Source organism: Deltaproteobacteria bacterium HGW-Deltaproteobacteria-2 (genome assembly GCA_002840505.1).
GTDB lineage: Bacteria > Desulfobacterota > Syntrophia > Syntrophales > Smithellaceae > Smithella.
Window position 1 is genome coordinate 1 of the sequence record PHBC01000005.1, and the last position, 115,343, is coordinate 115,343.

The following is a 115,343-nucleotide window of genomic DNA, read 5'->3' on the forward strand; positions in this document are numbered from 1 at the left end:
TCGGCGACCGCTGGGCAATGCACCCACGACATTGGCATAATGGATATTACCGCTGACGTTTTCGGGCAGAATCGGCCAGGTGTTACCCATGGGATCTCTCAACTCGTGCGCGAAAACAGCAATATCCCGCAGGCACTTGAGCATGATGCTGTCGACATAGTCATCATCATTGCCCCACTTAGGCGCATTGCGGACAAAATCCAAACGCATTTCTTCCTGACCCTGCCAATCAGTAGCAATAGCCTTACTAAGCTCGGCCATGGTGTATTTCTTTTCATCAAAGACCAATTTTTTGATCGCCGCCAAACTGTCAATGTTTTCCACCCAGGTAAAGGCCGTTATCCAGGAATTGCCCTGGCTGATTGAAGGTTCATTCACATCCATGCCGCTTTCCACCGAGCGCTCGGAGATGCCTGACAGGAAAGGTCGCGGTGTAAATCGGGGAGCGTATTTTCTGCCCATGTTCACCATACGGGTCAGGATACTGAAGATAGTCTTCATCTGGAGAATCCAGGCATCATATACCTGCTCGTAACTGGTGAAGGTGGCCGGATCTGGTGTTTCAGCTCCGATTTGCATGTTGACCACAGGGTCGAAACCTCTGGTAAAGACATACTCGATGATCTTAGCGCAGTTGGCCGTTGCATTGGCCATGCGCATGGGCTGGAAACCGCGCTTGGTAGTAGGACAAGGCGACATACAGGCCTGATGCACCCAGGTGCGGGCTTCCTCGATGGGATGTCCGTGCCAATGCATGGAATTAGCGATCAGGATAGGATCATTACGCATTGAAGGATAACCGAGACCCTGACCTGTTGTCAAGTCGTTGCAGGCATCACTGCCATCTTTATTGACACCACCCAGAGTCCAGACCCATGTTCCTTCTATACCCTGCAATCCTTCCCGGATCATTTTCACCTTGAACTGAGAAATCTCGGCGGCCCGGATCAGAAACTCGCCGACCAGATCCATGGCCTCTTCCTTGGTGAGGCTCTTGTCGATGTTGACGTCCTTGTCGTAATACGGACCATGGTAGTAGTCCGGTCTGGCCGGCCAGGCGCCTTCGATGGCCTCGCTCCGGCTGAAGAGCTGAATGAATAGGTCATATTGGAAAGATTCCTGGAGGGTCCGGGGCGTCTTGGCCGGTACTCGTTCACAGCAATTGGCGAGCTGTAAAAGCTCTTCTTTGCGCTTATTATCGGTCTCGAAGTTTTCCGCAATGAGTCTGGCCAGGCGAGCAAAGCGCTGACCATGGCGAATACCGGCTTCGAGGGCTATTTTCATAGCTTCCCAATAATTCATCTTTTCATACAGCTCAGTAATTTCCTCATTGGCGGTAGGCATGTGGGCCATGGCATCCGCCTTATCAATCTGCTGGTCGATTTCATCGATAACATCTGCAAATCCCCGTTTGCCGGTCATAATGTACTCATAATCCTTGCCGGAATAACCACCTCTGGCGAGCGGGACACCCCATCCGATCGTGCCGGAGAGAATCTTAGATACATCGTCCATATCCGCGTAGGGAATCATCCGATCGGCATCGGCTTTTCCGGACCAGTAAGCTATAATATCATTCAGTACTTTCAGGCTATCATCAAGTGGCTCAGGAATAATCGTAGAATCATTGAGAACCTCTATATTCATGAGCGTGGCTACGGTTGGATTCCAAGCCACCGTATTGGGCAGACTACCCACGTAGCCTACGAGCTGGGCCTTATCAGTAATGAAGATCGTCTTGTGATCCAGATAATAGGCAAAAAGCTTGGCAAATTTGACGACAGGCGGATCAGGTGCAAGCTCCAGATCGCGAGCCGCTTGGGTATGCAATACGCCCTGCTCCAAATCAACATGCAATCCCACCGGATAATTGCCTCCTATCGCCCCTTTTTTCCAGATGGCCTTTCTGAGGTAATCCAACCTCTTCGACCGCTTCTTCTCCGCGGCCCACCACCATTCTTGTTTCTTTTCTAGATCTTTAATACTTGCGTTTGTTGCTGGCTCTGCCATAAAATTTCCTCCCTTCTTGTTGCCTTTCGGCTTTTCAGCTGATTCCCCTCTCGTTGGGGTAAGAATATGATCTGTTTTTATTTCTTCTCAAATGAAGAGCAAGAACTTGCATCCTTATCTGCCTTCCTTTATAGGAAAGAATTTCTTACACTCCTTGCATAACGGCATCGATGTCACCTCCTTCTTCTCTTCTTTTTATTTGGTTTTATTTTTAAATTTCATCAAACCTTGTTATTTATCTTTGCAATATTAATGATTGGCAAATTGGTGGCTTGAACCTCAAACCTTGCGTCCATGCATCGCCTTGAACATCATTGCGTATTTCCCTATGGTGCTTTTCTTGTGTTGAAGAAATGATGCTGCAAATGAAAAAAGCAAATTATATGCCAGTCTTATGGTGAACGTAATAGCTTAATATTGCTACACTAATAAAAAGCATCTTTTCAAGATGTTCTATACAAAACAAATAATGACCTTATATCGTCATTCATGTGTATTATTACATGCCCAACTTTGGTGAGCTGAAATGAACAAGGGAGCAAGAAAGAAACAAAAAATGGATTTCTGCACCGACTTAATTTTAAATTTTCTCCGCAGAGTTTCAGTGGTGGCAGTGGTCAGAAATTAGGATTACCACTTAACTTAAAGGTTGATTACCCGACGTGCTTTGCTATTTCATAAGTTGATGATCATCTGTGGTCTTTGAATCACCTATCGTCCAATTAGATTCTTGGACATAGGCATCATGATGTAAATATTTAATATCATTTCGCAATACCCAAAGTCCTCATTCGAGAGTAAAGGCTTGTTCTCTTCATGCCCAATATCTCTGCCGCGCCGCCCGGACCGCTGATTCGATTATTTGTAATTTTGAGGATATTCTTGATATATCTTCGCTGCATTTCATCAAGTGTCGGTTTGTCGTCAAATAAGTCTGCTGATTCCTTTTGGGGTTCAGTCAGAGAGAGCCCTAATTGAAGCTCTCCGGAGCCTGAAACAATTATTGCCCTCTCGATGACGTTTTGTAGTTCCCTCACATTTCCCGGCCAGGCATATTTCAGGAGTTTCGTCGTATCGCCAGGTGACAAAATCATTGATTGACGGCCATAACGTTTGGCATACTGCGTGATGAAATGGCGCGCAAGTTCCAGGATGTCGTCACCGCGTTCCCTGAGCGGTGGCAGGGTGATGGGAAAGACGCTGAGACGATAGAAAAGATCCTCGCGAAAACGCCCCGCGGCAACCTCTTCCTTCAGATTGCGGTTGGTTGCCACAATCAAGCGGAAGTCCGATCGGATGATTTTACCGCCGCCGATCCTGACAAATGTTTTTTCCTCCAGGATCTTGAGGAGCTTTATCTGAACCTGTGGAGGAACTTCGCCGATTTCGTCGAGAAAAAGCGTTCCCTTGTTGGCCAGCTCGAACCGTCCCAGCTTTTGTTTCTCCGCACCGGTAAAAGCGCCTTTTTCATAACCGAACAGTTCGCTTTCAAAAAGATTCTCCGGGATTGTCGTACAGTCCACGACAATAAACGGACTGGCGGCGCGGCGACTTTGTTCATGTATCCATCCGGCAAGAAGTCCTTTACCCGTGCCTGTTTCTCCCATGATGAGGACAGTGGTATCTATTAATGCGGCCTGATGCGCCAGTTCCAACTGCTTAGTTGCTGCAGGCGAGCGGGCGATTATTCCATTCATGGCGGAACGATTGGCTTCCTTTTCTCCTGACAGTCGTTCGATTTCCTGCTTGATTCTCAAATTATTCATGATGAAATCGATAAGGTCGCCGGTGAGGCGTCCCAGTAATCTCATCATGAGAGGGTCCAGATAATCGAAAGCATCAGACAGGTAGGAGTTGTCATGATAGAGGACACAACGGGTTGTACCTCGAACCTCTATCGGGATACAAAGGATGGATCGAATTTTTCCGTCCGGGAAGCTTTTGACGCTATCGGTATTTTTGAAGACAATGGCTTTATTAGAGTGAAAGGCTTTCCACACCAGATCAAGGTAGGGTTTGAACGCCTCTGATTCAACTTCATCCTTCCACAAATTTATGGAGGCCCATAATGCCGGCTTGCGCGTTCGTTTTCCTTCATCAAACCAGAAAAGACCGCCTCGTTCGGCCCCGAAGAACTCGTTGGTTGATATAACGGTCCGTTCGAGAATCTCTTCCTGTTCCATGGCCGCTTTGATATTGTTGGTCATGGTTAAATAGGTTTTTAGAAGTTCCTCATTAGGCCGTGCCTCGGTAACACGCTTATTGAGCAGGGGCTTGAATTGGTCGGGAAAGAGGTCGGGCGCGTAGCCGCTGTAGAGGCGCCAGGCTGTATCGGCATGTTCTCCAGCCTTTTTCTTGTTGCCACCGATAAGTTCAAAATGCGCCATATAAAGAAGCGTCTTGGCCAGTTGCATCCGGTCGCCTGAGGCCTCCAGGCATTTTTTGCTCTCCTGAAGATCGCCCATGATGGATTGCAGGTCTGCGTTTCCCTGGTCTTCTTTAATCTGGGCATTGATTCTAAACGCGACACCCTTGAGATGTATATTAATGCCGTTGAGGACGCTCTCCAGAGCGGCGGGATAAACATATGCTTCGCTTATAGGTTTGAACCCTAACCGTAATAGCCCGTAGTTAACCTCCAGGACAATCGGAGTTGCATATTCAATTGTCAATCCATATTTGAAACTTTTCATCAAGGATTCGTCAAAGATATCGTAGGCTTTTTTATAATCACCCTTGGAAAAGGCTAGCAGTGCCAGACCGGCCCCGGAGAAAAGGTAAGCGATGGCATTGTTGGTGGATATCGACCTCTCTCTGGCCTTGTTGAGCGCAGTTTCAGCTTCCTTATATCGCTTGATGAGGGTGAGCGCCTGGCCCAGCATGCTGCCTAAAATCGAACACATGCTTTCGTTGCCCCGCGCCTCGGCCTGGCGCAAATGGGCATCGAGGAAACCTATTACACGATGAAACTGGCCAAGATAAATCGCACAATAGATAAAAATCAGTTGTGTCATGGGCATGCCTATTTCCGTATTGATCTCTGGGAAATTCTCGACACGTTCAAGGTAAGCCATGGCCTCCTTGTTCTGGCCCTTGAAGAAGTAGTAGGCTCCGATTAATTCCGCCGACTGGTTGAGGATGTCATTATCGCCCAGTTCCATAACCCCTTCCAAACCGACGGATAAAGCCTCTATGGATGCATCATTTTCACCGGCGAGCCAATACATTCCTCCTAGTTGCAGATTGATAAGCGCTTTGGATCGCCTGTCGCCCAGCTTTATCGATACCTCCTGTGCCTTGATCAGTATATCGTGCAGTTCCATTAGATGCCTGCCCAGCAGGAAGCAGATGTTTGATAATTTCAATGCCAATGACAAGAAGAGGGCTTGAGCCTGATGATCGTCCAATTGCCGCAATCTGCCGACGGCGAGACGGAGGTGGTCAAGCGCTACTTCGTAGTTCCGATTGGCCAACTCTTTTTCTGCCAGGTCACTCTCAATGCATGCGGATTCGAGGCTACGCCCGGAACGTTCGAGCAGACCGGCCAGCACTGTCTGGTCAATTTCGGAGGCGAGATTAGCGGAGTAAATCATATCAATCAGGTCTACAAGAAAAGTTTTATTGCATATGCTTTCGAGCTTTTTCGAAACTTGATCGGGCAGGATCTTGCCAAGACAGAATCTGTTGCCGGGCCTCTGGCATATCAAATCTTCCTTTTCAGATATCCGCAGGAGTTCAAAGAGCTTCCCCGGCGTAAGCGGCGCCAGGACATCCAGAACTTCAATGGAAACTTCGCAATTAAGTGCGTGCAAAACCGTCAGAAATCGGTATTGTTCATCACTTAACATAACGCAATCATTTGTCATTATTATCTCCACAATGTTAGCTTTGTATTAGAAATTTATACTCTTACGACAAACAGATTGCAAGGAAAATTGTCTCAATAAAGACATGACTGTTTTGAGTCATCACCTGTCTGTTTTCTGAAAAAAGCTAGCTGGGATATTCTCAGAGAGTTCTTCAAGACTTTATATCGTCTGTCAATGAAATATTGGTCACCATATAACAGTAAGAAATCGATAGTCTAATTTTATAAGGAAGAATACTAGTTGATTGCCAGCAAAAGCACAAATTCCCCGTGCATTTCGTTAATCACTGATTTATAAAAACATGCTATTTTAAAATCAAAGTGCTATGTTTGATGGCACAGCCTGCCCCGGCGAAGGCCGGGGTTGTCGGTTTCCTCAACGTATGTATAATTAAAACAATAATATTCTTCGGCAGGAAAGGGAATTATTTTGAAGGTCAAAACTAAAAATATCAGCATCGTTTTATATAAGCCAAAATATGCGGGCAATATCGGTTCGATTGCCCGCGCCGCAAAAAACATGGGCATCGGAAACATTGTTGTTGTTGGGACTTCCAATTTTGACCACGAGGCAATGCAACAACGCTCTACTCATTTGGCCGCCGATGTTTTAGATAAAATCCAGTATTCTGAAAACATTGTTGAAGCACTTGGAAAATTCAATTTTATCGTGGGGACAACCGCCCGTCTGGGCAAAGCACGCGGGCCTTTTATTTCTCCGAGAGCGGCGGCGGGTGATATTGTAAATATTTCTCAGAAAAACAAAGTTGCCCTGCTTTTCGGTCCGGAAGATACGGGGCTTGCCAATGATCAATTGCGTCTTTGTCATTCCGTAGTCACCATTCCGACATCGCGTGAATTCACATCGCTTAATCTTTCTCATGCTGTGATGATTTTGTGTTATGAAATATTTATCTCAGCTTCTCCGGCAACTCCGTCAGCTGCGGCAACACCCAAATTAGCGCGATCACAGGAACTGGAGGGGATGTACGGACAAATCAAAACATTGCTTGCCGATATCGGATTTTTAAATCCCGAAAATCCTGATTACTGGATGATGCATTTGCGTCGCTTCTTTAGCCGCTCCTCGCTTTTGTCGCGCGAGGTAGGGATTATTCGCGGTATTTGCCGCCAGCTTGAGTGGTACGCTCACCACAAAAAAACTTGACTTTACCGGACAGTTCTCATAGGGATTGCACATACAAGCATTGCTTTCCTTGCCGCGTGATTACGTCCCCGGGGTTTATATCCAATGCAACATAACGTCATAATTATATAATCAATACTGATGGAGGCTTTACATTATGAGAAAAACATTTTCTTTTACAGGCGCGAAAAAAATTATTTTTGGCAACGGTTCAATATTGACATTGACCAGCCATATCAAAGAATTCCATGCCCAAAATCCTCTGCTGGTTATTGATAAAAATCTTGCCAAAACAGATTTGCTGGAGAAAATAGCCAACGTTCTTATTCCCGGAGGTATTAAATTTACTGTTTACGATAAGGTTGAACCGGAACCGCCCATTGAACTGGCTGATGAAGGTGCAAAAATCGCCGTTAAAAACAAATGCGATATCGTCATTGGTATCGGTGGCGGCAGTGCGATGGATGTGGCCAAGGCCATTGCCGTACTTGCAACAAATAAAGGTAGTGCTGTTGATTATCTGGGTCTCAATAAAGTGCCCAAACCGGGACTTCCCAAAATCATGATCCCGACGACCGCCGGTACCGGCAGCGAAGTTACCTTTACCGCGGTTTTTGTGCGGAAGAATTTGAAAAAGAAAGAAGGAATGAACAGTCCATATCTTTATCCGGAGCTGGCTCTGCTTGATCCGGAATTGACACTGAGTCTTCCACCCGTGCCCACGGCGCAGACCGGTCTGGATGCTTTGTGTCATGCCATCGAATCATACACATCGGTTAATTCTTCACCCGTGAGCGAGATGTTTTCTCTGGAGGCGATAGCTCTCATTGCCGAAAATTTACGTACCTGTGTGCATGATGGTAAAAATATTGTCGCGCGTGAAAGAATGCTTTTGGGAAGCTTATATGCCGGAATCGGGCTGGCGAATGCCGGTGTGACGGCGGTGCATTCGCTTTCTTATCCTCTGGGCGGAAAATACGGTGTCGGACATGGACTGGCCAACACGATGATGTTGCTGGCGGTAATGGCTTTTAATCTGCCTGCGGCGCTGGAAAAATTTACAGATGTTGCTGCGGCGATGGGAGAAAATATTGAAGGTCTTCCCGAGCGCGAAGCCGCTTATTTGGCTCTGGAAGCCGTTGAAGCTTTAATTGAAGATTGCGGCATTCACTCGTCACTAGCTCAATTCGGCATCAAAGAAAAAGATTTTCCTGCCTTGGCCGATGTGGCGTTGACTGTGGCCAGGCCGCTGGAAAATAATCCCCGCAAAATTACCAAAGAAGATATGATCGCAATTTACGCACAAGCTTTTTAAGAAAGGAAGGTTAGACAAATGGCTGGAGCAGAACTAATTGGAAAAGAAGAAATGAAGGAAATAATGGATGTTCTCGAAACAGGCATCCTGATGCGTTATGGTTTTGATAAAGAAAGAAAAGGAATTTACAAGGTTCGTGAATTTGAAGAGGCCTTTGCCAAATATTGCGGCACAAGCTACGCGCTGGGCGTAACTTCCGGCTCGACGGCTCTCCAGATTGCGCTCACGGCAATGGATGTAGGGCCCGGTGACGAAGTGCTTGTACCCGCTTTTACTTTTTTAGCCACTTACGAGGCGGTAATGGAAGTAGGCGCCATTCCCGTGATGGTGGATATTGACGACACCCTCAATCTCGATCCTCTGGAGATTGAAAAGAAAAAATCTCAGTATACCAAAGCGGTAATTCCTGTGCACATGTGCGGTTCGGGCGCCAATATCGATAAAATAGTGGAAATCGCCCATAGAAATAAACTGCTGGTTTTGGAAGATAACGCTCAAGGCTGCGGCGCTAGCATTAAAGGTAAAAAACTGGGCAGTTTCGGCGATATGGGAACTTTCAGCTTTGATTATGTTAAAACGGTGACCACCGGCGAAGGCGGCATGGTCATTACAAATAACCTTGATTATTATCACCGGTCGGAGTGGTATCATGACCACGGCCATGATCATAATCCAAAAGTAAGCCGCGCTCTGGAAGGCAGAACCATTCTTGGGTTTAATTTCCGGATGAATGAACTGCAGGGAGCGTTGGGCTTGGCGCAGTTGCGCAAACTGGATTATCTGATCGGCGAGCAGAAGAAAAACAAAAAGTTTATCATGGATGTGCTGGCGCAGGTTCCCGGCGTGGGATTCCGCGCTAAACCGGATCCCGAAGGAGATTCCGCCACGTTCCTGGCGTTTAATCTGCCGGATGAAAATCAGGCGCAGAAGTTCCAGAATCTGCTTAGCGCTGAAGGTGTGGATACTGTCTGCTACAAGAGAAATTTGTGGCACTATGTTCCCAATTGGGAACATTTTCTGGCGAAGTCTACGGCCAACTCGAAAAAATATCCGTTTACCAATCCGTCTTATAAAGGCAAGGTGCAGTATACAAAAGAGAGCATTCCGCAGGCCGAAAGTATTCTGGGGCGTACGTTGGTTATGGGCATATCCGTGAAGATGAGCCAGGAAAAACTGGATGGGATAAGAAAAGGAATAGAACAAGCCGCGAAAAACATCTAACAAACTTGCTCTCCTTCGTATAACTTTGTTGGCAGCGTCGTCGGCTTCCTCGACGTATTGTAATATACGCCTGCGGAGCCGACTCCTCGCCGCCGCGTTCTACTTCGGATATCAAGTTTGTTGTTGGATGTGATGCTGGTCGTTAGTGGAAATGCTGTCTAGACGAAAAGCTCACCCGGAGCAGCCCAGCGGGCTGCGATCGGGTGCAGCGGCTGGTTAAACGTTTTTATTTCTCACTCCTACCTAGTGTACCCCTCTTAGTTGCAATTATAGAGATAGACTTCCAAAGTAATGCAATTCCATATACAAACAAGAGCGATGCATACAGAGGCCAAAAAATAAACCACCAAAGAATTTTATAGCCAAGAGATGCTGGTATAAACTTCAAATCTATTGGTTCCTTAATAACTAGGATAACTCTTTCACCAACCAGTTGCTTTCCAACTTCAAGAACGGAAATATTTAACGTTGATATGCCGACTGGAATATTTTGCATTAGTGCCAAATCTGGTGGCCAGGGAACAATATTTGGTTTTCCATCATCTACAAACGGATAAAGATCACGGAAAGCATTGTCACCTGAATAACCACTGACAGGTAGTGCCTCATATATGGTTGCCTTGCTTTTACCGCGTATCAGCAGTTTTATGGGAACGCCAGGCTTGGGAAATTCAAGAAAGTATTCTCCACTTTCCTTTGTAGTACCCCATTCGCCAAGTTCTGGTCTTTTTGATCCTTTAAATACAAGAAGAAGCCTTAGTTTGTCCGAGAAAGGCCGAAATACTGAAACGACGACGGATGCATTAGGACGCAACTCAAGAGCAACACGCTTCGTCGACGAAAAATAATTTGCGAGGCCACCAGTTACTACTATCACCACCAAAGTAGTCCAGATAGCCCAATTAATTTTCAGCCAGAAACTCATACGTAAGACAATCCTTCATTTGCCCTGTTTAACAATTTATATACTTGGTTGGTTTTTTCCGATTTTCACAACGAATATCACTTTTTTCTGAAAAGAATGCAAAGAAAAAAGTGCTTAAAAATCAAACAAAATGAACAAAATGAACTTTTACTACTTGGTATTTTATGCTAATATCGCACTTGAGCCAAGTTGGTATATTATGGAATATTTGTCCGACAGCAAGACGAACGATATTCTTACGGATTTCCAAAAGTATCTTAATGATGAAATTTGGGAAATATGCTGGTCATCAAATAAGTAAAAAAATATAAACATTTTGCTTGACAAGCAATACGAAATTGAATAATCATCTCTTTTCAATTTTTTACTAAGATGGTGGTTTTATTATGAAGACATATATGGCAAATGCTCAAACGGCAGACAAAAAGTGGCTCATTGCGGACGCTTCCGGTAAAGTATTGGGAAGATTCGCCAGTGAAATAGCTCTGCGCTTGAGGGGAAAGCATAAGGCTACTTATACTCCGCATTGTGATACCGGCGATTTTATCATTGTAGTTAATGCTGAAAAGATTGTACTTACAGGGAAAAAGCTGATCGATAAAAAGTATTATTCTTATTCGGGTTATCCCGGCGGACTAACAGAAACGACTGCAGGAAAAATGTTGGCAGAAAAACCCGAAAATTTGATTCGTACAGCGGTGCAGGGAATGCTTCCCAAAACCAATCTGGGACGCAAGATGCTGAAAAAACTAAAAGTTTATTCCGGCAATGCCCATGTTCATGAAGCACAATGTCCGGAGAAATTGTCCATTTAACGGATATAAAATTATAAATTAGATTATTTTCATAATTGGAGAAATCATGGCGCAACAACGTTATTATGCAACAGGTAAAAGAAAAAGTGCAATTGCTCGTGTTTATATGAAAGCGGGTAGTGGTAACATCGTAGTCAATAAAAGAAGCTATGATGAATATTTTACTCGTCCCAGTCTTAAAATGATAATCAAGCAACCATTTGAGATTACTGGTAAAAAAGATCAGTTTGATTTATATGTTAATGTGAACGGTGGTGGAGTGGCCGGTCAGGCAGGAGCAGTAAAACAGGGAATTTCTAAAGCTCTTCTGGAATATGACGCCGAGTTGCGATCAGTTCTGAAAAAGGCGGGCTTTTTAACCAGAGATGCCCGTGTCAAAGAACGAAAGAAATACGGGCAGCCCGGAGCCAGGAAAAGATTCCAATTCTCCAAACGTTAAAATTCAACAGGGGGGGCTTCTGGCCTCCCTTTTTTTTGGGGGATTTTATGATTAAGGCAGCAATATTCGGAGCCAGCGGATATACAGGTCAGGAATTAACCAGAATTTTGTCGGGACACCCCGAAGTAAAATTGGTTGCTGTTACTTCCCGGCGGTTCGCTGGAAAACCGGTATCTGAAGTATTTCCGTCTTTAAAGGGACTGACTCATTTAAAATATCAAAACGTTAATCCGGCTCAGATAAGTGATATCTGCGATATAATTTTTCTGGCGCTACCTCATGGCGTTTCCATGGAGATTGCTCCGGAATTTGTCAGGGCGGGCAAGAAGGTCATTGATTTGAGCGCCGATTATCGCTTGCGGGATATAAAAACTTATGAAACCTGGTATCAAAAACATAGCAGTGCCAAATTTATAAAAGATGCTGTTTATGGCATTCCCGAGCTTTACCGGCAAAAAATAAAAAAGGCGAAATTGATAGCCAATCCCGGTTGCTATCCGACAAGCATAATCTTAGGTCTTGCTCCGGCACTGAAAAAGAACATCTTGGATGTATCCACAATTATCGCGGATTCGGCCTCGGGAGTAAGCGGGGCGGGGCGGGAACCGCTGACGGGATCTCTTTTTTGTGAAGTTGACGGCGGCTTTAAAGCGTATAAAGTCGGCAAACACAGGCATCTTCCGGAAATTGAGCAGGAATTAAATGCTCTGGCCGGCAAAAAATTCGCTATTTCGTTTACGCCGCATTTACTACCGGTGAAGCGAGGCATTTTAAGCACGATTTACGCGAAACTGAAGAAAGATGTTTCTTTGGAAGAACTGCATTCTTTGTATTGCAATTTTTACTCGAAAGAGAAATTTGTGAGAATTTGTCCATTCGGACAGTATCCGAATATTTCTTCTGTTTGCGGATCGAATTATTGCGATATCGGATTGGCTGTTGATTTGCGAACAAAAAGAGTTATTGTAATGGCGGCAATTGATAATTTGATTAAAGGCGCTGCCGGGCAGGCTGTGCAAAATATGAACATCGTCTGCGGTTTTGAAGAAGACGCCGGTTTGCGAACAGCGCCGCTTTATCCCTGATGAAAGTAAGATAGAATATGTCTCAGAAAATATTCAACACAGCGACAAGAAAAAAGGAAGTATTCCAGCCTATCAAAGAAGGAGCTGTCGGTATTTATGTTTGCGGCATAACCACTTATGATGTCTGTCATGTAGGGCATGCCCGCGCGGCAATTGTTTTCGATGTTGTGGTCAGACATTTGCGAATGCACGGATATAAAGTGACTTATGTAAAAAATTTCACCGATGTAGACGATAAAATCATCGACCGCGCCAACAAAGAAGGCGTCAGCATTGCCGAAATATCGGAACGCTACATTAAATTACACGATGAAGATATGGCGGCGCTGGGAGTTATAACTCCTACGATAACCCCGAGAGCTACCGAACACATGGAAGATATAATCGCTTTAATCAGTACCCTCGAAAAGCAAGGATATGCTTATTGTGTCGATGGAGATGTATATTTTGCGATAAATAATTACGGGAAATATGGTGATTTATCAGGACGCAATCTGGAGGAAATGGTTGCCGGTGCGCGCATTGATGTTAATGACAAAAAAAAGAATCCTTTGGATTTTGCCCTCTGGAAAAAAAGCAAGAAAGATGAACCTTTTTGGGAAAGCCCATGGGGCAATGGGCGGCCCGGCTGGCATATTGAGTGTTCCGCCATGAGCCGGCGCTATTTGGGGGAAACTTTCGATATTCACGGTGGCGGTGAAGATTTAATTTTTCCGCATCACGAGAATGAAACCGCTCAATCGCAGGCGGCAACAGGAAAGCCTCTGGCCAATTACTGGATACATAACGGTTTTGTAAAAGTAAATTCTGAAAAGATGTCCAAATCGCTGGGCAACATATTTCCTGTCAGAGAAATATTAAAAAATTATCATCCGGAAGTATTGCGTTTATTTATGCTCCAGAGTCATTACCGCAGTCCGGTGGATTATTCGGAAAGTTCGCTTACAGAAGCCAGAGCCGGCTTGATCAGATGTTACACAACATTAAAGAGCATAAAAGATACTCTGGACAAATTATCAGCTGACACAACAACCGTTGTTAACAAATCTTCAGAAAAAAAAGAAGATTATCTAAGCAAGTTTGAAAAGCTTATTGATAAATTTAATGCCGCAATGGATGACGACTTTAACACGGCTCAAGCATTAGGTCATGTATTTGATATGGTCAGACTTACGAATAATTTCATTGTTGATGAAAAGCATATGCCTGATGATATAAAAGCTGAAATTTTAACAAAAGCAAAACAAATATTTGATCATTTTGGAACGGTGCTGGGAATTTTTCAAAGTTCTGCTGACCATTTTTTTGTGTCTGATAAGGAAACCGAGTTGCGTAAACGAGGCTTAGATATAGAAAAAATTGAAGATTTAATTAAACAAAGACAAGCCGCCCGTAGCCAAAAGGATTGGTCCAGAGCAGATGCTATAAGACAGGAACTGGGACGGCTTCATATTGTTCTTAAAGATTCCGCTGATAAAACAAGTTGGATAATTGAATAAACCCAGTTCTAAATTAAAGCGCTATCTTCATTGGCAGATAGTATCGTTTTTCCTTAAATATACATATTGACGTTTCGCTATCATCTTTAATTTAGGGACGTGATAACAAAAGATGGTATGCGTTGTCCATATCCGGGAATGGTTTCATTATTTTCTATGTAATTTCCGAAAATAGTGGAAATATCAAAGAAAAAGGTATAAATATAACGATTATATCTCTAATATGGTGGGGAATATTATGAAAAAATTATCAACAAAAGCGTCTTTATTTGTCATTATTTGTCTGGGAGTCTTTGTCCTTTTAGGACTGCGTAATGATAGCAATGTTTACGCCATGGATAAAAACATTTATAAGGGTATTAAGACATTCAATGAAGTTTTAGACATGGTACAGAAAAACTATGTTGATGAGGTTGAATCGACAACTTTAATTCAAGGTGGGATCAACGGAATGGTCAAATCTCTGGATCCCCACAGTGCCTTTATGACGCCGGATTTATACAAAGAACTGGAAGTAGAAACACAGGGGGCTTTCGGAGGGATTGGCATTGAGATTACAATTTTAAAGGATGTTTTGACAATCGTTTCACCAATTGAAGATACTCCTGCCTTTGTTGCCGGATTAAAATCGGGTGATCAAATTTTAAGAATTGACGGTAAATCTACTAAAGATATAACTATTATGGAATCCGTAAAGAAACTACGCGGTCCTAAGGATACTAAGGTTACAGTCACGATCATGCGGGAAAAAATGCCGGCACCGAAGGATATTGTGCTGACGCGTGCTATTATTCAAATCAAGAGTGTTAAGGTCAAATATTTTGATGATATTGGATACATTCGTATCGCTGCTTTCCAGGAAAGAACAGCAGATGATTTAAACAAGGCATTAAAGGAAATTGGCAAAAAACTCAATCCGATGAAGGGTTTGGTTTTAGACTTGAGAAATGATCCAGGTGGATTGTTGAATCAGGCAATAGAGGTCTCCGATGTATTTCTTAAATCAGGGACCATTGTTTCCACTCGCGGACGCACAAAAAACATGGAAACAAAGGCAACGGCTAAAGATAATGGTACTGAGTTAATTTGTCCGATTGTTGTTTTGGTTAACGAAGGTACGGCCAGTGCGGCGGAAATTGTTGCCGGAGCTATGCAGGATAATGGCCGGGCTTTGATTATTGGAACGCAAACGTTTGGTAAAGCATCTGTGCAGACAGTTATTCCATTGGAAGATGGTTCCGCGCTTAAGCTGACGACCGCACGTTATTACACGCCGAAAGGACGATCCATTCAGGCGGAAGGCATCAAGCCGGATATTATAGTTAAATACATGAAGCCGAAGGAGGATGCGGATAATACTGCCTGGTGGGAGGACCGGATTAAAGAAAAAGATCTCAAAGGGCATATAAAACCGGCAAAGGAAGATGGTACCAAGGTTGATGAACCTCAGACTCAAGAGGATAAGGATCCTTCTGATTTAGTTAATGATAATCAACTCAAGACAGCTATTGATATCTTAAAAGGATGGGATATCATGAAAAAGAACCTGAATAGCTAAGTTGTTCACAGAGAGTAAAAAATATAATTATTTATGAAATTGAACAAACGTCTCTTCCCGGCATTGATGATATTTTTAATTGTTTTAACAATTGCAGGTATTATTTATGTGCTGCAATTTCAAGAAGAGCCATCGGTGATTAAAGAGCCGGCAAAAAAAACGAAAAAAGTAGCACCAAGGAAAGCAATTACACCTAAAAAAGAAAAGGCGAAACCATTGCCTCCCAAGTCTGTACCACTCAGGCAGGTAGCAATTATTATTGATGACATTGGTAATGACCTGAAGCAAATACAAGAATTGTTGAAAATTAATGCCGATATAACATTTGCTATTTTACCTCTGTGCCCTCACACTCGTGAAGCAGCGGAAATGTTTCATAAGGCGCATCGGGAGACACTCTTGCATTTACCCATGGAGCCTCTTTCTTATCCGCGCGAAAAACCGGGTCCGGGTGCTCTTTTTACGGATATGAGTAACGACGAGATTATCTTTCAATTAGAAAAAGACATTGCAACTGTGCCCTATATTTCCGGAGTTAATAATCATATGGGTTCAAAATTTATGATGGATGAAAAAAAACTTACTGTAGTTTTTAATAAGTTAAAAAATAAGAAATTGTTTTTCGTAGATTCACGCACTTCATCTGATACGAAAACTTTTGTCACCGCGGGAAAAGTAGGATTACCGGTGGCCGCGCGTAAAATATTTCTTGATAACAATCGTGACTACAATGAAATTTATAATATATTGATCAATATTGCCAAAAAAAATGGTGATGATTCGCCGGTGATTATTATCGGCCATCCTTATCCGGAGACTGTTCGGGCTGTAGGCGATGCAGTGAAAGTTTTAAGGGAAAAAGAAGTAGCGATTGTTCCTGTATCGCGGATAATTAAAAAACAAAAAGCATCCAGTTAGATGTTGGTAAATTTATTCGTTAATAAAGTTAATGATGTAATATGCAAAAAAAGCAAATATATCCGGCAGTCATAGTAATTTTAGTTTTTATAAGTTTATACGGTTGCAGCCATATGGCGGCAGTCCCGGTTTACTCTTCATCGAAAACATCAACAGATGCAGCTTATCATTATTCCCTGGGTGTTCTTTTACGTTTAAACGGTAAAATTGAGGAAGCAACTGAGGAGTTGAAAAAGGCGGTTGCGGCCGACCCCGGATCTTCTTATCTTACGACAGAGCTTGTTTCTCTTTACACGGAACAGGGCGATCTCGGTCAGGCCATATCCCTGGGTGAAGAAATGCTTTCAAAAAATCCTAATAATATTGAACTCCATCTGATTATGGGTAGTTTATATCTCAATATTCACGAAAATAAAAAGGCTATTGCCGAACACAAAAAGGTAATTGAACTTGATCCTAAGAATATTATGGCCCATTTTTATTTGGCGATAATTTATGCCGAGGAGAAAAGATTTGATAAATCTGAAGAAACTTTTAAGAAGCTTTTAAAAATCGATCCCGACAACATTATGGGCATCTACTACTATGGCAGAGTTCTTGTGAAAATGACGCGTTTGGAAGAGGCCGAAAAGATGTACAAAAAGGCCATATCTTTAAATCCTTATTTTGAAATGGCTTTATTTGATTTGGTTGCTCTTTACGAAAGGCAGGAAAAGCTGGAAAAAGCTATGGCCGTTTATCGCCATTATTTGGAGATTAATCCCACCAGGATAAGTTTACGAGTTAAAATAGGAGAACTTTTAATTAAAGAGAAAAAATATGAGGATGCGGAAAAAGAGTTCCTCGAAGTACTGAAAATTGATCCTGATAACCGTGATGTAAGAATTGCTTTGGGTCTTTTATATTATGATATGCACAAACTTGATTTGGCTGTCGCTGAATTTTCTACAGTGCTGAAAAAGAACCTAACGGATGACAAGGTTCGTTATTTATTGGCTAACACGTATGAAGAACAAGGCGAGAATAAATTGGCGATGGAAGAATATCAGAATATTTCTACTTCATTCGAATTATATGCAAGCTCTCAAATTCGTGCCGGGATGATCCTTAAAAAAGAGGGTAAAATTTCTGAGGCCATTAATTTAATAAAGGAAAGTATTAAAAAGAAGAATAATCTGATTCCTTTTTATCTGTTTTTATCTGCTCTTTATGAAGAAGCTAAAGATATTGTTGCAGCTGAAAATATCTTGAAGGAAGGTATCAGAATTGATCCCAAGGAAATAGATTTACATTATGCGCTAGGCGTAATTTATGAAAAGACAAATCGCCTTTCTGAAAGTGTCAAGGAAATGGAAACGGTTTTAGCCATTGATCCGGAAAATGCCGAAGCACTTAATTTTATAGGCTACAGTTATGCTGATCGCGGCATGAATCTTGATGACGCGGAAAAAATGATTATCAAAGCTTTGAAAATTAAACCCAATAACGGTTATTTGATAGACAGCCTTGGTTGGGTTTATTTCAAAAAAAATAAATTAAACAGTGCAATGAAGCATTTGAAACAAGCGTTGGAACTTTTGCCAGACGATGTTAATATTATTGAGCATATGGGCGATGTTTACGTAAAACTGAACAAGACTAAAGAAGCGGAAGAAATGTATAATCGTGTGCTTAAAATTGATCCTAAAAATAGTCTGGTACAAAAAAAGCTTGAAGATTTAATGAAGCATAAATAATTAAGGGTATGAACCATGAAACAAGCTTTTGGAACACTTCGCTATCGGAATTGCACTTTCACGAATAAAAACCCATAATATTTTACGAAAAAGATTTCCCATGCCCAAGAAAAAATTCCTCTTACCTTATATGATGTCCTTGCTATTGCTAGCGCTGCTTGCAAGTGGTTGTATTCGACGAGCAGTTATTTATAACGATTCTCCGCCGGAAAAAATTCTTGCGGCCATTCCCAACGCTGTTGGAGAAAACGATATTTTAAGCGCTGTTGTACAGATAGATTTAGTGACGTCTAATGGTTATCATCCGGTAAAGGCAGTCTTAATTATAAAAAAACCTTCATACTTAAGGTTAGAATTTCTTTCGGTCATCGGAACACCACATTTTTTTCTTGCTGCTTCTCCTGAAAAAATGAGTATTTTTATTCCTTCGAAGGGAGAATTTTATTATGGACAACCGACGGCTGTTAATCTGGAGCGATTCTTACCTTGGCCAATTAGTATTGACGATATGGTAATGATTTTTGCCGGAACTTATCCTTTTTTGAAGGAAAAGCTTATCGCTTATCACAGTTATCAGGAAGAAAATTTTCTGCGAATAGAAATGGTAGCGCAATCCAGATGTTCGCAAATTATCTGGGTGGGGGAAAATAACAGGTTATTGAAACTCGTTCGCAAAGATGAGTATGGTAAAGAAATATATAATGTTAAATATGACCATTATGAAGAACAGAGTCCTGTTGCCAGAGAAATTACAATAAGCATGGCCGATAGATTAACGTCGGTATCAGTAAAATATTCAGACGTCAAAATCGAGAAGGCAACCGATATGTCGATTTTTAACCTGCCGGTTCCGGCTAACGTTAAAACAATTCCGCTGGATTGAGGGGCTGTTGACCGGGAGCGCATTCCCGCAAGGAAGCGCAATTATAAAATGAACACTTTCCTTGCCGGAAAAAGCCGAAGGCTTTACAAAACGCTCATCTGTCCCGATAAAATCGGGATTGCGCCACAAAACCGCACCGCTCAACGTATGTCTATATACGCCTCGCAGTTCGGTTTTTTGCGCGCCTTGCACCTGAGCATTTTTGAACAACCCATAAACATGGACTTTTTCAACAATACCAAGGTCACGCGTGTATAATACGCCTCCTTAGCCCCGCTAAAGCGGGATAATTCAACTAACGAATTACAGCTCATTTCATTCCCTGTAATTCGAGTTTCATTTACCGTCGCGATATCGTCTTTGCTGTAGAAGTGGTATTAATTTTTCTTCCTGTAAGAAATTATTTGATCTCTTGCAGGCTGGAGCGCGCAATACGCGCCTGGCTGGTATTCGGATAGTTTTTGATTACCTGTTGTAAAAGCAGTTTAGCACTGGTTTTGTCTCCCAACTTTAGGAAGGACATACCTTGTTTGAGTAAAGCATAAGGGACTTTATTACCGTTCGGGTAATTCTTGGTTACTTTTTCATATTCCAGAATGGCGGATTCATACTTTTGTTCAAAAAAATAACATTCACCAACCCAAAACTGGGCATTATCGGAATACTCGCTGTCAGGATAATTAGCTAAAAAATTTTGAAACTCGGTTCTGGCTTTATCATAATTGCCTTCTTTGAAGATTTGATAAGCGGCCGAATAAGCTTTTTCCTTGTCCTGCTTTTTTGCCGGATCTTTGGCAACAGAGCCACCGGTTGATTTGCCGACTTTATCGGAAGCATCACTTGAATTATTTTTATTGCCGATCTCCAGAAAGTTTTCAATAAAGTTGATTTTCAGCAGAATATTATCAAAACGTTGATCTTCCTTTTTTGTATTGGAAGTAAAATCCTTTTTAAGTGTTTCCACTTGGCCGCGCAGTTGCTGAAGATTTTCCCGCAAATCGGTAATGTCTGCTGCTGCGCTGGCTTGCCCAGTGCGCATGGCCTCCAGTGCAGTAACATTCTTTTTTAAGGTGGTCAGTTCGGAATCCACTACTGCCATCTTTGCATCCATTTTTTCGTCCATTTTCTGGTTTAATTCCGAACGGAGCGCCCTCATATCTTGCGTAGTAGCGCAACCCGCAATGAACAATGCCAAAAGAGCTAAAAAGAGATAGATAGAAATTTTCAATTTTTTCACCTCTTTCAATTATTATTAAGGAGTAACAACGAAATGGGCGCGTCTATTCTTGTCCCAGGCTTCTTCGTTATTATTAGGATCCAAAGGGCGCTCCTCGCCATAGCTAACCGTTTTTATTATTGATTCTTGAATGCCTAAATTAACGAGAAATTTTTTTGTTTCCTGGGCTCGTTTTTGCCCCAGTGCCATGTTGTATTCGGCAGTTCCTCTTTCATCGCAGTGTCCTTCAACAACGACTAAGGAAGTTTTATGCTTTAGTAAATAATCGGCATTAGTCTTAAGAATTTCGCGGGCGTCGGGGCGGATGCTGGAGCTGTCGTAATCGAAATTGATATCGCTAATGGGAGATTTTGCCGTTGCTTCCATAAGTGAAGACTGTTCATTAGCGGTTTCCTGTATATTAGTAGTACCAGTCGGGGCATCAGTGCTGTCGCTTTGTTTTGTAGTGTCGGTCGGTATTTGTGCCGGTGTTGGCGCGGGCGCAACTTGTTGTTCCTGCGCAGAGCCGCTTGTTACTACAGATTTTTTTTCGGCGCAGCCGGTAAAAATTGTCAGACCAAATATAATTACAACAAAAATTCCTATTAAGGTTAGAATCTTTTTCATTATTATTGTTCCTCTCTTTCTATAAGGTTGTCAGATTACAAAACTTAAAAAATGACGGAGTATATTGTCAGCTATAAAAATTATAAAAAACCCGGATATTTTATAAGACAAAATCTTATTATATCTATCTTGCTTTTCCACGTATTTGTCAAAATCAGAGCTTATTAATAATGTTTTTATATACGGCAAAGTATGAAAAATAACAACCTAAAGATTGGTGATGATGAAATTATTTCAATCGGGGCGACCACACCGGCATTACTAATTTATTAATGTTTTCAATAAGTACCCTTGGATTTAGACCGTTAGAATTAATAATGCAAATTTTGCTTTTTGAACTTTTTCGGGAAGCATAAACTATTTGTCTTCCGGATGGTGACCAGGACGGTGATTCATTATTAGCGGCATCGGAAGTTAACTGTAAAGTATTATTACCGTCTTCGTCCACGGAGAAAATTTGATACTTATCGTTAACTAATCCTTCGTATGCAAGATGATCGCCGTGCGACGACCACGCAGGGGATGTGTTATATTTTCCTTCAAAAGTGATCCTTTTTACATTATTTCCATCGGCATCCATTATATAAATTTGCGGGGAGCCGGAGCGATTAGAAACAAACGCTATCCTTTTTCCATCGGGTGACCAGGCAGGAGAAACATCTATGGAATAGTTATTTGTCAGACGTTTCAACTGGAGAGAGGCGATCTCCAGCACATATATTTCCTCGTTGCCGTCCTTGCTTAAGGTCAGCAACAATTTTTTGCTATCAGGTGAGAAAGAACCGCACATGTTCAGCCCTTCAAAAGCAGCAACTTTTTTTTCCGTACCATTTTTAAAGTTACGGATATAAACCCCGGGCCGGCCATCTTTGAAAGATGTGAATGCAAGAAAATTTCCATCGGGCGACCAGCGCGGCGCGATTATAATGGATTGATGATTGGTGACGCTTTTTAACTCTGAACCATCATAGTTGATAACGTAAAGATCTGACTTTGATCCTTTCTTGGACACAAACGTAATTTTAGTGTTAAAGTCACCTTCATCATTGATAAGCGCGAGCATAATATCAGAAGCTATTTTTCTGGAAATCGTTTTCAGGCTATTGATATCAGAAATATATTTCTTATTGAAAAGAATTTCTCCTCGGGTGACTTCAAAAAGACGACTCTCCACAATTATCTCTTTATCTTTTTGAATTACATTCCCCATAAGCAAAAAGTCAGCGCCGATAGTTGTCCAATCCGAAAAGCGAATGCTTTCTTTTGCATCAGGCGGAGTGTTTTCTAAAAAGCTTTTTTTATTTAGAATATTGAATAATCCGGTCAGAGAAAGATCTTTTTTGATTCCATCGGAAATTGTAGCGCCGAAATTCGCCGGTTTTATTGTGCTTGCTGTTTTGCTAGCTAAGTCAGAAATAGCAATAGGGATTTGTTGGAAATTGGGAGAATCTATATCTACATAGATTTTGGCGTCAACGTAATTGTCGAAAATCGGTAATGTAAAAAAACACCATATCAATGCTGAAATTAAATAGAATTTTTTCATTAGAGAGATATTTACCTTTCGCGTATTTCACTTCGATGATCTGATATCAATAAACGTCTCGATATTTTTTCAAATATTAGCGTAATTCTTCCGAATGAAAACGGATACCGATTTCGATATTCTTGTCCATAATCCAGTATGGCAATGGTGGAAAGGGACTTGATTTTTTAACTGCACGAAGAGCGGAATCGTCAAAATAACGGTTACCGGAACGTTTTTCGAAACCAACATATTCCAATGTTCCGCTGCGTGAAATTTTAACATCAATGATTGTTTCGATGTTTTCCTTGGGCATCAGAGCTTGCGGCATCGTCCAGTTTTTTTTAACTCTTGACCAAACAACTCCGATATATTCTTTCGTTTGTGTGTTGATTTCCGATTCTGATATTTTTGCCTGGCTTGCGGCCGAGGCAGCTGTTGAAGTGTTAGGTTTATCACGATGGTTCTGTCTAATGGCTCCGACAGCTTTTTCGATATTCAATTTACTAATTTCATGATTTTTTGCCGGAGTGAAAACATTGCTGGTAATTTTTCTTTTTATGATTACCGGGTTTGTTGTTTCGTTGGTTTTCAGGATATCTTTCAGTAAAGAAGAATTATTATTGGGCAGTACAACTTCGGAGCCCACAAGCTGTACGGAATACGCCGGGCCAAAGGTTAAATGCCGGGAGGTTGTCGGTATGGAAACAAAAATAATCGTAATAACAATCAGATGTGCCGCCAGAGAAAGAAAGATCATTTTATGGAATTTGCTGTTGGTGCCGCGGTGGCCGTTATTAAACGCCCGGGATGTCATTTTGTTTCCTCGGGTGGTTCAGTGATCATGCCTAGTTTATCGACTCCGGCCTTGCGCACTTCCGACATGACTTCCACAACAAATCCATAGGGGACGTTTTTATCGGCGCGCAGATATACTTCCCGGTCGATTCTATTGGAAAAAATCGCTTCCAGCTTGGGATTTAATTCTCCCAGCGTTAATTTGGTTTTGTTTAAGAATATTTCTTTAGCATCGGTGATAGTGAGCACCAGTTTTTCTTCGGTGACATCGACGCTTTTTGATTTGACCCGCGGCAGGTTGACATCGATACCCATGGAAAGCATGGGCGCTGTAACCATGAAGATGATCAGCAACACCAGCATAACATCAACTAAAGGTGTGACGTTAATTTCGGCCATGGGTTTATCTTGATTATTTCTTTTACGTAAACGGCGCATAACGAATAAGCTCGAGATTTTTATTTATGAACAATATAACGCTCAACAATATTTAAAAATTCAGCGGTAAAGTTATCCATTTCCTGAACTATATTTTTGGACTGATTTAAAAAGTAATTGTAAAAAATAACGGCCGGTATGGCTGCAGCCAGTCCGGCGGCGGTGGCAATCAGCGCTTCCGAAATACCGGGAGCAACTACGGCAAGGGTTGCCGAACCGCGGGCCCCGATTCCTTTAAAAGTATCCATGATTCCCCACACTGTGCCGAATAAACCAATGAAGGGACTGGCCGACCCGGTTGTGGCCAAAAAGCCCAAAGCGCTTTCCAGTTTGGTCATCTCTGTATTGCAGGCTTTGTTCATGGACCGTTCTATATTGTCCAGAGAGGAAAGACTGATTTCTTCGCTTCCCTGCGCCATTTCGCGCAATGGCTTGTTTATTTTTGTCAGTTCCGTGTATCCGGCGCGAAAAGCTTCTGCGGTAGTAGAAAAAGTATATTTTTTAGCTGCCGGTAAAACGTCGGATAGCTTGTTGCTTTTCAAATACTCTGTGTTAAAATCCTCATTTTCTTTTTTAATTTTTTGATAATTTCGATATTTCAGGAAAATAATCGCCCACGAAATTACGGAAAAAATAAAGAGTAGCAGCAAAACAAATTTGACAACAAAACCGGCGTCAATGATCATGCTTAGAAGACTGCCGTTAAAGCTGCTTCCCAAGTCTAAAGTGCTGATGTCTTTCACTTTTTTGTCTCCAAAATGAAATTTGAATTCGACCTGTAAACTAAAGTAAAAAGATAACCTTGTCAATACATCTTTTTTTAAAACCCTTAATTGGTATTGACAAGTATTTATGACTATGTATAGTCGTAAGCATCTGTTAACGCTATTGGTATCTTTGACGTATATTTAATGCCACACGATAATTTTTATAAGGGGGAAACTTCAGTATGAACAAAGGGAGAGTTTCAACTCAAATTTTGTTGTATTTTCTGATGATGCTTCTGCTGATCAGCGGTTGCAGCAACACAAGCGATGATTTTACTGTAGCCTCGTCAGCCCCGGTTACTTACAGTATTTCCGGTATAGTAAGCGGGACTACTGGTGTAACAATCAATCTAACAGGTGCGTCAACCACTTCGGTAACGACTGATACGTCCGGCGCTTTCAACATTACCGGGCTTGCCAGCGGAAAATATACGATAACGCCTGTGAAAACAGGCTATAAGTTCACACCATCCAGTGCGGCGGTGACGGTCAGCGGAGGCGATGTGACGGTTCCCGATTTTGTGGCAACGGCAAATGCGTCACCAAGATACAGCATTTCCGGTACGGTAAGCGGAGCTGTGAAGTATCCTGTACTGGTAACACTCAGTGATGACGGTTCGGCTACTACCTGGACGGACGCAAACGGAAATTATACTTTTACAAACCTTGTAAATGGCAGTTATACCGTTACACCCTCCCTGGATGGTTATGCGTTTGCTCCGGTCAGCGCAGCGGCAAATATTAGCGGATCAAATGTAACTGTTCCGAATTTTGTATCGACAGCTGATTCGATCACATATTCACAAACCGATCTCGAGGGAATATGGAACATAAATATTCTGAGAAAAAGAACAGCTAGACAAGAATGGGAGCGTTTCAGAATTTCGGTCGATAGTGGCGGTGTTGCTAGCTGTGTTTATCATGATAGCAGTACAAAAGTATTGACAGCCATAGATACCCTGCAAGATGCTTTGACAATTGGTGCAACAAGTTTTTACGTCACGAACGGAGCAATGCCCGTAGGTGCGGTGGTTGTACAAATCGGTGAAGAAAAAATATCCGGAACGTACAACTCATCCACGCGGGAGATTACTGTCTCTATGCGTGGTTATGACGGCACCACTGCGGCAGTTCATGCTGCAGGTGACCAGGTGACAGAGATAAGGCATAACCCTTCAGGAGAGACAGCTTGCCCGAGTCCATTTACTTTAACGTTTACAATGGCCGCCGGCGTGGTAACCCCATCTGGTACTACTGCTTCGGATCTAGGTATTAGTCACATGACGATGACTTCGAGTAAAAATTTAGTCGCCGGAACGGGAACGAGCACTGATTCAAGTTACCAATTGGCCGTTATGCAGAAAGAAGCGCGAGGTACGCTGTCCGCTGCTTTGGATTCTTCTTCGACCAGTTTTTACGTCAACAACCTGACAATGCCTTCAGGCTCGACGATAGTGCAAATAGATAGTGAACAAATATCCGGCACTTATAATTCAGTTACACATCAATTTACTAATTGCACGCGAGGTTCTAACAGTACTACTGCGGCTGCTCATCTTCAGGATGCCGAAGTAGCTCTTGTATACTCACTTGCCGATGTGCAGAATAAGAACTTCGTTTACCATCAATTGCAGGTAGGCAAGATCAATCAATGGGAATATGCCGCAGGACAGACTGATGCGGGCGGTGCAATAAGACTTACCAGTTTGACCTCTCCATCCGGTTCTGCTTCCGATATGCCGAAAGCGCTTGGCGTGACCTTTGTTTTGAATACTGCTACCGGGCGTGTCGATATGAGTGGAACAGTCTATGCATCTTTCCAGGGATTTCTTTCGGACGACAAGAAGACGATAGTTGGAACATTTACAGATAATATTACCGATTCGTCGGCAGTCGATACTGGACAAAACGACTATCATTTAATTGTCTTTCAGATGGATGATCAGACTTATCCTTCCGGTGCATTGTCCGCCGGTACATACGTCGCTCATTTGCTGGGTATCGGCAGCCAGTTCGGTTGGAGCTATTTTACCAGTACAGTGGCCAGTGGTGGGGGCATGACCTTTAGTGGTTTTAATACAAGTAATGGCTCTTTTACTGCTCCTGCGACAACTTCCGGTTCGATTAGCGCGTCAGGTGTTGTAACGATAGCGGGAACTTCCTCGTACCATGGACAAATGTCATACGACGGAAAGTTTATTGTAGGTACGAAAACGTTAGCCAGTGGCGTCTATGCACTTCAGATAGACACAAAGTAGAAAATTAATTAATAATTATTTTAAAAAAAGCCTCATCCCTGTCAGGGACGGGGCTTTTTTATAATCTGCGGTGGTTAATCAATTCTAAAGCAAAGATGATATCGAGGCGGCAGTGAAACTCGAATTACCGTTACGCAGTAAGCGGGAATTCGTTAGTTTGAACTGTCCCGCTTCAGCGGGGCAAGGAGGAGGCGACGAGACGTATTCTACATACGTTGAGGAAGCCGATGACCCGGGCCTGCGCCGGGGCATGCTGTGCTAACAAAGATAACGCTTTGATTTAGAATTGCTTTAATTAATCACAGTGATTCCGGTGGGAAAGCAACAACATCATCTATTTTGCCGGTATCGGCCAGAATCATCATTAGACGGTCAATGCCCAGGGCGATGCCGGCGCTTGGAAGCATGGTTTGCAGAGCATGCAGAAATTTTTCCGGCATTTCGTAGTGCGCCCATTTTTTTACGGCACGCGCCTTCAGCGCTTCTTCAAAGCGTTGTCTTTGTTCTTTTGCGTCGGTCAATTCCGAAAAGCCATTGGCTAATTCCAATCCCCCGATGTATAATTCAAAACGTTCCGCAACAGTTGGATCACTTTTTTTTGTTTTAGCCAGGGCCGCCAAATTTACCGGATAATCATAAAGATAAGTCGGACGTTCAATACCCAAACGCGGTTCAACATATTCCACCATAATTTCATCAAACTTGTCCTGATGCAGGGCTTGCTGCAAACTGATTGGCGAGTATTTGGAAAAAACATCCGCGACGCTGATTCTCTCCCAGGGCGTTGTCAGGCTTATTTTGTTGTTTTGCCAGAGGATGTTTTGATCGTGTCCCATGTCTTTAAATGCTGTGATAAGCATTGCTTCACATTGATCCATGAGCTGATGATAATCGAATCCGGCCACATACCACTCCAACATAGTAAATTCCGGCAGATGCTTATTGCCTCTTTCTGCGCCGCGAAAGCAATGGCTTATTTGAAATATCCGCGGGAAACCCGCTGATAAAAGTCGTTTCATACAGAGCTCCGGTGATGTCTGTAAAAACCAATCATCCGATATAATGGCTTCAATGTGCTCTTCCGGTGCGGGAGAAGGGATTCTTATGGGCGTTTCGACTTCTAGAAAATTATGCTGAACAAAAAAATGACGAACGCTTTGAATTAGTTTGGCACGCAACTGCAAAGTATGCGTTTTACGCGCCAGAAGGAAATAATCATCTTGATTAAATGAGTTCATATTTATAAAGCTTTTTCAAAATGTTTTAGTGGCAAGACGCGCTAAGCATGAGGAGTAAGACGTATTTTTTTACGTGTGACCTTTAAGTTATGCGCCGCAACAACAAAAGCTGAAGCGCAATCCCGATTCTATCGGGACATATAAGTATTTTGAAAAGTTGTATTAACCCTTAACTCTGGTCAAGTATTCTCCCGTGCGGGTATCTATTCTGATCTTTTCACCTTCGGTAACAAAGGTCGGTACCAGAATTGTATAACCTGTTTGCACCTTGACCGGTTTTGTGGAGCCGGCGGCGGTATCGCCTTTGGCCCATGGTTCAGCTTCAGTCACGATAAGTTCAACAAAATTAGGTAGGCTTATACCGATCGGTTTGTCTTCAAAAAGCAGGATTTCCACTTCAATATTATCAGTCATGAAGTTTACGGCCTCATCGACCTGTTCTTCCGTCAGATAAACCTGTTCATAGTTTTCGTTGTCCATAAAACAGTATTTATCGCCTTCCTTGTAAAGAAACTGCATTTTCTTTTCCCGTAAATCAGCGGATTCGAAGGTATCTACAGAACGGAATGTTCGTTCAAACTGATTGCCATTGATCATGTTTTTGAGCTTGGTGCGGTAAAGTGCCTGCCCCTTTCCCGGTTTAACAAAATTAAACTCAGTTATTACATAAGGTTCGCCATCTATTTTCAGCCGCAACCCTTTTCTTAAATCACTGGCAGTGAACATAAAAAATCTTCTCCTTGCTTAATGTAACAAAATTGACAGTTTTACTCTTGGCGCTTCTCTAATCTATTTATTTAAACTTGTCAAAAAAATGTTTATTCTTCTTTAAATCATTTTTTATTGATTTGGACAGCACCTGCAGCGGTATCTTGCCCGCGCTTCCGGGCACGTCCAGAACATATTGAGGCAGGCATAGGCCGGAACTTTGCTTCCATATTTTTTCCATCATAATTACGCCTGCTTGCGGGTCGGTGCGAAAGTGTGAACAGCCCTTAGCCGGATCGCAATGAAAAAGATAATAAGGCCGGACGGATATCTTTTGCAGGCCATAAAGCAGATTTTTCATTACGTCCGGAGAATCGTTAATACCCTTTAGCAAGACAGATTGATTGGAAACGGGGATTCCCACCTCCTGTAGCAGATTGCAGGCAAGCTCTGCTTCCGGGGTGATTTCATTGGGATGATTAAACTGAGTATTAAACCAGAGGGGCCGGTAGCGTTTGAATATACGGCAAAGTTCTTTGGTAATGCGCATAGGCATGACAACAGGAATCCGGCTGCCGATGCGCAGGATTTCTATGTGAGGAATCGCTTTCAAAGAGCCCAGAATCTCTTCCAGGGTTTTGTCATCAAACGTCAGAGGATCACCGCCGGAAACAATTACTTCTCTGATTTGCGGCGACCGGGTGAGATAGCGAATCATTTCTTGCAGGCGTATTTTCAGACGTATATTATTTGGTTGCGACCAGAAACGCTTGCGATTGCAGTGCCGGCAGTAAGTAGCACAAGTTTCGGTGACCATGGCCAGACAACGATCAGTATAACGGTGCACAAGCTTAGACACCGGCATATGGGAATCTTCTTCCAGAGGGTCTTCTAAGACCTTGCCGGAGTGGTACATTTCCCGCGGATCGGGAAAGCACTGAGCGCGTACAGGATCATTTGTATCATTGCTTTGAATGAGGGATAAGTAATAAGGAGTTATGGCCATAGGATAAACGGACGTTACAGTTTTAGACTTAACCTCGTTAAACTCCGTTTTCCCAAGAAGGTTTTCCAGCGTTTCTATTTTAGTAACACGGTTTTTAATTTGCCAGTGCCAGTCTCGCCAGTCTTTTGCCGAGGCTTTAAAATAAGAAAGAAGATATTTTTTATTCATAATGAGCCTCGATTTTCCGAAACGTAGTGCCCGGAAAATCTTAGAGCGAATTATCCCCGTAGCGAAGCGGAGCGGGGTCCCGCTTCTTAAACTGCAAAATTAAAGTGTGTTTCGTATCACAAATTTAGGTGCTTGCAAAGCGAATCAAAGAAAGTTAAAAAGAAATAAAATATTATCTAATTAAATAATCCGGAGAAATACAGTGACTAATATCCAGCAGAAAAAAGAAAGGGTGGCAATGTTATCGGTTGCTTCCAATTCCTTTTTAGTTTTATTCAAAGTCATTGTCGGTTTTTTGATTGGGTCTGTTTCGATAATGTCGGAAGCGATTCATTCGGGTGTGGATTTACTGGCCGCGATTATCGCCATGTTTTCCGTGAAGACATCCAGTGTTCCCGCCGATTCTGATCATCCCTTCGGTCATGGGAAAATAGAAAACATCTCCGGTTTTGTGGAGGCCTTGCTTATTTTTATAGCGGCTTTTTGGATTATTTGGGAAGCACTGAAGAAATTAATCTCCTCTCAAGCCATAGAACATGCCGGATGGGGTGTCGGGGTAATGTTATTTTCTGCTGTTATGAATTTTATTGTTTCGCAGAAACTTTTTCAGGTGGGCAAAGAAGCTGACTCTATTGCCCTGCAGGCCGACGCCTGGCATTTGCGTACGGATGTTTATACTTCGGCCGGCGTTATGGCAGGTTTGGGGATAATTTGGATTGGACACGAATTTTTTTCCGCCCACAACATTAACTGGATTGATCCAGTCGCCGCCATTTGTGTCGCCGTTCTTATTTTGCACGCAGCATTCAATCTGACTGTGAATTCCATACGCGATCTGATGGATGTCCAACTTCCGCCGGAAGAAGAGGGTTATATCCGCGATATAATCAGCCATGATCCAGCGATTTACGGCTTTCACCAGTTGCGGACGCGCAAAGCCGGTCATATTCGATTCGTGGAGTTTCATATCAAGGTTAATCCGCAAATGTCCGTACATGATTCGCACGACATTACCAGAATATTAAAGAAAAAAATAAAAAACAAGTTTACTGAATCCACCATAACCATTCATATAGAACCTTGTGACGGAGACTGCACAGATATCTGCGTTGCCGGATGTCTTTTGCCGGAAGACAAAAGACCGCGGCAGGTATAAAATGACACCGCATAAATTATTCATCACATGTTTTTTATTTGAAGTTCTCTTTTTAAGATATCCTTAAGTGCATAATCGTTTATGTTAAAGTAAAAATTTGTAAGATGTTAAATTTTAAATATAAAATACAATTGCATTTTATATAGGAATTTGTATTGACAAATATGAATATATAAGTTAAGTAATATATAAACACATATACTAACATTTGGATGTTAAATAATACCATCTTGCCTTCAATAATATAACTCTGCGGTTTGGTATTATAATTTAGGGGGATTAATGGAAAGTATGTTTAAGCTTCAAGCCGACATCTGCAAAATTTTCGCCAATGATAAGCGTCTGGAAATTATTAATTTGCTGAAGTGCAGCGAAATGTCCAACAGCGAATTAATGCAAAAGACCGGGTTGAATAAAGTGACGATGTCCCAGCACATGAATGTTTTGAAGTCGAAAGGTGTCATTGTTGTACGGCGTGAAGGCATCCAGTTATATTACCGGATTGCCAATCCCAAAATAATTCAAGCCTGCAACCTGATGAGAGAAGTTTTGATCGAACAGCTTCAGGAAAGAGAAAAAATTGTTTCCAGGCTGGTAAAAGCTTCGAATAAGAAGTCTTAAATTTATTTAAAAAGGAGGTGTGGATAGGCGTTTTTGAATAATCTGATTGAGGAATCAAGGTATTTCATTAACCGGAAATATAAGGAGAGAGAGTATGAAAAAAAACATTTTATTTTATTTTTTGAGTATTAGTGCGGCAATATTTATTGCGACGAGTGCGCATGCAACAAACGGCATGCGGATGATTGGTTTCGGGCCGGTCCAAGATTCCATGGGCGGAGTAAGTGTGGGACTACCGCTGGATGCCGCATCAATACTGACCAATCCGGCAGGCATGAGTGTTTTGCCGGGACGGATAGATTTTGGTGCCTCGTATTTTGTGCCTTCTGTCAAATATAAGGCAACTGGTGGGGCGGACGGATCTGAAGTTGATTCTGACCGTGGGGGATCGCCGGTTCCCGCCTTTGGCTTGATCGTACCTCTTGGTGAAAAATTCAGATTTGGAGTAGGCGCTTACGGAATAGCCGGTATGGGTGTCGATTATCCCGCAAATCTATACGGTAGTGTCACCTATACAGCCTATTCTCAGATGCGTTTTGCACCGGCATTGTCTTATAAGATTAATGATATTGTAACTGTCGGGGCAGCCCTCAACATTATGTATGCGACAATGGAATTCAATGTTGCTAATCAGCCACCCGCTAATCAGTTACCGCATATGGGGGCATCGTCTTTTGGTTATGGGGCAACTTTTGGAGTATTGGTAAAGCCGGTCGATTTTCTCCAGATTGGATTGGCCTACGAGACAAAAAGCACTTTTCAGGATTTCAAATTCAACACCAGCAATGGTGAAGATAAAATAGATTTTAATCAACCCCAAACGGCAACTATAGGTTTAGCTATTAAGCCAATCAAAGATCTGTCCATAGGTTTTGACGTTCAATGGATTCGCTGGTCGGAAACCAATGGGAAAGATTTGCCCAAATATACCGCCAATGCCAGTTATGCAATGCCCTGGAATTTGGATTGGAGCGATCAGTTTGTCTATAAAATCGGTGTTCAGTATGCGGTTCATCCAATGGTGACTTTGAGGGCTGGTTATAACTATGGCAAAATGCCCCTCAATAGCGATCGCGCTTTCGAAAACATTGCTTTTCCCGCTGTTTCCGAACATCACATTACCGCAGGTCTAGGAATTAATTTCAACAAGCAGTTTACGCTGAACATCGGCGGTATGTATTCACCGCCGGCGAAAATTACCGGCTCTAATTCGGCACAGTATATAAGCTCGTATGAAACAGAAATGTCACAGTACTCCCTTGATATGGGCGTTACATATATTTTTTAATTTTTTTAATTGACGCGGCAGCGTTGAGCTGTCGCGTCAATATTATGCAGGAAATAATTTATTGTTCTTCAATTTGTATTAAATACAGGAAAAGAAGCATTGTAGTTAAGAAAACGGGAGATTAATTATGAAAAGAATCCTGATTATCGGAGCCGGGACGGCAGGAACCATGATGGCAGTTCATTTGTCGCGCAAGCTGAGTCGTAAAGAGTGGGTTATCACGATTCTGGACAAGGATGAGAATCATTATTACCAACCAGGTTATCTATTCATCCCGTTTGGAATCTATACAAAAAAAGATGTGATCAGGAAAGGTGCCAAGTATATACCTTCAGGGATCGAATATCTGCTGACCGAAGCCGAGCAAATCGTTGCCGACCAGAACCGGGTCAAACTCAAGGATGGTCATGAGATCAGCTATGATGTCCTGATCATCGCCACCGGTACCAATATCCATCCTGAGGAGACCCAGGGCATGATGGAGAATGGCTGGCGGGAGAACATCTTTGATTTCTATACCGCTGATGGAGCCGAGGCTCTGGGGAAAAAACTGGCTGATTTCAAGGGAGGCAAAGTGGCGATCCATGTAGCCGAGATGCCCATAAAATGTCCCGTAGCTCCACTGGAAATAGCCTTCCTTAGCGACTGGTATTTTGCGAAAAAAGGGATCCGCAAGGACGTAGCGATCGATTTCGTCACTCCCTTGGCCGGGGCTTTCAGCAAGCCGGCCACGGCCAAAGTTATGGGACATCTGCTCAAAGAGCGGGGGATTAATATGATTGCGGATTTTGGCACCGAGCGAGTTGATTACGGCAAACTTATCGGCTATGACAGCCGCGCTGTGGGTTATGATCTATTGATTACCACGCCGACCAACATGGGTGATGCGCTCATGGCCCGTTCCGGTCTGGGAGACGATCTTAACTATGTGCCTGCAAATAAAAACACCTTACAGGCTAAAGCCAAAGACAACATCTTTGCCCTGGGTGATGCCACCAACTTGCCCAGTTCCAAGGCCGGTTCGGTGGTCCATTTCCAATCAGAGATTCTCACCGAGAACATCCTGAGCTATATAAAGGGTAAAGAGCTCAGTGCCAGTTTTGACGGACATTCCAATTGTTTCATAGAATCGGGTTATGGCAAAGCTTTTCTGCTTGATTTTAATTATGAGATCGATCCGGTGGAAGGAACCTACCCGCTGCCCTTTTTCGGTCCATTCAGTTTGCTGCGCGAGACTCGCCTCAACCACATAGGTAAGCTGGCCATGAAATTCGTCTATTGGAATATCCTGCTGCGGGGTATACCCGTGCCCGGCATTTCCTCAAAGATGGGCACGGCAGGCAAGAAAATTTCACAAGCTTAGGGTGGGTGTTACATACAAAAACATCATTAATCGAAAAACCGATATTGGCAAAGGAGGTCATATGGCTACAAAAGAAATCGCAGGAAAAACAGTTAATGTAACTGACGAAGGGTATCTTACCGATCCGTCCCAGTGGACTAAAGAGGTGGCGCAGGCCATTGCCGCAGAGGAAAGTATTACTCTCACAGACGCGCACTGGAAGGTGATTGATTTTCTGAAAAAAGATTTTGCCGCTACCGGCGTACTGGCATCCATGCGGCGGATTAATAAGACAGGCGGTATTCCCACCAAGGAATTGTATGACCTGTTTCCGGACGGACCGCTCAAAAAAGCCGCCCGTATCGCGGGACTGTCCAAACCGACCAGCTGCGTATAATAAAGGAGGATATCATGGCTGATGAAAAAATAAAGAAAGTATCAATTATCTGTTCCAAAGGTTCTCTCGAAGGTATTTATCCGGCCCTGATCATGGCTAATGGCGCACGTATGGAAGGAATTGAGGTCAATCTCTTTTTTACCTTTTTCGGAATGGATGCCATCACGAAGAAGAAAGTGAAAAAAATCAAAGTCGCTACGGTGGGCAATCCGGCCATGGGCATTCCAACCCTTATCGGCGCGATACCTGGTATGTCTGCTATGGCCACATGGATGATGAAGAAACAAATGGACAAACTTGATATTCCGCCTATTGATGAATTCATCGAGATGATCAGCGCTGCCGGAGGGAAGCTCTATGCCTGCAAGGCCAGCGTCGATATGTTCGGACTTAAAAAAGAGGACTTTGTGGACGAGGTTCAAAAAATCCTGACCGTTGGCGAATTTTATGCGCTGTCTGCGGGAGGACAGATTATTTTCACGTAAACACGATTACCTGCAAGGTAAAAAATAGATTTGTTTTTAAATATTAAATAAATGAATCGGTGGTTTGATTTCCGGCAGTTTGTCGCCTTCGTACAATACTTTTTCCAGAAACAAACCGGAAGGTGGGGCGGTGAATCTCGCCGGTACCTCCGAATAAGAAGTAAGCAGTTTTTCAATATCGCGTTGGGTGAAATTATCGCGGCCAGCCTCTACGGTTACTCCCACTATGCGGCGCACCATTTTCCAGAGAAAATGAGAACCGACAACTCGCATGGCAATTATGTCGTCAAATTCCTTTAACTGTGTTGCTTCAATATTGACTTTTGAGGATGTTTCTTTTTCCATTCTTTTATCGGCAAACGAGACAAAGTCGTGAAAGCCCTGAAATAAATTCAGCGCCTGCTGCATTTTGTTGATGTTAAGATTGTCTTTGATCCACCAGACATAACGCTTGCCGAAAGCTGTGCGCCGCTTTGCGATAAGATAAAGATAGCTGCGGCTCACGGCATGATGGCGGGCGTGAAAGAGCGCAGGGGCATTTTCTACCTGCAAGACATTAATACTTGCCGGCAAGTTATCATTGATTCCGATGCGGAGAGTTTCCGTATTAATCTTTTTGGAAGATTCCAGATGGGCGGTTTGCGCCAAAGCATGCACTCCGGCATCGGTTCGTCCGGCTCCTTGAAGTTGCACCGGCCCGCCTAAAAATTTCTGTGCGGCGGCAATTAAAGTTTCTTGAACGCTTTTAGCATTTTTCTGAGTTTGCCAGCCGCGATAATTGGTTCCGTCATATTCCAGAACTAATTTATATTTATGCAATTTTTATAAACCTCGAAGGTTATAATGAGACTCGAATATTAAAAGGGTAGCGCATTATTACTGGATTCCTGCCTTCGCTGGAATGACACCGTTTATGTTTTCATTTGCCGGAATAACATTTTGCTGTATTTGCTGGTTTTGTTTTACCGGTCCCAAGATAGTCATCGCTGAAATATTTTTCAGCAGTAATCCTCCCGGGTCAAGACAATAGATTTCTGCCCCGGGATATAAAGTTGTGATGACAGCCTTTCCGATGATTTTCCTGCTTTCCTTGCCGTCAAAGTCTATTGTTTTCAAGCCCCACGCATTATGAAAAATGAGAGCCCGGCCGTTTTGTTCTCCGATGTAGAGCATGACGTGGCCCTTGCGCCAGAGAAGACTCAAATAAGGAATTCCCTTTTCTATTATGGTTTTTTCTTTTTGTTCCGGATCGAGATTTTGCAGATCAATGAATGTTCCTACTTTTTTAACCTGGTCTTCGGAGTGCCTGGGCAGCCAGATACCGAAAGGAGCAAAAAAATCTCTAGTCATTGCCGAACAATCGCGATTTCCATAGAGGCCACCCCATCCGTATGGCTCATCAATCAGTTCATTGGCGATTTTTACTGCATTGGAGTAGGTAAAAGGCAGCGGTTTAAGCGTGATGACTTGAGGAGAAACAAAACCATGCTTAATAATAGCGTTGTTATTTTCATCTGCCACGGCAGTAAGTATTTCCAATTTATCCGGCATTTCTCTGACCAAGGGAAACATTTGTCCTATGGATGTTCGGAGATTAAATCGGCCATCGGTGTCAAAAATAACAGATTTATCCCTGGCAATGACGGCATAACGGCCGGATTCCCACATTTTAATAAAATTTTCATCTACATGCGCGTAATCTTCAACCGGCATCCATCCGAAAGCGAAACTGGTTTCTACCAGTGCCCATGATTTATCAGCGCTGAGATGGCATATAATAAGAGGAGTGTTTGCGGCTACGGATGATATTTGCAGGTTATCAAAAGGCCAGCCGGAGATGTCTCCGTCAGAGCTGTAAAAATGAGGGCTTTGCGTGGGCAGCATGCGTAGATTAGTGTTTCTTGTTGTAATTGCCGGCTTAAGAGTGTTGGGATAATCATCCAAAGAAACGTTTTGCTGAAGTTTTTTTAACCAGGACGCAGAATGTTTTTTTTTGTTTTCGCCATAACCGGGGCTCATGGCGAATCTCTTGAAAATCAAAGATACTTTTTCAGATGACGAGTGAACAGGCTTGAGATTATGCCAGACCGAAAAGTAAATTTTATCGTAATCTTCATTAACTTTAACCTGATCCTGGGCTGCCAGGATAAATTTTTCTTTGACAGTTTCGGTTAAATAGGCTGTATGATCCTGGCTCAAATCCTTTACATCTTTGATAATGTCCGGATATTTAGGACAACAGGAGACTATAAATAATATTAAAGTAAAATAAAAAAATTTTATTTTCATGAAAAAATGCCTTGATTTAATTTCATACGCTTTTATAGTCTTTTTTAAATTATTGAGCAAGATTAAACAATAAATGTTTTTATCCTGCAGTTGATAAATAATTTTGTGGCATAAGACATTGAACACTGGTATAAGTGACAAAGTTATGTCAGGCGAGGGGAAAGAAGATTTTTTAATAAAAATTTTTGTCCTTTGCGGAAAAGTAAGGAGCTGAAAAATGGATAGTTTTGTACCCAAGAAGATTTTTTTTACAAAAGGAGTAGGCACACACAAGGATGAATTACATTCCTTTGAGCGTGCTTTGCGTGACGCCGGAATAGAAAAATGCAATCTGGTGCAGGTTTCCAGTATATTCCCGCCGCGCTGCAAAATGATTTCCAAAACGCAGGGATTGAAGCAGTTAACACCCGGCGCCATTACCTACTGTGTTATGAGCCGCTGTTGCACCAACGAACCCAAAAGACTTATGGCGGCGTCGGTCGGTTGCGCCATTCCCGCCGACAAATCATCTTACGGTTACATCAGCGAACATCACGCTTATGGCCAGAACGAGAAGCAGGCAGGCGACTACGCGGAAGATCTGGCGGCGGCCATGCTGGCCTCCACTCTGGGCATTGATTTCGATGTGGATGAGAGTTGGGATGAGAAAAAAGAAATTTTTAAAATCAGCGGCAAAATAGTCCGAACGCTTAACGTAACTCAATCCACAATTTGTAAGGATAATAAATTCACAACGGTTATTGCTGTGGCTGTATTTATTTTTTAAGTTATCTTAAAATACCATAAAAATTGTATAGAAAAGCGGTTCGGCAATCCTTTCATTGTGATGTTATTCTATTATGTCTCAAAATGATAAGCCAGTAAAGATTTCCAGAGAAATCCCAACGCTGAAAATTCACGATGTCGGCGGGGCGGAACTACCTTATCTTTATTACGAAGGGGAAGCTCCGCAGATACTTTTTGCTCACGCTACCGGTTTTCTACCCTGGCTCTGGCATCCGATAATCGAGGATTTGACACCGCATCATGAGTCCTGGGCGCCCTATATGTGCAATTATCGCGATTGCGATCCGGAAAAAGGTTTGGGTTGGGATGTTATCGCCAGAGATTTAATCAGTTTCTGCAGTTCGCAAAACATTACGGATAATCTGGCCGTAGGGCATTCGATGGGCGCTACAGTTATAGCTATTGCCTCGGCATTGTTTGGCCTGCAGCCGCGTGGCATGATTTTGATTGAACCGATTTTCCTGCCGGAAGAAATTTATTCCATCGATATGAAGATCAAAGATCATCCGCTGGCTTCGCAGTCGATAAAAAGAAAAAACAGATGGCAAGATGAAAAATCAGCCCTGGAATATCTGAAGTCGAAATCACTATTTGCCGGATGGGATAAACAAATGCTTGAGTTTTATCTTAAATACGGAATGGAAAAACAAGCCGAAGGTGATTTAAAACTTACCTGTTCGCCGAGAAATGAAGCCGCACTGTTTATGGGCGGTAACAGCACCAATCCCTGGCCGCTGCTTAAGAAGTTGACCTGTCCGGTTCTTATAGTGGAAGGGGAGAAAAGTACCAATAAAGAATTTATCGACTTAAAGAAGGCTGTTTCATTATTGGTTAACGGAAAGTATAAATCAGTTCCTGATGCCGGACATTTGATTCCCATGCAAAAACCTAAAGAAGTAGCTAAAATCATAAAAGAATTTTTAGCGAAAGTATTTTAGGAAACGATTGACGAATTTCGATAAATATGTAAAATTCCCGCCAGAAGTATATTAATACCATAATAGTGCTTTGATTTAAAATTGATATAAGATCAATAAGGGGATCTTTGTTGATGACAGTGACCGAAAACAGTCAGCACCATACGGAAGCTGAAGAAAAACGACAGCCGGGGACATTTCTGGTTTGGCCGTTTGCCTTTATCGGAGAGAAGGTTATCGGCTGGATTAACATGTTGGGCAAGGCAACCATTTTCCTTTGCCTGGCGCTTTGGAAAACTTTTCGTCCCAAGCAGTTTCCCAAGGTAATTGCGCAAATCTATTATATTGGGGCCAGCTCCACAACGATTATCCTTTTGGTGAGCCTGTTCACCGGCATGGTTTTGGGTTTGCAATCATACCACGCTCTGATACAGTTTGGCGCGGTTGGCGGCCTGGGAGCGCTGGTCTCTCTTTCCCTGATCAGGGAATTGGGCCCGGTTTTGACGGCCATTATGATTACGGCTAGAGCGGGATCCGCTATCACGGCGGAAATAGGTATTCAGCGTATTTCGGAGCAGGTCGACGCCCTGCAGACTATGCGTATAGATCCCTTTCGATATCTCATCAGTCCTAGAATTATCGCTGCGATCATCAGTTTTCCTCTGCTCACGGCTGTGTTTGATTTTATTGGTATTATCGGCGGCTACATCTCCGGTGTAGCGCTTCTGGGCTTGAATGCCGGAGTTTATTCTCACAGCATTCAAGCCAACGTTGATATGAAAGACCTTACCGATGGTTTTATTAAGGCGATAGTGTTCGCTGTAATCGTTGCCACCGTTTGCTGTTATCAGGGATATTATGTGCACATGCGCAAGGACAGCCATGGCGCGAAGGCTGTCGGTTTGGCTACAACTTCGGCAGTCGTTACCTCCTGCGTGTTGATTCTTGTTTCGGATTACGTGGTAACTTCACTGCTTTTAATATAGAGAAATTTATGAATGCGATTCCATTGATTGAATTTAAAAATATCACCAAGCGCTTCGGATCCCAGACTGTTCTGCAAAGCGTTAATTTGCAAATATATGAAGGAGAGGTAACTACCATTATTGGTCTCTCCGGTTCGGGCAAAAGCGTTCTGCTTAAACATATCATCGGTCTGCTTAAGCCCGATGAAGGAACCATTCTCTTCCGCGGCAAACCGTTGACTGAAATGAAGAAATCCGAGATTGCCGCTTCGCTGGCCCAAATTAGTTACATGTTTCAGGGCAATGCGTTGTTCGATTCCCTGAATATCTATGATAATATTGCTCTGCCTCTGATAGAGACTACAAATCTGAAGAAAGCGGAAATCACTCGGCGTGTAATGGCCAGAATTGAACAAACAGAATTAACCGAAGCAACTTACAAATTCCCTTCGGAACTCTCCGGAGGTATGCAAAAACGGGCGGCGCTGGCGCGCGCGCTGATAACCGATCCGCGCATCGTTTTATTTGATGAACCAACGACCGGCCAGGACCCTGTCCGAAAAAATGCTATACTTAGCATGATTGCCCAGTACCAGAGGAAATTTAATTTTACGGCTATCATGGTCAGCCATGAAATTCCTGATGTTTATTTTATTTCTAACCGGATTCTTGCCCTCTATAATAAAACTATAGTTTTTCAGGGAACCCCGGAAGAGTTGGGAAATTTTGATCATCCTTTTAACGACGAGGTTATCCATAGCCTCGAAGGATTGCAGAAGGAACTGACGGGTTTGTATTCTAAACGACAGTTCAAAATGTTAAATCATGTTCAGTTAAAGCGTAGAGAATCAGGTGAAAATTATTGCATTGCAGTTTTTACTTTATCAGACCTGGACACAATAATTTCCGTTCTGGGTCACGACGCGGCGCAGGAAGTCATTCACTCGATGGGAATGTATATAGATAAACACTTCGGCGCCATAGGCGGTTTTTCTACCCGCCGCAAGTCCAATGAATTTGTTACAATGCTGCCTTTTTCAGATCTTGCGGAAGCTGAGAGCATTTTGAAAGATTTCGTTAATGATTTCAAGGCGCAGGGAATCCGCGATATTTGGGCCGGAGCTCAAAAACTTGCACCTTCGGATAAATGCGTTGATTTCGCCATCCTGGCGGGCATTGCCGAAGGACCGCCTGTTGCGGAAATAGATTTCATTATAGAGCTGGCCAAATCTCAACAAAAAGAAATAGGGCGTTTGCGATGCGCCGCCAAGGAGTAAACAAATGAAAAAATACAAGATAGAAACCATCGTAGGCATCTTTGTTTTTTTGGGACTGCTCTGCATAGGGTATATGACCGTAAAACTCGGTAAAGTTTCTTTTCTGCAGGATGATTCATATCCTTTAACTGCCAAATTCATTTCCGTAACCGGACTTAGAGATGGGAACCCGGTGGATATTATGGGCATTGAAGTCGGAAGAGTGGAGCGAATCACCATGGATCAGGAAAACCAGCAGGCGGTCGTGCATATGAAAATTAGAAAAGGTATAAAGGTATATGATGACGCCATTGCTTCTATTAAAACGGAAGGTTTGGTAGGCGACCAGTATATCAGTATTGATCCGGGGGGATCCGGCACGCTCCTGAAGCCTAACGGAACAATTATGGAAACGCAGGCGCCCGTGGATATATTAGGACTTATCAGCAAATACGCTTTTGGTGATGTAAAAAAACAGTAAAATGGTATAATGGAACACGAGGAGGATTAAGAAATGAAAAAACGACTCACGGGATTGATAATCATACTGACACTTTTGATGTTTTCTCTTCCGGTATACGCCGGAGTGCCGATGACCACCGCAGAAGCCACTGTCAATAAAGTGCTCAATGTGTTGCGCGATCCAAAACTCAAAAGTCCGGCATCTAAAGAAATAAAGAAAGAAAAGCTCCGGGTCATATACAAAGATATGTTTGATGAAATTGAATTTTCTAAACGCACTCTGGCGCGCAATTGGAACAAGTTAACCCCCGCGCAGCGCACGGAATTTGTGAATCTCTTTGAGCAGATTCTGGAAAAATCATACGCGGACAAAATTCTTGACTATACCAATGAAAAGGTTGTGTTTTATAAAGAAAATATGCTTTCAGACGCTCAGGCTGAAATTCAGAGCAAAATCGTTACCGCTTCTAAAGAAATCCCTATTTTTTACCGGATGATTTTAAAGGACGGCAAATGGAGAGTATATGACGTTGTCGTGGAGAATGTGAGTCTTGTTCAAAACTACCGTACGCAGTTCAACGATATACTGGCCAAGGATACGCCAGAACAACTGTTGGAGACTCTGCGCAAGAAGGTAAGCAAGCACTAGAAAAAATGTCATTTCGTATCCTCCGCTGGCGGAGGTGTTACGAAGTGACGGAGGTGGAAAAAGAATATAGTGATTAATTTCAGAACCGCCTGAAATATCAATGCGGCCTATCCACCCCCTGCCCCCGCCAGCGGGGGACACTTAAAACTTATAATGTTTGGCATGAAGGCTTGGTTTCGTTAAATGAAATACCACCTTGTTTTGATTTTAGCGCTTATTCTTCTTACGGCGGGTTGTGCCCATAGCTCCGTCACCTCTTCCGGTGCCTTGCCGGCCGCGAAATTCTCCCCGTCCCCGCAGCCCATTTTGCTTGCTTCTACGTCTGAACAAAGTACGGCACAATCAACGGTTGATGCCGTAAATCCCATTGATGATGAGTATAAAGAAGATGAATCGGTTGAGGAATACACTAAAGATGCTGTTCAGGAAGAGCGAGTGGAAATCGCCGATCCTCTGGAACCGTTCAACAGAGCTATGCATCAGTTTAACGACAAACTGTATTTCTGGGCGCTCAAACCAGTTGCTCAAGGATACAAAGCAATTGTTCCCGAACCCGCGCGGGTAAGCGTTAAAAATTTCTTTTCCAATCTTGGATTTCCCGCGCGATTTCTGAGCTGCCTGCTCCAGGCTGATTTCAGCGGCGCGGCCACGGAAACGGGGCGTTTTACTATCAATACTATCTGGGGTATCGGAGGCCTTCTCGATCCTTCTGCCGGTAGAGAGCTGGATCTTCAGAAGCAGGATACGGACCTGGGGCAGACACTGGGCGTTTGGGGTGTGGGGCAGGGCTTTTATATTGTCTGGCCGGTATTTGGTCCGTCAAGTCCCCGCGATTCCGTCAGCATTGCCGGCGATTATTTTCTTTATCCGGTTTCTTATATTAGCCCCTGGTACGCAGGTTTGGGAGTAAGGGTTTTCGAAGAAGTGAATGCCACATCTTTGAGAATCGGCGATTATGAAGCGCTTAAAGACGCGGCCATTGACCCCTATGTGGCGTTTCGCGACGCCTACGCCCAGTACCGTTTTAAGAAAATTAAGGCCAGAAAAGCTAAACACAATCCATCCGTGCCCGCGACAGAAAAATCTCCTTCAATCAATCCGATATTGCCGGAAAAAGGAAATTAAATGAAAAGAAAAATTTCTGTGAAAAATTTTTCGACTATTGCCTTCACGGTATTATTTATTTTTGCGATCAGCCCGGTGTCGATGGCGGCTGGATTATTCGGTCCGCTACAAACCATTTCTCAAGAAGCCGGCGGATTAAATACTGCCATAGGTTACCGGTATCACGAAGATACGTATAAAAACGGCATTGATCATACAGTAAGACGTAATGAGCTTTATTCGCAGGCGGCTTATGGATCGAAAAACATCTGGGAAATATACGCGCGCATAGGTCTTGCGGATATGAAAATTTTCGATGTTTTCAGTTCCGCGGATGCTTCTATTAAGACCGACAGAGATAATTTTGAAGCAAACTGGGAATTTTTCGGAACTATGGGAGCAAAAGTTTTTTATGCGATTAATAGCATATTGGGAATAGGAGCTTTTCTTCAGGGGACTTATTTCCCCGGTGATTTTACGGATACTGTTTCAGGAACCGATGGAGGAATACCTTTTACAGCGGAACTTAAGATGAAAAATTTCTGGGACGCGAATTTCGGTATTGGAATTCAAGCTACTCTTCCATACGGCATAAAGTTTTATGCCGGTCCTTATATATATTATTCCGAGGCCAAGGTATCTTGGCATTCCAATATTTCCAGCCCTGGATATTGGGCCGAAGATGATACTATTCGGAACAAATCAATTGTGGGCGGATTTGCGGGATTGGATGTACCGCTGCTGAAAGGATTCCGTTTGAATATAGAAGGACAATTTGCAGACAGATTTTCCGCCGGAGTCGCCATAAGCTATACATACTGAAGTTGACGGTTTGTTACCCCAATAATATCTATTTAAGCGACCGTTAAAAGTAACTTCCTTGAAACTGCTTGTCGCCGCCCGGAAACAGGCACGACGGCAGATAAAAAATGCAAAATACAAATGGACGAATTGAAAGAAAACTTTTTTCAGGTTCGGGACCTCACTAAAGTTTATAAAATGGGAGAGGTGGAAGTGCACGCGCTGCGCGGCGTTAATCTGGAGTTGTATGCGGGCGAATTGGTTGTTTTGCTTGGTCCTTCGGGGAGCGGCAAATCCACACTGCTCAATATTATGGGTGGTCTCGATACGGCGACCGGTGGCTTTGTCTCTTACAGAGGAAAAGAGTTAACCAAAGCAACCGAAAAAGAACTAACGGAATATCGCCGCTTCCATGTCGGGTTTGTTTTTCAATTCTACAATCTTATTTCCAGTCTAACAGCCAGAGAAAATGTTTCAGTGGTAACGGAAATTGCCGAAAAACCCATGACTCCGGAGGCAGCCCTCGACCTTGTCGAATTGAGCGACAGACTAAATCATTTTCCCGCTCAGCTTTCCGGTGGTGAGCAGCAGCGCGTGGCCATAGCGCGCGCCATTTCCAAAAATCCGGCAGTACTTTTATGCGATGAACCTACCGGAGCGCTTGATTCCAAAACGGGTGTGGTGGTGCTTCAGGCTCTGGAGCGCATCAATCGCGACTTGGGAACAGCGACTGCCATTATCACTCATAACGTGGATATTGCCGGCATGGCTGACCGTGTTATTCATTTAAGTAATGGCAAAATTGCGGAAGTGACTGTAAACAAGGTAAAGAAATCCGCGAGCGAGCTTCAGTGGTGAGATTGTGAAAGCGCTGAACCGAAAACTGTGGCGGGAATTGTGGCAGATGAAAGGCCAGGTTTTTGCCATCACGCTGGTTGTAGCCAGCGGCGTGGCCACCTTCATCATGTTTATCAGTACCGTGCATTCTCTGGAGTTCACCAGAACCAAATTCTACCATGATTATAATTTTGCCGATGTCTTCGTCAATTTAAAGCGCGCCCCGGAAAGCCTGAAAGATAAAATAAAAAATATCAACGGCGTCAATCAACTGGAAACTCGCGTTTGCGCTCAAGCCAAGCTGGATATCAAGGGCTTTACCGAATCGGTTACCGGCAAGATAATATCCATTCCCGATGACGGCAAGCCGCTGTTGAACCGTCTTTATCTCAGAGCCGGCCGGTTGCCCGATCCCTCCAGAGATGATGAGGTGGTCATCAATGAAACCTTCGCTCAGGCGCACGGCCTTAATCCGTCGGACCAATTTGCGGCGGTTATCAACGGCAAGTGGAAAAAGCTGACGATTACCGGAATTGCTCTTTCTCCAGAGTACATTCTGCTGATGAAAGCCGGAGCAATGAGCCCCGATTTTAAACGCTACGGAGCTTTGTGGATGACACGCAAAGCCATCAGCAGAGCCTACGACATGGATGGCGCGTTCAACGATGTTGTTCTGACTCTGTATCCCGGAGCGAAGTTAAGCGATGTTATACGAGACCTTGATAATATTTTGGGACGATACGGTGGTTTCGGCGCCTATGGGCGTAAAGATCAAATATCCCACCGTCTGCTGAGTGAGGAATTCCGGCAACTCAATACCAGCTCTAAAATATTTCCCACGATTTTTATTTGTGTCGCCGCCTTCTTGCTGAATGTCGTCATGAGCAGAACAATCAACACTCAGCGCGAACAAATCGCCACGCTCAAAGCATTCGGCTACAGTAATATGGATATCGGTGTTCATTATTCGCACCTGGTCGTCCTGATTATTACCGCTGGCATTTTATGCGGCATAGTGATCGGCATCTGGTTTGGGAAAATGCTGGGCGGCATTTACATGGAAACGTATCGTTTCCCGGTGCTTATTTACAAATTACATCCGTGGGTGATTATCTCGGCTGTTTTTATCAGCGTTCTCTCCGCGCTTGCCGGGACCGCGCATTCTCTCTGGAGGGCCTCTGGGCAGCCGCCTGCCGAAGCAATGAGACCGGAAGCTCCGGCAAAATATAGAGTATCGTTCATTGAAAAAACAGGCATCGGCCGCTGGCTTTCACAGCCATCGCGGATTATCATCCGTAATGTTGAACGAAAACCGGTCAGAACTTTTCTTTCGGTCATTGGTATTGCTGTTGCCTGCGCTACAATGATTTCCGGCGGATTCTTTAAAGACTCAGTTGATTACATGGTGCATATTCATTTTGTTCTTTCACAGAAAGAAGACATGACAGTAACTTTTATCGAACCAACGTCCTATAAGGCAATATACGAACTAAAGGAAACTCAGGGAATCAATGACGGCGAGAGTTTTCGGGTCGTTCCTGTAAACTTAAAATTCGGTCACCGCAGTTATAAAACAGTTATCAACGGAGTAGAACCGGACAGCCATCTTAGTCTTTTGCTGGATAAGAATCTTAAGATCATTTCCCTACCCTCATCGGGCATTCTGCTGACCGATTATCTGGGCGAGATCCTCGGGGTTAAGGTAGGCGATCTTGTGACAGTTGAGGCGCTCGAAGGGTCCAAGGTCATCCGTCAGGTTGAGGTTGTCGCTTTGGCCAGACAGTATCTGGGTGTGATGGGCTACATGGATTTGGGTGCTCTTAACCGTTTAATGAATGAAGGCGACGCCATATCCGGCGCCTATCTTGTCACGGATTCGAAATACAGGGAAAAGCTCTTCAGATCTTTCGTGGAAATGCCGCGCGTTTCGGAAATTGTCATCAGAAAGAATGAAATCAACAATGTTTATGAAGTTATGGCAAAAGGGATGCTTTTTTTTACTTTTATTGCTACACTAATGGCGTGTTCGATCGCGTTCGGCGTTGTCTATAACGGCGCGAGAATATCCTTATCCGAACGAAGTCGCGAGCTTTCCAGCCTGCGTGTGCTTGGATACACGCGCGGCGAGATAGCCTATATTCTTCTGGGAGAACTGGGGCTGATAACACTTGTGGCCATTCCTCTGGGGTTTTTTATCGGATATTGGATATGCGCTTATATTGCGCAAGCCCTGGATAACGATCTTTTCCGCGTGCCGCTGATTATAGAGTTAAATACATACGCTCAGGCAGCGGCGGTAGTGCTTGCTTCGGCCTTGATATCGGGATTGATTGTGCGCCGTAAACTCGACCATCTTGATTTGGTGGAGGTTTTAAAAACCAGAGAATGAATGATTATATCGGTCCGATTATAAGTTACTACCTTGCAGGTGGTAATTACCGGCAAGGTAGGAAGTTTGTTGACTATGCGCTCCCCTGCGGGATGCGCTCCCGGTCTTCGGCTAACTTTGTTGGCGGAGCCTGCCCCGGCGCAGGCCGGGGTCGTCGGCAGCCTCGACGTATTATCATATACGCCTGCGGAGCCTCCAACTTGCCGCCTCGTTATGCATTGACCGTATGTGCAACCGAAGGGAGCACAATAAAAATTGGTTGGTACCGTGGCGGGAATTGACGCCGTATAGGCGGCAACTTCAAATCGAAACGATATATTGATAAAAACATGCAATAATCTTAACGGAGAATATTTTTAATGAATCACTCGTTACGCAGAAAAGTATTAGTAATCAGTGTTTTAACGATAGTTGTCGTCTTGCTTATTTATGGCTTTCTACCTAAAACTCAAACTGTTGATATTGTTTCCGTCACGCGGGGTCCGCTCCAAATTACGATTGAAGAAGAAGGACGCACTCGACTGAAAGAGCGTTTTACTGTTTCCGCCCCCACGGCCGGATACATGCGGCGCATCAATGTAAAAGTAGGAGATCCGGTAAAGAAAGGACAAATAGTTGCTGTGTTGGAACCGTTACAGTCGCAGTCGCTTGATCCCCGGAGCCGTGCAACGGCTCAAGCTGCCGTTTCTTCCGCCGAGGCGACTCTCAATGCCGCGATAGAAAGAGAGCGGATGGCGAAAGCTGATGCCGGTTACATTGAGCAAAGGCTGGAAAGATTAAGAGCTTTATATGCCAAAGGTTCTATTTCCAAGGATCAGTTCGATCAGATAGCTTCCGAGGCGCAAAAAGTGAGGGCACTGCAGAATTCGGCTGCGGCAGAAGTGAATGTCGCCAAATCCGAGTTGGAGCGGGCAAAAATAACATTGCAGAATTTTACAGCGGTTAAAAGAAACAGTAAAAATGATGCTGTTTCGGTATCTGCACCATTGAGTGGTGCTGTGTTCAGGGTTTACCGCGAAAGTGAAGGTGCGGTAAATATAGGCGAGCCGCTGGTAGATATCGGCGATGTCAAAAATCTGGAAGTCCGTGTCGAAGTTCTGTCTTCGGATGCGGTCAAAATAAAAAAAGGTACACCGGTTTTGTTCAAACGATGGGGCAGAGATGAACCACTTACAGGCATAGTGCGACTGGTTGAACCGGCTGGATTTACAAAAATATCCAGCCTGGGCGTGGAAGAGCAGAGAGTTCTGATTATTGTCGATATTACTTCGCCGTCTCAGAAGTGGAATATCCTGGGCGATGGTTTCCGCATGGAAGCTCACTTTATTATATGGGAAGAAAAAAATATCCTTCAGGTTCCCACCAGTGCTCTTTTCCGGTCGGGGACGGGATGGGCAGTGTTTGTCGCAGAGAAGGGAAAGGCGCGTAAGCGTATAGTTGAGGTTGGTCAGAGAAATGGACTGGCAGCGGAAATCCTGTCCGGATTAAAAGAAAAAGAAAAAGTGGTTGCCTATCCCGAAGATTCGATCAGTGACGGTACAAAAATCCAGGCAAGAAAATAACAATAATTATACGTATAAGTTCCTTTATCCTCACGCGTTCTTTATGGTAAAAGTAGCGAACAATTTGATATTATCAGGGGGTTGAATGAAAATATTTGTAATCGTGGGCATGCCCGCGGCGGGGAAAAATATTGCCCGCACTTATGCTGAATCCAAAGGTTTAATTTATTACGCAACCGGTGACATTGTTCGTACTGAAGTTAAAAAGCGCGGTGCGGCGGACCCTGTCAGTACAGCTAAAATATCCGATGAACTGCGCGGCCCCGACGGGATGGGTGTCACCAGGCTTGCTTTGGAAAAAATTCTTCAATCCGGCGACGCTGTTGGCTTTCTGGAAGGTATGCGGTCATGGCCGGAAATAGAACTCATTCGTAAAAAGGCCGATTGCGTGGTAGTCGCTTTTCTGGCGCCTAGAAAATTGCGGTTGGAACGCATTTGCGTCAGAGGCAGGGCCGATGATTCTCCTGGGGCCTTTGATGAGCGCGATCAGCGGGAAATTGCTTACGGCACAGCTATTCCCATTGCTCTGGCCGACGCCTACATATTAAATACCAAAACAATGGATGACGCTATAGAACAACTCAATACTATCGTCGAAAAAAAACTGTAAAAAGGTAAAATCAAGTATTTTATGGTCGTTCCTTAATTTGACACAGGCTTAGTAAGGAGGAATAAATTATGTCCCGTTTAAAAATTTACTTTGTCGTTGCTGTGGCCACATTATTTGTGGCGGGAATTTTTTCATCAACAGTTTTTGCGGCAGCGGAATCGCAGTCTTCGATCGAACAAACTTTTCGAAAGGCTAAACAGGATTATTTGGATAAGAACATGAATTCAGCTGCACAACAAATTAAAAATGGTTCATCATTCATGAAAGCTCAGGCTGAAAAAGCATCGGACAAGGGAAAAGAGGCACTGAATGCGTCGGCCAAAGAATTGGAAAAGCTGGCTGGTGATGTAAAGAAAGGAACAGTGACTTCGGTAAAAAAAATAGAAGAAACCTTTGCGCGTGCCTATGTCGCCCTGGCTTCGGATTCCCATATCAAATCAACGGAATCATGGGCGAAGAAACAGACGGAAAAAGCAGGCGATGCTCTTGATTCAGCCAACAAATATCTGGAACGCAGTTTTGACTGGGCCGGTCAAAAAATTGAAACAGGTACGAAAAATGCTATGAAAAAATCCAATGAACTTTCACGAAAATTGAAGAAAAAAGGTAGTGTATTGGCTGAAGATGTCGGAAAAGGATTGAAAAATGCGGGTGACGAAATTGAAAAATTTGGCAAGAAAATTTCTCCTAAGTGAAATAGGATAATTGTTGTGCTTTTTACGTTTACTTTTCCAGGGGTTACTCAACAGATATGAAAGTAATTCCTGCCAATGCCTCGACCGTAATGCTTTTACGTGCTTGTCCGGATGCCGGAATAAAGGATATTGAAGTCCTGATGGTCCAGAGAAACCGCAAGAGCAGCTTTGTTCCGGGTTTTTACGTCTTTCCGGGCGGTGTAGTGGATCCTGGAGATTGTGAAGTTGGGATGGAGCGCTTTATCCGGGGGATTGACTGTGCAAACGCCACACGGATTCTTTCTGACATGCCGCATCCTGAAAAGGCTCTGGGGGTATGGGTAGCAGCGATTCGCGAAACGTTTGAGGAAGTGGGAATACTGCTTGCGCAGAAGAAAGATGGTACGCCTGTAACGATCAGGACAGAAGAGGAACGTCGACGATTTTGTTATTATCGTCAATCAATCATCGAGAGTAAAATGCGTTTTTCTCAGATGCTGGAGGCGGAGGAACTTCTTCTGCCGCTCGAGCGGCTTCATTATTTTTCACACTGGATTACACCTGAATTTTTACCTCTGCGCTACGATGTTCGTTTCTTTGTTACTCAGGTGCCTTCTGATCAAGACGTTATACATGACGGTGTTGAACTTACTGGCCATGTCTGGATTCGTCCATCGGAGGCGCTCAGGCAATATGAGCAGGGAATATTGGATATGGTTTTGCCTCAGATCATGACACTTGAGGATATGAAGCGTTGCCAGACAGTTGCGGAGGTTATTGACTCGGCCCGCAAACGCCATATTCCGGCCACGCTGACCAAAATCCAAAGGATTGACGGGAAAGATGTCGAAGTAATGCCTGACGGATCAGTCTTTGAAAACCGCCCTCCAGTTTATGCCTGGCCTGAGCAGGAGGATTAAATTGGCGGACTGTTTTCTTATAATTAAACATATATTATATATACAGGTCGTGTATAGATGAAAGCATTACGCGAATGGATTATCAACTTTATATATAAGATTGCAACGGGTACAAAAAGAATTCGAGTTATTCTTACCCCGCTGGTCGGCTTTATCTTTTTTTGTATCGTATTACTGCTAATATTTGCCTCTTTTTTTCTGGATCGTTTTTTTGGATTTGGAGAATTTATTTCCAAGCCTTTGGAAATAGCGATTTCCGTGCCCTTTCTGATTATAGGTTCCTGCTTGTGGTTGTGGTCTGTCGGGAAATTCTTAAAAACAAAAGGAACGCCTGTGCCGATAAATCCTCCGCCGAAATTGGTAACAGACGGACCTTACGCTTATTCAAGAAACCCGATGTTGACAGGTCTTTTTATGGTCATGGCCGGGATTGGCATCTTCTTCGGTTCGGTAACGCTCACATTTATAATGACGCCGCTGTTTATTTTTATGAGCATTCTTGAATTTAAATATATTGAAGAACCGGAACTGGCGAAGCGTTTCGGAACACAATACATTGAGTATAAAAAAAAGACGCCCATAATTATTCCTAAGCTTTACAAAAAATAGAGAATAATGCAGGCAATCTTCGCCGCAAGAAACTTTATCGGCGCCGTTATTTCTTAATTTCACTGACATAAATCAATTCTTTTAAAAAAATCATTTTCCCTCTTGACAAACTCAAAATTAGTTGTATTATACAACCATGTTAATACAGATCAAAGAAAACACCCGAGAGTTGATGGATGTATTGGGAGGCCTTTCACAGGTATTGCGCTGCTGTTGCCGGGATGAGGCTTTCTGCGAAGGTGTTACGTTCCATCAATTTATGATTCTCGATGCCGTCGCTAAAGAGAAAGAACTGCAAATGGCTGACCTGCATAAGCTTCTTTCTGTCGAAAAAAGCACAACCACGCGGTTGGTCAATCCCCTGATTAAAAAAGGGCTTTTACGGCGCGATAAGGCGGATCATGATTCCCGTGCGGTAAAACTTATGTTAACGAAAGAAGGCAGGGAAACCCATAAAAAGGTTCAGGTGTGTTTGACAGGTTTTTTCCAAAGAGCGTTAGGCAATGTACCCGAGAAGAAAAGAAATGAAGTATTGGAATCGGTCAAAATTTTCATCACGGCTATAAAAAATTCCGCAAATGGCTGTGATTGTTGTTAATTATTTTGTGAGGTAAATACCTTGGAAAAAGATATATTTGTACTTCCTGTCATTCAGGAAAAAACAAGCTGCCGTTGCAGCGCAGCTGCTGCGGAATCGGAAAATACAATACCCGATTTGAATCAATCTTTCGTCAGTGGTTTTGTTGATACGCCTGCAGGCAGATTGCCGCAGGTATCGTCAACTCTTGTCTGGAATGATCGCTGGGGGAGTATTAAGGCGCGCTGGGGTGTGGGTAGGATGGAGTATAAAATTGATCCGGGACTTTACGCGTTGGGCATGCCGGATGATAAATCGCTTGTTTTTGTTTCTGCCAATTACAAAATGAGTTTTGACCTCTTAAGGCAAGCACTTGCTGGTCGTTCCGGCTGGATTCTGGTGTTGGATACGCAGGGGATTAATGTCTGGTGCGCCGCGGGCAAAGGAACTTTCGGTACGGAGGAACTCGTAAGAAGAATAGAATCAAGCAGCCTGAAAAATATTGTCAGTCACAGGAAACTAATTCTTCCTCAACTGGGAGCGCCGGGTGTGGCCGCCCACAGGGTAAAAAAAATCTCCGGCTTTAATGTTCAGTACGGGCCTATTCGTGCGGAGGATTTGCCCGCATATCTGGATGCCGGTTTTAAGGCAACGATACAAATGCGTATGAAAACTTTTTCTTTGAAGGAAAGAACAGTTCTGATTCCCATTGAACTTGTGGAAGCGATGAAAGCCTTTCTGCTTATCGCGGCCGCATTTTTTATTATCAGCGGAATAGGCGGACCATTGGGGTTCCTGGCCAACGCCATGAACTTCGGTTTGTTTGCCGTTTTGGCTTTGCTTTGCGCTGTTATCGGAGGCGCTGTGCTCAATCCTTTGTTGCTGCCGTATCTACCGGGGCGGGCGTTTTCAATTAAAGGTTTTTCGATAGGCATTGTGATAGCCCTGATGCTTCTTTATCTGCGCGATATTAATTTATCGCTATGGCCGGGAAAAGTTGAAGCCATGGCGTGGCTGTTAATTATTCCCGCAATGGCTGGATATCTGGCAATGAATTTTACCGGCTGTTCCACCTACACATCTTTATCGGGAGTGAAAAGAGAAATGCGCTGGGCTCTGCCTCTGGAGATCGCCTGCGGCGCTGCGGGCATTGTTATGTGGATAGGCGCGATTTTTATCTATTAGGATTTTCCTATCCTTGTCATACCGGCGAAGGCCGGTATCCAGGATAAAAAAATAAATGAATTCCGACTAGGCCCATGCCGGAATGACAACAATGAGGTTGAAAATGAAACAACAAATTTATCTTAAAAACGTTGTTACTCTGCAATTGGATGAAAATAAATGCACCGGCTGTGGAATGTGCCTGGATGTTTGTCCGCATGAAGTGTTCAGGATGAATACAAAGCACGTAGTGATTCAAAATCGCGATGCATGTATGGAATGCGGCGCATGCAGTCAAAATTGTCCTGCCGATGCAATTTCCGTGCAATCCGGTGTCGGTTGTGCAGCGGCGGTGATTAATTCCATACTGGGCAAAGATGGAGAATGTTGTTGCGGACCGGATACCGGTGGCAACGCGTCCGGCAGCAAAAGCTGTTGTTGATGGGGGTACTTAGAGAATAAATATTAATGTCGTCATGTCGGCCAGTATCCAGAACTTTTTTAAAAAAAGGATTCCGGCCTTCGAGACTGTGTCGCAATAACAAATATAACCATTTAACGTCCTCCGCTGGCGGAGGTGTCCCGATGAATCATCGGGACGGAGGTGAATAAAAGTCACGTGAGGCGAAACTGACCTATATTACGTATGTTTCAAAAACTTCCACCCCCTTGCCCCCGCCAGCGGGGGACATTACTCATTACGCATAATAAATATTTAATTCTTTTTTAATATCAATAATGTAATCAGAAACTATTTCTATTAAGTCGCGATTATTTTTGTTTTCGTCAATCATGCGCACAACTGCACTGCCGATAACAATGCCGTCGGCAAATCGTCCGATCTCTCTCGCCTGCTGCGGTTTTGATATGCCGAACCCCACGGCTATCGGAAGTTTTGTTACTTTGCGTATTTTTTCCACTTCTATTTTTATGTTGTCAATTTTCGGGGCAGCAGTGCCGGTAATGCCGGTTATGGAAATGTAATAGAGAAACCCGGTAGCATCGGCGGCAATCTTTTTTAATCTTGCCTCTTCGGTCGTCGGGGCTATAAGCGAAATGAAATCAATGCCTACCGCATCCGTATAAGTTCTAAGTTCTTTTGCTTCTTCATAGGGCAGGTCAACAACCAGAACGCCATCCACTCCCGCCGTGCGAGCGGCATGAGCGAACTTTTTCACGCCAAAAGCAAAAATCGGATTGAAGTAACCAAAGAGTACAATAGGAATTTCGGAGACTTTGCGCACCTCGGCAACCATTTTTAAAACACTCTCCAGGGTAGTTCCCGATTTTAGAGAGCGCTGAGAAGCTGCCTGAATCACCGGTCCGTCGGCTGTGGGATCGGAAAAAGGAACGCCGATTTCCAGGATATCCACTCCGGCTTTTTCTAAAGCAAAGATTAATTTCTTGGTGATGTCCAGAGATGGATCACCTGCCGTTAAATAAACAATCAGCGCCTTTTCATTTTTGGCGCGTAAAGATTTAAATTTATCTCCAATTCGGTTCATATCAGTCCTCGTCTACATTTATGATGATATTGTCATGCCGGACCTGATCCGGCATCCAGGAATAACTGGATTCCGGCCTTCGCCGGAATGACGATTAAATTGTTTCTATGATCGTTTGGGCGTCCTTATCACCGCGTCCCGAAAGACAAACAACAACGATTTTATTTTTAGCCATTTTTGGAGCCAACTTCATTGCGTGAGCGATTGCGTGCGAGCTCTCCAGCGCCGGAATGATACCTTCCTTCAACGATAAAAATGAAAATGCCTTGATAGCTTCCTTATCCGTTACGGTGACATATTTTACTTTTTTCGCTGCGTGGAAGTAGGCGTGCTCCGGACCGACACCGGGATAATCCAGGCCTGCGGCAATAGAATAGGCGTCACGTACCTGCCCATGTTCATCCTGTAAAAGATAAGTCTTGTTCCCGTGCAAAACTCCGACTTTACCGCCGTTGATGCTTGCCGAATGCTCCGAGGTATTCAAACCATGACCGGCTGCTTCCACACCGTACATGGCGATATTCTTTTCATTGCGAAAGGGATAGAACGTTCCCATGGCATTACTGCCTCCACCCACGCAGGCAATCATAACATCGGGATTTCTGCCTTCCAGTTTCATGATCTGTTTTTTTGTTTCTCGCCCTATGATCGATTGGAAGTCGCGCACCATCTGTGGGTAAGGATGAGGACCGGCGGTTGTGCCGATAACGTAAAAAGTATCACGAACGCTCGATACCCAGTAACGCATGGCTTCGTTCATCGCGTCTTTAAGTGTGGCAGTGCCACTTTTCACGGGTACTACTTCCGCGCCCAGTATCTTCATGCGGAAAACATTGGGTGCCTGACGGCGGATATCTTCCTCGCCCATGAATATTTTGCACTCCATGCCGAAGAGCGCTGCCACTGTGGCCGTGGCCACGCCGTGCTGTCCCGCTCCGGTTTCAGCAATAACTTTTTTCTTGCCCATCCTGCGAGCCAGAAGCGCCTGCCCCAGCGTATTGTTTATTTTGTGAGATCCGGTATGATTCAAATCTTCGCGCTTGAGATAAATTTTTGCGCCGCGTAGAGATTCGGACATACGACTGGCGAAGTAAAGAGGTGTGGGACGTCCGGCATATTCGCGCTGATACCACTCGAATTCCTTTTGGAAGTTTTTATCTTTTCGGGCGGTTTGATAAGCCTTCTCCAGTTCGATTAAAGCGGGCATCAAAGTTTCGGCAGCATATCTTCCGCCGAAAATTCCGAAATGACCGTTTTTATCAGGCAATGTTTGATTCATGGTTCCCTCTTTTTGAATATTAATAGTGAATTTTCAGGCGTTGTATCCGACGCCCGGATAATATCAAATATTTGTGCAAGCTTTTTGTGATCTTTCTTGCCGGGTGATGCCTCCACCCCGCTGTTTATATCCAAAGCAGCCGGGGCCACGGATTTCAAAGCTTCGGCAATATTATCGGCGTTTAATCCACCCGAAAGAATCAACGGTTTTTTATCTTTAATGCGGCAGGCCAATTCCCAGTTGGATTTTTTGCCGGTCCCGCCAAAAAGTCCGGCATGGCGGCTGTCTACCAAAAAGGCCGCTACATTGTAGCCAAGAGCGCGTTTCACATCATCATTATTTTTTAATTCTACCGCTTTAATAGTTATAGCAGCCGGGAATTGATGACAATATTCAGGTGTTTCGTCTCCATGCAATTGAATCATATCCAGCGAGCAATATTCCATCACCCTTTTAATCTCTTGCGGCGTTTCGTTGACAAAAACACCGACCTTTACCACCTTAGCTGGCAAAGAGCTGATTATTTGTTTTGCGTCCACCGGTTTTATGTACCGCGGAGAAGGCGGATAAAATATAAAACCCAACGCCGCCGCTCCGTACTTGCTTGCTATCAGAGCGTCTTGAGGATTGGTTATGCCGCAGATTTTAACCTGTGTCACTTCAGTTCTCCCCTTTTAATGTACGCAGTTTCACGCCGATGTCCGGTGCCGTAATCAGAGCTTCGCCGATTAAAAAGGCATTAATGCCCACATCCATCAAAGATTCGATATCTTTTCTATTGCTGATGCCGCTTTCTGCCACGACTATTTTATCTGCTGGAATTCGAAGCTTAAGTCTGCGGCTGGTTTCGATGTCAGTAATAAATGTATCCAGATTACGGTTATTGATTCCGATAATTTCCGCTCCGACGGCAAGCGCCAAATCCAGTTCCTCTTCATCATGAACTTCTACCAGTGGATTCAGCCCAAGCTCTTTTGATAATGAAAGAAATTCGGCCAGTTTTTTTCCTAAAGCCCGTACGATAAGTAATATTGCGTCAGCGCCGATGGCTCTGGTTTCGTAAATCTGAATCGGATCGATAATAAAATCTTTGCGCAGCAGCGGCAGGTTTATTTTTTGTCTGATTTGCGTCAGGTAATTTTTATGCCCGGCGAAATATTTTTCGTCAGTGAGAACTGAAATCGCGGACGCGCCGTTTCTTTCATAAATGTCGGCAATTCTGACCGGATCAAAATCCTTGATAAGTCTGCCACGGGAAGGAGAAGCGCATTTTACTTCCGCAATAATGTTGCAGGCACCGCTTTTCAATGCCTTCCTGAAATCGAGACACGGTTTCAGCCCGGCAATAATTTTTTGCAGTTGCGCCTGTGTAGTTTCCTTTTTTAATTGCGCCACTTCTTCTTTTTTCGTTTCAATAATTTTGTCGAGAATCATTTGTTCCTCTTATTTAGTCTCACCCTCCCTCAGTCCCTCCCCTCAAGGGAGGGAAGAAAAGTCTTAATTACTGTACTTCCCCGCCCCTTGTGGGAAGGGATTAAGGGGAGGGGGAATTTTTTTGGCCTTCATCTTCACCCTCACGTAATTCCCTCCTTTTTTAAAGGAGGGCTAGGGAGGATTTCCGATACTCTTCAAAATCCCCCTCAATCCCCCTTTGCAAAAGGGGGATAAAATGACGTATCATCAAGTTTAGCTATTGCTCAGCTCAATTAGTGATTGCAGTTTCTTTACCGCCGCGCCGCTGTCAACGCAATCGGCCGCAACCTTTAAACCTTCTTTAATATCTTGCGCTTTTTCTCCGGCGACAATCGCCAACGCCGCATTGATTAGAACAACATTGCGACAGGCGCCGTCTTTTCCGGAAAGAACGTCGCGGGTTATTTGTGCGTTGACAGACGGATCGCCGCCGCGAATGGAGTCCAATGTATCCGTTCTGCCAAAATAATCCACTGGATTGATATTGTATGTCCTGACAATTCCGTCTTTTAGTTCGGCAACACGTGTTTCGCCGGTAATGGTGACTTCATCCAGACCGTCCAGACCGTGAACAACAAAGGCTCTTTTTGTTCCCATATTCTTTAATACATCGGCAAACATTTCCGTAAGCTTCGGATCGTAAACTCCCAGAAGCTGAGCTGTTGCTCCCGCGGGATTAGTAAGCGGTCCCAGCATATTGAAGATTGTACGGATGCCGATTTCGCGTCTGGGGCCGATTGCGTATTTCATGGCGCTATGCAGTTTGGGTGCGAAAAGAAAGCCGATACCGATTTGCTGAACGCATTCTTCCACGATTTCCTGATCGGCGCTGATATTAACGCCCAGTGCTTCCAGAACATCGGCACTGCCGCATCCGCTGGAAACGGCGCGGTTACCGTGTTTGGCTACAACGATCCCCGCTGCTGCTACAACAAATGCGGCAGTCGTTGATATATTAAAAGTGTTTAGTTTATCACCACCGGTTCCACATGTGTCTACGATTGTTGTCGCGCAGGCATTGATACGCGTGGCCTTTCGGCGCATGATGCGCGCGGCGCCCGTGACTTCCTCCACGGTTTCGCCTTTCATGCGCAGTGCCGTGATTAAAGCGGCTATTTGCGCCGGCGTGGCTACTCCTTCCATAATTTCGTCCATCGCCGCCATCATTTCCGCTTCCGGCAGATTGGTCTTGTTAACAGCTTTTTCAATAGCTTCTTTAATCATGATTAATGCTCCTTTTTTCCGGTATATTTCAAAAAGTTTCTGATTATGCGTTTGCCCTGCGGCGTCAGCACCGATTCGGGATGAAACTGAATGCCTTCCACAGGATATTCTTTGTGACGCAATCCCATTATTTCGCCCTCTTCCGTCTCCGCGCTGACTTCCAAAAAGTCAGGCAGTGTTTCTCTGACAACAATCAGCGAATGGTAACGGCCGGCGGGGAAAGGATTGGGTATTCTGGCAAATATGGTTTTGCCGTCGTGCTTTACCTGAGATATTTTTCCGTGCATAATGCGATCAGCGCGCACTATCTTTGCTCCGAAGGCGTAGCCGATGGATTGATGTCCCAGACATATTCCCATGAGGGGAACGTCTTTGTAAAATTCGCGAACGACATCAACAGTTATTCCCGCCTCTTTGGGCGTGCAGGGGCCCGGAGAAAGAAAGATTGCCCGGGGTTTTTTACGTTTTATTTCTTCGGGTGTTATTTTGTCATTACGATACGTTTCAACCTTCTCTCCCATTTGTTCCAGATATTGGACGATGTTGAATGTAAACGAATCGTAATTATCAATCATTAAAATCATTTTTTTCTCCTCAATAAATTCCCTGCCCCTTGCGGGAGGGGATAAAGGGGAGGGGGTAACTTTTGTTTTCAGGTGGCGTTTGCCAGATTTCACCCTCACCCAACCTCTCCCCTCAAGGGAGAGGGATAAAAAATTAATTGCCGTTATTTATTTCAAAGCCACTGGCTGCCAATCGCACGGCCTGTAGCATGCCGCGGGATTTGTTTAAAGATTCCTGATGTTCCGATTCAGGAATAGAATCGTACACAATACCGGCTCCGGCCTGAACATAAACTTTGCCGTTTTTCAGAACCATTGTCCGGATAGTGATGCATAAATCCATATTGCCGCTGAAACTGAAATAACCAACCGCGCCGCCGTAAGGCCCTCGTTTGACTTTTTCCAGCTCATTGATAATTTCCATAGCCCGGACTTTAGGTGCGCCGGTTAAAGTGCCCGCCGGAAACGTTGCAGCCAGAACGTCAAAAGCATCCTTTCCTTTGGCCAGTTGAGCGCGTACATTGGATACCAAATGCATCACGTGTGAATATTTTTCCACCACCATGTATTGATTCACCTGAACGCTGCCGGTTTGCGCCACGCGTCCTAGATCATTGCGTCCCAGATCGACTAGCATAACATGCTCCGCCCGTTCTTTTTCATCGGAAAGCAATTCATCGGAAAGAGCGCGGTCTTCCTGTTCGGTTTTGCCTCTTGGTCTTGTTCCGGCAATCGGGCGCAATTCCATCGTATCTTCCTCTTTGCGCACCATAACTTCCGGAGAGGAACCGATAAGTGTCAAATCATCCATCTTCAGAAAGAAAAGATAGGGGGATGGATTTATAAAGCGCAGAGCCCTGTAGAGATCAATGGGATTACTGCGACAGTCGGTTTCGAAGCGTTGCGAGAGAACAACCTGGATTATATCTCCCGCGACAATGTATTCTTTGGCTTTCTCAATAGCAGCCTTGTATTGTTGAGGTGTCATATTGGAGTCAAAATTAACTTCACTTCCCGTGGCAGCTGCTGTTTTATGAGACGCCGCTGCCGCAATAGTTTCAATCATCGCTTCAATTTTCTGACAGGAAGCGGCATAACTTGCTTCCAGCGAAGCGGCATCGTCCGTAAAAGCGCAGGCTACCACTTTAATAGTGTGGCGCACATTGTCAAAAATCATCAGAGAGTCACTGATAACAAAAACAGCTTCGTCCAGATTCAGATCATCCGGAGGGGTGGGCGGGAGTTTTTCGAAATAGCGCACCATTTCGTAACCTAAGTAACCCACGGCTCCGCCGTAAAAACGCGGCAGGCCGGCAATTGTGACAGGCTTATAGCGATCAAGTAATTCACGCAGAAAATTAAGCGGCTTGCCGTTGTGATCGCGTTTTGTTACTTTTCCATTATCTTCAATAATAACTTTGTCACCGTGAACTTTAAAAACGACTCCGGCATCCGTTCCTAAAAAGGAATAACGACCCCATTTTTCGCCGCCTTCGACACTTTCCAGAAGGTATACGTGATCCTTATTTTGAAGTTTCATTAAAACGGAAACCGGCGTTTCCACGTCGGCAAGTATTTCTTGATAGACAGGAATCAGATTTCCTTTTTTGGCTAACTTTTCGAATTCCGCAAAACTTGGTTGATACATATTTTTCTCCTTTGCATCCTATTCCTTCCGCATGTGAGACTGTTTCATAATCAATTTTATGTCATTTCGAAGTCCCGCATGCGCGGGATCATACTCCGCGAGAAATCTTGATTTTAAGATTGCCACGCCACCTGAGAGGTGGCTCGCAATGACATTTTTTCTTATTGCAACACATTCTCCTGTATAGAGTTATCTCATCGTCCCACGTCGCTTCGCTCCTCAAACTTGAGTCTCACAAAAAAAGGCCGTGATTTTTTTATCACGGCCTTAATACGCTAAAAACAAAAAAGCCGTGAAGATCCCGGAGGCTCTCCACGGCTTTAACTTTAATTTAAAAGATCAGCGGCGGATAATCCTCCCTTTGAGGTTCCACCACCAGTTATTAAGTTTAATAGCTTTTTTCATAAAAACGCTTTCCATGTTCAATTTGGCAGTCATATAACAACAAGAAAATCATCTGTCAATAGATTTTTTAGTGAGACTCGCTGAAAACGAGCGAAGCGAAGTTTGAAGAGTTAGTCGAACAATCCCGATAACATAGTTATCGGGATTAATGACACCTTATCATAGCATAGCGAAGTGAGATTCGAGACCCCATTTTCACATCAAAACTTCTCAGGATTGTGTAATTTTATTCAACATTTACATCAACGGCTGATTGTACACCTTCAATTATATTGATAACTTGGCTCCAGTATTGTGCTCCTGATACATCATAATTTTGTTTAAACATATATCAATTAATATTAAACTACTCACTCATGCCTGCCCATTTTTGCCATTTATAAAAATTCGACCTGCCTTGCCAAGCTTCAGTATAAGGTTCATCGCCTATTCTCTTGAAAAGTTCTATGGCTGTTTCCTTATCGCTCGCAATGCAGGCAAGCCTACAGAAAAAATTGAGCATATAAGGAGAATTAGGATAATTGCGCTCAATATCAATAAAGCCCTGCCTCATCTTCTGCCATGAGATGTCGGGTTCCCTGAATTCTGTAAATTCTTTTAAATCCCATGCCTTCAATAAAATAAGGGCATAAATTCCCATCCCTTCCGATTTGGGTGTCAATTTTACCGCTTCATCTGCAAACTTCTGCCAATCACCTTTTTCTCCATGCCAACGTGGTAATAGATCATATGCTTTCTCAAGGTAATATGCGTAATATGATGGTTCATACGATACAGCTTTTTTAAAAAGTGCTTCATACTTATGCTTGTCCCAACCCTGTGCTCGAGCAATAATAAGAAGGACGTAATAACGTTCTACGCAATCTTTGGACAGATCTTCAGGTGGATTCTTAACTAGCTCATATGCTTTGGCTGTTCGTTCTTCAAATAATTTCCATCCTTCTTCTTTTACTGTATTTGCATAGCCACCTCCTCTTGCTGCCCAGGCATACTCGACCCATGCTCGGCCCGCTGCAACTTTTGCTGTTACTGAGTTGGGATACATCTTCATCCATTTATCAAGATTACCAAGCAGTTCATCCCAACCATAATAATGACTGGCAAAAGCAGCATGAAAGGAATGTACCTTCCATCCGCCGTCAGGGAAACGAGTTTTTTCCGTGCGAAATTTATTGGCCATATTTTCAAGCTCGCTGAACTTTTCCTCATGTAAAAGAGCTCGCACTTCTTTCCTTAGTTTGACTCTAGCTATCGAACCATCTTGTATTTCGGCATATACAAGTTTTGCGTTACCAGCCATTATAAACAACAAAGCAAAAAAGCTTATTACTTTTAGTGATAAGTTGTTTTTCAAATTTTTACCTCCTATTTAATGGTGGTTAAAAGTCCTGTTGAACTTATTTTTTGTCTTTACATTGAGAAACAACATCTTTCATTTGTTCAAAAGAACGGGGATACTCACTATATTGGATTTTAAATTCTTTTGCCGCGTTAATACAGTCGCTTTGCTCAATATGTGCCTGAATGATTTTCTGCCATGTTTTTATACAGCGATCATCCGAAAATTGTGAACATAGGAAAGAAATTCTTTCTCTTATAAAACTGTTTTGGGAATTACCAATAAAACTTTCCGTATATTCGACCAATGCCCGTCCATAATCTTTTTTATTAAAGAAAAAGTTAGCACGATGAAGATAGAGTTCCCAAATAGCGCCAATGTTAAAATTTGTATTAGCCTTGCAGTCCCTTATAAGCCTTGTAGCTTCAGAAATGTCGCTATTCTTTATGTAACCCTCATCTGTTCTTAAAAGCAAAAGTTCATAGTAACAAATATAAGGCCATATTTGATAAGGCTTCAATTCAACAGCGTGTTTGAGATATTTCTCCGTCGAATCGAAATCCTTCATTGTTCGCATGACATCCCTGAATAAATTTATGCCAGAATGATCACATTCCATATAATCGGTTACTTCCATGATTGCCATTTTCTTGTCAAAAGGCTCTTTTTTAATTAAAAATTTTTCCCTATAGGCTTTAGCTCTAAAACCATGAAGTTTACATTCGTTGAATGTTCCATTTTTTTCAATGACATCAATTTCTGCTAAAGCTTTATCGAAATCTCCCAGACAAAGTAATGCCTCATATTTAGTAACTCTAACCCGTTCATTTTTTTCATCTATTGAAATGGCGATATTAAAAAATTCTAAAGCTTTTTGGCAAGAGTCTTTGTTGAAATCATTATATGGAAGATGATTTCTTACCATAATTAATCTACCCAATCCGGCATATGCTTCAGCATTATAATTATCGAGCTTGATAGCTTTTTGAAAAAGATCTTCAGCTTTCTGAAAATATTTTTCGCTTTTTTTATAATATTCTTCAGGTTTGTTAAAATTTTGCGAGCAACCTTGTCGTAAATATCTCCAGCCTTCATTTGTTAGAATTGTTGGATTCTCCATATCACTTTCCGAAAGAGCATAGCAAATATGTGTTCTCAAAACAGATATATTTAGCAATGTAAAAAGTATTAGTAGAATGTATCGATATTTTTTAGAAACGAGTAAGTTATTCATTTCTGCTTTTTCTGATTGTAAAAATGATGCTTATTGAAATGAGCTTAAACGATATAAATCGCTATTTTAAAAAATTTCTGTTTGTATATTCTATTTTGAATACGATTACAAATAATTTTTTTTGATGTCCGGAAATGTAAACCGTTCAATATGTTAATTCGATTATGCCTGAATTCCCGGCATGTCAAAAGGGCAGAGGCATTTGTATTAGGGAAGCAAAACAGCGGCGGCAGGTTTTTTGCTGCAGAGATCGGGCACGACAGGCATCCAGATCAATGAAATAGCCATATTTTGCGCACCAGACACTTTCCCTGGATTGCTTTTTATGAGAGGCCAATGCGTCCCCGGTATCAAGATGAGTATGAGATATTTTTTTCATTGCGGGAAAGATATGAGATAATTGCCTTAGATGTCAATATAAGATTTTTAATCCTGCTTGACACTGGATTATATATTTTTATATAAGTTTCATACCATTTCGTTTGTAAGTTACCACCTTGCAGGCGGTAATTACCGGTAAGGTAAATGTTTTGATTTACTATGCGCTCCCTTGCGGGATGCGCTCCCGGTCTTTGGCTAACTTTGTTGGCTGCGTCGTCGGCTTCCTCAACGTATTATCATATACGCCTGCGGAGCCTTCTCCTTGCTGCTGCGTTATCCTTTGAAAACAAGATGGTGTAAGTATCAGAAAAAATTATTAAAGTAACTTCGGGAAGAAGTTGATGAACTTATTCAATTCTACTTTAACAGTCATTAAGAGCATCAGAATTCCGGATATTCTGGATGTGACGATAATCGCTCTAATGATTTTTGCCGCTCTGACCTGGTTCAAAACAAGAGCTTCCCGCTTTGTGCTTATCGGTATAACGCTTCTGGGCGGAGTTTATCTTGCTGCACGTTTCTTTGAGCTTTACCTTACCACTATAGTTCTGCAGAGCTTTTTTGCTATTTCGATTTTTGTTTTAGTTGTTATTTTTCAGGAAGACCTGCGCGGTTTTTTTGAGAGGCTGGCTGTGCTTGGAAACATCGGGAAAAAATTTCCGTCACTGTCCGGATTGAAGTCAACTGCGGAAATAATTGCGCAAACCTCAGCAAATTTAGCTAAAAAACGCACTGGCGCCTTGATAGTTCTACAGGGCATAGATCCACTGGAAAGACACATCAACGGCGGAACCAACTTAGATGGTGTGGTCAGCGAATCTCTATTGGAGAGTCTTTTCGATCCTCATTCCATGGGTCATGACGGAGCCGTTATAATAGACGGCAACAGGGTTACAAAGTTTGGCTGTCATCTGCCGCTTTCCATAAATACGTCAAAATATGGAAATATCGGGTTGCGTCATACGGCGGCTCTTGGTCTTGCCGAGCGATCCGACGCCATATGTATTGTGGTTTCCGAAGAAAGAGGCACCATATCCCTGGCCTATTTGGGAAATCTTAATGTGGTTCAAAATGCCGCTGCACTGCATGAGGCACTGGAGCAATTTTACACTCGCAATATTCCTGGTGAAAAATCACATCCCGCATTTAATTGGCTCAAAGAAAACACCATGGAGAAAATTATTGCAGTGGTTATGGCGTGTCTTTTATGGGTCGCTTTCGGTTATCAAAAAGAAATTGTACGCCGCGATTTCGTCATTCCCATTGAATATAAAAATGTTCCGAAAAATTGGCAGATTGATGAACCGCAGGTAACAGAAGCAAAGGTTATTCTTCAGGGGCCCGACCAGGCGTTTCGTCTTCTTGATGAACGCTCGTTGAAATTATCTTTGGATTTATCTGCAGATATAGAAAAAAAGCGCGAATTTACCTTGAAGAAGGATATGGTTAATGCTCCGTCCAATTTGTCGGTTGCCGATATTATTCCCGCGAGAATACACGTTTATGCCTCTAAATCTATTTCCTGGACTTTTCCTGTTAATATCAACACGCAAAATTCTTTAGCGGAGCATCTTTCCTTGCAAAAGATAAGCGTTACTCCTTCCAAGATAAGAGTTTTAATGGGATCCCGTATCAACCCTGAACAGATTAGAATCGAAACAGAACCTATTGATCTGCAGAAAATATTTTTTACAACGACGCTGGATACAAAAATAGTGCTGCCTGCCGGTGTTTCTTTCCCGGATGGAACATCATCAGCCGCCAGCGTGATTATAAAAGTAAAAAAGAAGGCATCTTCCCCATCCGGGGTGAGGTAAACATGCGTTCTAACTTTCAGAAAAGATCCAAAAAAACAGGACTTGCTCCGGGAAGCTTGGTTCATCGTGGTAAAGGTATTGCATTAAATAAAAAAATATGGTCAAGTTAGCTTGTATTGGATCATCTAACAATGCGCTAGAAGCGTATGGTGGTGATTATATCCCGATACGCTTCGCTATCGGGATTAATTCGACTAAAAATTTTTACTTCTCCCGCAATAATGCGGGATTGTAAAAATTTAGTCTCATTAAAAATCAGGAGGCAATTAGTATGAGTGTTTTTGCAGCAAGCGATATAGTGGAAGTTGCTATAAGAATTGAAGAAAATGGCGTTAATTTTTATAAATTCGCCGAGCAGATCGCCAAAAAGGAAGACGAGAAAAAACTTTTTGCCCAGTTGGCACAGGCGGAAATTGCTCATAAAAAAACTTTTGAAAAACTTTTTGCCGGCATGGAAAAATCCAATCTTACCGAGAGTTATGAGGGAGAATTCGGCGCTTATTTACGTTCTTATGTGGATAACAATTTAATTTTTACTAAAGAAATAATGGATAAGCAGTTATCCAAGATTAAGGACACTGCTGCCGCCCTGGATTTCGCTATTCAAAGAGAGCTGGATTCAATTTTGTATTATCACGAAATTAAAAAGCTGGTTCCAGCGGCTCAGCATGACGCGATCGAGAAGATAATCGAGGAAGAGAGAAAACATTTTCTGTCTCTGACGGAAATGAAAAAATGTATGGCGTAACAAACCAATTATATTTGCAACTGACTATTAAAAAAAGCCGCCCCAAAAGGCGGCTTTTTTATGGTCATCCAATGAATGGTCACTTCTTTCTTTTACAAAGTCACACTTGGTTGCATCACTGAGAATCAATGATTACCATTTGTAACATTAAAAAATTGCTTATAAAGAATTTTGTGTAAATGATTTTTCGTCTCAGAAGGTTGGCAGTGTTTATTCAACGTGCCGATTCAGCGACGGCAAGGAAGCAACCCTATCATCAAAACCGGTAGTTGAGTTCCAGCATATGAAGATCTGCCCCCGTATGCTGATGTCCGTAAATTGCGGCATCGGAATAGTGCAGATACCGATAGCCCACTCCCAGCCGTTTGAAGAGCGGTATGCTAACGCCCGCGGTCAGTGCAAATTGGAAGTATCCGCCGAAGTCTTGCGTTCCAAAGGTATGCCTGCTAAGAAGAGCCCCACCAGCTCCCATATCTAATGTAAATCTCCCATCTTGACTGCCAAAGGTAACCAAGGGAATGAGAGAAACGACCAACGCGGTTGCCCCGGCGCCATAAAGAGCACCGACACTGGTCATCAGCCTTATTTCGGATCCCCATCCTGATTTGGAATACCACGATGCCCAAGGCAGCCTGAAGTTCGCCGCCACGTCGAATTCTCCAAACTCTTCCGGCGCCACATCCCCGAGCACGTCAGTGTTTGAGAAGTTCACCCGTATACTGACGCTTAGCAACCTCAGTTTGATAGGAGCCTGCTTATCGTGTTCACATAAATCAAAACTCCTTCCTAGTATTGCCACTTTTTTTGTAGTGTAAGATGTTGTTGGAGTGTCGTAGCCGACAGCGGCGATGGACCGTTCATAAAGGCTTGCAGCTTGGGTATCGGCGGTCCAGACAAGAAACAACGCGACTACATATAAACTGATGTAGGAGGACTTAGCTATTTTAACCATAGGTGATTTTATATCATTTTTCAGAGGGAATAACACCATTGATTACGGATTGAAGTCTTGTATTTTAATCAAGATGGATGGTTTGTTTCTTACAGGAAGAACATATCAGCTAAGTAAGATTTTTTGTTTTAGCCGCTTCGTCAAATTTAAGGGCTGTGCAAAAGCTTGTCCCGTACTTGATACGGGATGTCCAGATGCAAGGCGCGCATCCGGCATTCGCCGGATTCACTCCGCAGGCACCCGCCCGAAGCGTATAACCTAAAGATAACACGTATGCATACCATTCGATTTCAAAGGATAACGAGGCGGCAAGGAGGAGGCGACGAGGCGTATTATACATACGTTGAGGATGCCGACGACGAAGTCAACAAAGTTAGCCGAAGAAAGCGAATTGGTATCAGTTCTTCAGAGCGTATTTCTTGAGTTTGTACCGCAACATGCGTTCCGATATTCCTAAAATTTCGGCGGCTTTTGTCTGGTTATCTTGTGTCTTTTCCATTGCCTCGATAATTAATTTCTTTTCTAAATCATCGACCGAATCGCGTAAAGCACCAGAGACTTTCTTTTCGGAATCATCAGCGGGTAGTATCGATTTGAATGGTAAATCCTCTGTCGTAATGTATTGATTGCGCGCAATTACTACTGCCCTTTCAATAATATTAACCAGTTCGCGAACATTTCCCGGATAATCGTATTTTAAAAGAACGTCACGTGCCTGGGCTGTCAGTCCCTGAATATTTTTCCCGTTCTCGGCGGCAAATTTATCAATAAAATGATTGATCAAAAGGCTTAAATCTTCTTTTCTTTCTTTCAATGGCGGCAGGGACATGGTCACAACTTTCAGACGGTAAAAAAGATCTTCGCGAAAAGTTCCTTCTTTAACTTGTGTTTCCAAATCGCGATTGGTTGCGCTGATAATTCTGACATCGACCTGTAGATTAACATTACTGCCCAGACGTTGGAATTCCCGCTCCTGCAAAAAACGCAAAAGTTTAACCTGTATGGTCGGACTTAGCTCTCCTATTTCGTCAAGAAAAAGCGTACCGCCATCGGCTTCTTCGAATCGGCCGATGCGGCGGGAAGACGCGCCGGTAAAAGAGCCTTTCTCGTGGCCGAACAATTCGCTTTCCAGTAAATTTTCATGCAGGGTCCCGCAATTGACAACAACGATTGATTTGTGCGCCCGGGGGCTCAATTGGTGAATCAATCGTGCCAGTAATTCTTTCCCGGTTCCGCTTTCTCCCTGAATTAAAACGGATGCTTTGCTTGCGGCTACACGTCCCGCCAGATTGATCAGCTCAGCCATGCGCTGGCTTTTGAAGATAATTTTATCCGCGGTAACGCCGCGTTTGCTTAAATCTTCCTTTAAAAGCTTATTCTCCTGAATCAGCTGTCTTCTTTCCGCTATCCTGTTGACCAGAATTATTAGTTCATCCAGTTCGACAGGTTTTGTTATATAATCAATTGCGCCTGCTTTTAAGGCTTCAACCGCCGTTTCGATTGTTCCGTAAGCGGTGATTATAATCACGTCTATTTCCGGATTGATGTGTTTTACTTCTTTGAGAACCTGCAGACCATCCATTCCGGGCATCTTGTAGTCCAGAAGAATTAAATCAAAGTGACCACTCCGGACTGTTTTAAGCGCTTTTTCTCCTTCTTCCGCTTCCATCACCGTATGACCTTCGGAACGCAGAAAATCGCGCAGCATTTCTCTTTGGGATTGACCGTCATCGACAACAAGAATACTCAGCTTTTGCATGAATTTTTAGTCCTTATCTTTTGAGGGTGTTTCATTGAATCTTTCACGAGGCAAAATAACTTCAAATATCGTTCCTTTACCTTTTCTGCTGATTACTTGTATATCTCCTCCATGACCGCGGATGATTTCAAAAGCCAAAGGTATACCTAATCCTACGCCCTTTTCTTTGGTTGTATATTCAGGACTGAAAATCTTTTCGATTTCTTCCGCTGTCATGCCGCAGCCGGTATCGGAAATTCTGGTGATAATATAATTCTTTCCATGCTTATCCACTGTAATGGTAATTTTACCTTCTGCCTCTGTTATCGATTCCATGGCATTTTTGATCAAGTTGAGAAATGCCTGCTGAAGCTTATTGACGTCCATGGACATCAAAGCCGGATTTTCCCGCCATGTTGTTTCAATGGTAATACCTCGGGTTGATGCTTCCTCACGGATAAGGGTGACTATTTTTTGCAGCACTTCCGTGATGGAGAATTTAGAGAAATCCAGCCGTCGGCTTTTGGAAAAGGTCAGGAACTCTTCAATTATGGAGTTGAGACGCTTGATTTCGTCTTTGATAACGCCGGAAAGATTTTGGAAATCAGCCTCTTTTGGGGGGTCGGAAGGAACAAAATCACGCTTAAGCCTTTGAGCTGCTATGCTGATGGCGTTTAAAGGGTTGCGAATTTCATGTGCCACTCCGGCTGCCAGTTGTCCTAAAGAAGAAAGCCTTTCCGCTTTTTCCAGCTGCCTTTCCATTTCAACAATTCCGGCCAGATGCTGGTTCTGATCATGATAAAGCAGCCACATGGAAAGCAAAGCGATTGCGACGATAAAAAACATGAAGACAAAGATATGTTGACGGTTTTCGGCAATACTTTTATCCATAGAACTGCGATCAAGGCCGATTCTCACGATACCGACAATTTTTTTGTCCACAAACAAGGGTGCCACTAAATCTAAAATTTTATGGTCAGCGTAATTAATTTTCCTGCTGGCAATTTTTATCCTTCCGGCTAAAATTTCTTCAAGCTTGAAATCGTTCTTGCTTAAACCGGGGGCAAACTGGCCGACGCTACTGAGCAGTTTGTTTTGATCATTGATGATTTGCATGTAGACGATGCCGTGGCCTTCGCCTATTTTGTTCATTCCTTTTTCTCCGGCGACCTTCAAACTCCAGTAAATTAATCCGGCTTTGTCCAGATTTATTACCACTGTGCCGCTGTTATCCTTACGCCTTAAACCTATAAAACCTATTTTCTGTTTTTCCCGTATTTTCTCTAATAGTTCCAAAGTAGTTAATTTTTTGCCATTTTTAAAAAGATCGCTTGAATCCAGCATGTTTGTTTGTAAAACATTGCTTTGATGAACCGCATTTCCCTGAGCGTTTAATAAACCGATGTATAAAAAATTGTTATCAACGGCAAATTTATGCAGGTAATCGTTGTTTGTTTTGCCTTTTTTCCATTGCTCATCCAGGGCCAAAGCCATTTTTGTTATTGCTTCGATTACCCATTTTTTGGAATAAGAAGCTTCGTCCTGGCTGGCATTCTTTATATTGGAAGCTTTTTTTTCAGGTGTGGCAATTATACTTTTTAAATTTTCTTCAGTTAAACGCTGCAGCACGCCGATGGTGCTCAGGGCCTGATCTTCCATAAATGCTATGAGATTATTTTCACTTCGTTGGATTTCCAAAAATCCTGTAGTCAGAATCAAGGCTACAAAAATAGCGCTGACAATAGCTACAGCTAAAGGCTGGAGAAAGGGATCATTGTAATTGTGAGCTTTGCGGCGAACAATCAAATCTTTTTTTCTAAAAAAAATCATTTTTACCCTGATAATCTTATTTTGTTAGTCACTTTAAGCTATTTAAGGAAAAAGTCAACGGCTAATCCCCCATGACCCGACATTTTTGTCGAAAAAATAGCAAACACTGCGATTTACAATTAAATATTTGAATTTATTATGTTATTTAAAATAAGCAGGTATGTTTTCCGACATTTATTGCCGCCAACATAAAATGGTTATTCGGTACTCTTGGCACTGTTTAAAATTATTTACTAACAATATTAAATATTTACAATGATCGTATCATTAGTGGTACGATAAATGCTTTAAATAATGGCAAGTTCGTTTTTTGTCGACTATAAATAACGGGTATGATTAGCCGACAACAAAACAACCAAGAAGGTATTTAACCTTCTCTCTTCATTCCTCAGGGAGGCCTTAACCAAGCCTCCCTTTCCTTTTGCGCAAAACTCAGTCATCTCCAGAATTTATTTTCTTGTTGTGCCAATATTTTAATCTTTCTTTAATGGTTTTCTCAAATCCGGTATCTTTGGGTTGGTAAAATATCTGCCCCTTAATTTCATCCGGCAGATATTCTTGCTGTACATAACCGTCGGAGTAATCGTGGGCGTATTTATAGTCCTTGCCGTAGTCAAGTTCTTTCATTAATTTGGTCGGAGCATTGCGAATATGTAAAGGAACGGGCAAATATCCGGTTGTTTTAATTGTTTCTTTAACTTTGCCATAACCAACGTACAATGAATTGCTTTTAGGTGCCGTGGCCAGGTAAACTGCTGCCTGGGCTAGCGCCAGTTCTCCTTCCGGCAGACCGATAAAATGAAAAGCCTGTTGGGCGGCCATAGCAATAACCAAAGCCTGTGGATCAGCGTTGCCCACATCTTCCGAAGCGAAGCGAATCATGCGCCGAGCAATGTACAGAGGATCTTCTCCGGCGGCAAGCATTCGTCCCAGCCAGTAAAGTGCGGCATCAGGGTCACTGCCGCGCAAGCTTTTGTGCAAAGCCGAAATTAAATTATAATGCTCTTCGCCGTCTTTATCGTATAAAAGCGATTTCTTCAGCAGGGCTTCTTGAGCAAATTTCAAAGAGATAACTCTTTCATCCTCCTGCAAGTTTTGCACCATGGATACAATGGCTTCCAGATTATTCAGGGCACTGCGGGCATCGCCGTCGGCCAGACTGACAATATAACGAAGAACATTTGGATCGATTTTTATAGAAATTTGCCCGAATCCTTTTTGTTTATCTTTCAAAGCATTTTCTAGAATAGCCAGCAGATCTTCTTCGGAAAATGGTTTTAAAACTAAAACCCTTGTTCGCGACAAAAGAGGAGCAATTACTTCAAAAGAAGGATTTTCCGTGGTTGCGCCGATTAAGGTAATCAGTCCGCTTTCCACATGCGGTAAAAAAGCGTCCTGCTGTGCTTTGTTGAAACGGTGAATTTCGTCAACAAAGAGAATCATTTTCATTTTTTTTCTTTCCAGCAGTTCTCTGGCTTCATCAATGACCGCGCGAATTTCTTTTACGCCGGAAAGAACGGCAGAAAAGCTGACAAAATTTGATTTGGTTTCACGGGCTAAGATTCTGGCCAGAGTGGTTTTGCCAGAACCCGGTGGCCCCCAGAAAATCATGGAGAAAAGCTTATCTTCATCGATCGCGCGTTTGAGCAGACAGCCTTCTGATAGAAGATGCCGCTGACCGATGTATTCAGAAATATTTTGCGGCCTCATTCTTTCGGCTAGCGGTGCCAAATCTTTCACATCGCCTGTTTTACCATCGCTGAATAAATCTAAAGTTTTCATTTTCTTACCTTTGCAGCTTCAATTACTTCAATCAGGTTGATTATTTTATCTTTGGGTTGAGCACAGGTGACTTGTTCCCACTGTTCAGGCGTCAGGTGTTCTTTGAGCAAGGTTTCCACGTCAAAAGCCGTCTGCCAGCATTGGATAATGCGCAAACAGGGCAAATTCCCCGATTCCTGAAGACAGTAACCAAATGTCATTTCGTCGCCGAGTTTCGGGCAACGGGTTAATTTTGAGTCAGGCAGAGTTTTCATTGCCGATTAGCTTGGCTAAAAAAAGGAAAGCCGTCAAGAAGAGATTTCTTAACGGCCTTTCCTTTTTAATATGTTGAATATTGATTAAGGTTTCGGGAAATCCTTAATAGCGTTCAATGCACGATCTATTTCATGATCCGGCAATTCATAAGCTTCCAGTTTACCTGACAAATAGGCATCATAGGCGGCCAGGTCGACCAAGCCATGACCACTCCAGTTGAAGAGGATGGTCTTTTCCTTACCTTCCTGTTTGGCGCGCATGGCTTCATCCACAACTGCCGCCAGAACATGGTTAGTCTCCGGCGCGGGAATAAATCCTTCTGTGCGTGCCCATTTGACGCCGGCGTCAAAAGTTTTTAGCTGATCATAAGCTCTGGCTTCAATAATGTTTTCGTGTACTAAATGGCTGACAATCGGCGCCATGCCGTGGTAGCGCAAACCACCCGCGTGAATTGGTGCGGGGACATAATCATGACCCAGTGTATACATGGGCAGTAGCGGCGTTGTTCTAGCCAGATCACCAAAATCATAGGCAAATGGCCCTTTGGTCATGCTGGGACAGGAAGATGGTTCGGCGCCAACTATCTTCACATCTTTCCCGTGAATCTTGTCACAGACATAAGGAAGAGCGATACCTGCAAAATTACTGCCGCCACCGCAACATCCCATAACCACATCGGGATATACTCCGATTTTCTGCATTTGTTTTTGAGCTTCCAGGCCGATTATTGTCTGATAGAGTAATACATGATTCAATACACTGCCTAAACCGTATCGCGAACCGGGGGTCGTTACGGCTTCTTCAATGGCTTCGCTGATCGCGATTCCCAGAGAGCCGGGTGAATCAGGATACTCCGCCAGAACATTTCTTCCTGCATTAGTTAAATTACTTGGGCTGGGAATGCATTCCGCACCCCAGGTATTCATCATCAAACGCCGGTAAGGTTTTTGTTCGTAACTTATCTTGACCATATAAACGCGGCATTCCAAACCGAACATTTGTGTGGCCATTGATAATGCGCTGCCCCATTGTCCGGCGCCGGTTTCCGTAACCATTCTTTTTGTTCCGGCCACTTTATTGAAATAAGCCATAGGTACGGCGGCGTTGGGTTTGTGTGAACCTGCCGGGCTGACGCCTTCATTTTTATAATAAATTTTAACAGGGCAGTTGAGCAGTTTTTCGAAATTATAAGCCCGGTAAAGAGGAGATGGCCGCCATAGCAAATATTTTTGTAGGACTTCGTCAGGAATTTTTATCCAACGCTTGCCGGAAGCTTCCTGTGCGATAATGTTCATTGGAAAGATGGCCGCCAGATCTTTGGGGGTTACCGGCTGGCCGGTACCGGGGTGCAGAGGCGGTTTCATCGGTGTAGGCAAATCCGCCATAATATTATACCACTTTTTGGGTATTTCGCGGTCTTGCAATACTACTTTTACCTGTTCCATATTTTTTCTCCTTTAAATAAAGTATTAGTCGTCTATTACCTAATTTATGAACCTTAGGTTTCATTTTCAGCGAGTCTCAAACCCTACGTCGTTTTGCTCCGAGGATATCCCGTGAGGGATAATTTAACTTACACATTTCAGTTCACTGCGTTTCTGAATGTGAGATTCATTAATTCGTCCAGCGAGCTTCAGTGCATTTCTTTTTAATCTGGTGTCATTAATCCCGATAACCATGTTATCGGGATAATTCGACCAACTCTTCGACCTTCGCTCCGCTCGGTCTTGGCGAGTCTCATTAATAAAAAAGCCACGGGATTATATTCCCATGGCGCTGTATTTTTTTAGAGTCATGGGAAGGATCTTCCCTGCCCATCCTCTTTTTTCGAAGCTTATGGGCAGATATTTAAAATCTGCCACCACCACCAGTTATTTTTAGAAATGTTTTTGAACACTTTCAGCTCGCTTATTTTTCCAGTGTGAGAACTCGTAGCACAGCGAATAAATGGCTGTCAAGATGAAAATTAGCTCATCTTAAACATGATTTCTCAGTTGAAGTTCAGAAGGATGCGGGTTCAGATATACCTGTTGGCTAAGATAAGGTTCATCATATTTGCGGACGTAGTGACTGATTAGTGTAACAGGCACAATCAGGGGAATGTATCCATCGTGGTAATGATTAATCAATTCCAGTAATTCCTTCTTTTCATCACCGGATAATTGTTCTTTGAAGTATCCCATCATATGCTGAAGAACATTGACATGTTTCTTTGACGTTGCCCTTACTTTAAGTGCTTCGAGCAATAAATCCTGATATTGTTTTTGTATATCTTTGCCGGCCAGACTCTTTTGCGAGGCAACGAGTTTTCCCATCAATTGGTAATGCCTAGGGCTATGGGCAAGTATTAATAATTTATGTTTAGTATGAAAATCTATCAGGCTCTTTTTAAAATTTTTGTTGCTTAAAGTTTCCCGCCACCTTTTTAATGCGAATATCCTTTCAATAAAATTTTCACGCAGACCGGGATCATGAAGACGTCCTTCGTCTTCCACCGGCAGTAAAGGAAAATGTTCCATAAAAATTTTGGCAAATATTCCCGTGCCGGCTTTTACGGACATGGAGTTTTCGTTATAAATCTTGACCCGCTCCATTCCGCTGCTGGGTGAATCGCTTTTAAAGATAAAACCGCAAATATCTTCTTTTTCCAGTTGAACAACTCTTTTTTGCGCCCAATTCACCATGCGATCAGTCATGTTTTCTCTTGTGCTTGTCACTATTAATCGGGGAGCATTTGGATTTCCCTCCAGCCGCATGGATTTTCTGGGAACACCCAGGCCGCATCCGACTTCCGGACAAACCGGGACATATTCCACATATTTCCCCAGAGTGTCCGTAAGGAATTTGTCCAGCTTATGTCCTCCGTCATAGCGGACTTTTTCACCCAGTAAACAGGAACTTATGCCTAACCTGATTTTCTCCATTAAACCTGCCGTTGAGTTAAATTACGTTTTTGTTAATTATCATTTTTCAAAAAAAAACGCCAAAAATTTCGACTCGTTAATTTCAGAAAAAAGCGAAAGATATTAATTGATTTTTGCCGTGATCATCTGATTTAATACAAATACATATTGAGGTGGAAATACTGCCGTGGAGGAATAACACAAATAAAAAATATTACTGCCGGTTCTTATTTCTGGAGTAAAGATTATAAAAAATGAAAAAACTTGCTTATTTTGACACATCTCATGAGATGCCGCTGGAAATTATAATGGCTGCCGGATTTATCCCATATAAAATTATGGGTGATGTCCACGAACCCAATGACCCGGCGGATAAATATTTATCCAGTTTTTTCTGCCCTGCCACAAGGAGCTGGCTCACGGAAGCTCTTGCTCACGCAAAAGAATGGGCAGGGATTATTTTCGCGCAGGGGTGCAATAATACAAACAGGCATTACGATATATGGAAACTTCACGTGGAAACGCCTTTTCTGCACTGGTTCGGCGCTCCCCTGCTGGACAGCGAGGCCGCCAAAAAATATTACAGGGTAGAATTGCAGAGGCTGATCAGCCATCTTGAAAATCAGTTTGATATAAAAATTACAGCGGAAAAAATCAGGGAGGCAATCGGCAAATCCAATGATATAAAGAAAAAGCTGAAAAGCCTCTCCATGCTCAGATCGGAGAAGGACATTCCCAACCGTGATTATCTGACCGCGATGATAAGATGTCTTGCCGGCCCTGTGGACGAAGTTTCCGCCTGGCTCGATTCGGAGATAACACTCTGGAGTTCAAGGCCGGCTTTTCCGTCCGGCAAAAAACGATTTCTCTTGACCGGCAGTGACGTTACTTATGTGGAGTGGATGGACACGCTCGACGGTTGCGGAATCAGGGTCGTCCGTGACGACCTTTCCGTAGGAGAAAGATTTTTCGCGACACTGATTCCCGACAGGAACAACCCGCTTGATTCTCTCATGGAATATTACATGGGGATACCCAAACCTGCGACCAGGCCGACGATTCAGAAGAGACTGGATTATCTGTATCAAGTCCTTCAAGAGACAAGAGTTGACGGAGTTCTTTCGCAAAACCTGAAATTCTGCGAACCTTATGCCTATGACTCCGTACCGGTCAATAATGCCCTGAAATCCAGGGGCTACAAGGTTATCCACCTGGAAAGGGACTTTTCTCCCGCTGCCGATCAGCAACTCGCAAACCGCCTTGCGGCCTTTGTCGAAATGATGGACGGAGGAAATAATGGATAAAGCGAAAAATTCCGGTAATAACTCCGGGAAGGTTATGCTGAAAACAGTACCTCACGCGAAAGACCTGAAATGGCCGATGCTGTGGTGGATTGCCATGGAAAAAATATACAGGACTCTGCCCTGGAAAAAGACGGCCTGGACCTGCGCCGCTTTCCCGATAGAACTCATGTGGATCTACGATATTTTCCCCGATCATCCTGAAAATATGGCGACAGTGGCTGCCGCCCGCAAACAGTCCCAGCGTCTTATCGAGCATGCCGAGGGAATGGGTTTTTCCCGGGACCTGTGTTCCTACTGTAAGACAAACATTGGCGCTTATGATACAAAAATCAAAAAGACGCTCGGGGGGATAAGCAAGCCCGATATAGTGGTTTGCACAAATGCTATCTGCGATACCCACTGGAAGTGGTTTCAGATTATGGCCGATAAAATGAATGTCCCGTTTTTTATGTTTGATATTCCCAAATGGGTGAGTGGTACGGATGAGAAAACCCTCGAGGGAAATATTGATTATGTGGTTGATCAGTTTTACGACCTGATTGCATTTATTGAAAAGCATACGGGTAAAAAGATGAATGAGAAGAGACTTTACAAAGTCCTGGACAGGTCGACGGAACTGTCCAACCTGTGGAGGGAGATTTTTGAACACAGAAAAGCGGTGCCGTCGCCTTACAGCGGAGCGGAAACTTCCGCGGCATTTTTCCCCCTTGTGGTTCTGCCGGGTGTTCAAATCGGAATAAAATTTTTCAAAAAAATTCTTGCCGATATAAAAGACCGTACCGCAAAGGGCGAGGGAACCATGCCCCGGGGAAACGAAAAATACCGGGTGATGTGGGAGGGCATTCCTTTCTGGTACCGGATGAGGTTCATGTATGACCTTGCGCAATACGGCGCTGTTATTGCGTTCGAGCCTTACACCTATTCCTTCGCTCCCGTAAAGAAAAAATGTCTCACCATGGAAGAGACTTTGCGCGATGTTGCCAGACTGATCATGGACACGCCCTACGCCTATAACCTCGAAAGGCGGATCGAGAATTTTGAAAAATGGATTGACGAATACAAACTGGACGGCGTCATTCTGCACGAAAACATGTCATGCCGGCCTTCCAGCGCCGGAATGGTCGATCTGGCGGAGGCCATCAGGAGGGACAAGGGCATTCCGGTGCTGATCCTCCAGTGTGACATGAACGATCCCCGCGCTTATTCTGAAGAACAGATTAAAACCAGGGTGGAAGGGTTTATTGAACTGATGGAGGCGAATAAATGACAGGGCCGTTGACCGGGTGCGCATTCCCGCAAGGGAGGCGCAATAGTGAATAATAATATTCCTTGCCGGTAAAAGCCGAAGGGTTTTACAAAACACTCATCTGTCCCGATAAAATCGGGATTGCGCTGCAAACCGCACCGCTCGACGTATGTCTATATACGCCTCGCGGTTCGCTTTTTGCGCGCCTTGCATCTGAGCATTTTTGAACAGCCCTCGAATTGGGGTTTTTTAACAGTTCCACAGCTGTTCCCAATTTAAAAACCGTTTGCACTAATATAATATTTCTAGCGGAGTTAAGAAAAATTTTCTAGAAGATTAAATGGAATAAAGATGAAAAAAATATCTGTAATAATTCCGTGTTATATGCAGGCGGAGTATGTATCCGAGGCTGTGTTGTCAGTAGTAAATCAAACAGTACCACCGGAAGAAATTCTGGTGCTTACTATGGATGAAAAATCGAATGAGAAATTACGTCAGTTGACAAATTATTTAAAACTACCTCCTGATTATTTAAGATGGTTTACTACTCCAAAACGATATGTGCCGGCAGCCAGAAACTGCTTAATAAGTAAATCTATAGGTGATTATTTTATTCCTCTTGATGCGGATGATTATTTGGAAAGTAATTTTATTGAAGAAGTATCTAAAATAGACGCGGATATCGTTTATACTGATGCTCAGGAATTTGGCATATCAAATAAGAAACTCTGTATTGATCGGGAACCTTCATTAGAAAAGCTGCGATTTCGAAACTGCATCCATTGCTGTTCTTTAGTAAAGAGAGAGTCTTTTGAAAAAACCGGTAAATATAATGAAACTCTTATCCATGGCCTGGAAGATTATGAATTGTGGATTAATATGTATAAACACGGATATCATGCCAAATACTGTGATTCTACATTCTTTTGGTATCGTCGTAAAAAGCATTCCATGATTATGGGCGTAGCAAGAAATCCTGAGCGTATTTATCAAATGGTGAGAAACCTGCACCCTGATTTACACAAATGGAGTTTATTTCAGTTAGTAAAATTCAAGCTTAATAAATACAGAGTCATTATCCGTTCGGGCGGAAAAATGCATGGCTCATAAGCGGGGCGATAAATATGTTTTTACCTCCTCCGGTTAGCTTATTAAAGATGAGTAGTATAAAAATCATTGCCCATGGGCAACATCATTCCCTGATGTTAACTCCAACGTTGGAGGTATATAAAAAATAATCTGCGGGAACGCTGAACTTATCAATGGTAAGAGCGAAAGGAATGTGCTTTATTTAATGATCAAATCAGACAATGGTGATGAAAGAAGTTTTTCCGAAAACCAAGTTTCAACAAGAATAGATGCTTTTATGGAGATCATCAAAGAAAGAAAAGAGAAATATAACAAGGAGTTTGTAAGAAATAAAAATTAGAAAATGATAACTGCGGGCATTGACATAGGTTCCATTACAGCGAAGGCGGCCATTTTTGAAAATGGCAAACTTCTGGCTACAAAGGTTATTTTTACCGGATACAATGCGGAAGCCGCAGGTCTTAGAGTTTATGACGAAATTTTAAGCGAAAAGGGAATTGATAAAAACAGTGTAGCGAAAATTGTTTCCACCGGCTACGGTCGCAACAGCGTAAAGTTTTCCGATAAGTCTTATACGGAAATCATGTGTCATGCCGCGGGCGCTCATTTTTTAAATCCGCATGTCCGCACCATCATTGATATCGGAGGACAGGACAGCAAAGCAATTCTCCTTGACGATAAAGGCAAGGTGAAAAATTTCGTTATGAACGATAAATGTGCTGCCGGAACGGGGCGTTTTCTGGAAGTGATGGCCAGAGCCCTGGAAGTTAATTTGGACGAATTCGGGGCCATGTCTATAAAATCGAAACATCCTTCCAAAATAAGCAGCCTTTGCACAGTATTTGCGGAATCGGAAGTTATCTCTCTGATAGCAAAAGGAAATCAGAGGATGGATATTATCGCCGGAATTCATGAATCAATAGCTTCAAGAATTTCATCTATGATTGGACGTGTCGGAATAAAAGAACCGGTAATGATAACGGGAGGGGTAGCCCGAAATATCGGGGTTATCCATGCCCTCGAAAAGAAGCTGGGAATGAATATAGAAGTATCACCTTATGCTCAGGTCAACGGAGCGATAGGAGCCGCCATTATCGCTGTGTCACTATAATTGTTTATCCCCATAAAGAATTATACGGCTTAATCGGATAACTGAACTTTCTAAAAATATTTAAAAATAAAACAGGCAGATACGAGAACCTGCCTGTTTTGAAAAAACCTACCACGTTTTTTTATTCGATATTGGCGCTGACAACAGAGGCTATCTGCATCATATCAATGGTTTGTCCTTCTTTTAGTTTCGTAAAATCAACAACCTTACCGCTTTTGCCGGTAACTTTGGTGTTATTAAATATCTTAATTAGCTTGGCATCGGCCACGATATTCTTTCCCGCGTTTTCCGGCTTACCATTAACCGTTTTGGTTTGCAGTTTGTTTGCTTTAATGTAATCCCACAGTTTTTTTGTTATTTCAGTGCGTGGAAGTGCTTTAGCTCCCAGTAGCGCTGCTAAATCCGCCTTTAACTTTACCGGTTTGTTCAACCCTTTTTCTTCTGCCATAATTAAGCCTCCGTTTTTTTTAATTGTGTTAGAATTTTTTAATAAGATATTGCCGCGAGAAGTATAAGAACTTTCTATTTTGTATGTCAAGGAAATATTGAGACATGTTTTAATTATTGATTCGTAAATAAATGAGGCTGAATAATTAGTGGCTTAGGTCAGACAAAGGTAATGTTTATTGCTTTTTCGCCGAACATCAGGTATGTCATACGGGAAAATGTTATCGGAAACTGAGCTGTTTCCGACATGTTATGAGACCAAAAAAACAATGGATATTGGTTTTTAGAATAGTTTTAGAAAAGGAACGTTGAAAATGACAACAAATTTATCCCCCAAGATCGTCATTAGCGGTTCGGGGATTTGGACACCGTCAGATGTCATAACAAATGATGAACTGGTTGATAGCTATAACGCTTATGCGGAAAAGTTCAATTCCACTCATGCAGCGGATATAGCATCCGGTAAAATTAAGGAAAAGCCTCTCTCCAGTGCAAGATTCATCGAAAAAACATCCGGAATAAAAGAACGGCATGTATATGCAAAAGAAGGTATTTTAGATATTGATCGCATGCGTCCCAGATTTCCCGAACGAAAAGAAGAAGAATTAAGCATTCAGGCGGAGATCGGCGTTTTTGCCGCACGGAGGGCAATGGCCGCCGCCGGTAAGACAGCAGCCGATATTGATGCTGTTATTGTTGCCGGTGCTTATACTCAGCGGGCTTATCCTGCCATTGCCATTGAAATACAGAATGAATTGGGCATTGATGGTTTTGGATTTGACATGCTGGTGGCTTGTTCGGCGGCGACATTCGGTCTTCACCGCGCATATGACAGTTTGAAGTCCGGTTCAACAAAGTGTGTTTTGGCTGTAAATCCGGAACTGAATACCCCTCAGGTAAATTTTTGTGACCGTGATAGTCATTTCATTTTTGGTGATGTTGCTACTGCCATAATAATGGAGCGGTCTGAAACCTGTACGAGCCCGAACAGTTACGAAATTTTGAGCACAAAAGCGCTGACTAAATTTTCAAACAATATCCGCTCCAACTTCGGACATCTGTCTTATGTTACAGATGTTGATCCTTTCGGTTGGGACAAATTTTTTCATCAGTCAGGACGCATTGTATTTAAAGAAGTAAGTCCGATTGCCGCCAAACATATTGGGGAGCATCTGGCAAGCCTTGGTTTAAAGCCCGGGGATATAAAAAGGTTCTGGCTTCACCAGGCAAATATCAACATGAACAATATGGTGGTAAAACAACTCTTTGGTGAAGAGGTTGATGAAAAAACTATCCCGACAATTCTTGATACGTATGCAAACACGGCATCCGCAGGATCAATTATTGCATTTCATCTTTATAATAATGATCTGAAAAAAGGCGATATAGGGGTGATATGTTCTTTTGGTGCCGGATATTCCGTTGGCAGTTTGGTTTTACGCAAACGGTGAACTGGATATGACCTGAAAGCGGTAATCCAGAACAATCTACTAATTTAATTTCTTCCTAAAAGCAGCAATGCGTATAAAATACAGACGTTCAGCGACAGTAAAAACTGTTTGTACTCGATACCAGATATTGAAAACATGCCTTATGGAAGGAATATCTTATAAAAAATCAATTGGAGAGAGGTGAAATGATCGGGAAGCCGGGATTTGACAACGAAAAATACATCAAGGAACAAACAACAGAAATCCTCAAGAGAGTTGATCGTTTCAACAACAAACTCTACCTCGAATTCGGTGGCAAACTTTTATATGATTACCACGCCGCCCGTGTTCTACCCGGTTACGATCCTAATGTAAAGATGCGACTGCTCAGAGAATTGAAAGACAAAGCAGATATAATTCTCTGCATTTACGCCGGGGATATTGAAAGAAAAAAAATTCGCGCCGATTTCGGGATTACCTACGACGCGGACGCATTAAAACTTATAGATAATCTTCGGACATGGGGAATAAATGTGCTGGGCGTCGTCATCACCCGTTTTGATGAGCAACCCTCTGCTATAATCTTTAAAAACAAGTTGGAACGACGAAACATTCCCGTTTATACGCACAGATTCACCAAAGGCTACCCAACGGACGTGGAAATGATAGTCAGTGATGAAGGTTATGGCGCCAACGATTTCATCGATACAAAAAAACCTCTCGTTATCGTGACTGGTCCGGGACCGGGAAGCGGCAAAATGGCAACCTGTCTTTCCCAACTTTATCACGACTATAAACGTGGCATAAAATCCGGTTACGCCAAATTTGAAACTTTTCCTATATGGAACATTCCTCTCAAACATCCGGTAAATGTGGCTTACGAAGCAGCAACGGCTGACATTCGGGATTTCAATCTTATTGATCCGTTTCATCTTGATGCCTACGGAGAGAAGTCTGTTAATTATAATCGTGATGTGGAAGTTTTCCCTGTTCTGAAGAGAATTCTGGAAAAGATTACGGGAGAACCATCATTTTACAAATCGCCAACGGACATGGGTGTTAATCGCGCCGGTTTCGCTATTATAGATGACGAAGTCACAAAAAAAGCGGCTAAAATGGAAATTATCCGTCGTTACTTCCGTTATCGCTGTGAATATGCAATGGGATTTACCGACAAAGAAACTGTTCAGCGTGTTGAACTTTTCCTCAAAGATTTTAATCTTGTACCGGAAGAACGCTCTGTTGTGACACCGGCGCGGGAGGCTGCCGGAGCGGCTCCGGTGGAAGCGAGAGATTATGAAAGAGGTAATGAAGGAATATTCTGCGGTGCTGCCCTGGAATTAAAAGACGGAACAATAATAACGGGAAGCAACTCATCTCTTATGCATGCCGCAACCAGTATGGTTCTTCACGCTATAAAACATCTGGCGGAAATTCCCGACAAGATAAAACTTTTGCCGCCGCATATAACCGATTCGGTAAAGAATCTGAAAACGGAAATACTTGATGAAAAATCGTTAAGTCTCGATCTGGAAGAAGCGCTTATTGCTGTAAGCATCAGTGCGACAAATAATCCGGCCGCTCAACTGGCAATAGAAAAACTCAGGGAACTCCGTGATTGTGAAGCTCATATGACTCATATCCCTACGCCCGGTGATGAAACAGGGCTGAGAAGGTTGGGCATTAATCTGACAACGGATCCAAACTTTTCAACTAATGATTTATTCATCACGTAGGAAACAATTACATAAAGATAAAAAACAAACCTGCCCTTTTGGTTTTTAAAATATTTTATTCGTGATGGTTGTTGATATGGTCGAAAAAACAATTTGCCTCTAGAAGGTGAATATGATGCACTATTCTCATGACCAATGAGACAAAATCAATTGACAAAGAAAATATCTTTTGATTAATAATTTTCAAAATATAAAGGAGGTTAATATGTCCATCAAAGTTGCGATTAACGGATTTGGAAGAATTGGCCGGCTTGTGTTCAGAGCTGGATATAAAAGCAAAGATGTGGAATTCGTGGCGGTAAATGATCTTGCAGATGCCAGAACACTTGCTCATTTGTTGAAATACGATTCAAATCATGGAATATTGGATGCCGAAGTTAAGGTCGACAATAACGCAATAATTGTTGATGGCAAAGAGGTCAAGACCTTTTCTGTCAGAGAACCGGAATCGTTACCCTGGAAAGACTTAGGAATTGACGTTGTTTTGGAAAGTACCGGAAAATATACAGACAAGGCAGGTGCGGAAAAACACATCAAGGCAGGCGCTAAAAAAGTTGTTATTTCTGCTCCGGCTAAAAATCCGGATGTAACTTTTGTTCTTGGTGTCAATCAGGAAGTGTACGACAAATCAAAGCATAATGTAATTTCCATGGGATCATGCACCACAAATTGCCTCGCGCCGATTGTCAAAATATTGCATCAGGAATTCGGGGTTGAATACGGTTTGATGACGACTATTCATGCCTACACTAATGACCAGGTTGTGCAGGATGAACCACACAAAGATTTAAGAAGAGCCCGTGCTGCCGCACTTTCTATGATACCTACCACAACCGGAGCCGCCAAGGCGATTTCGGAAGTCATACCGGAAATGAAAGGAAAGCTTGATGGGTTGGCTATACGGGTTCCGACACCAAATGTTTCTATCGTTGATTTTGTGGCCACACTTTCAAAGAGCGCGAAAAAGGATGAAATTAACGCAAAATTCAGAGAATATGCAAAAGGAGCCATGAAAGGAATTCTGATGTGTTCGGAAGAAGAATTGGTTTCCCGTGATTTCAATGGCAACAAGCATTCCTCTATAGTGGATATTCCGAATACAACTGTCATCGGCGGTAATATGGTAAAAGTGCTTTCCTGGTATGACAACGAGTGGGGTTTTTCCAACAGAATGCTGGAGCTCCTTTCTTTTATCATGAAGTAAAATAAAAATAATCAAAGGTAAAACATGAAATACATTGATCAGATCGACTTGGAGGATAAACGAGTATTTTTGCGGGTGGACTTCAACGTCCCGATGGATAAAGAAGGAAATGTTACCAGCGATAAACGTGTGAGGGCGAGCGTCCCGACGATAAATTACGCGCTGGAAAAGGGAGCTAAATTAATCATCGCTTCTCATTTGGGCAGACCGAAAGGTAAAAGAGTTGAGGAAATGTCGCTTAAGCCGGTGGTGAAGGTTCTATCGGGACTGTTGCAAAAAGAAGTCATGTTTTTAGATGATTGTGTGGGAGAAAAAGTTGTTCAAGCCGTCAACAACATGAAAAAGGGAGATATTATTCTCTTGGAAAATCTTCGATTTCACCCGGGCGAAGATAAAAACGATTCGGAGTTTGCCAAACAGCTAGCTGCGCTTTGCGACGTTTACATTGATGATGCTTTTGCAGTATCGCATCGCGCGGCGGCATCAAATTCGGCGATCACGGAATTTGTTACAACATGCGCTGCTGGTTTTTTATTGAAAAATGAAGTCGAATATTTCAAAAAAGCCATGGTTAATCCGGCGCATCCTCTGATCGCGATTATCGGCGGAGCCAAGGTTTCCGATAAAATCGGCCTTTTGGAAAATCTCATCGAAAAAGTGGATAAAATTCTTATCGGTGGCGGCATGGCGTTTACTTTTTTACGGGCGGCCGGCTACGAAACAGGCAAATCTCTTTGTGAAGAAGACATGCTGGATACGGCACGCAAGATTGTAGATAAAGCAAAACAAAAAAACGTGCAGTTTTTACTGCCAGTTGACGCTGTTATAGCTCAAACCACGACGGCGGAAGCTGAAGCAAAAGTTTGTGGCGTGAAAGAAATTCCCAAAGACATGATCGGATTGGATATAGGCCCGGTCACGATTTCAGTGTTTAGTGAAGCTTTAAAAGGGGTGAAAACAATAATCTGGAACGGCCCCATGGGCATGTTCGAACTTGCGCCTTTCAGCAAAGGGACCTTCGCGCTGGCCCAAGCCGTGGCTGATTCTGGAGCGCTATCCATAATCGGCGGCGGCGATACGGATACGGCAATAAAAAAAGCGGGCTTGAGCGCTAAGATGTCTTATATTTCAACAGGCGGTGGAGCATTTCTCGAGTGGCTGGAAGGGAAAATTCTGCCGGGAATTGCTGCGCTGGAACGATAAGGAGGGAATAATGAGAGAATGGATTGTTGCCGGTAACTGGAAAATGCACAACAATGTTGCCGAATCTATTACGTTGGCCAAAGCTATCAAGGAAGGTTCAAGGGCCATTAAAAATGGGGAAGTGATTGTAGCGCCGACTTTTACCGCTTTATTCAATGTCGGTGAGGCTATCAGTGGTTCGAAGATATTGCTGGCTGCCCAGAACATGTATTACGAAGATAAGGGAGCGTTCACGGGAGAAATATCACCGGGTATGCTCAAGGATGCAGGATGCACTTACGTAATTATTGGTCATTCGGAGCGTAGAAAATATTTTCACGAACAAGATAGTGATGTGAATTTGAAAGTCAAAAAGGCTTTGATGGTCGGTTTAAAACCTATCATGTGTGTGGGAGAAACTGATGAGGAAAGAGAAAAAGGAGTCACCCAGTCAGTGGTTGGCAGACAAGTGAAAGAGGGATTAAGCGGTGTGGAAAAAATTGAAGATGTTGTTATTGCTTATGAACCGGTATGGGCAATAGGGACGGGTAAAGTAGCTACACCGGCGCAGGCACAGGAAGTGCACTCCTTCATACGCGGTATCTTAAAAAATTTGTATGGCGGCAGTACGGCTGACGACGTTCGGATACTTTATGGCGGAAGCGTGACCAAAGATAATATCGGCGACTTAATTGCGATGGCAGATATCGACGGCGCCCTTGTCGGCGGTGCGTCATTAAAGGCGGATGGTTTTCTGGAAATCATTAAAGCAATTTCCGGCAAACAATAATTTCATGCCTCAAATTCATGTGCTTATTGCCCCTTTTACAAATTCGTTCTTTCTATGTCATCAAATAGAGGATTCATTATTGCTTCGGAGAAGTAATTGAAGAACAAACACAACTGTCTTATCTCCTCCTGCTATAATGTATTACTTTTTAAAAAATATCCGGCAACGGTGTAAAACATGAATAATCTACGTAATCATTTAGCAGGAATAGCTTTTCTGTTATTGAGTGTTGTTTTTCCGGCGGTGGTGATAAACGGTTGCGGATCATCCGATTCACAGGATAGCGAAAGTTCCGTGTCTTATGAGTTCAATGTCACCGATTCACCTACCACGATTACATCCGGCGATGAACCTTTCATGGAAGAGGAAGCGGTTTTTGATTCGATTTCCGGTATGGCCGGACATCATTCTTCTTCACTTACAATTTTCCCCGACGGTGAAATGCTGGCCTCGTGGGTATCTTATAGCGGAGAGCATGAACTGTCGGGTACTGTAATTTACAGGTCGCGAAAAATGCCCGGCGGGTCATGGGAAACCCCTCAAGTTCATAGCGACCGTTCCACAGGTGAAGGCAATCCGGTGCTTTACAGTGAAGACGATCGTGTATGGATTTTTCAGGCGGTGGTTCCCGGAGGATGGGATACGTCGCATATTGAATTTCAGGAATCCACCGATAGGGGAGCAAACTGGACCGATCCTGTCGTTTTGGGATCGACATTGGGACCAGATGTCAAATATCCGCCGGTGCGCCTGAATGATGGGACTTTACTTTTGCCCGCATACGACGAGCTTACGAGCGCATCGCTTTACTATACATCGGTAGACGGAACAAGCTGGAGTAAGCGATCATCGGTTGCGAGTAATCCGGGAAATACCGAGCCGTCATTCGTTCAATTAAGCACGGGCCGGTTAATCAGCGTTATGCGCAATGAAGGACAGGGATGGCTATGGGTAACGGCTTCGGATGATAATGGAACGTCATGGTCGGAACCGAAAGACAGCGGTTTTCTGAATCCTGCGAGTGCTACGCAGATAATTCGTCTGGCGAACGGGCATTTGGTGTTGATTTATAATGACAGTGCCACGATACGCAGACCCCTTTCGATTGCGCTTTCGGCAGATGAGGGACGCACCTGGCCTTATAGAAAAGTCTTGAAGGACGGGACAGACACGTACAGTTATCCTTTTGCAGTTCAGGGGCCCGATGGAATAATTCACATTCTCTATAGTCTGAATCGCGACAAGATCATGCACATAGCTGTCAATGAAGCATGGATAATTTTATAAAATTTTTAAATATCCCAGATGAATATAACGCCGCTGGTGGGGAAAATCCAATCTTTGCCGGATATCTTAATGCCGATGGACTTTCCTTTCTTTATTGATACGGAGGGCTGTGAAAGTCTTCCGGCAAAAAAACTTTCTTCCCTGACGTTTTTTATACCCGCCTTCTCATAATTGAAGTTAATTTCCAATCCTCTTACCGGATAAACTAAATATATAGGGAAGATTTTATTCTCCCTGGCCTTCTTGGTGGAAATTTCTATTTCCAATTTCACTTCGGTGTTTATTTTCTTCTTCAGCTGTTCGGAACCGCACCAGATTTCGTAGCCGCGCTTTGTATTTTTTGTTTCGATAATGGGAACGTTTTCGTTATCAATGCGGACTCTTTCGACGGTAAAATCACGGTCTATGACCAAATCTTTTCCGTTGTTCAAAAGCCAGCGATATTCGCAACGCGGGTCTTCAAATAATGCGGCTAACTGGGCATTATTGGAAGCACAGCCGATCATAAAGATATTATCGCGAAATGTTTTTTTATACTCTACGTGTGTGTTGACGCGAAGATAATCTCTGGAAGATGCAGCGTTTTTTGCTTTTGATAGTTTTGCTATACTAATGTCATAGCGAAAACCGGAGCGCAGTTCCAGCCGGCGATCTTCTTTGCCGAAGAGGGTTTCAAACATTTCATAATAAATGGCATTGCCCAGTTCTTCGTCACATGCACGCGTTTGCAGACAATGACGGATAATATTATCAATTCGGGAAATAGATTTTTCTTCATCCGGAATAAATATCCGCCGCAGTCTAGGCTCGAAAGCTTCCTTCTTTCCCTTTAGCAGGAAAACACGCGGCGCTCTTTTCCCTAGAGCGCAAAGGACTTCATAACTGATGGTACTGGCTTTGGCCGCGATTTCATTGGCGCTGATACATTCTTTCCCCTGCCTGCCCAGAAGAACAACTTCATCACCGACGTTGCAATCGGGAATATGGGTGACGTCAATTGTGCACATATCCATCGAAATTCTTCCGACGATGGGTGCTCGCTTGCCGCGGATTAAAGCCTCTCCCTGATTGGAAAGAATAAAGCCGTAACCATCTCCGTAGCCAACTGGTATAGTAGCTATAAGTGTTTGTTTTTTAGTTATGTATGTGCTGCCGTAGCCGATACCGTAACCTGATGGGAACCTTTTAAGTAAAACAATACTGGTTTTAAAAGACATTACCTGTGCCAGCTTGGCTCCTGACTCATTATCCGGTGAAGGGTAAATACCGTAAGTCATGATTCCCGGGCGCACCATATTCAGTTTGAAATCAGGATAGTTTAAAATTGCGCCGCTATTATCTATATGTCGGATGGGAAATTCTATTCCGGAGTGCTTAATTTCTTTAAGCAAATTAGAAAAGAACCGCCACTGCTTATCATTGTACGGGGTTATCTTTTCACTGGAAGCAAGATGGGTGAAAATTCCTTCCATTGTAATGTTGGGCAATTTGTATATTTCAAGGATGAGCTTCAGTGCTTCAGTGTGCATTGTTCCGCCACGACCCATACCGGTATCCACTTCGATATGCACGGGAAGTTTATGACCCGCTTTGGCAAGTGCTTCGTTGAGTTTCTTCGTAAAATACAGGTCTGAAACAGACGGCGTAAGGTTGTACTTGATGATTTGCTCGATTTCCACAGCGGTGGAGGGTCCTAAAATAACAATGGGCGCTTCGATTCCGCTTATTCTGAGTTGAACGCCTTCATCGGCATTGGCTACACCAAGAATCCGCGCGCCGTTTTTTAATGCCGTGTTGGAAATTTCTATGGCGCCGTGTCCATAAGCGTCGGCCTTAACGACCTGCATAAAATCAACTTGCGGACCGATTAATCTTTTTATTTCTTTCAGATTACCAATAAAATTATCCAGATCAACTTCGACCCAGCTGCGATATTTTTGTTCCTTTTTTAACGGCATAAATTGTTCCAATAGATTTTCGCTGTATAAATTGCAACGCTATAGCGGTTGATTTTTCTGCGCTTATTTGCGGAGATTTTTAGATGAAAATTTTAACCAGGACAAATATATTTTTTTGGATAATATCAAATCGTTGATGAAAGTCAAGCCGTCTGTGTCTTTCAAAAAAATCAGCAATTTATGCTTGAAAAAATATTTTTTTTAATTAGAATGAGATAAATAATTGGAGGGTGAATATTATAACCCTTCACAACGAGGAGGAAAAACCAATGGCAAAAGTAAGGTCTGGAGATGTTCTGAGTTGTGAAGTATGTGGACTTACTGTAATCGTAGACGAAGAATGTGGTTGTGCTACGATAGACATTATTTGCTGTGAAGAGCCGATGGTCCATACTGGTGTATCAAAAATGAAGCTGCTACAGGCTGCAGCGGAGCCGAAAAAAAAGGCGGCAGTGAAAAAAGTAAAGACAGTAAAGAAAAAAGCGCCTAAAGCGAAAAAGAAACCTGTAAAGAAGACTGTAAAAAAAGCGGCAAAAAAGAAATAAACGGAGCCCCTCCAATAAAAGCCGGTTAATTTCGAGTGGCGTTGTTAATTGTCTGAAAATTAAATCTTCAATTTAATAGGGTCTCGCGAGAAGGCGGGATCCTATTAACCCTGTGTTTTTATCAAATGGTTCATCCCATATAACTATTGGCACAAAAGCCAGGCCGAAAAACCTGGTTACCTACGGTACTTATGTTCTGAACTTGAAAAATTATGTGAATTCTGATTAAGAATTGACATAATCTTTTTTGTGCAGGAATCTTCCTTATGACAACAAAAAATAACCCAAATAAAAAAAGTAATGAGTGGGATTCATCCGCTCTGAAAGTTAATTTGGAAAGAACCGCCGTAACCATAGAAATACCGGAGCGGTATGCACCCCTGCTCAAGGTTGTGGAAGACCACTACGGTCTGCAGAAGAAGACTCGTGAGCTGCTGACGGAATTAAACCATCCTTTCATTAACTGGGAATATGTCCTCAAAGAACTGAAAGCAATTTCCATTGGAGATTTTTATATTTACAACAATCATCGTGACGGATTGTCCGCTCTTTCCATGATGCTGCATATTTACTTTGATGTTATCAGGTTGGCATCAAGTAATGATATAAAAGACAGCGCTATACACTATCTATTCGATTATATTGACACGATACTTACTCAGAGTGGTGAATATCTTTCGCGAAACTTATCCATGTTTCCGGATATTACCACATCTCTTATTAATATTGCGGAGGGGAATGAGATTCTCTGCAAGAAATGTTCGGCTTACCTCAAAAGAATCATCAAGAGCATAACGGAGAACAATATAGATATTCGCACGCCCATGTTTGATCAATTAGTCTACCGGATGTTTAAAATAACGTATCAATTCTGGCTTACCCAGCCGGATCCCTCCGGGTGGTTTGATCAAGAGGAGAGCGAAACAGCCGAATCAAACAATGCCTATGGACAGTTCATTGGGCCATTAAGTCACCAGTGTCTTCATACTCTGCTTGAAGATTTGGAAAATCTTAACCCGGGCACACAGAAAAAAAGCGAAAATCGCCTGAAAAAGTATCTTGATATGCCTGATTATTTTCAAATAATAAACGGTTATTTGATCGTTGCTGACCAGTTGGAAAAATCACCAGCGCATCAGGGGCGTCAACACCTGGCCAAATTAAGTTTTCTGTTTAAAACAATGGATGTTCCCAGTCTTGCCGACATTCACGCGAGCGCTTTGCGGGAAATCAACCACTCTCTGAACAAAGTTTTTCAGGAAGAAAAGAAGGAAAATCTCAACGAATTTGTACGCAAAATATTTGGTTTTCTCAAAAAGAGCAAATCTCAACGTGAATTCAGTATTGCAAACTTTGATTGCATCACGACAACGGCAAAGGAAGTTTTTGCTCAAAACAGCCATTCCCTTGTAGATACATTTATTGATGAACTGATATCTTACGGTTTTCAATATCCGGAAATTACAGGTTCAACTACGGAATGGCAGGTAAAGGTCAATCCGGCTCATATCATCAATATTCGGTCCTGGCTGGAAATTATCGGGATGAAACCCAGATGGACAAAAAGATTGATTTCAGCGTTAATAATCAATTTGAAAATGGGAGGAATTTTTATCCGTGACACGGATCTCATTCAGAAGAACATCTCCGCACTGCTCAATACCGATGTCGCACCGGCGTATAATCTGACAAAGCAACTTCTTAGAATTTTTCCGGTCTATTTCAGTGAAATCGGCGCCGAAGGCGAACTGAGGGATATTTCCACCAAGGTTGATGAGCTTTCTTTGCGCAACGACAGACTGGTGTATTTTTTCCGCAAACAATCCCACGTGGAAAGCAATAGTCAGATCGTAAAATTTGTTGAGGACATATTAAATTATTGGCGTTCCGGCGACAAAGAATTTATCCGCATACATCTGCCTGATGAAGTGTATGAACAAGTTGTTAATTCCGGAGAATATTTCGACGGAATGCACAAAGTGTTTAAGGCTTTCTTTTCCAAAATAAAAGATATCCGTGATTTTCTGGAATGGGATACAGCAAAAGTGTGCAAAGAACTCAATCATGTACAGGATATTAATGAAAGAGATCAGGAACGGATTAAAATAATGATCCGTATTTATCAATTAATCTATAAAAAATACTATCCCCAGTATATCGATTTGTTGAAAGATTTGGGATCAGACAACGCTTTTAACAAAACTGATATTTTATCTCTGAAGCGAGCCCTGGACAGCAAAAATCATTACCGGAGCCTTACGATTATCTTGAAATTCCTGTCTATATTGAAAGCAAAAATTCTCTCTTCCAAGAAAACACAGTTTTATGAAAACATATATTACAAAAGGCACATAGCGGCAGGCATTCCATCGATGTATGGAACCTATAATGAGAAAAAATTTGAGGCCGTTGGATTATCTCTGAGACTGGAAACCCTTGCCACTATGCTTTTTGAGGAGTTGATTCAATCATTGAATCTCAAATTCATTACCAAACACACCATCGCCAAGATTCATACATGTTTGTGGCTCTATATCCACGCTCTGGAACTGGAAGGTGTTTCTACAGAAGGCCTGGGAACTAAAATCAAATACGTGACGAACGCCTTGCCGATCAAGCAGTTTTCCATAGACCAATACATAGACATCTTTCGTTTTATTTCCAAAGATATTCAGGATATTATTCGTAATTATTACATTGATGCCCACAGCCCCAATCTGCCTGTTATTATCGGTCAGATTTATCATCAAATTTCCGAAGCCGAAACAAAATCCGGACAGAAAAAATATGAAAAGTCCATCTACCAGCACTCGGAAAATTTTATCAGAGGAATGATATCTTCGGCCTTCGGCCTTCAGGTATTGGACAACTTTATCAATGCAGTCATCAAAACTCTAAATGCTGAGTCAGAAAAGTTTAAGGATAATAAACAAATTCTCAAAGTCCTCATGTCCTATAATCCGGAGTCGACTGTTTCATCCTTTTACAGAAAGAATAAAAAATTGGATAATCAAATACTTCTCGGGAATAAGGGATATTTTCTCAAGGAGCTGGTATCTTTTGGTTTTAATGTTCCTCCGGGGTTTATTATCACCACAGAAGTATTTAGAGGATATGATGCGGTCTATGGCTATAAATATATCTTTAATGACCTGGCTGTCCGGGTAAACAAAGAGATAGCCACGCTAGAGAAGATAACCGGCCGCAAATTCGGTGATCGCCGCAATCCATTGCTGTTATCAGTACGAAGCGGCGCTACGGTCTCCCTCCCCGGCATGATGAAATCTTTCTTAAATCTGGGGATCAACGAATCCATAGCAGAAAATCTCAGCACAAAGGAAAACTTCCAATGGGCGGCATGGGATTCGTATCGCCGGTTTTTACAGACATGGGGAATGTTCCAGGGGATGAATCGTAATTTTTTCGATGCAATAATAAACGAATTCAAACAGAAACATGGAGTGGAAAGAAAAATACAGTTTTCCCCCGTCCAAATGAAACAGATTGCCCTCTCCTATAAGGAAGGAATAATAGACAATGGCATTGTGCTCAAAGATAAACCTCTGGAGCAATTACGGCACGCCATTCTCCAGGTTTTTGATTCGTGGTATTCGGAACAGGCGGAAATCTATCGCCATCAGATGCATCTCTCCGACAAATGGGGAACAGCCGTTATTGTCCAGGCAATGGTCTATGGAAACCTCAATGAGCACTCCGGGTCAGGCGTTATTTTTACCCGCGAACCCAAAAGCTCATCGTCCGATGTGACACTCTATGGAGATTTTATATTTGGTGTTCAGGGAGACGATATTGTTTCCGGGCTGGCGGAGACATATTCTATTTCGGAAAAGCAACGCATGGCGGAACGCAGACCTTCGGAAATATCTCTGGAAACAAAATTCCCTGAGATTTACGCCGAACTGGTCAGAATTGCCGAGGTCCTGATTTATGAGAAAGGTTTCAACCATCAGGAAATTGAATTTACCTTTGAAGGAGCAACCCGCGATAAATTATATATTCTGCAAACGCGGGACATGAATCAAATAAAGACAAAAAGATGGCGGCATTTTAAAGATACCAGGACTCTGCAAGCATCCATGCTGGGAACAGGCATAGGAGTGAACGGTGGTGCCCTTTGCGGCCGGGCGGTATATTCGGAATCAGACATTAAACGTTTCCGTAGTGCTGAACCGGAGACGCCTCTTATTCTGGTGCGTCCAGATACGGTTCCTGATGACGTCGGAATTCTGCTGCAGGTTGAAGGACTTCTAACTGCCAAAGGTGGAAGCACTTCGCATGCCGCGGTAACAATCCCGCAATTGAATAAGGTCGGTGTTGTCGGTTTCAGTAAACTAAAAGTTTATGAGGTCGATGAATACGCAACAATAGGAGACCTTGCAATTAAAGCAGGAGACTTTATCAGCATAGATGGTTGGAGTGGCACAGTATATTCGGGAAAACATGAAAGCGAGGCTGAAGAATTGCATGATATAACATTCTGACGGCAGCTTATGAACCTCAGCGGCGGGAAGCCGTCCAAATACTGAGAGCTCTGCAAATCGCCTCTATTTGTCATAGAGGCGAAGAGACTGTGTCGCAATCCTTATTTGTCATTGCGAGTTCACGACAGTGAACGTGGCAATCTATATTAGATCAGCTAACTACGAGATTGCTTCGTTCGTTACTCTCCCTCGCAAAGACAATTACAACACAGCCTCGAAGGCCGGTGCGACAAAACTATTATTTTTATAAAGTTGCGCAAAATTCTTATAAAATGTTTTTGTGAGTGTAAACAGTCAGATCTGCCATCCTGTTTGTATAGCTTCCATATTCATTATCATACCAGCCGAATATCTTGGCATGGACAACAGGCACTTTCATTAACTTCTCGGGAAATGCCTTCATCAGACCGGCGGGAAAATTTGGAATATTAGCAATATCCAAATTAATGAAGGCAGTGCGTGTGTGGTTAAACTGCCCTTCAATGATTACCGTCGCGTCCACGCCGATAAGATCGGTGGATACATTTTGTTCCATCGTAAATTTTATTTTGCGTTCGGGATTACTTTCGGCTGCTTTGAGGTAAATGTCGTTGATCATTTTAGTATTGATGACATTCTCAGCACCACGTTTATTCATACGCGTTTGGAAAGTAACATTCAGAACGATTAAGGACATGGTATTGGTGGGCACCCTGATGGAATCCGCCATAAAACCGATGTTCTGTACTTCCGGAATTACATCTCCCAGGGCCTTTGCAGCATTCGTAGATGTCAGAATTATATTGTTCAAAATGCTTCGATTCTTTCTCAGATCAATTTCGCCAGCCTTCGGAACCTTGTCCAGTACGCTCTGAGAATTGGTAACGGCATGAATAGTCGACATAGAGGCTGTAAGGATGATGTTTGTTGCCTCGTTTTCCAGAAGAGGTTTGATCATGTGGGCAAGTCCTGTTGTCGTGCAGGAGGCCGCGGAAATGACCTGGTGTTTTTTGGGATCGAAAGCGGTATGGTTGATTCCATAAATAAGAGTAACTGCGTCATCCGGTACGGACAACGCTTTGTTTTTTATCTTGAAAGGTGAAGAATTGATGACAACTTTTGCCCCGCCGTGTAAATGTCCGCGGATTGAACCGCTTTTATTATCTGAAGAAATTGTCGGGTCTTTGAATTTACCTGTGCAATCCAGAACGACATCAATTCCGTATTGTCTCCAGGGAACATCGGCGGGATTTCTTGCTTCGCGCAGAATCGTAATAGGCACTCCGTCAATCAGCATCTTGCCTTTCTTTTCGTCAACAATCTGAATAAGACGCTCTGATTTCATGCCATAGAGGAATCTATGGAGCAATCCATACGTCGCATCTTTTTCAATTACCTGGGCGATGACATCCAACCCTGTCCCTGCTTCCCGCCCCAGATTTACAACAATTTCTTTAAAATATTTTCTGCCGATATGGTGCCATAGAGATAGCTTCCCGATTCTTCCCAGACTGTTGATACCGAGCACCGGCGGCTTGTTTTCCAATATTTGAACCTTTGCCATTATAAATATCCTCCTTTATTCCTGCTTTCACAGAAAGAAAAATGCCGATAGATTTCCTTTTTGATTATTAATGAAAAAAAACGCAGGGAACCCCTGCTGAAATATAATGAAAATAAGACTATTAAAAAACGGTTTTGTGGTGACCGGGACCATGAAAAATCTCCCTTAAAAGGTCGCCGTCTACATACAAGAAAGACAACGCAAAGTCAACAAAAAACAAAGATTCTAAAACATACAATGCATTTAAATAGTTCATATAACAGAAAAATTGACTATATAAGTATTTTTTTATATAAAAAGAAAAGTGGCAGTTAATAAGGACGTGAGCCTGATAAATATTCAGTAATTTACTATTTAATTAGTTTGAGAAAAGGAGAATTTAATGACACTACGCTTGTTGCGAACGATTCTGGCATTATTTGTTTTATTGACGGCTTCCGGTGTTTGGGCCGAAAGCTCCGTGTGGGTAGTCAGCTACTCCAAGGCGAAAGTTTATCTGGCCGGATCTTTCCATATGCTGAGGGCGTCCGATTATCCTCTGCCTGCCGAATTTTTTACAGCTTATAAGGATTCCCGTAAAATCATCTTTGAAATACCGCCTGATGAGACGGGAAACATGGGAAATATGGCAGAATTTCTTGGCGGGGCAATTTATTCTGACGGCACAACTCTCAAAGATCATCTTTCATCAGAGGCTTACGCCAAGGTAGAAAAATTTTGTAAAGAACGAAATTATCCCCTGGAACTATACCGGCTATTTAAACCGGCATTGTTTGCAATGACGCTTACGGTTCAGGAAATGAACAGAATCGGGGCAGACCCGCAAAAGGGGATTGATTATTATTTCAAAGAAAAAGCTCTGCAGGATAGGAAAGAGACAGGGAGTCTGGAGACGGTCGATCAACAACTTCGCCTTCTTCTTTCCATGGAAGCAATTGTGGGAAGCGATCAAATTCTCGAATCTATCGATGAATTTAAACAACTTGAAACAGCGCTGGGAGAATATCTGGCTGCCTGGAGAAAGGGCGATGAACCAAAGATGGAAGAACTTTACATCAATGGTCTGAAGCTCTATCCAAAATTATATAAAACCATAGTGATTGACAGAAACAATAAATGGATTGGAGATATCAAAAATTTTTTCAATGATTCGGGAAACACGATGGTAATCGTGGGAGCGGCGCATCTGGTCGGTCCGGATGGTCTGGTTAACTTACTGCGCAAACAGGGTTATAAAGTTGTTAAACTGCAGAAATGATAACGAAAAGCTCACCCGGAGCGAAGCGATCGGATGGAGCGCCTGGTTATGCGCTCATTATTTAGGATTCTGTTTTCTTAACCAGGATAGAATAAAAACAGTAATTGTTAAAAGCCCAAGGGCACAGAAAAAATAAAAACGTACTGTGGAATTAATCACAAACATCGGCATTCCACTATCTGTAATTGGTAGATAGAATAATATAGGATATAGTATAAACAGCCATGCAAGCACAATACGCATTATTCTTAGTAATGACATTTGTGATTTATAGGTATTCTTATATGAATAGGTAGCTTCATTATAAGGATCGATTCGATATAGTAATGTATTATAGATATTTCCAGATCCTGCGTTGCCAATAAAAATTGATGTGCTCAGAAAAATAAGAACTATAGCATAAATAACAATGAGAAATAACATAAGTATGATATCAATTAAGCCCATTAATACATTGACCTCTTGCGGATATTATATTTTCTAATATATGTTAACAAAATATTCCCTGATAATCTCTACATCATAACATTGTTTATATGGATCGATGCTAATATTGTAAACACCGACACTTCTGTCGGCATAAATTCCCTCATCAAAAACTACAATTTGGAGCATAATAACTTGATATCAAACAACAATTAACCTGTCTCCTGCTTATATATTGGGATGTTATCTAGATCGGTATAAAATCCAAAAGAAAAGCGACTGAAGATTTTACTTGCTATCCTTATGCAGCTTTTCGACAAGTCTATCCAGCGATATATTATCCTTGATATTCAGTATACTTTCCTCAGTTTCTTCGCTGTATTCGGACACAGCAATGATTGGCTGTGATGCCGTCTTCGTTGATTGTTTTGCTGCATGTTTTACATGCTGTGTTTCCGTCAACGGCGACTGATAAAAATTATTCTGTGACAATTCTTCTAATGGACGAAAGACATTTCCATATGGGGAGAAATTAGAACGGTTCTTCAAATAGTACGTCAAATAACGTTCGGACGTGAACATACCTTCGTCTTTCGATGTTTCTACGATGTTGTTAATCTGGTGAAGTTTGTTATCGCGAATCGTATTCTTGATGGATGAGGTTCCGTGAATAATATCCAAAACGGGGACGCGTTGTCCGACTTTTTCCAGATATACCAGTTGCTGAACAGTGATCCAGGCCAGCGTGGATGCCAGCTGGTTACGCACCTCGTTTTGAGCTTCTACAGGGACGGCATTGCACATACGATAGATGGCTTCTTCCGGAGTGGATGCATGCATCGTGGCAATGACCAAATGTCCTGACTCCGCGGCATTAAGCGCTAGCTTCATTGTTTCTCCTTCGCGCAGTTCGCCCACAACGATAATGTCGGCATCTTCTCGCAGCACATCAATGAGTCCCTGTTCAAAGGAGGTAGTATGAGAACCTATTTCACGCTGTTCAATAAAGGATTTTTTCGATGAAAAGCGAAATTCAACAGGATCTTCCAGAGTGACAATATGTGCCCTACGTGCTTTGTTAATATCGTTAATAATGGCTGCGATCGTTGTTGTTTTACCTTCTCCGGTGCCTCCGCAAATGAGAACCAAGCCGGATTTGATCTTGGAAATTTCATGGAGTGAGGTATGGAGATTGAGCTCCTCAATCGTCGGTATGTGACCGGGAAGAAGCCGAATGGCTATACTTATTCCACGCATCGTGGTGAAAACGTTAACCCGGAGACGGGCATTGCTGACGGAAAGGGAAACATCAACTGATTTATTTTGCCGGAGAGTCTCCAGTTGCAGTGGTGTCAGAAGCTTTCTGGTCAGATTATCGATTTCCGAATGGGTCCATTTCAGTGAACCGTGAAATTGAATGTCACCAAGCTTTCGAGTTACTACGGGATGTTCGCCGGTGATGTGAATATCCGACATAGACTCTTTGATTGCAGTATTTATAATACTTTCAAACCGTTTCATAAGACTCTCCCTTATGCTTTTATAAATTTAAAGAAAATTATATTTCCAGCCTTAAAAAGCAGTGACTATTCGCATTTTCGTAAATCCTTGAGCATCATGCTGAAAGGAGACACGGCCCGAGAGATTATCTCCTTGCGGGCGGGACAAAAACATCCCTGATGCCGGTTCTTTCCAGTTTTATTGCGGATGTCGGGCAATGGTAAGAGCAAACTCCGCAACCTATGCATTTCTTTTCATCTATAACAGCGATTTCTTCAACAAGGCTGATCGCCTCCATCGGGCACATATCCTCACAAGCCGCGCATCCTGTGCATTCAGAGGCTTCAACTTTGGCCATGCATGATGAATAGGATTGCATTGGAGCGCCGCCAATGTAATAAATCTGGAAGGTGCCGCAACAGCATTTGCAGCAATTGCAGATGGCGAATTCTTCATTGTTTATGTCCTGTTTTACATGAAATGCTTTATGCACCAACCCGTCTTCCCGGGCCTTATCCATTATTTTCAATGCTTCATCTTTTGATATTTTTTTCCCGAAATTGTATTTTATTACAAACTCGGCGGTCTGGCCGAAGATGAAACAGTTTTCTCTTTCATTTGTGACATGACAGGGCTTGCCCAGAAGATCTTTTTCGTGACGGCAGTAGCAAGTAGAGACCGCTATTGTATCAAATCTTTCGATGATCTTCTTCACATCGTCATACGGCATAACGTCGTCATGCGCTCCTTTTACTTCCTGCTCAACGGGAACTACTCTTGTAAATGGGGGCACTGTTTTGAGAAAATCGATAACCGGGTCATAACTGCCCTGAACCAGATCCGAGAGCTCTTTGAAAATCTGGTCAAATAATTTTGCCAGTTTTTTTTCCTTTTCGGTTTTTTCGCCCCTCATCAGTGTAAATTCGAAGAGTCCCGGTATAGGAGGCAAAAGCCTGTAGACAACTATGCCTGTGCTTTTACTGGGGATGCCGGTAATAATACCTTTACGCATTAGTCCATCCAGCATTTTGTCCAATGCTTCATCACTCAAATTGGATTTTTCCTTGATATCCTTTATATTCATCGGCTTTGTGAATACCGGAATGAATGCGGCCTCCTTTTCATCCATTATGGTCTGCAACAATTCAATCAATGTACCGGAAACAGGTATCGGGATAGCTCCTGCGCCTATTGAAGCTTGTGCGGCATCCTGCCATATTTTCTCATTCATAAATTTCTCCTTAAATTATAAATTTTATAAGTATGATTTCATTAAACGCTCTTCGGTCAAAACATTTATCATTGTAAATATCAAAAGCATTTATGAGACTCTCTCTTTCTGCATCAGGCACTTCCAGTCTATTAGTGGATTTGAACTATTAGATCCGGAAGGGCTGGATGTAAGTTAAAAACCCTTTTCTGAATTGATTGATAGTTATAATCCATAAAAAATTTAAACCGCTGCCTGATCATCGTCAGATTGTCCACTAACCACAACACGATTACGACCCGATCTTTTAGCGCGATACATTGCCTGATCAGCCTCCAGAATCAATGCATCCGGGTTTGCCTGCCCGATACCTGGCACCATACTTGCCACTCCTAAGCTCACTGTGATATTAGTTGAAACGGATTTTTCGTACTTTATTGTCGTTTCCATAATTTTTTTGCGCATTTGCTCGGCAATAATCCTTGCTTGTTCTGCAGAGGAGTTGGTGAGTACCAGCGCGAACTCCTCGCCGCCGTAACGTGCTGCCAAATCTCCCGGACGGCGAGCATGATCCTTGATCAATGAAGCCACGACACGCAGACACTCATCGCCAGCCTGATGACCATAGGTATCGTTAAACATCTTGAAGTGATCGATATCAGCCATGATGAAGCCGACCGGTTCGCGTTTACGTCTGGCGCGCTGCCACTCGATAGCCAGGCTTCTGTCAAGACTGCGGCGGTTGGCAATCTGGGTGAGGCCGTCGATGGCAGAAAGATATTGCAGTGTCAAATTTGATTCTTCGAGATCACGATTCTCGACGGAAAGCAAGCGTGATTGCAGATAATTCTGTCGCAAACTGCGCTCTATCAGGAACGTACCAATCAAAGCACTGATGGAGGATCCCAAAAACACGTAATCAATAATGACTACAGTAGCCAGCTTGTTGTCCGTTTGGTCGAACCCGATCAATCCTACATTGAGCGATAACAACATGATGATAGCGGAGATAACCCCCCATTTGAACTGTATGCGCGACAGCACAAACACAATAACCATCGCCACGGTGACAGCATTGTAGTAGTAGTAATTGTAAGGTTCAAGTGAATTTAGAGATATTGCAATAAGCCCGCCTACTGCAGAAGTGGCGAAAATGCAGGTAAAAAGTTGCATGTATTTTTCGCCGTATTTTTGCCTGAATTTTCCCCAAAAGCTGAGCAGCAACGGAACAGCCATGGGTATTCCTGCCACCAGACGTATGAACCACGTTCGTCCGGCCATATCGGTCATCCAGATTAAGTCGAGTATGCCGCAGGCCAGGAAAACAACCAATCCCATGATTCCGGCGATCTGCATGTGCGCAAAATAACGGCGCGCATAATCCTGCTGGAATTCGCGCTCCAATTCTTCGTTGAAACGCAAACGCCAGCCACGATCATTAAGTAACTGTTGCAGGGTATTTAATTCAGCATCTTTCAAGACTGCGTCCTTTCTGGCAAGTAAGCCTCATCCGATAATTGGCGGCAGGTGTAACCCGTCAGACACATGAATCATTTTTTGCTGGTCAAGTATAGGGGTGACTTTCTTGTGTGTCAAGACAATTTGAAACAGTAAATAATAACTGTTAACTACAAAAAATGGAGAGTGTTTTTTATGCTTATCATCTTTCCTGACAAATAAAAGAAAGTTCAGAAAATTATTTGCTTCATGCTGGAAAGCGGTCGGTTTTCCGTTGCCTACGTTCTGCTGACAGTTGTTTGATTATAAAAATCGAAGTATATCAGTAACGCTTTGCGCCGATATTATAATAGGCAAGATTGGTCGGATTAGTGCAGTTCAGAAGTCTCTGAATAGATTCTCCTTTGCAAATATTCGGATAGCTTTTAAGCGCTTCCCGTTTGCCTGGCGTGCCGGGACTTACATAGTCAATTTCTGCCTCATCTCTATGGTCTGTAGATGTTCCCGCTGCCGGCCAGTGTTCCGAATGAAGTCCCAGTTGCCTGCAAACAAAACGATGATCCGGATGAACCGGTTCACGTTCCTTCATGCGCAAAACACGTTTAAGACTGAAGCGTGTTGAAAAGCGATCAAACCATTGTCGTTCGATTAACCTGGAATCGTCAGGTGACAGACCGCAGAATATATCCACTAATGGTTCATAATTACGAAGAATTAAAAACTGAGTGCAGAAATCCACAGCATCGTAGCTCATACGGCGAGGCAAAGAAATAAACCTGGATAAACGGTCTGTTGGAATATTAACGATCTCGTTAACTTCCATCAATAATCGATGAATAAGACGACGTGGCGGAGGCATCCATGCACAGGTTGCCATCAATAAATCGGGATTCTCCTGCAGACATTGTATGAATTCAAGTAAAGCCCTTTCTTCTAACAACCATGTATCACCATCGAGGATTACAAGAAAATCTGGTTTAAAAGGCAATGCAGCCTTAATTGCATTTTTCATAAGTGAAATAGCACCGGCAAAGTGAGGCAAGGGTTTACAGGACACAAAAGCATCTTCCAGATAGGGCTTGGCAGCGGCTCCGGACGAGGCATGGACTAATATGTAAGGATAAGTAAAATTAAGCTTGAAAATCTCCTGGTTGATGCGCGTGCAATCCAGACGATCGTGACTTGTCAGGCATATCGCAACTTTAGGATTCAATTTACGGCTCCAATGGTATGACCAGCGTGTATAACTTTCTCTTCGGTGGCAAGCCACGCTTGCAGCGCTCGCGATTCCGGTAATTCGACATCATCGCGCATTATTATTTCGCCTTTTGCGATCTTGCGTTTGATTATTATGTCGCGCATAAGAGCGATGGGAAGATGTCCGTGGTTTTCTAAAATACGCACGCATTCGCCCCGTGCATCAAAGCTTCCGATACCTTGTTTGATTCTATCACCAGGCATTAGCCTGTGCTTAGTTATTGTTGCAACGCTAATTGTCGGAAGTGAACCGTTATCCATCAGGATGTTGCCACCTGCTACTGTCCGGCGAAGCGTTTTCATAATTTCTAAATGACAAAGATGATAAGGTCGCACCAGCCGATAAAACGGTCCATCACCCATTTTCAAATATCCTAAAGCAACTGATTCTTGCGAATCATGATGCGCAATGATCATCACAGCACCAGGTGCCTCTTGCGTCAACACATAGTCGACAATTGGTTTGCCATGATTTGCTGCCGCTTTAGACAGTATATCCAATCCTTTGTTTATTTTAGAGACAGTAGGTCCAAGCATTCCTTGTCTGTAAATATCAGCACCAAATCCATTGGCAACAAGAGCCTGTTCAAGTTGAAGTTTTGTGCCATCCGTAAATGACGTAACCTGCGGGAGTGAAATTCCATATATTTTTGAAAAATGCGCCATCGTTTTGCACGTAGGTGAAAGATTTAGAAATCCCTTAACATTGACGTAAACCAGCGGATCAAATCCCATCGCCTTGCCGTCTTCAGCGAGGGCCGCCAGTGATCCCGGTTGATCACCTTCAGCTTCGGTAATATATCCGCGAGTCCGGTAATAACTGCCTGCAATTACGTGCCATGCTGAACTCATTGTCACAATTTTTCGTTTGGCGGCAATTGCGTGTTCAATAACATCTGTTGCGTGCAAAGGATCGCCGGAACATTCGACTATGATTTCTGACTTCTCAATCAGGGCCTCTATTGAGGAGACAATTTCATCATCATGAAAGTCAGGGATATTTACTTTTTTACGTCTTGTTAGTACTGACCCGACTTTAAAATCGTTGGAACGTCTGATCGCTCTGGCTAACCCCTGCGCGATGAAACCTGTACCAACGATCCCTATTACACAAAGCTTTTTAATCAAATGTTAATTCTCCTTCCGGGAAAAAACAGCAAACACAGTAGCAGCAGTAACCAGAATAAACTTTTATGTCAAGGCAATGTTAATTGTAAAACGTAGTCATATTTTTAATTTCTTCGTCACGTAATGTCTCGCTGTCATGATGGGGTGGCGATAAAGCATGCGGGGTCCGGAGTCTTTCATTACCGCTTTGATTTTTTCCCTCATGTCCGGTTTATAACAATGTATGGGGCATTTTGAGCACGGGGGCTTGTTCTCTTTGAGCGGGCATTTTTCAAGTCTCTTTTTAACATAATTAAGAAGCTCTCGACATTCGGGACAAATGTTTTCTGTACTGCCATGATGATCACGGCAGTACAGATCAATCATCAGTTCGACTGTTTTAATTTCCTGTTCCATTATCCTTTACGAACGCTTCAATATCTTTCCTCTTAAACTCAGGACGATTTCTTTCGTTGGGATTTTCTTGTTCGCAGCTTCCATCCCTTTTTTGACAATCATGGGCATTCCGGAACAACAAGGCACCTCCATCACAACAGTGGTGACGCTCTTAATTCCCGCGGTTCTGAAAATGTCGGCAAACTTGCTAACATACTCGTGAACATCATCGAATTTCGGACAGCCCATCATCACCACTTTTCCCTTCATCAAATCACGGTGCAGGGTGGGAAAAGCGACGGCCGTGCAGTCCGCCAGGACCAGCAGGTCGGCTCCTTTCAAGAAGGGGGCACTGGCCGGGATAAGTTTGATCTGAATCGGCCAGTGGGTGAGAGACGATTCTTCCTCTTTACCGGCATCAAAATGAGCAGGCTTATTTGCCGCCTCGCAGGCGGACGGTTTATCAAAAATCTGGATATGTGTTGACGGGCATCCACAGGGCATGGTTGCCTTCTCCTTTTTTGTAAGGTGCTTTTTAACAGCTTTTTCGTCAAAAGCAGGAGCTTCGCGCTCGACAATGCGCAGAGCTCCGGTGGGGCACTCTCCGATGCAGGCGCCCAGGCCGTCGCAGAATGTTTCCGAAACAACCTTGGCTTTGCCGTCAATGATTTGCAGGGCACCCTCGGCGCAGCCGGTCACGCAATTTCCGCAGCCGTCACACAAATCTTCATCAATCTCGATAATCTTGCGTAATATTTTTTTCATGACATCACCTTTTTAAAATTAATTGTTCTTATCCGCTGTGTCATTCCCGCGAAGGCGGGAATCCAGTATTATCAATTATTCCTGGATACCGGCTGGAGTTTATCCCGCGTATGCGGGGCCGGTATGACAATGGAGATTATGATTTTCTTATTGCCCCTTCACCATTGCCTCAACGTCAGTTTTCGGATCCGTAATTGGTTTGATATTAAAATTATCCACTAAAACTTTGAGAACATTCGGCGATGCAAATGCCGGCAGTGTCGGCCCGAGACGGATTCCTTTTACACCCAAATGAAGAAGTGCCAGAAGCACAGCCACAGCTTTCTGCTCATACCAGGCAACATCGAAGGAAATCGGCAGTTCATTAATGTCTTTGAGTCCGAATACTTCTTTAAGCTTCAAAGCGATAACGGCCAGCGAATAGCAATCGTTACACTGTCCCGCGTCCAAAACCCTGGGAATGCCGCCGATATCGCCCAGAGCCAGTTTGTTGTAGCGATATTTGGCGCATCCCGCTGTCAGAATAACTGTCTCTTGAGGAAGTTCTTGGGCGACATCAGTATAATAACTGCGTGTTTTATGCCGTCCATCGCATCCGGCCATGACGATGAAGCGCTTGATCGCTCCGGATTTTACCGCGTCCACAACCTTGTCGGCCAACGCCAGAACCTGATTGTGGCCAAATCCCGTTACCAGTTCTCCCTTTTCTAGCTCCGTCGGCGATGCGCATTTTTTAGCCAGCGCGACTATTTCGGAAAAATCTTTTGTGCCGCCTTTTGCTCTGGGAGGAATATGTTTGACTCCAGGATAAGCAACAACTCCGGTGGTGAATATTCTGTCTTTATAAGGATCTTTCACCGGAATAATGCAGTTGGTCGTCATCAGGATGGGGCCGTTGAACGACTCGAATTCCTCCGCCTGTTTCCACCAGGAGCTCCCGTAATTACCAACGAAGTGAGAGTATTTCTTAAACGCGGGGTAACTGTTTGCCGGCAGCATCTCACCATGAGTGTAAACATCAACACCGGTTCCTTCCGTCTGCTTCAGAAGTTCCTCCATATCTTTGAGGTCATGGCCGGAAATCAGAATACCCGGATTGCCCCGCACGCCGATATTAACCTTGGATATTTCGGGATTTCCATAAGTGGAAGTATTCGCTTTGTCCAGTAGCGCCATTGTGTTGACGGCGCACTCTCCCGCGCGCATAACCATCGCGACCATTTCATTAACGCTCAAATCTTTGGTTGTCGAAACCAACGCTTCCATCAGGAAATTATAAATCTTCTCATCCTCAAAACCCAGCACTGCGGCGTGCTCCGCATAGGCGGCAATGCCTTTGATTCCATAGATCAAAAGCATCCGCAGTGATCGGACATCTACGTTTTCTATGGAAAGAATACCGATTTGTGCAGCCTTTTTATTAAATTCGGCAACATCATCCGAGAACCACACCGCCGAATCGTGCAAAACACCCGGCATATCCGCCCCATATTTTTTCTTTAATTCATCCCGTAATTTAAGCGCCTCGTGAATGAGCGCGATTATTCTGTCATTGTCAAAGTTAACATTCGTAATCGTCGCAAAAAGCGCCTCTGCCGTAAAACGTCCGTATTTGCTGTCCAATATTCCTGCTTGTCTGGCCTTTTCGGCATAGATCGCGATACCTTTCAGGACGTAAACCAACAGGTCTTGAAGATTTGCTGTTTCTTCCGTCTTTCCGCATACACCCTTGATACCGCAACCTTCATTCTTGACTGTTTCCTGACACTGATAACAAAACATATGAAACCTCCTGTATTAAATTCTTTGTTTTTTGTTTGCCAGTGTATCTAAAATAATACCGCATATCCTTGACTTATGTTAAGAAGAATATATATTTTTCCCCAAAGGGATGTAAACCATGAAAAAAGCACATGATATTCTGATAAAAAGCCAACTATTCGGGGGCCTGCCCGAAGAGCACATCGTCGAGATTGAGAAAATTGCCGTCGATAAACATTATAACAAAGGCGATATAATCTTTTATGACGGAGACGAAGGTGTTGGTTTTTATCTTGTTGTCGCGGGGAGCATCAATGTTTACAAACTATCACCTGACGGAAAAGAGCAGATACTCCACATTGTAAAAGAAGGCGACACCATCGGTGCTGTTCCCGTCTTTTCCGGGAAATCATTTCCCGCCAACGCCCGGGCCATCTCTAAAAGTCATCTGTTATTTTTCGACAGGAATAAGTTTATTCAGCTCATTACCAATAAACCGTCTCTGACGATGAACATTCTGGCGCTGCTTTCCATGCGTCTGCGGGAGTTTACCATCCAAGTGGAGAATCTATCACTTAAGGAAATTCCCGGACGCCTGGCTGCCTATCTGCTTTATCTTGCGCAGGAGCAGGGCAACAAAGATTTAATCAAACTTACTATTTCCAAGGTGCAACTTGCCAATCTGCTGGGCACGGGACCGGAATCACTTTCACGCGCATTGGGAAACATGAAGACCAAGAAGCTTGTGGCGGAAGAAGGCGCCAATGTCAGGCTGATTAACCGCGTTTTACTGGAAGAGCTTGCCGAGAGGGGCAAAGAGGCTCAATAATCATTTCTTTTTTCCCACTTCTTTTGTTTGGCGGATTGAATTATGAAACACTTTTTGATAAACTGTAAAAAATTAATACAATCAGTTTATTGTTTCCGGAATTTCTCCTCTCAGCAGTTCCCTCATGTTTTCTTCTTTTGTCATGATACTTTATGGTGTTTGAGTTTGTGCTTTCGGCGCAATCCTGATTTCTACCCTTCTATTTTTCTGTCGTCCAGATTCGGTATTATTGGTTGCAACAGGCATGGTTTTGCCATATCCGACAACTTCAATGCGATTTTCAGCTACACCACGCATAACCAGTAAAGTTTTCACATTATTGGCACGCCTTTTCGAAAGATCCATGTTATATTCATCAGAACCTTTACTGTCGGTATGTCCTTCCACTCTGATTAAGGTATCGGGATATTGGTTTAAAACTCCGGCTACCCTGTTTATTTCATTATAGAGTCCCGGACGCAATTCTGCTGAGTTCGTATCGAATGTAACATCGCCCTTAAAAGTTACCGATAGAAGATTGCCTTCCCGGGTAACGGCGGCAGCTTCCGATTTTGCCAGAACTTCACGCATGTCTTTTTCCTGCTTGTCCATCATCGCGCCGACACCGTAACCACCACCACCGCCTACAGCAGCGCCAATGGCCGCTCCGATAAGGGTGCTCTGTGTATTATGTCCGATGGCCTGTCCTAGTATCGCTCCGACCACGGCTCCGCCTCCCGCTCCGATAAGGCCGCCTTGTTGACCTTTTGTCATTGTTCCGGTCTGAGCGCAACCGGCCAGAATTAAAATACAACAAAGAAATAAGGAAAATCCTTTTTTATTCATTTTTTGTCACTCCCTTAAAATGCGTTAAAATTATAACTTTTTGAGATTTAAGTATAAACAGCAATTTATTTGCAGGTCAAGGAAATATTGGTCGCAAAGTATTGTGCATGTTCCGGATATCTGTCTGACGAGAGTAGTGTTTATTAATGCTCCAATGAATCCAGGCACCGTCGGGCAATAAGCGCAGAGTTGAAATTATGGGTAACATAATCCCTTAATTGCATGCCTTTTTCCGCGGCGCCCTGTTGATCTTCGAACACCTGACGCATTAATTGCCGGGCGTGTGCCAGATCAGGATCTGCCCACAGCTGGTCAAGGGTATATGATTGTCCGCCTTTCTCACAGCGAACAGGTATCAATCCATAGCTCACGTGATAAGAAAGATTTTCCGGCAGGTAATCAAGAACGCCGCCTAAGCCTGTTATGATTATTGGTTTGCCCCACCAGGCCGCTTCATACGAACCCATTCCCCATCCTTCGCCGCGCCCGAGGGAAATAAAACAATCACCTCTTTTGTGAAGCCAGGCTATATCACTATCAGATAGTTCTTCGTCCAGGCAGATAATTTCCGGTCTACTCGTCCGGTCTTTCATGATATTTCTGAAAGTGTTCGCCGTTTTCACCGGCGTTGATTGCCATGGTTTGCGCCAATTACGTTTGTATTTTGTGAAATCGTGTTTTCCTGTTTTTATAACAAGGGCGACCGGTTCCTGCGAACTGAATTCCGACAAAAAAGCTTCAATCAAAAGCCATGGCGCTTTCCTGTCGCTCCAAACGCCAACGTTGTAAAAAACAAATCGCTCACCAATCTGTTTCATCAGTTTATTCAGTTTCGGAGATGGCAAAACATCCGGGGACTTTCCCTGGAATTGGGATATATGTGGTAAAACTTCAATCCTTGTTTGAACACCACATTCGTGAAATACTTTCTTGTTCCAGTTGCACGGCACAAAGATTCCGTCCATAATATTCAAAAGCTTCGCCCAGTGGCGGGGGATTTTATCAGTTTCCCACGTAGTGTACCCCCATATTTTTTTAAGTTTTATCTTTTGTTCTTGCTCGAATTTAAGCCAGGAGGGGTAGTATTCGGGCATTGTATGAACAATGACATTTTTATAGTCTTCCCTGATCTGTGGTACCGAATACGGTTTATAGGCCGAAGCGCCCCCCGCAACAGGCACCCAATGCACAACTGCGTTTTCCTGCCGCAAAGCCGAAACCATAGTTTTTGCCGCAATGCTGTAACCGGTTGAATCATTAAATCCAATATACTTTATTGTTTTCATATCTTTCACGGAGGTCTTGATTAATTTTTTGACAGATGATATTTTTTAAACCTTTGCTGTAAGCGCAGATTCCGGCGGAGTATTTTTGCCCCATCTGTATATTTTCCCCAGATATTTTCTGCCGGTGAATGTTCCATTTTCTAAAACAGCGTTTATTTTCTGTAATTCAAATTGCAAACGGCCACATGATATACTTTCAGGCAAAAAAGGCCGGGCCAGTTCGGCGTAAGCTGCTTTGGAAAATCTTACATATTCAGGTGTCAATCTTCCGGCATGGAAATAAGAGGTGTCAATTCTTTTGCGGTCCCACCACATATGACTCCAAAGATGGATACTGTATACTTCATCGAGATTCGGCTGGGGCTTTTCAAAAATGCCACTGATTCCCTCTCCTGTCCAGTCATAAAAAAAGAATGACTGTTGGGGTTCCACGTGAATCCATTCCGGATGTTCACGGCTCAACCGGTAAGGCAGAAAAGTGCTGTGAGCGCTCCACGTGCCGTCAAAGCATTCATATGTTCGCGCCAGCAGAAGTTTGGCAAAATTCGAATTTGGTGCTCCCATCATCCAGGCATTGCAAAGAGATCCTCCTGCCGCTTGTGCGGCTGCCACTGTCCAATCTATCTTTTCCATGCCCATGACAAATTCATGTTCAAAAAAATGATTGGGGAGTTTGTTAATAAACAGTGTGTCTATATCGGCGTATATTCCACCATACTTAACCAAAATTTTCAGACGGGCAATATCAGAAAGATGAGCGTAGCGGTATTTACCAATGGCGGCATCGTTATATGAAAAGGAAGAAATGAATTTGTCCGGTTCAATTTTACGCAGTTGCAAGGATGGGGCTATAATGTCCCACCATGGTCCCCAGGGCATATACTGATAATGAAACATGACAGCATCCGGTTTGTTGATACTCATACAGGAAGCGATGCAAAGATAATGCATTAAATGGAATGGCTCTGTTTGCGGGCGGAGTCCAAACACAAAATGAAATATTCGAGGTGTTTTTTTCATATTCCTAATTCAAGCCGGTATGCAGTAACTGACTTGTCCAGACTTGGTTAATAATTTCGGGGCTGTATTTTAAAGCCACAAGACCCAAAGCCTGTCTTGATATTTCATCGGCAAATTTATTGTCTGTCATTAATTGCATGCACGCTTCTGCAAAACGCCGGGCATCATCTTCAGTAATTAAATGTACTCTGTTTTCAACATCCAGTCCCTCGCATCCCTTGGATGTCGAAACAACAGGGACTCCATGGGCAAATGCTTCCAGTATTTTAATTCTGGTTCCTCCTCCTCCGCGGATAGGCGCAATAACAATATCCGCTTTTTCATATTCCTGGTGAAGGTCTTTTACCCATCCTGTAAATTCTATTTCGGGGAACTTTTCTAATCGCTTTCTCCATTTATTTTGCGGAAGGGCTCCGACAACACGCAACTCCCAGGGTTGCCGGCTTTTTTCTCTAAGTATCGGTACTATTTGATCGGCAAAAAATAATAAACCATCGATATTAGGATAATATCCCAATGTTCCTACAAAAAGAATTGTAAAAATCCCGTTGACCTCATGGATTTTTAAATTCTTCGGAATTGGTACGACATTTGGAAGGACAGAAATAACTTTGTCCGGGAATCTGTTTTGGAGAATATTTTTGTCATGAAGAGAGCATGTAAATATTTGATCATATCCGGGAATATTTTTTGTCTCCATGTTGAAAAATATTGTTGATTCATTATTTAGTCTTGATGCCCGAATAAAATCTTTGTTTCGAAAGTATAATTTACTGATTGATTTTCGTGTTTCCGATTCTATATCATCCATATCGAGAGAGTAAAAAGAATTAAGCCCATGTTTTTTTAGTATTTCAGCTACAGATGTCAGATAAAGCCTGAATACATGTACGCAATCGAAAGTCATACTGGCTATCATTGCCAGATTTTTATCATACTGCAAATAATTATTGTCGCCTGAATCTGCAACAAAAGAAAGATCATTTTCTTTGATAAAGTGTTTAAGATTATCCATTAAACGACGACTACGGTGCCACAGGCTGAATTTCCATCCCGAGAACCGGTAGCGACAAATATAGTTTACGTTTTCACAATATTTATTAATATTTGTATCATATAAAGGTCTTTCGGGAGTAGTGCCCGCAACAAGAAGATGGATTGAATATATGCGACTAAGACTTACAATCTGATAATATGGCCTCATGGCCAGGCCGGGTCCGTCGGGAGAAGGAAACACCGGAGAAATAAATAAGAGTCTTGGTTTTATTAACTTTGGAGCCATGTGAAATCCAGCGGCTTTCTTTTTAAGAATTTGTCTGTCAGCGTGATTCCATATCTATAAAGTCTTTTCCTGATCAGCAGAATCAGTATTCTGACGCCATAAAGAGGATTGCTCATCAATAGCTCAATTATAGACGGTGAATACCAGGAGTTGTCGGCTATCCGTTGAAATATTATTTTCAGTGTAAATTCATTCCATCGATTTTTGTTTTCCATGGAATCAAGCATAAGTCTGATATAAGTTTCTTTGGAGCGCGCAGGAGAACCGTCCGGATGAAATGGATTATTCCTCAACGTGATTTTGTCACTATGCTGCCGTACACCAGAAAATGCCGTATCTGTTGTTGTGAGTTTATTAATATTTTGCATAAGAGAGAACCAGAACAGCATATCTTCTCCATGCCAGATATCTTCTCTGAATCGCAGTGAGCCAATAGACTCTCTACAGACAAGACAAGATCCTATCGTAATCCCGTTAATAAGCAT

The 115,343-nt window shown here is 43.0% G+C and carries 104 protein-coding genes (1 of these 104 running past the window's edge); 55 read left to right on the forward strand and 49 right to left on the reverse strand.

The features are described from left to right. Both CVU62_10655 and CVU62_10660 read right to left on the reverse strand, forming a co-directional pair. Positions 1 to 2,010, reverse strand: a 2,010-nt coding sequence (locus tag CVU62_10655; GenBank protein PKN37060.1) for a formate acetyltransferase, incomplete at its 3' end; no start/stop codon positions are given. Between the two features lie 764 nt (positions 2,011 to 2,774). Continuing rightward, positions 2,775 to 5,876: a hypothetical protein gene (locus CVU62_10660; protein ID PKN37061.1), complete on the reverse strand. Its 3,102-nt coding sequence runs from the start codon at positions 5,874 to 5,876 to the stop codon at positions 2,775 to 2,777. 426 nt (positions 5,877 to 6,302) lie between these two features. Here CVU62_10660 and CVU62_10665 point away from each other — a divergent pair, with 426 nt between their 5' ends. The 3 genes from CVU62_10665 (at position 6,303) to CVU62_10675 (ending at position 9,561) form a co-directional block, all read left to right on the forward strand. After that, positions 6,303 to 7,046 carry an rRNA methyltransferase gene (locus tag CVU62_10665; GenBank protein ID PKN37062.1) on the forward strand — a complete coding sequence of 248 codons (744 nt, stop codon included), beginning with the start codon at positions 6,303 to 6,305 and terminating at the stop codon, positions 7,044 to 7,046. Positions 7,047 to 7,182: 136 nt separating this feature from the next. Next, positions 7,183 to 8,340 (forward strand): alcohol dehydrogenase, encoded by a 1,158-nt coding sequence (locus CVU62_10670; protein PKN37063.1) that lies wholly within the window; start codon positions 7,183 to 7,185, stop codon positions 8,338 to 8,340. 18 nt (positions 8,341 to 8,358) lie between these two features. Then, positions 8,359 to 9,561: a DegT/DnrJ/EryC1/StrS family aminotransferase gene (locus tag CVU62_10675; GenBank protein ID PKN37064.1), complete on the forward strand. Its 1,203-nt coding sequence runs from the start codon at positions 8,359 to 8,361 to the stop codon at positions 9,559 to 9,561. A 226-nt stretch (positions 9,562 to 9,787) separates the two neighbouring features. On the opposite strand, the gene CVU62_10680 is transcribed toward CVU62_10675, so the two are convergent. Continuing rightward, positions 9,788 to 10,486, reverse strand: a complete 699-nt coding sequence (locus tag CVU62_10680) for a hypothetical protein (protein ID PKN37065.1) — start codon at positions 10,484 to 10,486, stop codon at positions 9,788 to 9,790. Between the two features lie 386 nt (positions 10,487 to 10,872). Between CVU62_10680 and CVU62_10685 the strand changes: the two genes are divergently transcribed. From CVU62_10685 to CVU62_10725, 9 genes are all read left to right on the forward strand, one after another. Then, on the forward strand, positions 10,873 to 11,301 hold the full coding sequence (locus tag CVU62_10685; GenBank protein ID PKN37066.1) for a 50S ribosomal protein L13: 429 nt from the start codon (positions 10,873 to 10,875) through the stop codon (positions 11,299 to 11,301). A gap of 46 nt (positions 11,302 to 11,347) precedes the next feature. Then, positions 11,348 to 11,740: a 30S ribosomal protein S9 gene (locus tag CVU62_10690; GenBank protein PKN37067.1), complete on the forward strand. Its 393-nt coding sequence runs from the start codon at positions 11,348 to 11,350 to the stop codon at positions 11,738 to 11,740. A 47-nt stretch (positions 11,741 to 11,787) separates the two neighbouring features. After that, complete coding sequence (locus CVU62_10695; GenBank protein ID PKN37068.1) at positions 11,788 to 12,825, forward strand: N-acetyl-gamma-glutamyl-phosphate reductase; 1,038 nt, start codon at positions 11,788 to 11,790, stop codon at positions 12,823 to 12,825. Positions 12,826 to 12,842: 17 nt separating this feature from the next. After that, positions 12,843 to 14,324: a cysteine--tRNA ligase gene (locus CVU62_10700; GenBank protein ID PKN37069.1), complete on the forward strand. Its 1,482-nt coding sequence runs from the start codon at positions 12,843 to 12,845 to the stop codon at positions 14,322 to 14,324. Positions 14,325 to 14,562: 238 nt separating this feature from the next. Beyond that, a complete protein-coding gene (locus CVU62_10705; protein PKN37070.1) occupies positions 14,563 to 15,882 on the forward strand; it encodes a peptidase S41 in 1,320 nt (439 codons plus the stop codon). Positions 15,883 to 15,915: 33 nt separating this feature from the next. Continuing rightward, the gene (locus CVU62_10710) at positions 15,916 to 16,800 is read left to right on the forward strand and encodes a hypothetical protein (GenBank protein ID PKN37071.1); all 885 of its coding nucleotides are present in this window, start codon (positions 15,916 to 15,918) and stop codon (positions 16,798 to 16,800) included. Between the two features lie 41 nt (positions 16,801 to 16,841). Further along, positions 16,842 to 18,536, forward strand: coding sequence for a hypothetical protein (locus CVU62_10715; protein PKN37072.1), 1,695 nt, complete (start codon positions 16,842 to 16,844; stop codon positions 18,534 to 18,536). Positions 18,537 to 18,564: 28 nt separating this feature from the next. Further along, positions 18,565 to 19,419, forward strand: a complete 855-nt coding sequence (locus tag CVU62_10720) for a hypothetical protein (GenBank protein ID PKN37073.1) — start codon at positions 18,565 to 18,567, stop codon at positions 19,417 to 19,419. Positions 19,420 to 19,467: 48 nt separating this feature from the next. Then, positions 19,468 to 19,677 carry a hypothetical protein gene (locus CVU62_10725; protein PKN37074.1) on the forward strand — a complete coding sequence of 70 codons (210 nt, stop codon included), beginning with the start codon at positions 19,468 to 19,470 and terminating at the stop codon, positions 19,675 to 19,677. A gap of 142 nt (positions 19,678 to 19,819) precedes the next feature. Here the strand turns inward: CVU62_10725 and ygbF are convergent, their stop codons facing one another. The 6 genes from ygbF to tolQ all read right to left on the reverse strand — a co-directional run bounded on the left by ygbF (position 19,820) and on the right by tolQ (position 24,709). After that, complete coding sequence (gene ygbF / locus CVU62_10730; protein PKN37075.1) at positions 19,820 to 20,647, reverse strand: tol-pal system protein YbgF; 828 nt, start codon at positions 20,645 to 20,647, stop codon at positions 19,820 to 19,822. 24 nt (positions 20,648 to 20,671) lie between these two features. Continuing rightward, positions 20,672 to 21,262 carry a peptidoglycan-associated lipoprotein gene (pal, locus tag CVU62_10735; protein ID PKN37076.1) on the reverse strand — a complete coding sequence of 197 codons (591 nt, stop codon included), beginning with the start codon at positions 21,260 to 21,262 and terminating at the stop codon, positions 20,672 to 20,674. Between the two features lie 229 nt (positions 21,263 to 21,491). After that, positions 21,492 to 22,808: a Tol-Pal system beta propeller repeat protein TolB gene (gene tolB / locus CVU62_10740; protein PKN37077.1), complete on the reverse strand. Its 1,317-nt coding sequence runs from the start codon at positions 22,806 to 22,808 to the stop codon at positions 21,492 to 21,494. A gap of 76 nt (positions 22,809 to 22,884) precedes the next feature. Beyond that, positions 22,885 to 23,604 carry a hypothetical protein gene (locus CVU62_10745; GenBank protein PKN37078.1) on the reverse strand — a complete coding sequence of 240 codons (720 nt, stop codon included), beginning with the start codon at positions 23,602 to 23,604 and terminating at the stop codon, positions 22,885 to 22,887. Beyond that, positions 23,601 to 24,023 (reverse strand): protein TolR, encoded by a 423-nt coding sequence (gene tolR, locus CVU62_10750; GenBank protein ID PKN37079.1) that lies wholly within the window; start codon positions 24,021 to 24,023, stop codon positions 23,601 to 23,603. The genes CVU62_10745 and tolR overlap by 4 nt, the downstream gene beginning before the upstream one ends. Before the next feature lie 20 nt (positions 24,024 to 24,043). Then, complete coding sequence (gene tolQ, locus CVU62_10755; protein ID PKN37313.1) at positions 24,044 to 24,709, reverse strand: protein TolQ; 666 nt, start codon at positions 24,707 to 24,709, stop codon at positions 24,044 to 24,046. Positions 24,710 to 24,972: 263 nt separating this feature from the next. Between tolQ and CVU62_10760 the strand changes: the two genes are divergently transcribed. Beyond that, entirely contained in the window at positions 24,973 to 27,048 is a 2,076-nt protein-coding gene (locus CVU62_10760; GenBank protein ID PKN37080.1) for a hypothetical protein, read from the forward strand. 299 nt (positions 27,049 to 27,347) lie between these two features. Here CVU62_10760 and CVU62_10765 read toward each other — a convergent pair whose 3' ends face one another. From CVU62_10765 to CVU62_10775, 3 genes are all read right to left on the reverse strand, one after another. Continuing rightward, positions 27,348 to 28,286 (reverse strand): EF-P lysine aminoacylase GenX, encoded by a 939-nt coding sequence (locus tag CVU62_10765; GenBank protein ID PKN37081.1) that lies wholly within the window; start codon positions 28,284 to 28,286, stop codon positions 27,348 to 27,350. A gap of 162 nt (positions 28,287 to 28,448) precedes the next feature. Next, positions 28,449 to 29,012 (reverse strand): elongation factor P, encoded by a 564-nt coding sequence (gene efp / locus CVU62_10770; protein PKN37082.1) that lies wholly within the window; start codon positions 29,010 to 29,012, stop codon positions 28,449 to 28,451. 67 nt (positions 29,013 to 29,079) lie between these two features. Next, positions 29,080 to 30,168 carry a lysine 2,3-aminomutase gene (locus CVU62_10775; protein PKN37083.1) on the reverse strand — a complete coding sequence of 363 codons (1,089 nt, stop codon included), beginning with the start codon at positions 30,166 to 30,168 and terminating at the stop codon, positions 29,080 to 29,082. 238 nt (positions 30,169 to 30,406) lie between these two features. On the opposite strand from CVU62_10775, the gene CVU62_10780 reads away from it, so the two are divergent. The 6 genes from CVU62_10780 (at position 30,407) to CVU62_10805 (ending at position 35,457) form a co-directional block, all read left to right on the forward strand. Then, a complete protein-coding gene (locus tag CVU62_10780; protein ID PKN37314.1) occupies positions 30,407 to 31,324 on the forward strand; it encodes a cation transporter in 918 nt (305 codons plus the stop codon). 282 nt (positions 31,325 to 31,606) lie between these two features. Continuing rightward, positions 31,607 to 31,945 (forward strand): transcriptional regulator, encoded by a 339-nt coding sequence (locus CVU62_10785; GenBank protein ID PKN37084.1) that lies wholly within the window; start codon positions 31,607 to 31,609, stop codon positions 31,943 to 31,945. 94 nt (positions 31,946 to 32,039) lie between these two features. Continuing rightward, positions 32,040 to 33,233: an aromatic hydrocarbon degradation protein gene (locus tag CVU62_10790; GenBank protein PKN37085.1), complete on the forward strand. Its 1,194-nt coding sequence runs from the start codon at positions 32,040 to 32,042 to the stop codon at positions 33,231 to 33,233. A 127-nt stretch (positions 33,234 to 33,360) separates the two neighbouring features. Beyond that, positions 33,361 to 34,596: an oxidoreductase gene (locus CVU62_10795; GenBank protein PKN37086.1), complete on the forward strand. Its 1,236-nt coding sequence runs from the start codon at positions 33,361 to 33,363 to the stop codon at positions 34,594 to 34,596. 61 nt (positions 34,597 to 34,657) lie between these two features. Next, positions 34,658 to 34,972, forward strand: coding sequence for a sulfur relay protein DsrC (locus CVU62_10800; GenBank protein PKN37087.1), 315 nt, complete (start codon positions 34,658 to 34,660; stop codon positions 34,970 to 34,972). A gap of 14 nt (positions 34,973 to 34,986) precedes the next feature. Then, complete coding sequence (locus tag CVU62_10805) at positions 34,987 to 35,457, forward strand: hypothetical protein (GenBank protein PKN37088.1); 471 nt, start codon at positions 34,987 to 34,989, stop codon at positions 35,455 to 35,457. Positions 35,458 to 35,493: 36 nt separating this feature from the next. On the opposite strand, the gene CVU62_10810 is transcribed toward CVU62_10805, so the two are convergent. Together CVU62_10810 and CVU62_10815 are read right to left on the reverse strand one after the other, a co-directional pair. Continuing rightward, positions 35,494 to 36,276, reverse strand: a complete 783-nt coding sequence (locus tag CVU62_10810) for a tRNA pseudouridine(38-40) synthase TruA (protein ID PKN37089.1) — start codon at positions 36,274 to 36,276, stop codon at positions 35,494 to 35,496. A 57-nt stretch (positions 36,277 to 36,333) separates the two neighbouring features. Next, on the reverse strand, positions 36,334 to 37,983 hold the full coding sequence (locus CVU62_10815; protein PKN37090.1) for a hypothetical protein: 1,650 nt from the start codon (positions 37,981 to 37,983) through the stop codon (positions 36,334 to 36,336). On the opposite strand from CVU62_10815, the gene CVU62_10820 reads away from it, so the two are divergent. The 19 genes from CVU62_10820 (at position 37,964) to CVU62_10910 (ending at position 54,470) form a co-directional block, all read left to right on the forward strand. Continuing rightward, on the forward strand, positions 37,964 to 38,512 hold the full coding sequence (locus CVU62_10820; GenBank protein ID PKN37091.1) for an arginine decarboxylase, pyruvoyl-dependent: 549 nt from the start codon (positions 37,964 to 37,966) through the stop codon (positions 38,510 to 38,512). The two genes, CVU62_10815 and CVU62_10820, sit on opposite strands and share 20 nt — an antisense overlap. 73 nt (positions 38,513 to 38,585) lie before the next feature. Next, positions 38,586 to 39,470, forward strand: coding sequence for an alpha/beta hydrolase (locus tag CVU62_10825; protein PKN37092.1), 885 nt, complete (start codon positions 38,586 to 38,588; stop codon positions 39,468 to 39,470). 113 nt (positions 39,471 to 39,583) lie between these two features. Next, entirely contained in the window at positions 39,584 to 40,435 is an 852-nt protein-coding gene (locus tag CVU62_10830; protein ID PKN37093.1) for an ABC transporter permease, read from the forward strand. An 8-nt stretch (positions 40,436 to 40,443) separates the two neighbouring features. Then, positions 40,444 to 41,691 carry a diguanylate cyclase gene (locus tag CVU62_10835; GenBank protein PKN37094.1) on the forward strand — a complete coding sequence of 416 codons (1,248 nt, stop codon included), beginning with the start codon at positions 40,444 to 40,446 and terminating at the stop codon, positions 41,689 to 41,691. A 4-nt stretch (positions 41,692 to 41,695) separates the two neighbouring features. After that, positions 41,696 to 42,151 (forward strand): outer membrane lipid asymmetry maintenance protein MlaD, encoded by a 456-nt coding sequence (gene mlaD / locus CVU62_10840; protein ID PKN37095.1) that lies wholly within the window; start codon positions 41,696 to 41,698, stop codon positions 42,149 to 42,151. A 33-nt stretch (positions 42,152 to 42,184) separates the two neighbouring features. Further along, positions 42,185 to 42,781, forward strand: coding sequence for a toluene tolerance protein (locus tag CVU62_10845; protein PKN37096.1), 597 nt, complete (start codon positions 42,185 to 42,187; stop codon positions 42,779 to 42,781). A 183-nt stretch (positions 42,782 to 42,964) separates the two neighbouring features. Further along, on the forward strand, positions 42,965 to 43,906 hold the full coding sequence (locus tag CVU62_10850) for a VacJ family lipoprotein (protein ID PKN37097.1): 942 nt from the start codon (positions 42,965 to 42,967) through the stop codon (positions 43,904 to 43,906). Beyond that, on the forward strand, positions 43,907 to 44,707 hold the full coding sequence (locus tag CVU62_10855) for a hypothetical protein (GenBank protein ID PKN37098.1): 801 nt from the start codon (positions 43,907 to 43,909) through the stop codon (positions 44,705 to 44,707). Between the two features lie 120 nt (positions 44,708 to 44,827). Next, the gene (locus CVU62_10860) at positions 44,828 to 45,544 is read left to right on the forward strand and encodes an ABC transporter (protein PKN37099.1); all 717 of its coding nucleotides are present in this window, start codon (positions 44,828 to 44,830) and stop codon (positions 45,542 to 45,544) included. A gap of 4 nt (positions 45,545 to 45,548) precedes the next feature. After that, positions 45,549 to 47,912 carry an ABC transporter permease gene (locus CVU62_10865; GenBank protein PKN37100.1) on the forward strand — a complete coding sequence of 788 codons (2,364 nt, stop codon included), beginning with the start codon at positions 45,549 to 45,551 and terminating at the stop codon, positions 47,910 to 47,912. Further along, positions 47,909 to 48,193, forward strand: a complete 285-nt coding sequence (locus tag CVU62_10870) for a hypothetical protein (protein ID PKN37101.1) — start codon at positions 47,909 to 47,911, stop codon at positions 48,191 to 48,193. The genes CVU62_10865 and CVU62_10870 overlap by 4 nt, the downstream gene beginning before the upstream one ends. A gap of 78 nt (positions 48,194 to 48,271) precedes the next feature. Continuing rightward, complete coding sequence (locus CVU62_10875) at positions 48,272 to 49,474, forward strand: efflux transporter periplasmic adaptor subunit (GenBank protein PKN37102.1); 1,203 nt, start codon at positions 48,272 to 48,274, stop codon at positions 49,472 to 49,474. Positions 49,475 to 49,559: 85 nt separating this feature from the next. Then, complete coding sequence (locus tag CVU62_10880) at positions 49,560 to 50,084, forward strand: hypothetical protein (protein ID PKN37103.1); 525 nt, start codon at positions 49,560 to 49,562, stop codon at positions 50,082 to 50,084. A 68-nt stretch (positions 50,085 to 50,152) separates the two neighbouring features. Next, positions 50,153 to 50,779 carry a hypothetical protein gene (locus tag CVU62_10885; protein PKN37104.1) on the forward strand — a complete coding sequence of 209 codons (627 nt, stop codon included), beginning with the start codon at positions 50,153 to 50,155 and terminating at the stop codon, positions 50,777 to 50,779. Between the two features lie 56 nt (positions 50,780 to 50,835). Continuing rightward, entirely contained in the window at positions 50,836 to 51,678 is an 843-nt protein-coding gene (locus tag CVU62_10890) for a hypothetical protein (protein PKN37105.1), read from the forward strand. Between the two features lie 57 nt (positions 51,679 to 51,735). Further along, entirely contained in the window at positions 51,736 to 52,287 is a 552-nt protein-coding gene (locus CVU62_10895; protein PKN37106.1) for a hypothetical protein, read from the forward strand. Between the two features lie 136 nt (positions 52,288 to 52,423). After that, positions 52,424 to 52,885 (forward strand): hypothetical protein, encoded by a 462-nt coding sequence (locus CVU62_10900; protein PKN37107.1) that lies wholly within the window; start codon positions 52,424 to 52,426, stop codon positions 52,883 to 52,885. Between the two features lie 117 nt (positions 52,886 to 53,002). Next, positions 53,003 to 54,049 carry an acetyl-CoA synthase subunit gamma gene (locus tag CVU62_10905; protein ID PKN37315.1) on the forward strand — a complete coding sequence of 349 codons (1,047 nt, stop codon included), beginning with the start codon at positions 53,003 to 53,005 and terminating at the stop codon, positions 54,047 to 54,049. Between the two features lie 103 nt (positions 54,050 to 54,152). Continuing rightward, a complete protein-coding gene (locus tag CVU62_10910; GenBank protein PKN37108.1) occupies positions 54,153 to 54,470 on the forward strand; it encodes a ferridoxin in 318 nt (105 codons plus the stop codon). Positions 54,471 to 54,726: 256 nt separating this feature from the next. Here the strand turns inward: CVU62_10910 and CVU62_10915 are convergent, their stop codons facing one another. The 10 genes from CVU62_10915 to CVU62_10960 form a co-directional block, all read right to left on the reverse strand. After that, on the reverse strand, positions 54,727 to 55,533 hold the full coding sequence (locus CVU62_10915) for a tryptophan synthase subunit alpha (protein PKN37109.1): 807 nt from the start codon (positions 55,531 to 55,533) through the stop codon (positions 54,727 to 54,729). Positions 55,534 to 55,627: 94 nt separating this feature from the next. Then, the gene (trpB, locus tag CVU62_10920; protein PKN37110.1) at positions 55,628 to 56,812 is read right to left on the reverse strand and encodes a tryptophan synthase subunit beta; all 1,185 of its coding nucleotides are present in this window, start codon (positions 56,810 to 56,812) and stop codon (positions 55,628 to 55,630) included. Next, complete coding sequence (locus tag CVU62_10925) at positions 56,809 to 57,471, reverse strand: phosphoribosylanthranilate isomerase (GenBank protein ID PKN37111.1); 663 nt, start codon at positions 57,469 to 57,471, stop codon at positions 56,809 to 56,811. Before CVU62_10925 ends, trpB begins: the two co-directional genes overlap by 4 nt. A gap of 1 nt (position 57,472) precedes the next feature. Continuing rightward, complete coding sequence (locus tag CVU62_10930) at positions 57,473 to 58,246, reverse strand: indole-3-glycerol phosphate synthase TrpC (GenBank protein ID PKN37112.1); 774 nt, start codon at positions 58,244 to 58,246, stop codon at positions 57,473 to 57,475. A 252-nt stretch (positions 58,247 to 58,498) separates the two neighbouring features. Continuing rightward, positions 58,499 to 59,509, reverse strand: a complete 1,011-nt coding sequence (gene trpD, locus CVU62_10935; protein ID PKN37113.1) for an anthranilate phosphoribosyltransferase — start codon at positions 59,507 to 59,509, stop codon at positions 58,499 to 58,501. 2 nt (positions 59,510 to 59,511) lie between these two features. Then, a complete protein-coding gene (locus CVU62_10940) occupies positions 59,512 to 60,093 on the reverse strand; it encodes an anthranilate/aminodeoxychorismate synthase component II (GenBank protein ID PKN37114.1) in 582 nt (193 codons plus the stop codon). A gap of 133 nt (positions 60,094 to 60,226) precedes the next feature. Continuing rightward, the gene (gene trpE / locus CVU62_10945; GenBank protein PKN37115.1) at positions 60,227 to 61,720 is read right to left on the reverse strand and encodes an anthranilate synthase component I; all 1,494 of its coding nucleotides are present in this window, start codon (positions 61,718 to 61,720) and stop codon (positions 60,227 to 60,229) included. Positions 61,721 to 62,471: 751 nt separating this feature from the next. Then, complete coding sequence (locus CVU62_10950) at positions 62,472 to 63,479, reverse strand: hypothetical protein (protein PKN37116.1); 1,008 nt, start codon at positions 63,477 to 63,479, stop codon at positions 62,472 to 62,474. A 43-nt stretch (positions 63,480 to 63,522) separates the two neighbouring features. Next, positions 63,523 to 64,584: a hypothetical protein gene (locus tag CVU62_10955; GenBank protein ID PKN37117.1), complete on the reverse strand. Its 1,062-nt coding sequence runs from the start codon at positions 64,582 to 64,584 to the stop codon at positions 63,523 to 63,525. Positions 64,585 to 64,882: 298 nt separating this feature from the next. Next, a complete protein-coding gene (locus tag CVU62_10960; protein ID PKN37118.1) occupies positions 64,883 to 65,077 on the reverse strand; it encodes a hypothetical protein in 195 nt (64 codons plus the stop codon). Positions 65,078 to 65,420: 343 nt separating this feature from the next. Here CVU62_10960 and CVU62_10965 point away from each other — a divergent pair, with 343 nt between their 5' ends. Both CVU62_10965 and CVU62_10970 read left to right on the forward strand, forming a co-directional pair. After that, on the forward strand, positions 65,421 to 66,896 hold the full coding sequence (locus tag CVU62_10965) for a hypothetical protein (GenBank protein ID PKN37119.1): 1,476 nt from the start codon (positions 65,421 to 65,423) through the stop codon (positions 66,894 to 66,896). A 271-nt stretch (positions 66,897 to 67,167) separates the two neighbouring features. Further along, the gene (locus CVU62_10970; protein ID PKN37120.1) at positions 67,168 to 67,644 is read left to right on the forward strand and encodes a hypothetical protein; all 477 of its coding nucleotides are present in this window, start codon (positions 67,168 to 67,170) and stop codon (positions 67,642 to 67,644) included. A 256-nt stretch (positions 67,645 to 67,900) separates the two neighbouring features. On the opposite strand, the gene CVU62_10975 is transcribed toward CVU62_10970, so the two are convergent. From CVU62_10975 to CVU62_11010, 8 genes are all read right to left on the reverse strand, one after another. After that, entirely contained in the window at positions 67,901 to 68,635 is a 735-nt protein-coding gene (locus CVU62_10975; GenBank protein PKN37121.1) for a hypothetical protein, read from the reverse strand. A gap of 70 nt (positions 68,636 to 68,705) precedes the next feature. Further along, complete coding sequence (locus CVU62_10980; GenBank protein PKN37122.1) at positions 68,706 to 68,936, reverse strand: hypothetical protein; 231 nt, start codon at positions 68,934 to 68,936, stop codon at positions 68,706 to 68,708. Positions 68,937 to 68,993: 57 nt separating this feature from the next. After that, entirely contained in the window at positions 68,994 to 70,355 is a 1,362-nt protein-coding gene (locus CVU62_10985) for a two-component system response regulator (GenBank protein PKN37123.1), read from the reverse strand. A gap of 6 nt (positions 70,356 to 70,361) precedes the next feature. Further along, a complete protein-coding gene (locus tag CVU62_10990; protein PKN37124.1) occupies positions 70,362 to 72,164 on the reverse strand; it encodes a hypothetical protein in 1,803 nt (600 codons plus the stop codon). A gap of 432 nt (positions 72,165 to 72,596) precedes the next feature. Further along, the gene (locus tag CVU62_10995; GenBank protein ID PKN37125.1) at positions 72,597 to 73,946 is read right to left on the reverse strand and encodes an AAA family ATPase; all 1,350 of its coding nucleotides are present in this window, start codon (positions 73,944 to 73,946) and stop codon (positions 72,597 to 72,599) included. Further along, positions 73,943 to 74,200 carry a hypothetical protein gene (locus tag CVU62_11000; GenBank protein ID PKN37126.1) on the reverse strand — a complete coding sequence of 86 codons (258 nt, stop codon included), beginning with the start codon at positions 74,198 to 74,200 and terminating at the stop codon, positions 73,943 to 73,945. The genes CVU62_10995 and CVU62_11000 overlap by 4 nt, the downstream gene beginning before the upstream one ends. A gap of 84 nt (positions 74,201 to 74,284) precedes the next feature. Next, entirely contained in the window at positions 74,285 to 75,646 is a 1,362-nt protein-coding gene (locus tag CVU62_11005; protein PKN37127.1) for a TrpB-like pyridoxal phosphate-dependent enzyme, read from the reverse strand. Between the two features lie 531 nt (positions 75,647 to 76,177). Further along, positions 76,178 to 77,125 carry a DUF1722 domain-containing protein gene (locus CVU62_11010; protein ID PKN37128.1) on the reverse strand — a complete coding sequence of 316 codons (948 nt, stop codon included), beginning with the start codon at positions 77,123 to 77,125 and terminating at the stop codon, positions 76,178 to 76,180. A 233-nt stretch (positions 77,126 to 77,358) separates the two neighbouring features. On the opposite strand from CVU62_11010, the gene CVU62_11015 reads away from it, so the two are divergent. The 4 genes from CVU62_11015 (at position 77,359) to CVU62_11030 (ending at position 81,854) form a co-directional block, all read left to right on the forward strand. Next, positions 77,359 to 78,408, forward strand: coding sequence for a hypothetical protein (locus tag CVU62_11015; protein ID PKN37129.1), 1,050 nt, complete (start codon positions 77,359 to 77,361; stop codon positions 78,406 to 78,408). After that, positions 78,401 to 79,675, forward strand: coding sequence for a hypothetical protein (locus tag CVU62_11020; protein ID PKN37130.1), 1,275 nt, complete (start codon positions 78,401 to 78,403; stop codon positions 79,673 to 79,675). Before CVU62_11015 ends, CVU62_11020 begins: the two co-directional genes overlap by 8 nt. Before the next feature lie 330 nt (positions 79,676 to 80,005). After that, positions 80,006 to 80,764 carry a hypothetical protein gene (locus tag CVU62_11025; protein PKN37131.1) on the forward strand — a complete coding sequence of 253 codons (759 nt, stop codon included), beginning with the start codon at positions 80,006 to 80,008 and terminating at the stop codon, positions 80,762 to 80,764. 322 nt (positions 80,765 to 81,086) lie between these two features. Next, positions 81,087 to 81,854: a 2-hydroxyglutaryl-CoA dehydratase gene (locus CVU62_11030; GenBank protein PKN37132.1), complete on the forward strand. Its 768-nt coding sequence runs from the start codon at positions 81,087 to 81,089 to the stop codon at positions 81,852 to 81,854. A gap of 121 nt (positions 81,855 to 81,975) precedes the next feature. Here CVU62_11030 and CVU62_11035 read toward each other — a convergent pair whose 3' ends face one another. Further along, entirely contained in the window at positions 81,976 to 82,302 is a 327-nt protein-coding gene (locus tag CVU62_11035) for a hypothetical protein (GenBank protein ID PKN37133.1), read from the reverse strand. 313 nt (positions 82,303 to 82,615) lie between these two features. On the opposite strand from CVU62_11035, the gene CVU62_11040 reads away from it, so the two are divergent. The 6 genes from CVU62_11040 (at position 82,616) to CVU62_11065 (ending at position 89,930) form a co-directional block, all read left to right on the forward strand. Further along, positions 82,616 to 83,752, forward strand: coding sequence for a beta-ketoacyl-ACP synthase III (locus tag CVU62_11040; protein PKN37134.1), 1,137 nt, complete (start codon positions 82,616 to 82,618; stop codon positions 83,750 to 83,752). Between the two features lie 185 nt (positions 83,753 to 83,937). Continuing rightward, positions 83,938 to 85,467 carry a hypothetical protein gene (locus tag CVU62_11045; protein ID PKN37135.1) on the forward strand — a complete coding sequence of 510 codons (1,530 nt, stop codon included), beginning with the start codon at positions 83,938 to 83,940 and terminating at the stop codon, positions 85,465 to 85,467. A 205-nt stretch (positions 85,468 to 85,672) separates the two neighbouring features. Then, a complete protein-coding gene (gene gap, locus CVU62_11050; protein ID PKN37136.1) occupies positions 85,673 to 86,671 on the forward strand; it encodes a type I glyceraldehyde-3-phosphate dehydrogenase in 999 nt (332 codons plus the stop codon). A gap of 24 nt (positions 86,672 to 86,695) precedes the next feature. Then, complete coding sequence (pgk, locus tag CVU62_11055) at positions 86,696 to 87,874, forward strand: phosphoglycerate kinase (protein PKN37137.1); 1,179 nt, start codon at positions 86,696 to 86,698, stop codon at positions 87,872 to 87,874. Positions 87,875 to 87,884: 10 nt separating this feature from the next. Beyond that, positions 87,885 to 88,643, forward strand: a complete 759-nt coding sequence (locus CVU62_11060) for a triose-phosphate isomerase (protein ID PKN37138.1) — start codon at positions 87,885 to 87,887, stop codon at positions 88,641 to 88,643. Between the two features lie 177 nt (positions 88,644 to 88,820). Then, positions 88,821 to 89,930: a hypothetical protein gene (locus CVU62_11065; protein ID PKN37139.1), complete on the forward strand. Its 1,110-nt coding sequence runs from the start codon at positions 88,821 to 88,823 to the stop codon at positions 89,928 to 89,930. A gap of 5 nt (positions 89,931 to 89,935) precedes the next feature. Here the strand turns inward: CVU62_11065 and alr are convergent, their stop codons facing one another. Further along, positions 89,936 to 91,888, reverse strand: coding sequence for an alanine racemase (gene alr, locus CVU62_11070; protein PKN37140.1), 1,953 nt, complete (start codon positions 91,886 to 91,888; stop codon positions 89,936 to 89,938). A 269-nt stretch (positions 91,889 to 92,157) separates the two neighbouring features. Between alr and CVU62_11075 the strand changes: the two genes are divergently transcribed. Together CVU62_11075 and CVU62_11080 are read left to right on the forward strand one after the other, a co-directional pair. Next, on the forward strand, positions 92,158 to 92,433 hold the full coding sequence (locus CVU62_11075) for a hypothetical protein (GenBank protein ID PKN37141.1): 276 nt from the start codon (positions 92,158 to 92,160) through the stop codon (positions 92,431 to 92,433). A 266-nt stretch (positions 92,434 to 92,699) separates the two neighbouring features. Continuing rightward, complete coding sequence (locus CVU62_11080) at positions 92,700 to 96,935, forward strand: hypothetical protein (protein ID PKN37142.1); 4,236 nt, start codon at positions 92,700 to 92,702, stop codon at positions 96,933 to 96,935. Between the two features lie 265 nt (positions 96,936 to 97,200). Here the strand turns inward: CVU62_11080 and CVU62_11085 are convergent, their stop codons facing one another. Then, positions 97,201 to 98,478, reverse strand: a complete 1,278-nt coding sequence (locus CVU62_11085; GenBank protein ID PKN37143.1) for a glyceraldehyde-3-phosphate dehydrogenase — start codon at positions 98,476 to 98,478, stop codon at positions 97,201 to 97,203. Positions 98,479 to 98,538: 60 nt separating this feature from the next. Here CVU62_11085 and CVU62_11090 point away from each other — a divergent pair, with 60 nt between their 5' ends. Together CVU62_11090 and CVU62_11095 are read left to right on the forward strand one after the other, a co-directional pair. Next, the gene (locus CVU62_11090) at positions 98,539 to 98,793 is read left to right on the forward strand and encodes a hypothetical protein (protein PKN37144.1); all 255 of its coding nucleotides are present in this window, start codon (positions 98,539 to 98,541) and stop codon (positions 98,791 to 98,793) included. Positions 98,794 to 98,860: 67 nt separating this feature from the next. Then, on the forward strand, positions 98,861 to 99,736 hold the full coding sequence (locus CVU62_11095; GenBank protein PKN37145.1) for a hypothetical protein: 876 nt from the start codon (positions 98,861 to 98,863) through the stop codon (positions 99,734 to 99,736). A 57-nt stretch (positions 99,737 to 99,793) separates the two neighbouring features. On the opposite strand, the gene CVU62_11100 is transcribed toward CVU62_11095, so the two are convergent. From CVU62_11100 to CVU62_11140, 9 genes are all read right to left on the reverse strand, one after another. Then, on the reverse strand, positions 99,794 to 100,183 hold the full coding sequence (locus CVU62_11100) for a hypothetical protein (GenBank protein ID PKN37146.1): 390 nt from the start codon (positions 100,181 to 100,183) through the stop codon (positions 99,794 to 99,796). A gap of 267 nt (positions 100,184 to 100,450) precedes the next feature. Next, complete coding sequence (locus CVU62_11105; GenBank protein ID PKN37147.1) at positions 100,451 to 101,683, reverse strand: twitching motility protein PilT; 1,233 nt, start codon at positions 101,681 to 101,683, stop codon at positions 100,451 to 100,453. Between the two features lie 124 nt (positions 101,684 to 101,807). Next, entirely contained in the window at positions 101,808 to 102,893 is a 1,086-nt protein-coding gene (locus CVU62_11110) for a hypothetical protein (GenBank protein ID PKN37148.1), read from the reverse strand. Between the two features lie 222 nt (positions 102,894 to 103,115). Next, positions 103,116 to 104,351 (reverse strand): hypothetical protein, encoded by a 1,236-nt coding sequence (locus CVU62_11115; protein ID PKN37149.1) that lies wholly within the window; start codon positions 104,349 to 104,351, stop codon positions 103,116 to 103,118. Positions 104,352 to 104,652: 301 nt separating this feature from the next. Further along, complete coding sequence (locus CVU62_11120) at positions 104,653 to 105,543, reverse strand: hypothetical protein (GenBank protein PKN37150.1); 891 nt, start codon at positions 105,541 to 105,543, stop codon at positions 104,653 to 104,655. Further along, on the reverse strand, positions 105,540 to 106,712 hold the full coding sequence (locus CVU62_11125) for an NAD(P)-dependent oxidoreductase (GenBank protein PKN37316.1): 1,173 nt from the start codon (positions 106,710 to 106,712) through the stop codon (positions 105,540 to 105,542). Before CVU62_11125 ends, CVU62_11120 begins: the two co-directional genes overlap by 4 nt. 99 nt (positions 106,713 to 106,811) lie before the next feature. Then, on the reverse strand, positions 106,812 to 107,111 hold the full coding sequence (locus CVU62_11130) for a hypothetical protein (GenBank protein PKN37151.1): 300 nt from the start codon (positions 107,109 to 107,111) through the stop codon (positions 106,812 to 106,814). Between the two features lie 6 nt (positions 107,112 to 107,117). Next, positions 107,118 to 107,855, reverse strand: a complete 738-nt coding sequence (locus CVU62_11135; protein ID PKN37152.1) for a 4Fe-4S ferredoxin — start codon at positions 107,853 to 107,855, stop codon at positions 107,118 to 107,120. Positions 107,856 to 108,002: 147 nt separating this feature from the next. Next, entirely contained in the window at positions 108,003 to 109,637 is a 1,635-nt protein-coding gene (locus CVU62_11140; GenBank protein PKN37153.1) for a hydroxylamine reductase, read from the reverse strand. Positions 109,638 to 109,755: 118 nt separating this feature from the next. Here CVU62_11140 and CVU62_11145 point away from each other — a divergent pair, with 118 nt between their 5' ends. Next, complete coding sequence (locus CVU62_11145) at positions 109,756 to 110,445, forward strand: transcriptional regulator (protein PKN37154.1); 690 nt, start codon at positions 109,756 to 109,758, stop codon at positions 110,443 to 110,445. A gap of 150 nt (positions 110,446 to 110,595) precedes the next feature. On the opposite strand, the gene CVU62_11150 is transcribed toward CVU62_11145, so the two are convergent. The 5 genes from CVU62_11150 to CVU62_11170 form a co-directional block, all read right to left on the reverse strand. Further along, positions 110,596 to 111,270 (reverse strand): hypothetical protein, encoded by a 675-nt coding sequence (locus tag CVU62_11150; GenBank protein PKN37155.1) that lies wholly within the window; start codon positions 111,268 to 111,270, stop codon positions 110,596 to 110,598. 143 nt (positions 111,271 to 111,413) lie between these two features. After that, positions 111,414 to 112,565 carry a hypothetical protein gene (locus CVU62_11155; protein ID PKN37156.1) on the reverse strand — a complete coding sequence of 384 codons (1,152 nt, stop codon included), beginning with the start codon at positions 112,563 to 112,565 and terminating at the stop codon, positions 111,414 to 111,416. Between the two features lie 36 nt (positions 112,566 to 112,601). Further along, complete coding sequence (locus CVU62_11160) at positions 112,602 to 113,576, reverse strand: glycosyl transferase (GenBank protein ID PKN37157.1); 975 nt, start codon at positions 113,574 to 113,576, stop codon at positions 112,602 to 112,604. Positions 113,577 to 113,580: 4 nt separating this feature from the next. Continuing rightward, positions 113,581 to 114,858: a hypothetical protein gene (locus CVU62_11165; GenBank protein PKN37158.1), complete on the reverse strand. Its 1,278-nt coding sequence runs from the start codon at positions 114,856 to 114,858 to the stop codon at positions 113,581 to 113,583. Beyond that, on the reverse strand, positions 114,843 to 115,343 hold the 3' portion of the coding sequence (locus CVU62_11170) for a hypothetical protein (GenBank protein ID PKN37159.1). It continues 459 nt past the right edge of the window; the window shows 501 of its 960 coding nt (coding positions 460-960); the start codon falls outside the window, past its right edge — the gene reads right to left on this strand; its stop codon occupies positions 114,843 to 114,845. Before CVU62_11170 ends, CVU62_11165 begins: the two co-directional genes overlap by 16 nt.

Excerpts from the sequence above, each read along its gene's own strand:
- CVU62_10890 (PKN37105.1), top strand. The coding sequence starts at position 50,836 with ATGAAAGTAATTCCTGCCAATGCCTCGACCGTAATGCTTTTACGTGCT.
- CVU62_11100 (PKN37146.1), bottom strand. The coding sequence starts at position 100,183 with ATGGGCTTAATTGATATCATACTTATGTTATTTCTCATTGTTATTTAT.
- CVU62_10725 (PKN37074.1), top strand. The coding sequence starts at position 19,468 with ATGAACACTTTCCTTGCCGGAAAAAGCCGAAGGCTTTACAAAACGCTC.
- pgk (PKN37137.1), top strand. The coding sequence starts at position 86,696 with ATGAAATACATTGATCAGATCGACTTGGAGGATAAACGAGTATTTTTG.
- alr (PKN37140.1), bottom strand. The coding sequence starts at position 91,888 with ATGCCGTTAAAAAAGGAACAAAAATATCGCAGCTGGGTCGAAGTTGAT.
- CVU62_10825 (PKN37092.1), top strand. The coding sequence starts at position 38,586 with ATGTCTCAAAATGATAAGCCAGTAAAGATTTCCAGAGAAATCCCAACG.
- CVU62_10965 (PKN37119.1), top strand. The coding sequence starts at position 65,421 with ATGAACTTATTCAATTCTACTTTAACAGTCATTAAGAGCATCAGAATT.
- CVU62_10875 (PKN37102.1), top strand. The coding sequence starts at position 48,272 with ATGAATCACTCGTTACGCAGAAAAGTATTAGTAATCAGTGTTTTAACG.
- CVU62_10820 (PKN37091.1), top strand. The coding sequence starts at position 37,964 with ATGGATAGTTTTGTACCCAAGAAGATTTTTTTTACAAAAGGAGTAGGC.
- CVU62_11075 (PKN37141.1), top strand. The coding sequence starts at position 92,158 with ATGGCAAAAGTAAGGTCTGGAGATGTTCTGAGTTGTGAAGTATGTGGA.
- CVU62_10805 (PKN37088.1), top strand. The coding sequence starts at position 34,987 with ATGGCTGATGAAAAAATAAAGAAAGTATCAATTATCTGTTCCAAAGGT.
- CVU62_11130 (PKN37151.1), bottom strand. The coding sequence starts at position 107,111 with ATGGAACAGGAAATTAAAACAGTCGAACTGATGATTGATCTGTACTGC.
- tolR (PKN37079.1), bottom strand. The coding sequence starts at position 24,023 with ATGCGCCGTTTACGTAAAAGAAATAATCAAGATAAACCCATGGCCGAA.
- CVU62_10980 (PKN37122.1), bottom strand. The coding sequence starts at position 68,936 with ATGTATAATACGCCTCGTCGCCTCCTCCTTGCCGCCTCGTTATCCTTT.
- CVU62_11040 (PKN37134.1), top strand. The coding sequence starts at position 82,616 with ATGACAACAAATTTATCCCCCAAGATCGTCATTAGCGGTTCGGGGATT.
- CVU62_11085 (PKN37143.1), bottom strand. The coding sequence starts at position 98,478 with ATGGCAAAGGTTCAAATATTGGAAAACAAGCCGCCGGTGCTCGGTATC.
- CVU62_10695 (PKN37068.1), top strand. The coding sequence starts at position 11,788 with ATGATTAAGGCAGCAATATTCGGAGCCAGCGGATATACAGGTCAGGAA.
- mlaD (PKN37095.1), top strand. The coding sequence starts at position 41,696 with ATGAAAAAATACAAGATAGAAACCATCGTAGGCATCTTTGTTTTTTTG.
- CVU62_10970 (PKN37120.1), top strand. The coding sequence starts at position 67,168 with ATGAGTGTTTTTGCAGCAAGCGATATAGTGGAAGTTGCTATAAGAATT.
- CVU62_10860 (PKN37099.1), top strand. The coding sequence starts at position 44,828 with ATGGACGAATTGAAAGAAAACTTTTTTCAGGTTCGGGACCTCACTAAA.
- CVU62_10745 (PKN37078.1), bottom strand. The coding sequence starts at position 23,604 with ATGACATCCCGGGCGTTTAATAACGGCCACCGCGGCACCAACAGCAAA.
- CVU62_10765 (PKN37081.1), bottom strand. The coding sequence starts at position 28,286 with ATGAACTCATTTAATCAAGATGATTATTTCCTTCTGGCGCGTAAAACG.
- CVU62_10910 (PKN37108.1), top strand. The coding sequence starts at position 54,153 with ATGAAACAACAAATTTATCTTAAAAACGTTGTTACTCTGCAATTGGAT.
- CVU62_10955 (PKN37117.1), bottom strand. The coding sequence starts at position 64,584 with ATGGAGAATCCAACAATTCTAACAAATGAAGGCTGGAGATATTTACGA.
- CVU62_11150 (PKN37155.1), bottom strand. The coding sequence starts at position 111,270 with ATGAATAAAAAAGGATTTTCCTTATTTCTTTGTTGTATTTTAATTCTG.
- CVU62_10700 (PKN37069.1), top strand. The coding sequence starts at position 12,843 with ATGTCTCAGAAAATATTCAACACAGCGACAAGAAAAAAGGAAGTATTC.
- CVU62_10880 (PKN37103.1), top strand. The coding sequence starts at position 49,560 with ATGAAAATATTTGTAATCGTGGGCATGCCCGCGGCGGGGAAAAATATT.
- CVU62_11140 (PKN37153.1), bottom strand. The coding sequence starts at position 109,637 with ATGTTTTGTTATCAGTGTCAGGAAACAGTCAAGAATGAAGGTTGCGGT.
- CVU62_11060 (PKN37138.1), top strand. The coding sequence starts at position 87,885 with ATGAGAGAATGGATTGTTGCCGGTAACTGGAAAATGCACAACAATGTT.
- CVU62_10835 (PKN37094.1), top strand. The coding sequence starts at position 40,444 with ATGAATGCGATTCCATTGATTGAATTTAAAAATATCACCAAGCGCTTC.
- tolB (PKN37077.1), bottom strand. The coding sequence starts at position 22,808 with ATGAAAAAATTCTATTTAATTTCAGCATTGATATGGTGTTTTTTTACA.
- tolQ (PKN37313.1), bottom strand. The coding sequence starts at position 24,709 with ATGATCATTGACGCCGGTTTTGTTGTCAAATTTGTTTTGCTGCTACTC.
- trpD (PKN37113.1), bottom strand. The coding sequence starts at position 59,509 with ATGATTAAAGAAGCTATTGAAAAAGCTGTTAACAAGACCAATCTGCCG.
- CVU62_10995 (PKN37125.1), bottom strand. The coding sequence starts at position 73,946 with ATGAAAACTTTAGATTTATTCAGCGATGGTAAAACAGGCGATGTGAAA.
- CVU62_10895 (PKN37106.1), top strand. The coding sequence starts at position 51,736 with ATGAAAGCATTACGCGAATGGATTATCAACTTTATATATAAGATTGCA.
- CVU62_10670 (PKN37063.1), top strand. The coding sequence starts at position 7,183 with ATGAGAAAAACATTTTCTTTTACAGGCGCGAAAAAAATTATTTTTGGC.
- CVU62_10680 (PKN37065.1), bottom strand. The coding sequence starts at position 10,486 with ATGAGTTTCTGGCTGAAAATTAATTGGGCTATCTGGACTACTTTGGTG.
- CVU62_10915 (PKN37109.1), bottom strand. The coding sequence starts at position 55,533 with ATGAACCGAATTGGAGATAAATTTAAATCTTTACGCGCCAAAAATGAA.
- CVU62_10975 (PKN37121.1), bottom strand. The coding sequence starts at position 68,635 with ATGGTGTTATTCCCTCTGAAAAATGATATAAAATCACCTATGGTTAAA.
- CVU62_11065 (PKN37139.1), top strand. The coding sequence starts at position 88,821 with ATGAATAATCTACGTAATCATTTAGCAGGAATAGCTTTTCTGTTATTG.
- gap (PKN37136.1), top strand. The coding sequence starts at position 85,673 with ATGTCCATCAAAGTTGCGATTAACGGATTTGGAAGAATTGGCCGGCTT.
- CVU62_10660 (PKN37061.1), bottom strand. The coding sequence starts at position 5,876 with ATGACAAATGATTGCGTTATGTTAAGTGATGAACAATACCGATTTCTG.
- CVU62_11025 (PKN37131.1), top strand. The coding sequence starts at position 80,006 with ATGAAAAAAATATCTGTAATAATTCCGTGTTATATGCAGGCGGAGTAT.
- trpE (PKN37115.1), bottom strand. The coding sequence starts at position 61,720 with ATGTATCAACCAAGTTTTGCGGAATTCGAAAAGTTAGCCAAAAAAGGA.
- CVU62_11005 (PKN37127.1), bottom strand. The coding sequence starts at position 75,646 with ATGGAACAGGTAAAAGTAGTATTGCAAGACCGCGAAATACCCAAAAAG.
- efp (PKN37082.1), bottom strand. The coding sequence starts at position 29,012 with ATGTTCACTGCCAGTGATTTAAGAAAAGGGTTGCGGCTGAAAATAGAT.
- CVU62_10800 (PKN37087.1), top strand. The coding sequence starts at position 34,658 with ATGGCTACAAAAGAAATCGCAGGAAAAACAGTTAATGTAACTGACGAA.
- CVU62_11010 (PKN37128.1), bottom strand. The coding sequence starts at position 77,125 with ATGGAGAAAATCAGGTTAGGCATAAGTTCCTGTTTACTGGGTGAAAAA.
- CVU62_11160 (PKN37157.1), bottom strand. The coding sequence starts at position 113,576 with ATGAAAAAAACACCTCGAATATTTCATTTTGTGTTTGGACTCCGCCCG.
- trpB (PKN37110.1), bottom strand. The coding sequence starts at position 56,812 with ATGAATCAAACATTGCCTGATAAAAACGGTCATTTCGGAATTTTCGGC.
- CVU62_11015 (PKN37129.1), top strand. The coding sequence starts at position 77,359 with ATGAAAAAACTTGCTTATTTTGACACATCTCATGAGATGCCGCTGGAA.
- CVU62_10850 (PKN37097.1), top strand. The coding sequence starts at position 42,965 with ATGAAATACCACCTTGTTTTGATTTTAGCGCTTATTCTTCTTACGGCG.
- CVU62_10710 (PKN37071.1), top strand. The coding sequence starts at position 15,916 with ATGAAATTGAACAAACGTCTCTTCCCGGCATTGATGATATTTTTAATT.
- CVU62_11020 (PKN37130.1), top strand. The coding sequence starts at position 78,401 with ATGGATAAAGCGAAAAATTCCGGTAATAACTCCGGGAAGGTTATGCTG.
- CVU62_10685 (PKN37066.1), top strand. The coding sequence starts at position 10,873 with ATGAAGACATATATGGCAAATGCTCAAACGGCAGACAAAAAGTGGCTC.
- CVU62_10785 (PKN37084.1), top strand. The coding sequence starts at position 31,607 with ATGGAAAGTATGTTTAAGCTTCAAGCCGACATCTGCAAAATTTTCGCC.
- CVU62_10775 (PKN37083.1), bottom strand. The coding sequence starts at position 30,168 with ATGAATAAAAAATATCTTCTTTCTTATTTTAAAGCCTCGGCAAAAGAC.
- CVU62_10990 (PKN37124.1), bottom strand. The coding sequence starts at position 72,164 with ATGATTTTTTTTAGAAAAAAAGATTTGATTGTTCGCCGCAAAGCTCAC.
- CVU62_10930 (PKN37112.1), bottom strand. The coding sequence starts at position 58,246 with ATGATTCTCGACAAAATTATTGAAACGAAAAAAGAAGAAGTGGCGCAA.
- CVU62_10855 (PKN37098.1), top strand. The coding sequence starts at position 43,907 with ATGAAAAGAAAAATTTCTGTGAAAAATTTTTCGACTATTGCCTTCACG.
- CVU62_10795 (PKN37086.1), top strand. The coding sequence starts at position 33,361 with ATGAAAAGAATCCTGATTATCGGAGCCGGGACGGCAGGAACCATGATG.
- CVU62_10790 (PKN37085.1), top strand. The coding sequence starts at position 32,040 with ATGAAAAAAAACATTTTATTTTATTTTTTGAGTATTAGTGCGGCAATA.
- CVU62_10845 (PKN37096.1), top strand. The coding sequence starts at position 42,185 with ATGAAAAAACGACTCACGGGATTGATAATCATACTGACACTTTTGATG.
- CVU62_10885 (PKN37104.1), top strand. The coding sequence starts at position 50,153 with ATGTCCCGTTTAAAAATTTACTTTGTCGTTGCTGTGGCCACATTATTT.
- CVU62_10940 (PKN37114.1), bottom strand. The coding sequence starts at position 60,093 with ATGATTTTAATGATTGATAATTACGATTCGTTTACATTCAACATCGTC.
- CVU62_11105 (PKN37147.1), bottom strand. The coding sequence starts at position 101,683 with ATGAAACGGTTTGAAAGTATTATAAATACTGCAATCAAAGAGTCTATG.
- CVU62_11135 (PKN37152.1), bottom strand. The coding sequence starts at position 107,855 with ATGAAAAAAATATTACGCAAGATTATCGAGATTGATGAAGATTTGTGT.
- CVU62_10760 (PKN37080.1), top strand. The coding sequence starts at position 24,973 with ATGAACAAAGGGAGAGTTTCAACTCAAATTTTGTTGTATTTTCTGATG.
- CVU62_10985 (PKN37123.1), bottom strand. The coding sequence starts at position 70,355 with ATGCAAAAGCTGAGTATTCTTGTTGTCGATGACGGTCAATCCCAAAGA.
- CVU62_10870 (PKN37101.1), top strand. The coding sequence starts at position 47,909 with ATGAATGATTATATCGGTCCGATTATAAGTTACTACCTTGCAGGTGGT.
- CVU62_10780 (PKN37314.1), top strand. The coding sequence starts at position 30,407 with ATGTTATCGGTTGCTTCCAATTCCTTTTTAGTTTTATTCAAAGTCATT.
- CVU62_10960 (PKN37118.1), bottom strand. The coding sequence starts at position 65,077 with ATGAAAAAAATATCTCATACTCATCTTGATACCGGGGACGCATTGGCC.
- CVU62_11080 (PKN37142.1), top strand. The coding sequence starts at position 92,700 with ATGACAACAAAAAATAACCCAAATAAAAAAAGTAATGAGTGGGATTCA.
- CVU62_10675 (PKN37064.1), top strand. The coding sequence starts at position 8,359 with ATGGCTGGAGCAGAACTAATTGGAAAAGAAGAAATGAAGGAAATAATG.
- CVU62_11165 (PKN37158.1), bottom strand. The coding sequence starts at position 114,858 with ATGGCTCCAAAGTTAATAAAACCAAGACTCTTATTTATTTCTCCGGTG.
- CVU62_10830 (PKN37093.1), top strand. The coding sequence starts at position 39,584 with ATGACAGTGACCGAAAACAGTCAGCACCATACGGAAGCTGAAGAAAAA.
- CVU62_11045 (PKN37135.1), top strand. The coding sequence starts at position 83,938 with ATGATCGGGAAGCCGGGATTTGACAACGAAAAATACATCAAGGAACAA.
- CVU62_10690 (PKN37067.1), top strand. The coding sequence starts at position 11,348 with ATGGCGCAACAACGTTATTATGCAACAGGTAAAAGAAAAAGTGCAATT.
- CVU62_11145 (PKN37154.1), top strand. The coding sequence starts at position 109,756 with ATGAAAAAAGCACATGATATTCTGATAAAAAGCCAACTATTCGGGGGC.
- pal (PKN37076.1), bottom strand. The coding sequence starts at position 21,262 with ATGAAAAAGATTCTAACCTTAATAGGAATTTTTGTTGTAATTATATTT.
- CVU62_10900 (PKN37107.1), top strand. The coding sequence starts at position 52,424 with ATGTTAATACAGATCAAAGAAAACACCCGAGAGTTGATGGATGTATTG.
- CVU62_10715 (PKN37072.1), top strand. The coding sequence starts at position 16,842 with ATGCAAAAAAAGCAAATATATCCGGCAGTCATAGTAATTTTAGTTTTT.
- CVU62_11110 (PKN37148.1), bottom strand. The coding sequence starts at position 102,893 with ATGAATGAGAAAATATGGCAGGATGCCGCACAAGCTTCAATAGGCGCA.
- CVU62_11095 (PKN37145.1), top strand. The coding sequence starts at position 98,861 with ATGACACTACGCTTGTTGCGAACGATTCTGGCATTATTTGTTTTATTG.
- CVU62_11000 (PKN37126.1), bottom strand. The coding sequence starts at position 74,200 with ATGAAAACTCTGCCTGACTCAAAATTAACCCGTTGCCCGAAACTCGGC.
- CVU62_11035 (PKN37133.1), bottom strand. The coding sequence starts at position 82,302 with ATGGCAGAAGAAAAAGGGTTGAACAAACCGGTAAAGTTAAAGGCGGAT.
- CVU62_10705 (PKN37070.1), top strand. The coding sequence starts at position 14,563 with ATGAAAAAATTATCAACAAAAGCGTCTTTATTTGTCATTATTTGTCTG.
- CVU62_11030 (PKN37132.1), top strand. The coding sequence starts at position 81,087 with ATGATAACTGCGGGCATTGACATAGGTTCCATTACAGCGAAGGCGGCC.